This window comes from Aureimonas sp. CAS (assembly GCF_059838215.1).
The window spans coordinates 2,909,674-3,021,942 of sequence record NZ_CM187563.1; the positions used below are offsets into that span (position 1 = coordinate 2,909,674).

At 69.3% G+C, this 112,269-nt stretch carries 104 protein-coding genes, 1 tRNA gene and 2 pseudogenes (2 of these 107 cut by a window edge); 43 read left to right on the plus strand and 64 right to left on the minus strand.

What is annotated here, in order from left to right:
- The 7 genes in view from mnhG to AC6R2M_RS13990 are tightly spaced (at most 31 nt apart) and all read right to left on the minus strand, a layout consistent with a single transcriptional unit that may run on beyond the window.
- Nucleotides 1-245, minus strand: partial view of a monovalent cation/H(+) antiporter subunit G gene (mnhG, locus tag AC6R2M_RS13960; RefSeq protein ID WP_500483124.1) — the 5' portion only. The gene continues 178 nt to the left of window position 1, outside the view; only the first 245 of its 423 coding nucleotides appear in the window; its start codon is at nucleotides 243-245; its stop codon lies off the left edge, out of view.
- Nucleotides 242-625, minus strand: coding sequence for a cation:proton antiporter (locus AC6R2M_RS13965; protein ID WP_500483126.1), 384 nt, complete (start codon nucleotides 623-625; stop codon nucleotides 242-244). The genes mnhG and AC6R2M_RS13965 overlap by 4 nt, the downstream gene beginning before the upstream one ends.
- Complete coding sequence (locus tag AC6R2M_RS13970; RefSeq protein ID WP_500483128.1) at nucleotides 622-1,095, minus strand: Na+/H+ antiporter subunit E; 474 nt, start codon at nucleotides 1,093-1,095, stop codon at nucleotides 622-624. Before AC6R2M_RS13970 ends, AC6R2M_RS13965 begins: the two co-directional genes overlap by 4 nt.
- On the minus strand, nucleotides 1,092-2,777 hold the full coding sequence (locus AC6R2M_RS13975) for a proton-conducting transporter transmembrane domain-containing protein (protein ID WP_500487603.1): 1,686 nt from the start codon (nucleotides 2,775-2,777) through the stop codon (nucleotides 1,092-1,094). Before AC6R2M_RS13975 ends, AC6R2M_RS13970 begins: the two co-directional genes overlap by 4 nt.
- Nucleotides 2,778-2,808: 31 nt before the next feature.
- A complete protein-coding gene (locus AC6R2M_RS13980) occupies nucleotides 2,809-3,186 on the minus strand; it encodes a Na+/H+ antiporter subunit C (protein WP_500483130.1) in 378 nt (125 codons plus the stop codon).
- Nucleotides 3,187-3,192: 6 nt separating this feature from the next.
- Nucleotides 3,193-3,603 (minus strand): Na(+)/H(+) antiporter subunit B, encoded by a 411-nt coding sequence (locus tag AC6R2M_RS13985; protein ID WP_500483132.1) that lies wholly within the window; start codon nucleotides 3,601-3,603, stop codon nucleotides 3,193-3,195.
- The gene (locus tag AC6R2M_RS13990; RefSeq protein ID WP_500483134.1) at nucleotides 3,600-6,026 is read right to left on the minus strand and encodes a putative monovalent cation/H+ antiporter subunit A; all 2,427 of its coding nucleotides are present in this window, start codon (nucleotides 6,024-6,026) and stop codon (nucleotides 3,600-3,602) included. Before AC6R2M_RS13990 ends, AC6R2M_RS13985 begins: the two co-directional genes overlap by 4 nt.
- A 275-nt stretch (nucleotides 6,027-6,301) precedes the next feature.
- On the opposite strand from AC6R2M_RS13990, the gene AC6R2M_RS13995 reads away from it, so the two are divergent.
- Nucleotides 6,302-8,380 (plus strand): S9 family peptidase, encoded by a 2,079-nt coding sequence (locus AC6R2M_RS13995; protein ID WP_500483136.1) that lies wholly within the window; start codon nucleotides 6,302-6,304, stop codon nucleotides 8,378-8,380.
- Nucleotides 8,381-8,384: 4 nt separating this feature from the next.
- Here AC6R2M_RS13995 and AC6R2M_RS14000 read toward each other — a convergent pair whose 3' ends face one another.
- On the minus strand, nucleotides 8,385-9,044 hold the full coding sequence (locus AC6R2M_RS14000) for a class I SAM-dependent methyltransferase (RefSeq protein ID WP_500483138.1): 660 nt from the start codon (nucleotides 9,042-9,044) through the stop codon (nucleotides 8,385-8,387).
- Between AC6R2M_RS14000 and AC6R2M_RS14005 the strand changes: the two genes are divergently transcribed.
- Nucleotides 9,043-9,177: a hypothetical protein gene (locus tag AC6R2M_RS14005; protein WP_500483140.1), complete on the plus strand. Its 135-nt coding sequence runs from the start codon at nucleotides 9,043-9,045 to the stop codon at nucleotides 9,175-9,177. The genes AC6R2M_RS14000 and AC6R2M_RS14005 overlap by 2 nt on opposite strands.
- A 160-nt stretch (nucleotides 9,178-9,337) precedes the next feature.
- On the opposite strand, the gene AC6R2M_RS14010 is transcribed toward AC6R2M_RS14005, so the two are convergent.
- Genes AC6R2M_RS14010 through tsaD form a run of 5 tightly spaced genes read right to left on the minus strand, consistent with a single transcriptional unit; the run spans nucleotide 9,338 to nucleotide 12,460 of the window.
- Nucleotides 9,338-9,553 (minus strand): DUF3072 domain-containing protein, encoded by a 216-nt coding sequence (locus tag AC6R2M_RS14010; RefSeq protein WP_500483141.1) that lies wholly within the window; start codon nucleotides 9,551-9,553, stop codon nucleotides 9,338-9,340.
- A 48-nt stretch (nucleotides 9,554-9,601) separates the two neighbouring features.
- Nucleotides 9,602-10,042 carry an EVE domain-containing protein gene (locus tag AC6R2M_RS14015; protein ID WP_500483143.1) on the minus strand — a complete coding sequence of 147 codons (441 nt, stop codon included), beginning with the start codon at nucleotides 10,040-10,042 and terminating at the stop codon, nucleotides 9,602-9,604.
- Nucleotides 10,043-10,044: 2 nt separating this feature from the next.
- On the minus strand, nucleotides 10,045-10,332 hold the full coding sequence (locus AC6R2M_RS14020) for a YciI-like protein (RefSeq protein ID WP_500483145.1): 288 nt from the start codon (nucleotides 10,330-10,332) through the stop codon (nucleotides 10,045-10,047).
- Between the two features lie 50 nt (nucleotides 10,333-10,382).
- The gene (locus AC6R2M_RS14025) at nucleotides 10,383-11,363 is read right to left on the minus strand and encodes an NAD(P)H-dependent glycerol-3-phosphate dehydrogenase (RefSeq protein WP_500483147.1); all 981 of its coding nucleotides are present in this window, start codon (nucleotides 11,361-11,363) and stop codon (nucleotides 10,383-10,385) included.
- Nucleotides 11,360-12,460 (minus strand): tRNA (adenosine(37)-N6)-threonylcarbamoyltransferase complex transferase subunit TsaD, encoded by a 1,101-nt coding sequence (gene tsaD, locus AC6R2M_RS14030; RefSeq protein ID WP_500483148.1) that lies wholly within the window; start codon nucleotides 12,458-12,460, stop codon nucleotides 11,360-11,362. Before tsaD ends, AC6R2M_RS14025 begins: the two co-directional genes overlap by 4 nt.
- A 177-nt stretch (nucleotides 12,461-12,637) precedes the next feature.
- On the opposite strand from tsaD, the gene hemC reads away from it, so the two are divergent.
- From hemC to AC6R2M_RS14060, 6 genes are read left to right on the plus strand one after another with little or no spacing between them, the layout of a single operon-like run.
- Complete coding sequence (gene hemC / locus AC6R2M_RS14035) at nucleotides 12,638-13,588, plus strand: hydroxymethylbilane synthase (RefSeq protein ID WP_500483150.1); 951 nt, start codon at nucleotides 12,638-12,640, stop codon at nucleotides 13,586-13,588.
- On the plus strand, nucleotides 13,573-14,364 hold the full coding sequence (locus tag AC6R2M_RS14040; RefSeq protein ID WP_500483152.1) for a uroporphyrinogen-III synthase: 792 nt from the start codon (nucleotides 13,573-13,575) through the stop codon (nucleotides 14,362-14,364). Before hemC ends, AC6R2M_RS14040 begins: the two co-directional genes overlap by 16 nt.
- 17 nt (nucleotides 14,365-14,381) lie before the next feature.
- Nucleotides 14,382-15,896, plus strand: a complete 1,515-nt coding sequence (locus tag AC6R2M_RS14045; protein WP_500483154.1) for a COG4223 family protein — start codon at nucleotides 14,382-14,384, stop codon at nucleotides 15,894-15,896.
- 11 nt (nucleotides 15,897-15,907) lie between these two features.
- Complete coding sequence (locus AC6R2M_RS14050; RefSeq protein WP_500483156.1) at nucleotides 15,908-17,407, plus strand: heme biosynthesis protein HemY; 1,500 nt, start codon at nucleotides 15,908-15,910, stop codon at nucleotides 17,405-17,407.
- A gap of 13 nt (nucleotides 17,408-17,420) precedes the next feature.
- Complete coding sequence (locus AC6R2M_RS14055; protein ID WP_500483158.1) at nucleotides 17,421-17,891, plus strand: tellurite resistance TerB family protein; 471 nt, start codon at nucleotides 17,421-17,423, stop codon at nucleotides 17,889-17,891.
- A 17-nt stretch (nucleotides 17,892-17,908) separates the two neighbouring features.
- Nucleotides 17,909-18,649, plus strand: a complete 741-nt coding sequence (locus tag AC6R2M_RS14060) for a glutamine amidotransferase (protein WP_500483160.1) — start codon at nucleotides 17,909-17,911, stop codon at nucleotides 18,647-18,649.
- Nucleotides 18,650-18,692: 43 nt separating this feature from the next.
- Here AC6R2M_RS14060 and AC6R2M_RS14065 read toward each other — a convergent pair whose 3' ends face one another.
- The 7 genes from AC6R2M_RS14065 to AC6R2M_RS14095 all read right to left on the minus strand — a co-directional run bounded on the left by AC6R2M_RS14065 (nucleotide 18,693) and on the right by AC6R2M_RS14095 (nucleotide 25,788).
- Nucleotides 18,693-19,685, minus strand: coding sequence for an ABC transporter substrate-binding protein (locus tag AC6R2M_RS14065; RefSeq protein ID WP_500483162.1), 993 nt, complete (start codon nucleotides 19,683-19,685; stop codon nucleotides 18,693-18,695).
- A gap of 12 nt (nucleotides 19,686-19,697) precedes the next feature.
- Nucleotides 19,698-20,705, minus strand: a complete 1,008-nt coding sequence (locus AC6R2M_RS14070) for an ABC transporter permease (RefSeq protein ID WP_500487604.1) — start codon at nucleotides 20,703-20,705, stop codon at nucleotides 19,698-19,700.
- On the minus strand, nucleotides 20,657-21,601 hold the full coding sequence (locus tag AC6R2M_RS14075; RefSeq protein WP_500483164.1) for an ABC transporter permease: 945 nt from the start codon (nucleotides 21,599-21,601) through the stop codon (nucleotides 20,657-20,659). Before AC6R2M_RS14075 ends, AC6R2M_RS14070 begins: the two co-directional genes overlap by 49 nt.
- On the minus strand, nucleotides 21,598-22,053 hold the full coding sequence (locus AC6R2M_RS14080) for an endonuclease domain-containing protein (RefSeq protein ID WP_500483166.1): 456 nt from the start codon (nucleotides 22,051-22,053) through the stop codon (nucleotides 21,598-21,600). Before AC6R2M_RS14080 ends, AC6R2M_RS14075 begins: the two co-directional genes overlap by 4 nt.
- Nucleotides 22,054-22,212: 159 nt before the next feature.
- Complete coding sequence (locus tag AC6R2M_RS14085; protein ID WP_500483168.1) at nucleotides 22,213-23,049, minus strand: ABC transporter ATP-binding protein; 837 nt, start codon at nucleotides 23,047-23,049, stop codon at nucleotides 22,213-22,215.
- On the minus strand, nucleotides 23,049-24,497 hold the full coding sequence (gene hydA, locus AC6R2M_RS14090) for a dihydropyrimidinase (RefSeq protein ID WP_500483170.1): 1,449 nt from the start codon (nucleotides 24,495-24,497) through the stop codon (nucleotides 23,049-23,051). Before hydA ends, AC6R2M_RS14085 begins: the two co-directional genes overlap by 1 nt.
- A 40-nt stretch (nucleotides 24,498-24,537) precedes the next feature.
- The gene (locus tag AC6R2M_RS14095) at nucleotides 24,538-25,788 is read right to left on the minus strand and encodes a Zn-dependent hydrolase (RefSeq protein WP_500483172.1); all 1,251 of its coding nucleotides are present in this window, start codon (nucleotides 25,786-25,788) and stop codon (nucleotides 24,538-24,540) included.
- Between the two features lie 179 nt (nucleotides 25,789-25,967).
- Between AC6R2M_RS14095 and AC6R2M_RS14100 the strand changes: the two genes are divergently transcribed.
- Nucleotides 25,968-26,597, plus strand: a complete 630-nt coding sequence (locus tag AC6R2M_RS14100; protein ID WP_500483174.1) for a TetR family transcriptional regulator C-terminal domain-containing protein — start codon at nucleotides 25,968-25,970, stop codon at nucleotides 26,595-26,597.
- A 9-nt stretch (nucleotides 26,598-26,606) separates the two neighbouring features.
- Here AC6R2M_RS14100 and preA read toward each other — a convergent pair whose 3' ends face one another.
- Both preA and AC6R2M_RS14110 read right to left on the minus strand, forming a co-directional pair.
- A complete protein-coding gene (gene preA / locus AC6R2M_RS14105) occupies nucleotides 26,607-27,953 on the minus strand; it encodes an NAD-dependent dihydropyrimidine dehydrogenase subunit PreA (protein ID WP_500483175.1) in 1,347 nt (448 codons plus the stop codon).
- 16 nt (nucleotides 27,954-27,969) lie between these two features.
- Complete coding sequence (locus tag AC6R2M_RS14110) at nucleotides 27,970-29,412, minus strand: NAD(P)-dependent oxidoreductase (RefSeq protein ID WP_500483177.1); 1,443 nt, start codon at nucleotides 29,410-29,412, stop codon at nucleotides 27,970-27,972.
- A gap of 239 nt (nucleotides 29,413-29,651) precedes the next feature.
- Between AC6R2M_RS14110 and AC6R2M_RS14115 the strand changes: the two genes are divergently transcribed.
- From AC6R2M_RS14115 to AC6R2M_RS14165, 11 genes are all read left to right on the plus strand, one after another.
- Entirely contained in the window at nucleotides 29,652-30,776 is a 1,125-nt protein-coding gene (locus AC6R2M_RS14115) for a metallophosphoesterase family protein (protein WP_500483179.1), read from the plus strand.
- Complete coding sequence (locus AC6R2M_RS14120; RefSeq protein ID WP_500483181.1) at nucleotides 30,773-33,400, plus strand: AAA family ATPase; 2,628 nt, start codon at nucleotides 30,773-30,775, stop codon at nucleotides 33,398-33,400. The genes AC6R2M_RS14115 and AC6R2M_RS14120 overlap by 4 nt, the downstream gene beginning before the upstream one ends.
- Nucleotides 33,397-33,867: a thiol-disulfide oxidoreductase DCC family protein gene (locus AC6R2M_RS14125; protein WP_500483183.1), complete on the plus strand. Its 471-nt coding sequence runs from the start codon at nucleotides 33,397-33,399 to the stop codon at nucleotides 33,865-33,867. Before AC6R2M_RS14120 ends, AC6R2M_RS14125 begins: the two co-directional genes overlap by 4 nt.
- A complete protein-coding gene (locus AC6R2M_RS14130; protein WP_500483185.1) occupies nucleotides 33,864-34,193 on the plus strand; it encodes a hypothetical protein in 330 nt (109 codons plus the stop codon). Before AC6R2M_RS14125 ends, AC6R2M_RS14130 begins: the two co-directional genes overlap by 4 nt.
- A gap of 296 nt (nucleotides 34,194-34,489) precedes the next feature.
- Nucleotides 34,490-36,358, plus strand: a complete 1,869-nt coding sequence (locus AC6R2M_RS14135) for a TRAP transporter large permease subunit (protein WP_500483187.1) — start codon at nucleotides 34,490-34,492, stop codon at nucleotides 36,356-36,358.
- A 69-nt stretch (nucleotides 36,359-36,427) separates the two neighbouring features.
- Nucleotides 36,428-37,447, plus strand: a complete 1,020-nt coding sequence (locus AC6R2M_RS14140; RefSeq protein ID WP_500483189.1) for a TRAP transporter substrate-binding protein — start codon at nucleotides 36,428-36,430, stop codon at nucleotides 37,445-37,447.
- A 23-nt stretch (nucleotides 37,448-37,470) separates the two neighbouring features.
- Nucleotides 37,471-38,370 (plus strand): IclR family transcriptional regulator, encoded by a 900-nt coding sequence (locus AC6R2M_RS14145; RefSeq protein ID WP_500487606.1) that lies wholly within the window; start codon nucleotides 37,471-37,473, stop codon nucleotides 38,368-38,370.
- Nucleotides 38,363-39,532, plus strand: coding sequence for an acetyl-CoA acetyltransferase (locus AC6R2M_RS14150; protein ID WP_500483191.1), 1,170 nt, complete (start codon nucleotides 38,363-38,365; stop codon nucleotides 39,530-39,532). The genes AC6R2M_RS14145 and AC6R2M_RS14150 overlap by 8 nt, the downstream gene beginning before the upstream one ends.
- A 13-nt stretch (nucleotides 39,533-39,545) precedes the next feature.
- Complete coding sequence (locus AC6R2M_RS14155; RefSeq protein WP_500483193.1) at nucleotides 39,546-41,180, plus strand: acyl-CoA synthetase; 1,635 nt, start codon at nucleotides 39,546-39,548, stop codon at nucleotides 41,178-41,180.
- On the plus strand, nucleotides 41,180-42,025 hold the full coding sequence (locus AC6R2M_RS14160) for a PCC domain-containing protein (RefSeq protein ID WP_500483195.1): 846 nt from the start codon (nucleotides 41,180-41,182) through the stop codon (nucleotides 42,023-42,025). Before AC6R2M_RS14155 ends, AC6R2M_RS14160 begins: the two co-directional genes overlap by 1 nt.
- Nucleotides 42,022-42,762 carry an SDR family NAD(P)-dependent oxidoreductase gene (locus tag AC6R2M_RS14165; protein WP_500483197.1) on the plus strand — a complete coding sequence of 247 codons (741 nt, stop codon included), beginning with the start codon at nucleotides 42,022-42,024 and terminating at the stop codon, nucleotides 42,760-42,762. The genes AC6R2M_RS14160 and AC6R2M_RS14165 overlap by 4 nt, the downstream gene beginning before the upstream one ends.
- Nucleotides 42,763-42,775: 13 nt before the next feature.
- On the opposite strand, the gene AC6R2M_RS14170 is transcribed toward AC6R2M_RS14165, so the two are convergent.
- From AC6R2M_RS14170 to AC6R2M_RS14215, 10 genes are all read right to left on the minus strand, one after another.
- A complete protein-coding gene (locus tag AC6R2M_RS14170) occupies nucleotides 42,776-43,468 on the minus strand; it encodes an SDR family NAD(P)-dependent oxidoreductase (protein ID WP_500483199.1) in 693 nt (230 codons plus the stop codon).
- 92 nt (nucleotides 43,469-43,560) lie between these two features.
- Entirely contained in the window at nucleotides 43,561-44,073 is a 513-nt protein-coding gene (locus AC6R2M_RS14175) for a TerB family tellurite resistance protein (RefSeq protein ID WP_500483201.1), read from the minus strand.
- A 63-nt stretch (nucleotides 44,074-44,136) separates the two neighbouring features.
- Entirely contained in the window at nucleotides 44,137-44,316 is a 180-nt protein-coding gene (locus AC6R2M_RS14180) for a DUF2256 domain-containing protein (protein WP_500483203.1), read from the minus strand.
- A 256-nt stretch (nucleotides 44,317-44,572) separates the two neighbouring features.
- Nucleotides 44,573-44,794 carry a hypothetical protein gene (locus AC6R2M_RS14185; protein WP_500483204.1) on the minus strand — a complete coding sequence of 74 codons (222 nt, stop codon included), beginning with the start codon at nucleotides 44,792-44,794 and terminating at the stop codon, nucleotides 44,573-44,575.
- A gap of 175 nt (nucleotides 44,795-44,969) precedes the next feature.
- Complete coding sequence (locus AC6R2M_RS14190; RefSeq protein ID WP_500483206.1) at nucleotides 44,970-45,653, minus strand: Crp/Fnr family transcriptional regulator; 684 nt, start codon at nucleotides 45,651-45,653, stop codon at nucleotides 44,970-44,972.
- Nucleotides 45,654-45,757: 104 nt separating this feature from the next.
- Nucleotides 45,758-46,375 (minus strand): acyl-homoserine-lactone synthase, encoded by a 618-nt coding sequence (locus AC6R2M_RS14195; protein ID WP_500483208.1) that lies wholly within the window; start codon nucleotides 46,373-46,375, stop codon nucleotides 45,758-45,760.
- A 179-nt stretch (nucleotides 46,376-46,554) separates the two neighbouring features.
- Nucleotides 46,555-47,289: a helix-turn-helix transcriptional regulator gene (locus tag AC6R2M_RS14200; RefSeq protein ID WP_500483210.1), complete on the minus strand. Its 735-nt coding sequence runs from the start codon at nucleotides 47,287-47,289 to the stop codon at nucleotides 46,555-46,557.
- A gap of 274 nt (nucleotides 47,290-47,563) precedes the next feature.
- A complete protein-coding gene (locus AC6R2M_RS14205; protein ID WP_500483212.1) occupies nucleotides 47,564-47,734 on the minus strand; it encodes a hypothetical protein in 171 nt (56 codons plus the stop codon).
- Between the two features lie 224 nt (nucleotides 47,735-47,958).
- Nucleotides 47,959-48,035: transfer RNA gene (locus AC6R2M_RS14210), tRNA-His, on the minus strand.
- Between the two features lie 248 nt (nucleotides 48,036-48,283).
- Nucleotides 48,284-48,832 (minus strand): phasin family protein, encoded by a 549-nt coding sequence (locus tag AC6R2M_RS14215; protein WP_500483214.1) that lies wholly within the window; start codon nucleotides 48,830-48,832, stop codon nucleotides 48,284-48,286.
- Between the two features lie 224 nt (nucleotides 48,833-49,056).
- Here AC6R2M_RS14215 and AC6R2M_RS14220 point away from each other — a divergent pair, with 224 nt between their 5' ends.
- The 3 genes from AC6R2M_RS14220 (at nucleotide 49,057) to AC6R2M_RS14230 (ending at nucleotide 55,170) form a co-directional block, all read left to right on the plus strand.
- Nucleotides 49,057-51,927 (plus strand): ATP-binding protein, encoded by a 2,871-nt coding sequence (locus tag AC6R2M_RS14220; protein ID WP_500483216.1) that lies wholly within the window; start codon nucleotides 49,057-49,059, stop codon nucleotides 51,925-51,927.
- Nucleotides 51,928-52,153: 226 nt separating this feature from the next.
- Nucleotides 52,154-54,034: an AsmA family protein gene (locus tag AC6R2M_RS14225; protein ID WP_500483218.1), complete on the plus strand. Its 1,881-nt coding sequence runs from the start codon at nucleotides 52,154-52,156 to the stop codon at nucleotides 54,032-54,034.
- Between the two features lie 35 nt (nucleotides 54,035-54,069).
- Nucleotides 54,070-55,170, plus strand: a complete 1,101-nt coding sequence (locus AC6R2M_RS14230) for a hypothetical protein (protein ID WP_500483220.1) — start codon at nucleotides 54,070-54,072, stop codon at nucleotides 55,168-55,170.
- A gap of 7 nt (nucleotides 55,171-55,177) precedes the next feature.
- On the opposite strand, the gene AC6R2M_RS14235 is transcribed toward AC6R2M_RS14230, so the two are convergent.
- The 6 genes from AC6R2M_RS14235 to AC6R2M_RS14260 form a co-directional block, all read right to left on the minus strand.
- On the minus strand, nucleotides 55,178-55,996 hold the full coding sequence (locus AC6R2M_RS14235) for an ABC transporter permease (RefSeq protein ID WP_500483222.1): 819 nt from the start codon (nucleotides 55,994-55,996) through the stop codon (nucleotides 55,178-55,180).
- Nucleotides 55,993-56,913, minus strand: a complete 921-nt coding sequence (locus AC6R2M_RS14240; RefSeq protein WP_500483224.1) for an ABC transporter permease subunit — start codon at nucleotides 56,911-56,913, stop codon at nucleotides 55,993-55,995. The genes AC6R2M_RS14235 and AC6R2M_RS14240 overlap by 4 nt, the downstream gene beginning before the upstream one ends.
- A gap of 4 nt (nucleotides 56,914-56,917) precedes the next feature.
- Entirely contained in the window at nucleotides 56,918-58,069 is a 1,152-nt protein-coding gene (locus tag AC6R2M_RS14245; RefSeq protein WP_500483225.1) for an ABC transporter ATP-binding protein, read from the minus strand.
- 11 nt (nucleotides 58,070-58,080) lie between these two features.
- The gene (locus AC6R2M_RS14250) at nucleotides 58,081-59,178 is read right to left on the minus strand and encodes a polyamine ABC transporter substrate-binding protein (RefSeq protein WP_500487607.1); all 1,098 of its coding nucleotides are present in this window, start codon (nucleotides 59,176-59,178) and stop codon (nucleotides 58,081-58,083) included.
- A gap of 101 nt (nucleotides 59,179-59,279) precedes the next feature.
- Entirely contained in the window at nucleotides 59,280-59,771 is a 492-nt protein-coding gene (locus tag AC6R2M_RS14255) for a GNAT family N-acetyltransferase (protein ID WP_500483227.1), read from the minus strand.
- An 8-nt stretch (nucleotides 59,772-59,779) separates the two neighbouring features.
- Entirely contained in the window at nucleotides 59,780-61,192 is a 1,413-nt protein-coding gene (locus tag AC6R2M_RS14260; RefSeq protein WP_500487609.1) for a helix-turn-helix domain-containing protein, read from the minus strand.
- Between the two features lie 210 nt (nucleotides 61,193-61,402).
- Between AC6R2M_RS14260 and aceA the strand changes: the two genes are divergently transcribed.
- The 9 genes from aceA (at nucleotide 61,403) to edd (ending at nucleotide 73,439) form a co-directional block, all read left to right on the plus strand.
- Nucleotides 61,403-62,710, plus strand: a complete 1,308-nt coding sequence (gene aceA / locus AC6R2M_RS14265; RefSeq protein WP_500483229.1) for an isocitrate lyase — start codon at nucleotides 61,403-61,405, stop codon at nucleotides 62,708-62,710.
- Nucleotides 62,711-62,745: 35 nt separating this feature from the next.
- Nucleotides 62,746-63,003, plus strand: a complete 258-nt coding sequence (locus AC6R2M_RS14270; RefSeq protein ID WP_500483231.1) for an SMc00767 family acetate metabolism repressor — start codon at nucleotides 62,746-62,748, stop codon at nucleotides 63,001-63,003.
- A gap of 122 nt (nucleotides 63,004-63,125) precedes the next feature.
- A complete protein-coding gene (locus AC6R2M_RS14275; RefSeq protein ID WP_500483233.1) occupies nucleotides 63,126-64,649 on the plus strand; it encodes a glutamine synthetase family protein in 1,524 nt (507 codons plus the stop codon).
- Nucleotides 64,642-65,931, plus strand: a complete 1,290-nt coding sequence (locus AC6R2M_RS14280) for an NAD(P)/FAD-dependent oxidoreductase (protein ID WP_500483235.1) — start codon at nucleotides 64,642-64,644, stop codon at nucleotides 65,929-65,931. The genes AC6R2M_RS14275 and AC6R2M_RS14280 overlap by 8 nt, the downstream gene beginning before the upstream one ends.
- 180 nt (nucleotides 65,932-66,111) lie before the next feature.
- On the plus strand, nucleotides 66,112-66,711 hold the full coding sequence (locus AC6R2M_RS14285; protein WP_500483237.1) for a biliverdin-producing heme oxygenase: 600 nt from the start codon (nucleotides 66,112-66,114) through the stop codon (nucleotides 66,709-66,711).
- A complete protein-coding gene (locus AC6R2M_RS14290; protein ID WP_500483239.1) occupies nucleotides 66,708-69,311 on the plus strand; it encodes an HWE histidine kinase domain-containing protein in 2,604 nt (867 codons plus the stop codon). Before AC6R2M_RS14285 ends, AC6R2M_RS14290 begins: the two co-directional genes overlap by 4 nt.
- 99 nt (nucleotides 69,312-69,410) lie before the next feature.
- Nucleotides 69,411-70,889 carry a glucose-6-phosphate dehydrogenase gene (zwf, locus tag AC6R2M_RS14295; protein WP_500483241.1) on the plus strand — a complete coding sequence of 493 codons (1,479 nt, stop codon included), beginning with the start codon at nucleotides 69,411-69,413 and terminating at the stop codon, nucleotides 70,887-70,889.
- Nucleotides 70,886-71,650, plus strand: a complete 765-nt coding sequence (pgl, locus tag AC6R2M_RS14300) for a 6-phosphogluconolactonase (protein ID WP_500483243.1) — start codon at nucleotides 70,886-70,888, stop codon at nucleotides 71,648-71,650. Before zwf ends, pgl begins: the two co-directional genes overlap by 4 nt.
- A complete protein-coding gene (gene edd, locus AC6R2M_RS14305; protein ID WP_500483245.1) occupies nucleotides 71,625-73,439 on the plus strand; it encodes a phosphogluconate dehydratase in 1,815 nt (604 codons plus the stop codon). Before pgl ends, edd begins: the two co-directional genes overlap by 26 nt.
- A 36-nt stretch (nucleotides 73,440-73,475) precedes the next feature.
- Here edd and AC6R2M_RS14310 read toward each other — a convergent pair whose 3' ends face one another.
- Genes AC6R2M_RS14310 through gltB form a run of 4 tightly spaced genes read right to left on the minus strand, consistent with a single transcriptional unit; the run spans nucleotide 73,476 to nucleotide 80,388 of the window.
- A complete protein-coding gene (locus AC6R2M_RS14310; protein ID WP_500483247.1) occupies nucleotides 73,476-74,930 on the minus strand; it encodes a glutamate synthase subunit beta in 1,455 nt (484 codons plus the stop codon).
- 23 nt (nucleotides 74,931-74,953) lie between these two features.
- Entirely contained in the window at nucleotides 74,954-75,355 is a 402-nt protein-coding gene (locus AC6R2M_RS14315) for a PIN domain-containing protein (protein WP_500483248.1), read from the minus strand.
- The gene (locus AC6R2M_RS14320) at nucleotides 75,352-75,678 is read right to left on the minus strand and encodes an antitoxin (protein WP_500483250.1); all 327 of its coding nucleotides are present in this window, start codon (nucleotides 75,676-75,678) and stop codon (nucleotides 75,352-75,354) included. Before AC6R2M_RS14320 ends, AC6R2M_RS14315 begins: the two co-directional genes overlap by 4 nt.
- Nucleotides 75,679-80,388 (minus strand): glutamate synthase large subunit, encoded by a 4,710-nt coding sequence (gltB, locus tag AC6R2M_RS14325; RefSeq protein WP_500483252.1) that lies wholly within the window; start codon nucleotides 80,386-80,388, stop codon nucleotides 75,679-75,681. It lies immediately after the preceding gene.
- A 317-nt stretch (nucleotides 80,389-80,705) separates the two neighbouring features.
- Here gltB and AC6R2M_RS14330 point away from each other — a divergent pair, with 317 nt between their 5' ends.
- Nucleotides 80,706-81,755, plus strand: a complete 1,050-nt coding sequence (locus AC6R2M_RS14330; protein ID WP_500483254.1) for a threonine aldolase family protein — start codon at nucleotides 80,706-80,708, stop codon at nucleotides 81,753-81,755.
- A 34-nt stretch (nucleotides 81,756-81,789) separates the two neighbouring features.
- On the opposite strand, the gene AC6R2M_RS14335 is transcribed toward AC6R2M_RS14330, so the two are convergent.
- Nucleotides 81,790-82,305, minus strand: a complete 516-nt coding sequence (locus tag AC6R2M_RS14335) for a L,D-transpeptidase (protein ID WP_500483256.1) — start codon at nucleotides 82,303-82,305, stop codon at nucleotides 81,790-81,792.
- Between the two features lie 50 nt (nucleotides 82,306-82,355).
- Nucleotides 82,356-83,282, minus strand: a complete 927-nt coding sequence (locus tag AC6R2M_RS14340; protein ID WP_500483258.1) for a LysR family transcriptional regulator — start codon at nucleotides 83,280-83,282, stop codon at nucleotides 82,356-82,358.
- 509 nt (nucleotides 83,283-83,791) lie between these two features.
- Here AC6R2M_RS14340 and odc2 point away from each other — a divergent pair.
- Nucleotides 83,792-84,925 (plus strand): ornithine/lysine decarboxylase, encoded by a 1,134-nt coding sequence (odc2, locus tag AC6R2M_RS14345; RefSeq protein ID WP_500483260.1) that lies wholly within the window; start codon nucleotides 83,792-83,794, stop codon nucleotides 84,923-84,925.
- Here odc2 and AC6R2M_RS14350 read toward each other — a convergent pair.
- Nucleotides 84,918-85,835 carry a LysR family transcriptional regulator ArgP gene (locus AC6R2M_RS14350; RefSeq protein ID WP_500483262.1) on the minus strand — a complete coding sequence of 306 codons (918 nt, stop codon included), beginning with the start codon at nucleotides 85,833-85,835 and terminating at the stop codon, nucleotides 84,918-84,920. The two genes, odc2 and AC6R2M_RS14350, sit on opposite strands and share 8 nt — an antisense overlap.
- 88 nt (nucleotides 85,836-85,923) lie before the next feature.
- Here AC6R2M_RS14350 and AC6R2M_RS14355 point away from each other — a divergent pair, with 88 nt between their 5' ends.
- Complete coding sequence (locus AC6R2M_RS14355) at nucleotides 85,924-86,538, plus strand: LysE/ArgO family amino acid transporter (protein WP_500483264.1); 615 nt, start codon at nucleotides 85,924-85,926, stop codon at nucleotides 86,536-86,538.
- Nucleotides 86,539-86,777: 239 nt separating this feature from the next.
- Nucleotides 86,778-87,092: an I78 family peptidase inhibitor gene (locus AC6R2M_RS14360; protein ID WP_500483266.1), complete on the plus strand. Its 315-nt coding sequence runs from the start codon at nucleotides 86,778-86,780 to the stop codon at nucleotides 87,090-87,092.
- A gap of 77 nt (nucleotides 87,093-87,169) precedes the next feature.
- Here AC6R2M_RS14360 and clpB read toward each other — a convergent pair whose 3' ends face one another.
- The 6 genes from clpB to AC6R2M_RS14390 form a co-directional block, all read right to left on the minus strand.
- Entirely contained in the window at nucleotides 87,170-89,785 is a 2,616-nt protein-coding gene (clpB, locus tag AC6R2M_RS14365) for an ATP-dependent chaperone ClpB (protein ID WP_500483268.1), read from the minus strand.
- Nucleotides 89,786-89,979: 194 nt separating this feature from the next.
- Complete coding sequence (locus AC6R2M_RS14370; RefSeq protein WP_500483270.1) at nucleotides 89,980-91,092, minus strand: DUF4167 domain-containing protein; 1,113 nt, start codon at nucleotides 91,090-91,092, stop codon at nucleotides 89,980-89,982.
- Between the two features lie 349 nt (nucleotides 91,093-91,441).
- A complete protein-coding gene (gene prmC, locus AC6R2M_RS14375; RefSeq protein WP_500483272.1) occupies nucleotides 91,442-92,302 on the minus strand; it encodes a peptide chain release factor N(5)-glutamine methyltransferase in 861 nt (286 codons plus the stop codon).
- Nucleotides 92,303-92,313: 11 nt separating this feature from the next.
- Nucleotides 92,314-93,393, minus strand: coding sequence for a peptide chain release factor 1 (prfA, locus tag AC6R2M_RS14380; RefSeq protein ID WP_500483274.1), 1,080 nt, complete (start codon nucleotides 93,391-93,393; stop codon nucleotides 92,314-92,316).
- 66 nt (nucleotides 93,394-93,459) lie between these two features.
- Nucleotides 93,460-95,724, minus strand: a complete 2,265-nt coding sequence (gene ptsP / locus AC6R2M_RS14385; protein WP_500483276.1) for a phosphoenolpyruvate--protein phosphotransferase — start codon at nucleotides 95,722-95,724, stop codon at nucleotides 93,460-93,462.
- Nucleotides 95,725-95,801: 77 nt separating this feature from the next.
- A complete protein-coding gene (locus tag AC6R2M_RS14390; protein WP_500483278.1) occupies nucleotides 95,802-97,061 on the minus strand; it encodes an aspartate kinase in 1,260 nt (419 codons plus the stop codon).
- Between the two features lie 279 nt (nucleotides 97,062-97,340).
- On the opposite strand from AC6R2M_RS14390, the gene AC6R2M_RS14395 reads away from it, so the two are divergent.
- From AC6R2M_RS14395 to AC6R2M_RS14410, 4 genes are all read left to right on the plus strand, one after another.
- A complete protein-coding gene (locus AC6R2M_RS14395) occupies nucleotides 97,341-98,186 on the plus strand; it encodes an SDR family oxidoreductase (RefSeq protein ID WP_500483280.1) in 846 nt (281 codons plus the stop codon).
- 105 nt (nucleotides 98,187-98,291) lie between these two features.
- On the plus strand, nucleotides 98,292-99,035 hold the full coding sequence (gene ubiG / locus AC6R2M_RS14400) for a bifunctional 2-polyprenyl-6-hydroxyphenol methylase/3-demethylubiquinol 3-O-methyltransferase UbiG (protein WP_500483282.1): 744 nt from the start codon (nucleotides 98,292-98,294) through the stop codon (nucleotides 99,033-99,035).
- A 113-nt stretch (nucleotides 99,036-99,148) separates the two neighbouring features.
- Nucleotides 99,149-99,619: a hypothetical protein gene (locus AC6R2M_RS14405; protein WP_500483284.1), complete on the plus strand. Its 471-nt coding sequence runs from the start codon at nucleotides 99,149-99,151 to the stop codon at nucleotides 99,617-99,619.
- A gap of 364 nt (nucleotides 99,620-99,983) precedes the next feature.
- Nucleotides 99,984-100,454 (plus strand): Dps family protein, encoded by a 471-nt coding sequence (locus AC6R2M_RS14410; RefSeq protein WP_500483286.1) that lies wholly within the window; start codon nucleotides 99,984-99,986, stop codon nucleotides 100,452-100,454.
- 97 nt (nucleotides 100,455-100,551) lie between these two features.
- Here AC6R2M_RS14410 and AC6R2M_RS14415 read toward each other — a convergent pair whose 3' ends face one another.
- The 6 genes from AC6R2M_RS14415 to AC6R2M_RS14440 are packed head-to-tail and all read right to left on the minus strand — an operon-like array spanning nucleotide 100,552 to nucleotide 103,527.
- Nucleotides 100,552-100,845: a DUF1289 domain-containing protein gene (locus AC6R2M_RS14415; protein WP_500483288.1), complete on the minus strand. Its 294-nt coding sequence runs from the start codon at nucleotides 100,843-100,845 to the stop codon at nucleotides 100,552-100,554.
- Between the two features lie 31 nt (nucleotides 100,846-100,876).
- Entirely contained in the window at nucleotides 100,877-101,185 is a 309-nt protein-coding gene (locus tag AC6R2M_RS14420) for a DUF1289 domain-containing protein (protein ID WP_500483290.1), read from the minus strand.
- Nucleotides 101,182-101,628, minus strand: a complete 447-nt coding sequence (locus AC6R2M_RS14425; protein ID WP_500483291.1) for a DUF1178 family protein — start codon at nucleotides 101,626-101,628, stop codon at nucleotides 101,182-101,184. Before AC6R2M_RS14425 ends, AC6R2M_RS14420 begins: the two co-directional genes overlap by 4 nt.
- Nucleotides 101,625-102,494 (minus strand): carbon-nitrogen hydrolase family protein, encoded by an 870-nt coding sequence (locus AC6R2M_RS14430; protein WP_500483293.1) that lies wholly within the window; start codon nucleotides 102,492-102,494, stop codon nucleotides 101,625-101,627. Before AC6R2M_RS14430 ends, AC6R2M_RS14425 begins: the two co-directional genes overlap by 4 nt.
- Nucleotide 102,495: 1 nt before the next feature.
- Nucleotides 102,496-102,756: a glutaredoxin 3 gene (grxC, locus tag AC6R2M_RS14435; RefSeq protein ID WP_500483294.1), complete on the minus strand. Its 261-nt coding sequence runs from the start codon at nucleotides 102,754-102,756 to the stop codon at nucleotides 102,496-102,498.
- A 36-nt stretch (nucleotides 102,757-102,792) separates the two neighbouring features.
- Nucleotides 102,793-103,527 carry a ComF family protein gene (locus tag AC6R2M_RS14440; protein ID WP_500483296.1) on the minus strand — a complete coding sequence of 245 codons (735 nt, stop codon included), beginning with the start codon at nucleotides 103,525-103,527 and terminating at the stop codon, nucleotides 102,793-102,795.
- Nucleotides 103,528-103,638: 111 nt separating this feature from the next.
- Here AC6R2M_RS14440 and AC6R2M_RS14445 point away from each other — a divergent pair, with 111 nt between their 5' ends.
- A complete protein-coding gene (locus AC6R2M_RS14445; protein WP_500483298.1) occupies nucleotides 103,639-104,502 on the plus strand; it encodes a methyltransferase domain-containing protein in 864 nt (287 codons plus the stop codon).
- Nucleotides 104,503-104,506: 4 nt separating this feature from the next.
- On the opposite strand, the gene AC6R2M_RS14450 is transcribed toward AC6R2M_RS14445, so the two are convergent.
- The 7 genes from AC6R2M_RS14450 to AC6R2M_RS14480 all read right to left on the minus strand — a co-directional run bounded on the left by AC6R2M_RS14450 (nucleotide 104,507) and on the right by AC6R2M_RS14480 (nucleotide 109,234).
- The gene (locus AC6R2M_RS14450; RefSeq protein ID WP_500483300.1) at nucleotides 104,507-104,833 is read right to left on the minus strand and encodes a hypothetical protein; all 327 of its coding nucleotides are present in this window, start codon (nucleotides 104,831-104,833) and stop codon (nucleotides 104,507-104,509) included.
- 75 nt (nucleotides 104,834-104,908) lie between these two features.
- Entirely contained in the window at nucleotides 104,909-105,316 is a 408-nt protein-coding gene (locus tag AC6R2M_RS14455) for a (deoxy)nucleoside triphosphate pyrophosphohydrolase (RefSeq protein ID WP_500483302.1), read from the minus strand.
- Nucleotides 105,317-105,321: 5 nt separating this feature from the next.
- Nucleotides 105,322-105,792, minus strand: a complete 471-nt coding sequence (locus AC6R2M_RS14460; RefSeq protein WP_500483304.1) for a PIN domain-containing protein — start codon at nucleotides 105,790-105,792, stop codon at nucleotides 105,322-105,324.
- Nucleotides 105,789-106,034 (minus strand): type II toxin-antitoxin system Phd/YefM family antitoxin, encoded by a 246-nt coding sequence (locus tag AC6R2M_RS14465; protein WP_500483306.1) that lies wholly within the window; start codon nucleotides 106,032-106,034, stop codon nucleotides 105,789-105,791. The genes AC6R2M_RS14460 and AC6R2M_RS14465 overlap by 4 nt, the downstream gene beginning before the upstream one ends.
- Before the next feature lie 62 nt (nucleotides 106,035-106,096).
- On the minus strand, nucleotides 106,097-106,885 hold the full coding sequence (locus AC6R2M_RS14470; protein WP_500483308.1) for a GNAT family N-acetyltransferase: 789 nt from the start codon (nucleotides 106,883-106,885) through the stop codon (nucleotides 106,097-106,099).
- Nucleotides 106,854-108,086, minus strand: coding sequence for a bifunctional glutamate N-acetyltransferase/amino-acid acetyltransferase ArgJ (argJ, locus tag AC6R2M_RS14475; protein WP_500483310.1), 1,233 nt, complete (start codon nucleotides 108,084-108,086; stop codon nucleotides 106,854-106,856). Before argJ ends, AC6R2M_RS14470 begins: the two co-directional genes overlap by 32 nt.
- Before the next feature lie 158 nt (nucleotides 108,087-108,244).
- On the minus strand, nucleotides 108,245-109,234 hold the full coding sequence (locus AC6R2M_RS14480) for a peptidylprolyl isomerase (protein ID WP_500483312.1): 990 nt from the start codon (nucleotides 109,232-109,234) through the stop codon (nucleotides 108,245-108,247).
- Between the two features lie 269 nt (nucleotides 109,235-109,503).
- On the opposite strand from AC6R2M_RS14480, the pseudogene secA reads away from it, so the two are divergent.
- A pseudogene (gene secA, locus AC6R2M_RS14485) lies at nucleotides 109,504-112,072 on the plus strand (preprotein translocase subunit SecA); the annotation flags it as partial.
- A gap of 89 nt (nucleotides 112,073-112,161) precedes the next feature.
- Nucleotides 112,162-112,269, plus strand: a pseudogene (locus AC6R2M_RS14490) (SEC-C metal-binding domain-containing protein) (its annotated part continues 12 nt past the right edge of the window); the annotation flags it as partial.

Consider the following 112,269-nt stretch of genomic DNA (forward strand, 5'->3'; position numbering starts at 1 on the left):
GAGAGCGGCGCGGTCAGGAAGAAGAAGAAGATCGCCGCCACGGCCCGCAGCACCTCCGCCGTCTCGTTGGAGACGATGGCGAGCGCCACGAGCGTCAGCGCCGAGCCGACCGTTCCCGCCTTCGCCGCCGCATGGACGCGCGTGTAGAAGTCGGGAAAGCGCAGCAGGCCGATCGCCGCCACGAGCACGAAGGACGTGCCCGCCAGGACGAAGATGCCCGCCAGGATGTTGGCGACGGCCGTCATCGCAGCATCTCCTCGCGCGCGAAGGCCTCGCGCCGCCGATGGCGTTCCTCGGCCTCCTCCTTCGGCACCTCCTGGACGGGCGAGCGCTCGGTGTCGCCGCGCGCCAGAATGAAGCGGGCGAAGGAGATGGTGGCGAGAAAGCCCACGAGGCCGAGCGCGATGGCGACGTCGACATAGAGGGTGAAGCCGGTGTCGATGCCGACCACCGCGACGAAGCCGATGGTCGAGGCGGTCAGGACGTCGAGACCGAGGACACGGTCGGGCAGCGTCGGCCCCTTCCAGATGCGGATGATGGTCAGGACGAAGGCGATCGAGAGCAGCGCCAGCGCGAGGCCGAGCGCGAAGTCCAGGAAGGTCTCGGACAGCGTCAGGACGTTCATCGAAGGGCCTCCAGCAGCCGGCGCTCGAAGCCTTCGGCGATCTTGCGGCGCTCGGCGTCGGGATCGGAGCAGTCGAAGGCGTGGATGAAGAGCGTCGTCCGGTCCTCGGAGATGTCGAGGACGACCGAGCCCGGGGTGAGGCCGATGAGATTGGCGAGAAGGGCGATCTCGAAATCGCGGTCGACCATCAGGCGATAGGCGAAGACGCCCGGCTTGAGCTCTCCGTCCCGGTCGAGGACGGCGCGGGCGATGCGAACGGCCGAGGCGAGGATCTCCCAGACCAGGAAGGCGAGCAGGGAGCCGATCTTGGCCCCGCGCGAGAGATAGCCGCCCGTGCCGATCTGCTCGCGGATCAGATACAGGGTGAAGGCCGCCAGGGCGAAGCCGAACAGGAGGTTGGCGAGGGTGAAGGTGGCCGTGACGACCACCCAGACCAGCGCCAGGACGATGTTGACGACGAAGAGCGTCACCGCGTGCTCCCCAGGACCGAGGACAGATAGGCGCTGGGGGAAAGGAGCTCGTTGGCCGCCTGGAAGGTCAGCGTCGCCAGCCATTGCGGGAAGAGACCGACGAGGACGACGAAGAGCGCCAGCCCGACCAGCGGGACCAGGGCGAGCGGGCGCCCCGGCGGCGGCGCGCGGAACGTGTCGTCGGCGATCGCCTTGGCCTCCACGGGGTCGTTCGCGCGGCTGAGCGCGGGCAGCGGACGCCAGAAGGCGAGCGCGAAGACCCGCACGGCCGCGATCGTGATCAGGAAGCCGGAGAACAGGACGGCGAAGGTAAGCCAGGGCAGATCCGCCGCGATCGTGGAGCGCACGAGCAGCATCTTGGGCCAGAAGCCCGAGAAGGGCGGCAGGCCGGCCACCGAGAAGAGCAGCACGAGGAAGAGGGCGGAGAAGAGCGGATGGCGCCGCCACATCCCGCCCATCTCGTGCAGCGAGGAGGAGCCGTTCCGGAAGGCCGCGACGCCGGTCGCCAGATACAGCGCCGTCATCACCACGATCGAATGGAGCGCGTAGAAGATCGAGCCGGCGAGCCCGGTGGCGAGCGTTCCCTGCGCCGCGAGGTTGGAGATCCGCTGGGCGAGCGTGCGCGTGTCCTCGCCCACCACGCTCGCCGCTCCGGTGACGATCGAGACCGATTCGCTCTCCAGGATCGGCGGGACGGCGAAGCCGACGAGGATCGTGCCGATGCCGGCGATGACGAGATAGTTCAGCAGCCGGCGGATGTCGGTCTGCGCCAGCGCGCCGAGCGCGCCGACCATCATGGTCAGCGCCGCCATCCAGGCGATCACGATGCCCAGCCCCTCCCGTTCGGGCGGGAAGAGCATCAGGACGATGCGCAGCATCGCGTAGATGCCGACCTTGGTCAGGAGTCCCGCGAAGAGCGCCGACACGACGAAGCGCGGCGTGTGGTAGGAGGCCGGGAGCCAGAAGTTCAGCGGAAAGGCCGCCGCCTTCATCGAGAAGGAGATGAGGAAGAGGACCGCGATGGTCTGCAGCGCGCCCTCGCCTTCCATCGCCGCCGACTTCACCGCGATGTCGGCCATGTTGAGGGTGCCGAAGACGCCGTAGAGATAGGCGACCGTCAAGAGGAAGATCGTGGCGGCGATGAAGTTCAGGAAGCAGTACTTCGTCGCCCCGTCGAGCTGCTCGCGCTCCGATCCGAGGATCAGGAGGCCGAACGAGCCGATCAGCATCACTTCGAACCAGACGTAGAGGTTGAAGATGTCGCCGGTCAGGAACGAGCCACACACGCCCGCGATCATGATGAAGAGGAACGGGTAGAAGCCGTAGCGCCGCTCCTCGGAATCGATCGAGGCGACGGCGTAGATGCCGCAGGCGAGGCCGACGAAGGCCGAGACGGTCAGGAAGAGCGCGCTCGTCAGATCGGCCGTGAAGGAGACGCCGAAGGGCGGGCGCCACCCGCCCATCGCCATCGAGATCGGCCCGCGCGTCGCCACCGTGACGAGCAGCGCCACCGCGTTGACGAGCAGCAGCGACAGGCCGACGACGGCGACCGGCGGATGCCAGGCCATCTGTCGGCGCATCATCAGGAGGACGGCCGCGAAGACGAAGCAGATGCCGATCGGCAGGATGAGCAGCCAGTCCGCCAGCCCTCCGTCGCGGAGCACCATTGCGTCCAGAACCATCTGGTCGAAGGAGCGGGTCTCGGTCACGGCGTCAGTATCCGAGAGGCGGCAGCCCCTCGTCCTCGGGTTCGGCGACGCGCATGCGCTGCGTGTCGTCCGTCTCCAGATCCTGGTAGGCGCGATAGGTCAGCACCAGGAGGAAGACGAAGAGCGAAAAGGCGATCACGATCGCGGTCAGGATCAGCGCCTGCGGCAGCGGATTGGCGATCTCGGTCGGCGGCATCTCCAGGCCGTAGGGGATCAGCGGCGGCGCGATGGGGCCGATGCGGCCCGCCGCGAACAGCGCCAGATTGCAGGCGTTCGCGAACAGGACGACCCCGATCAGCATGCGGATGATGTGCCGGGACATCAGGAGATAGATCCCGAAGGCGAACATGATCCCGGAGACGGCGGCGATGGCGGTTTCCATTCCGGCCTACCTCTCCTCGAGCGAGAGCGCGATCGCGACGATGGCGCCGACGATGACGAGATAGACCCCGATGTCGAAGAACAGCGTCGAGGAGATCGGCACCTCGCCGCCGAGGAAGTCGGGAAAGGCCCAGAGCCCGGTCATGAAGGGGAAGCCGGCGACGATCGAGGCCATGCCGGACAGGACGGCCATCAGAAGGCCGAAGGCCGCGTAGGCAATCGGGTGGAAGTAGAGCGCGCGCCGCACCGCCTCGACGCCGACGGCCATGCCGTACACCGCGATGGCCGAGGCCGCGATCAGCCCGCCGATGAAGCCGCCGCCCGGCTCGTTGTGCCCGCGCAGCAGGACGAAGAGCGAGAAGAGGAACATCAGCGCCGTCAGATAGGGAGCCGAGACGCGGAAGATGATGGTTCTCATGCGACCTCTCCCGTGCGGGCGGCCGCGACCGCCTTCGGCGTGACCGGGCCGGGCGCGCCGGCGGGCTTGCGCTTCTTCTTGGCCCGCGCGGCGAGCTCCTTCTTCGAGACCCGAATGCGCACCAGCGCCAGGATCGCCGCCGCCGTCGTCATGACGACCGCGATCTCGCCCATCGTGTCGACCGCCCGGAAGTCGACGAGGATGACGTTCACGATGTTCCGGCCATGGGCGATCGTATAGCTGTACTGGGCGAAGAACTGCGACACGGCCGGGTCGAATTCGAGCTGCGTGACCGTGATCAGGAAGAGCGCGAAGCCCAGCCCGCCGAAGCCGGCGAGGACCATCTCGGGCATGGCCTCGCGCCAGGGGCGCCGGTCGGCCGGCATCAGGCGAAGGCGCGTCATCACGAGCGCGAGGATGGCGACCGTCAGGATCTCCACCATCAGCTGGGTGAAGGCGAGGTCCGGGGCGCCGAGGAGGAGGAAGAGCAGCGCGGTTGCGATGCCCTGAATGCCGAGCGAGACCACGGCGGCCAGCCGGCTCGGCGCGTTGGCGACGACGACGAGGCCGAGCACGACGAGGCCGAGCACCGCCCATTCGTAGAAGTAGAGATTGGGCATGGCCGGCCATTCGGGCAGCGCGTCCGCCCCGATCAGGGTCACCCAGAGCGCGCCGATGATCACGATGAAGGTGACGCGCATGTAGTAGTCGAGGCGGCCCGGCTGCAGGAGGTTCGTCAGCCGGAAGGAGAAGGCGATGAGCCCGCGCATCAACTGGTCGAAGCCACGATCCGGTCCCCAGCCGATGGAGGACAGGGTCGAGGCGATCCGCGCGCGCAGCGGGGCCGAGTACCAGTAGAGGATCAGCCCCGCGATCACGGTGACGATCGACAGATACAGGGCCGCCCCGAGATGGAAGCCGACGGCGATGGTGATCGCCACCGCCTCGTTCAGCGCGGGCGGGGCCATCGGGTTGGAGACGAGCGTGTGGGTCGTCTGCGAGAAGATGCCCGCCAGAAGACCGACGACGCCGAGGATGAGCGGGCCGATCCAGACGAGGAAGGAGGTCTCGTGCGCCTTGCGCAGGCCGGTCGGCAGCGTGCCGACGAAGGGCTTGAGCGCGACGATCAGGACGGCGGCGAACATCAGCGAATTGCCGATCAGCGCCGCGCCGGTGACGAGGATCGTGAACAGACCGCCCCCCGAAGAGGCGGAGGCCGCGTAGACCTCCTCCTTGGCGAGGAAGCCGAAGAGCGGCGGCAGGCCGCCCATCGCCGCGGCGCCCAGAAGCGCGGCGGCGAAGGTGATCGGCATCGTCCGCCACAGGCCGCCGAGCGCGCGGATGTCGCGCGTGCCCGCGCCGTGGTCGATCGAGCCCGCGACCATGAAGAGGCAGGCCTTCGCCAGGCAATGGGCGATGAAGTAGAGGACGGCGGCCTCGATCGCGAGCTCGGTGCCGATCCCGATCATCATGACGAGAAGGCCGAGCGAAGCGACGGTCGTATAGGCGAGGAGCAGTTTGACGTCCGACTGGCGCACGGCGAGCAACGCGCCGACGACGAGCGTGACGCCGCCGAACAGCGGCAGGATCGTCTCCCACCACACCGTTCCGCCCATGAAGGGGAAGAAGCGCATCAGGAGATAGATGCCCGCCTTCACCATCGTCGCCGAATGGAGATAGGCCGAGACCGGCGTCGGCGCCTCCATCGCGTTCGGAAGCCAGACGTGGAAGGGCATCTGCGCCGATTTGGTGAAGGCCCCGATCAGAAGCAGGATCAGGATCGGCAGATAGGCCCCGCTTTCCAGGATGGCCTGCGGCTGCTCGGTCAGCTCGCTGACGGAGGTGATGCCCGTCGCGCCCCGGATCATGATGAGCCCGGCCAGAAGCGCCAGCCCGCCGCCGCCGGTCACGACCAGCGCCTGGATCGCGCCGCGCCGCGCCGCCTCGCGCTCGTGCTCGAAGCCGATGAGCAGGAACGAGGTGATGGAGGTCAGTTCCCAGAAGATGAACAGGGTGATGAAATCGTCCGACAGGACCAGACCCAGCATCGAGCCCATGAACATGAAGATGAAGGTGTAGAACCGCGCCTGGTTCGTCCCCTTCGTCAGGTATCCGCCCGTATAGAGGACGACGAGGACGCCGATCCCGAGGATCAGGAGCGCGAACGCGTAGGCCAGCCCGTCGAGCCGGAACGAGAAGGCGACGTCGAAGGCCGGGATCCAGTTCAGCGAGAACCGCAGGACCTCGCGTCCCTGCACACGCTCGGAAACGGCGAAAACGAGCAGGAAGGCGAGCGCCGGAACGAGCGCCAGCGCATAGGCCGCGAACCGGCCGAAGATCCGGTGAGCGGGAGAGGAGAGAAGGGCACCGAGAAAGGGAAGCGCGACGGCGAGGTAGAACAGCTTTTCGTACCACGCTCCCATTCGGATGCGGCCCCCATTCGGCGTTGCAAAGAAGTGGACCCGCGATCCCCTCTTTTATTGTAAGCGACCTTCCCGCAGCTTCAAGGTCCAGATCGCGCCGACACGGCTTTCAAAGGCCTGAAAGCCCGGCATTTTATGCGCCGCACGCACTCATCCCGCGTTGCCGCATGCCTCGCCAGTCATTAGCTAGGCTCTTCCCTCACCCGCCGCCCCTTTCGGCGGGCGCCATGCCCGCCAGCCGCCCCGCGCGGCGAATCAGGACGAGAGAGCCGCCGATGATCCGACATCCTTCGACGCAGCCCCCGGTCGCCGAGCGCAGGCCGAGCCGCGACACCCGGCACGGCATCGAGCGCGTGGACGACTACGCCTGGCTGCGCGCCGACAATTGGCGCGAGGTCTTCAGGGATCCGAGCGTGCTCGATCCGGCGATCCGCGCGCATCTGGAGGCGGAGAACGCGCACCAGAAGGCCGCGATGGCCGACGAGGAGGAGCGGATCGCCACGCTCGTCGCGGAGATGCGCGGGCGCATCAAGGAGGACGATTCTTCCGTGCCCATGCCGGACGGTCCGTATGCCTACGGCACCGCCTATGCCCACGGCGCGGAATATCCGCGCTTCGTTCGCGTTCCGCGCGGCGGCGGGGAGGAGGAGGTCCTTCTCGACGGCGAGAAGGAGGCGGCGAGCCGGCCCTATTTCTCGCTCGGCGGCGTCGCTCATTCGCCGGACCATGCGCGCATCGCCTGGGCGCACGACGACAAGGGCTCCGAATTCTACACGATGACGATCCGCGATCTCGAAACGGGCGCGGACAGGGCCGTGCGGGTCGGGGACACGAGCGGCAGCGCCACCTGGGACGGCGCCGGCACGGGCTTCTTCTATGTCCGTCTCGACCCGGACCATCGTCCGAGCAAGGTGCTCTTCCACGCGCTCGATGGGGGCGAGGACCGCCTCGTCTACGAGGAGGCCGACAGCGGCTTCTTCGTCGGCGTCGGCGAGACGCAGTCGCGCCGCTTCGTCGTGATCGACATCCACGACCACGAGACATCCGAATCCTGGCTCGTGCCCGCGGACGCGCCGGGAGCCGCGCCCCGCCTCGTCGCGGCGCGCGAGACCGGCGTCGAGTACGACGTCGACGAGGCCGAGGGGCGTCTCTTCGTCCGAACCAACGCGGACGGCGCGCGCGACTTCAAGATCGTCACCGCCGACCCCGAGGCGTCGGGCCGCGAAGGCTGGACCGATCTGGTGCCGCACGAGGACGGGCGGCTGATCGTCAGCCATCTCGTCCTGAAGCGCCATCTCGTCTGGCTGGAGCGGCGCGACGGCCTGCCGCGCATCGTCGTGAAGCGCCTGGAGGACGGAGAAGAGCACGCGATCGCCTTCCCGGAGGAGGCCTATTCGCTCGGGCTCATCGGCTCGGCCGAATACGACACGACGACCATCCGCTTCTCCTATTCCTCGCTGACGACGCCCGCGCAGGTCTTCGACTACGATCTGGAGAGTCGGGAGCGCACCCTTCTGAAGACCCAGGAGGTCCCATCGGGCCACGACCCCAGCGCCTACGTGACGCGCCGCCTGATGGCGAAGGCCGCGGACGGCGAAACGGTGCCGATCTCGATCCTGCACCGCCGCGACCTGACACTCGACGGTTCGGCGCCACTGATGCTCTACGGCTACGGCTCCTACGGCATCACCATTCCGGCCGCCTTCAACGCCAATGTGCTGAGCCTCGTCGATCGCGGCTTCGTCTGGGCCATCGCCCACATCCGGGGCGGCAAGGACAAGGGCTTCCGCTGGTACGAGGAGGGCCGGCGCGAGCACAAGACGAACACCTTCACCGACTTCCTCGCGGCGGCGGACCATCTCGTTTCGGAAGGCTACACGCGGCACGACCGGATCGTCGCGCAGGGCGGCTCGGCGGGCGGCATGCTGATGGGCGCCGTCGCCAACATGGCGCCGGACAAGTTCGGCGGGATCGTCGCGGTCGTCCCCTTCGTGGACGTCCTCAACACCATGCTCGACGACACGCTGCCGCTGACCCCGCCCGAATGGCCCGAATGGGGCAACCCGATCGCCTCCAGGGAGGATTACGAGCGCATCGCCGCCTACAGCCCCTACGACAACGTCGCGCGACAAGACTATCCGCCGATGCTGGTGCTGGCCGGGCTGACAGACCCGCGCGTCACCTATTGGGAGCCGGCGAAATGGGTCGCGAAGCTCCGGGCCATGAAGACGGACGACAATCCGCTGCTTCTGAAGGTGAACATGGACGCCGGCCACTCCGGCGCCTCGGGCCGCTTCGCACGGCTGGAGGAGACCGCGACGATCTACGCCTTCGCGCTCGCCGTCGCGGGTTGAGGGATCAGCCGACCGGACGCCACTGCCAGACCGTCGTCGCCTTCACCTCCGCGTCTTCCAGCGCGCGGGTGACGGGCACGGCGTAGCGGGCGAGCTCCTCGACGCGCGCCCTCGGCAGATAGGCCCGGCCGGGATCGCCGACGATCACCGTCGTCCCCCGTTCGGCCAGCCGGTCGAACCATGGCGTCAGGCGCTCGGCGAAGGGCCGGTCGTAGAACACGTCGCCCGCCAGGAACACGTCGCAGGCGATGTCCTCACCCACCGCGTCGGCGATCCGCATGTCGATGCGGACCCCGTTCCGCTCGGCGTTCATCGCGATCGCGGCACCCGCGAAGCGGTCGATGTCGAGCGCCGTCACACGCGCCGCGCCGGCCTTCGCGGCGGCGATCGCGACGAGACCGGAGCCGCTGGCGAAATCGACCACGTCGCGGTCGCGCACGGTTTGGGGATGATCGAGAACGTATCGCGCGAGCCCCTGCCCGCCCGCCCAGGCGAAGGCCCAGAAGGGCGGCGGCAGGCCCAGGGCCTCCAGCTCCTCCTCGGTCTTCAGCCAGAGGTCGTGGGCCTCGTCGGCCAGATGCAGGACGAGTTCGGGCACGTGCGGCGGAGCGTCCACCGACGTGTTGGCGAAGATGAAGTCCGTCAGGCGATCGAGATGCGGCATGGAACCTTATGCATCGCCGACGGGTTTGTGGCAAAACTGTGTAAAGGAGTTTGCGATGCTCAAGGGCGGTCTTCTCTGGCTGATCGGTATCCCGATCCCCATCATCATTCTTCTGATGATCTTCGTCTTCTGACGATCTCGGCCTTCGGCGGCCTGCGTTCGCCGGGAGCCATCCTATACGATCGAGGCGCGTTGCATGTCGCGCATTGATCTCGAGCAAGACGCGAGAAGGCCATGGCGACGGTCGCGCCATGGCCTTCTCTACGTTTCGGGACGAAAAACCGCGCGTCCGGCTATTTCAGCCGGTCCGACTGCCCCTGCAGCTCGTCGATGAGCTTGGAGGCGTCTGCCTTGGTTAGCGTCTCGTCGAAGGGCGTGCCCGTCTCCTCGCAGAGCGTCTTGAGATAGGAGGCCTGCGCTCCCGTCATCGGCTCGCCGCCGGTCGTCCAGGTGCTCGGGTCCTTCTCGGTGTTCGACGAGGTGTCGGTCTTGGGGCTCGCATCGGCCATGGCTCGAAATCTTTCGGTTCGGAGAATGTTCTCCAAACGTTCAGGCCGTCACCGCGTTCCCCGAACCGTCTTCGGATCGATCCCGCCCATCCTGCAGATCGTGTCGAATTCGTCGGCCGAGACCGGCTGGACCGACAGGCGCGAACTGTTGACGAGGACCATGTCCTTCAGCGCCGGCTCGGCCTTGATCGCCTCGAGCGTCACCGGCCGCTCGAGTTCGGCGACGAACTTGATGTCGACGCACTCCCAGCGGGCATCGTCGGCGGTCGAGTCCGGATGAATCTCCGCACAGACCTCGACGATCCCGACGACGGCCTTGCCCTCGTTGGAATGGTAGAAGAAGCCGCGTTCGCCGAGCTTCATCTCCCGCATGAAGTTGCGCGCCTGGTAGTTGCGCACGCCCGACCATTCGGTGCCCTTCTCGCCGGCCGCCTTCTGTTCGTCGAAGGACCAGGTCGAGGGCTCGGACTTGTAGAGCCAGTGGGCCATGGTCACTCGGCCGGCGCGTTGACGACCCACTTCCAGGCCCGGACCCTGACGGAGGAGAACAGGCCGGCCTTGGCGTAGGGGTCCGCGTCCGCGATGGCCCGCGCCGCGGCCTCGTCCTCGGCGTCCACCATCACGAGGCTGCCCTCCGGCTTGCCGTCGGCACCGACGAAGGGCCCGGCGAACTTCACTGCATCGCCGAGCGAGGCGAGATAGTCGAGATGGGCGGGGCGGGTGTCGGGGCGCAGCGTTCCGGCGTCGGCACGGTCTTCGCAGAGGATGGCGTAAAGCATCGGGTTCTCCCGTTTCGATGGCCCTTGGGTAGAAGGCGGGCGCGGCCCGATCAATCCTCCTCGCGCTTCAACGGGCGCGAAAGAAGGCCTTCGATGGCGGCATCGAGCGACAGCGCGCCGGAGAGGATCGCCGCGACGGCCGCGACGATCGGCGCCTCGACGCCCTGCTCGCGCGCGAGGCGTGCCGCGACGCCCGCCGAATGGACGCCTTCGGCGAGCTTCAGCCGCGAAAGATCGTCGCCGCGCCCGAGCGCCATGCCGTAGGCGAAATTGCGCGACTGCGCCGAGCCGCAGGTGAGGACGAGATCCCCGAGGCCCGAGAGCCCCATCAGCGTTTCCGGCCGTGCGCCGAGCGCCACGCCCAGACGCCGCAATTCGCTGAGCCCCCGCGTGACGATGGCGGCCTGCGCCGAGGCGCCGAGCCCCCTGCCCGCGACGGCCCCGGCCGCGATGGCGAGGACGTTCTTGAGCGCCCCTCCGGCCTCGACGCCCGCCACGTCGTCGCTGGCATAGATGCGCAGCGTGGCAGAGGAGAGCGTCGCCGCCATCGCCTCGGCGCGCTGCGCGTCGGTGCAGGCCAGCGTCACGGCGGTGGGAAGATTGGCGGCGACATCGTGCGCGAAGCTCGGCCCGGAGAGGACCGCGACCGTCCCGCTCGGCCGAACCTCTTCGAGAAGGGCCGAGCCGAAGGCACCGGTCGAGGCCTCGATGCCCTTGGAGCAGAGGACGAGCGGCACGTCGGCTGCGAGCAGCGGCACTAAATCGCCTGCGACCGTGCGCAGGATCTGCGCCGGCACCACCATCAGGACGATCTCGGCGCCTTCGCTGGCCTCGGCCAGCGAGGTGGTCGCCGTCAGTTGCGGCGGCAGAGCGATGCCCGGCAGGTATCGCGCGTTCTCGTGCCGGACGTTGACCGCCTCGACCGTCTCCGGGTCGCGGGCATAGAGGCGGGTCGGCAGGCCCTTTCGCGCGGTGACGGAGGCGAGCGCCGTACCCCAGGCCCCGCCCCCGACGACCGCGACCCGGCTCATGCCTTGGCTCCCCTGCGGCCCGACCCGAGCATCGGCACGGCGGTCTCATCCAGCGGCCAGCGCGGCCGCACCGGCGCGTCCAGCCCGTCGACGAGCCCGGCCTCCAGCCGTTCGAGCCCGGCGAAGGCGATCATCGCCCCGTTGTCCGTGCACAGCGCGTGCGGCGGGGCGGCGAGCCGCACGCCGTGGGCCCGCGCCGCCTCGCTTAAGGTCGCGCGGATCGCATCGTTGGAGGCGACGCCGCCCGCGACGGCCAGAACCGGATCGGCAAGGCCGGGCAGTTCCTGCCGGAAGCGTGAAAGCGCGCGCGAGACGCGGTCGCCGAGGCTTTCCGCGGCCGCGAGCTGGAAGGCCGCGCACAGGTCCGCGACGTCGGTCTGCGACATCGGCGCGACCTTCTCGGCCGCGAGCCGCACCGCCGTCTTCAGACCGGCGAAGGAGAAGTCGAGCCGGTCCGTGCCCTTGAGCGGTCGCGGCAGGGAGAAGCGCGAGGGATCGCCCGTCCTCGCCATGCGCTCGACCGCCGGCCCTCCCGGCGAGGGCAGCGACAGGAGCTTGGCGGTCTTGTCGAAGGCCTCGCCCAAAGCGTCGTCGATCGTCGTTCCCCAGCGCTCGTAGTCCCCGAGCCCGCGCACGAGGAGGATCTGCGTGTGCCCGCCCGAGACGAGAAGAAGCAGATAGGGGAAGGTCAGCCCGTCGCTCAGACGCGGCGTCAGCGCATGGCCCTCCAGATGATTGACGGCCAGGAACGGCAGGCCGCGGGCGGCGGCGATGGCCTTGCCCGTCATCGCTCCGACCACGAGACCGCCGACGAGGCCCGGCCCGCAGGTCGCGGCGACCGCCCCGACGTCGCCCATGGACAACCCGGCCTCGTCGAGCGCCGCCTGCACGACCCCGTCGAGCGCTTCCACATGGGCGCGCGCGGCGAGCTCCGGCACGACGCCGCCGAAGGCCGCGTGCTCCTCGATCTGGCTGAGGACGACGTTCGACAGGATTTCCGGCGCGCCGTCGGCCCGGCGCCGCACGAGCGCCGCGGCGGTCTCGTCGCAGCTCGTCTCTATGCCGAGGACGATGGGGGATGCCGATCGGCCCGTCACGCCGCATTCCTTCTGGTCTCGCGCCCGCCGCGCGTTCCGATGTCCGAACCCGCCAGATAGCGGTGCGGGGTGTCGAACGCCACCCGTCCGCGCGCAAGGCGCTTGCGTTTGACCTTGCCCGCCCGGCAGGTTCAAAAGGCGCCGTCTTGCGATCGAGCGATCCGAAAGGTTTCGAGTTTGGAACAGCCCATCCGCATCGGAACGAGAGGAAGCCGGCTGGCGCTCGCCCAGGCGAGCGAGGTGCGCGCGCGTCTGATGGCCGCGCACGCCCTGCCGGAGGACGCCTTCGCGATCGAGATCATCTCGACCTCCGGCGACCGCATTCTCGACCGGCCCCTGTCGGAGGTCGGCGGCAAGGGGCTCTTCACCAAGGAGATCGAGGACGCGCTTCTCGACGGGCGGATCGCGCTGGCGGTGCACTCGTCGAAGGACATGGCGACGCGCCTGCCGGACGGGCTGGAGATCGCCGCCTATCTGCCGCGCGAGGACGTGCGCGACGTCTTCATCGGGCGCGACGTCGCCTCCATCGCGGAGCTGCCGCGCGGAGCGCGGGTCGGCACGGCCTCGCTGCGCCGGCAGGCGCTCCTGAAGCGCCTTCGCCCCGACCTCGAACTTTCGATCCTGCGCGGCAACGTCCAGACGCGCCTCGCCAAGCTCGCCGCCGGAGAGGTCGACGGCACGCTGCTCGCGCTCGCCGGCCTCAAGCGCATGGCGATGGAGGCCGAGGCGGGCGAGGTTCTCGACGAGACGTCCTTCCCGCCCGCGCCCGGCCAGGGCGCGATCTGCATCGAGGGCCGCGTCGGCGACGAGCGCCTCGCCGCGCTCCTCGCCCCGATCCGCCACGAACCGACGCAGACCGAGCTCGGCGCCGAGCGCGCCTTCCTCGCCACGCTCGACGGCTCCTGCCGCACGCCCATCGCCGCGCTCGCACGGCGTTCCGACGCCCGGCTCGACTTCCACGGGCTGATCGTCACCCCGGACGGCACCGTTCTCCACGAGACGCGGCGGACAGGACCCGCCGGCGATGCCGAGCGCATGGGGATCGACGCCGCAGAGGAGCTTCTGGCGGCCGCCGGGCCCGGCTTCTTCGAGGGCTGGGCGGAGACGGCCGGATGGCGCGCATCCTGATCCTGCGCGAGCGGGAAGCGGCCCTGTCCACGGCCCGCCTCGTCTCGGCGATGGGTCACGAGCCGGTCCTTCTTCCCCTCCAGACGATCGTTCCGCTCGATCCCGCGCTGCCCGAGGGACCTTTCTGCGCGATCATCGCGACCAGCGCGAACGCGCTTCGCGGCGGAGCGCTCGAGCGCCTTCGGCATCTGCCGGTGCTCGCCGTCGGGCAAGCCAGCGCGAAGGCTGCGCGCGCAGCCGGCTGGGCGGCGGAGATCGCCGGAAGCGGCACCGGAGCGGCCATGGTCGAACGCGCCGGCGAGATTCACGCGACGAGCGGTCTGCCGCATCTCTATGCCGCCGGACGGGTGCGGACCGACGGGCTGGAGCGCGCGCTCCGGCATGCGCGCATTCCCTTCGAGACGGTCGAGACCTACGACACGCGCGATGTCGAGCCGGCGCCCGGCGAGATCGAAGCGGCCTTCGAGGCCCCGATCGATGCGGCTCTCCTCCTGTCCGTCGGGCAGGCCCGGGCCTTTTCGCGGCTTCTGGAGCGAGCGGGCGAGCGCGCCGCGCGTGCCCCCACCCCGCTTTGTCTTTCGGAGCGGGTGCGGCAGGCCCTGCCGCCGCCCCTCGTCGAACGCGCCGTCGTCAGCCGGACGCCGGAGCTTTCGGCCCTCCTGGCGCGTTACGGCACACCGAAGGGGGAGAAGGGTGAGAGCCCGTCACCTTCCTCGTTGCAGGATCGCGCCGTTACGCTAAATCCGGCAGACAGCGCGATACGACATCATCGATGAAGCGAGTGGAGAACGGCATGGCGAACCGTCCGCGGCGGCCGAGAACAGGCGGAACGCAGGCTCCGGCCCCGGAAGGAACCAGTCCGTCCGAGACCGGGCGCGTCGACGGAGCCGAGATCGCGGCCGCCGACGAGCCGGCGGCGACGCCCGTCGTGGAGACGCCCTCCGCCACCGACGCGGACCAGCCGGCCGACGCGGCGCCGAAGGGGCCGCAGACCGCCCTTCCCGCTCCGCAGGATCAGCCGGAAGCGGCGAACGCGGGCGAACGCCGCCGCCAGAGCGACCCCGATGGCTCGTCGGCCGATTCGGGTGAAGCGCCCGGCACCGAGGGCGAGCCGAGCGCGACGGAGACCTTCGCCGCCGAGGAGGGCCTTGCCGCCAAGGCCGGCGAGCCGCCGCGCCGTGACCTCGGTGAGTTCGAGGACGACGACGCCTCGCCGAACGACCGCACCTCCCCCGCCAACCCGCCCGTGAGCGACGCGTATCGCGACCGGACCGCGTCGGCCGGCGCGCCGGAGGTCGCCCATACGGATCACACGGGCAAGACGTCCTTCGGCGCGCTCGTCGGCGCCGGCGTCGCGGGCGCCGTGCTCGCGCTCCTCGGCGCCGCGCTCCTGTCCTCCGCCGGGCTGTTCCCGGGCGGGCAGGCCGCGCAGGAGACCGGACAGTTCGCGCAGGCCGGCGATCTGGAGGCCGTGTCCAGCGAGGTGGCGACCCTTCGCGAGGCGGTCGGCCAGTTGCAGTCCGCCGAAGCCGCCGGCGGCACGGGCGAGTCCTACGCCTCCGCGACCGATCTCGCGGCGGTGAGCGACCGGCTCGCGGCCGCCGAGCAGACGCTGCAGCAGCGCGCGGGAACGATCGAGGAATCCTCCGGTGCCGCGCAGGCGGCGCAGGACACCGCCGACAGCGCCCAGAGCGCGGCGAGCGACGCCCAGTCGCGCGTGGACGAGATCGCCTCGCGGATGGACGACGTCGAAACGCGGATCTCGGAGATCCAGACCGCCAACGAGCAGGCGCGCGTCGCCCTGTCGGCCGCCGGCCTCAAGGCCGCGATCGACCGGGGCGGGCCCTTCATGCCCGAGCTCGAGGCCTTCGCCGCCGCTGGCGGAGACCAGCAGGCGATCGAACCCCTGCGCGAGTTCGCGGCGAACGGCGTTCCGACGCAGGCCGAGCTGGTTTCGCGCTGGCCGGACGTCGAGGCCGACATCCGGCGCGCCATCGTCCAGCCGGATGCCGAAGCGGGCATCGGCGGCCAGCTGATGGCCGGCTTCTCCTCGCTCGTCACCGTGCGGTCCACGGACGATCCCGGCGACGAGGCGAGCGGGGCGAACGCCACGCTTGCGCGCATGAGCTCCGCGCTCCAGGCGGGCGATCTCGAAGGCTGGCTCTCGGCGCGAGACGAACTCGACGAGCCCGCACGGCAGGCGAGCGCGGACTTCGCCGCCGAGGTTCAGGCCCGGCAACAGGCGTCCTCGGTCGTCGACGCCGCGCTCGCGGGCGCGACCGGCGGCGCAACGGACACCCAGGGCTGACGGAGACCCCTATGCTGCGCATTCTTCTCTTCTTCGTCGTCGTCCTCGCCGCCGGCCTTGGCTTCGCCTGGCTGGCCGATCATCCCGGCGAAGTCTCGATCGCATGGCTCGGGACCGAGCTTCAGCTCTCCTTCCTCACCTTCCTGGCGGCCGCCGTCCTCCTGATCGTGGCGGTCCTGGCGCTGGTCTGGATCCTGTCGAACCTCTTCGACGCACCGGCCCGGATCGGCCGCTACGTCTCCGGTCGTTCGCGCGAAAAGGGCTACCGCGCGCTCACCGGCGGCATCCTGGCCGCGGGAGCGGGCGACGCCGCCACCGCCCGCCGTCTCGTCGTCAAGTCGCAGCGCTATCTCGACGCGCGCAAGGAGCCGCTCTTGCGCTTCCTCGACGCCCAGACCGCGATGATCGAGGGCGACCACGCCCGCGCGCGCCGCGTCTTCGAGGCCATGGAGTCCGACCCGAACACGCGCCTGCTGGCGCTGCGCGGCCTCTATCTGGAATCGGAGCGCGTGAACGACGCCGTCGCCGCGCGCCACTATGCCGAGCAGGCCGTGCGCATCGCGCCGCACGTGCCCTGGGCCGGCGGCGCCGTCCTGGAGCTCAAGGCCGCCGAGAAGGACTATGATTCCGCGCTGGAGATCCTGAAGGCGCAGCGCTCCTCTCGTCTCGTCGACAAGAAGGAGAGCGACCGCCTGCGCGCCGTCCTCCTGACCGGCAAGGCGCAGTCGCTGCTGTCCTCCGATCCGGCCGCCGCCAAGTCGCTGGCGATGGAGGCCTCCAAGCTCGCGCCGAGCCTCGTTCCGGCTGCGCTGACCGCCGCCAAGGCTGCGATCGCCTCGGGCGACTTCCGCCGCGCGACCAAGGTTCTGGAGAAGGCCTGGACGGATCATCCGCATCCGCAGATCGCCGAGCTCTACGTCCATGCGCGGCCCGGCGAAAGCGCCTCGGAGCGTCTGGCCCGCGCACGCCGCCTGCAGCAGATCCACCCCGACTCGGCCGACGCCCACATGGCCGTGGCCCATGCAGCGCTCGATGCGCGCGCGCTTCCCCTCGCCCGCTCCGAGGCCGAGGCTGCGGCCGCCAAGTCGCCCCGCGAGTCCGTCTACTTGCTTCTGGCCGACATCGAGGAGGCCGAGGGCGGCGGCGAGGGCCGGGTGCGGGCGCAGATGGCGAAGGCCCTTCGCGCGCCGAAGGATCCGTCCTGGTCGGCCGACGGCGCCAGCGCCGCGGAGTGGAGCCCCGTCTCGCCCGTGACCGGGCGTCTCGACGCCTTCCGCTGGAGCGAGCCGGAGGCCCGCCCGGCGCCCCTGCGGACCATCTCGCACGGCGAGGAGGCTTCGAAGGCGCAGGAGGCCCGCCCGTCGGACGATGGAACGTCCACCGCGCTCGTCGCCCTGAACGGCGCGGCGGACCCGGCGGACGGCCACCGCGACCTCGATCATGCCGGACCCGCCTCCAAGACGGCCGGCGAGAGCGATCCGGCCCGCAAGGAAGCCCGCTTCAACGTCTGAGCGAAGCCGTCCCATGCTGGAACAGATCAAGCGTCTTCTGAGAGCGCTGGAGGAACCGGGACGCCGGCAGCCCGCCGCCGACGATCCGCGGGTGGCCGCGGCCGCGCTTCTGGTGCATGTCGCGGAGGCGGACGGCGCGTTCACGCAGGCCGAATGCGAGCGCCTGCGCGCGCTCCTGCAGGACGAGTTCGGGATCGGCGAGGCGGAGGCGAGCGAGCTTCTGGCCAAGGGCCGCCAGGCCGACGCCGACGCGATCGATCTCTACGGCTTCACCTCCGTCCTGATGAGCGGCATGGACGCGGCGGAGCGGCGCTCCTTCGTGGAGCTGGTCTGGAGCCTCGTCTACGTGGACGGCGAAGTCCACGAGCTGGAGGACAATCTCGCCTGGCGGATCGCCGAGCTTCTGGGCGTTCCGGCCTCCGACCGGATGAGGCTCAAGCGCGAGGCCTCGCGCCGCGCGGGGCTCACGGACTCGCTCGCGTGAACGAACGGCCCACTGGGATGTCCGACGACGCGGCCGGGGCGAGGTTCCGGCTCGACGGCGAGGATGAACGACCCATGCTGGTCGTTCTTCATCAGGAGCGATCGACGCCGGGGCGCGTCGGGCAGATCCTGGAGGCGGCGGGCGTCCGCCTCGACATCCGCCGGCCGGTCCTCGGCGACGCATTGCCCGATACGCTGGACGAGCATCGCGGCGCCATCGTCTTCGGCGGCCCGCCCAGCGCCAACGATCCCGACGACTACATCCGCCGCGAGATCGACTGGTTGGACGTGCCCCTGCGGGAGGATCGGCCGTTCCTCGGCATCTGCCTCGGCGCCCAGATGCTGTCCAAGCATCTCGGCGGCACCGTGGGTCCGCGCTCCGACGGTCTCGTCGAGATCGGCTACTATCCGCTGGAAGAGACGCTGGCGGGCCGCCAGCTGATGCCGAACTGGCCGCGCATGGCCTACCAGTGGCACCGGGAGGGGGCGAGCCTGCCGCGGGGGGCCGAGCATCTGGCGCGCAGCGAGCGGTTCGAGAACCAAGCCTTCCGCATCGGGCGGGCCTACGGCATCCAGTTCCACGCCGAGCTGACGCTCGCCATGGTGCACCGCTGGACGGTGAAGGGGCACGAGCGCCTGACCCTGCCCGGCGCCCAGACGCGCAGGGCGCATCTGGAGGGCCGTGCCATCCACGACGCGGCCGTGAGGCGCTGGCTGGACCAGTTCCTCGCGCTCGTCTTCGGGCGCAGCATCGACTGAGGGGAGACGAGCGCGGGGATCGCCCGCGCCCCGTTCGCTCGGCCTACTGGATCTCGGCCGCCTTGTCGGTCACCATGCTCGTCCAGGCGCCTTCGGGGCGCGCGGTGATGACCGGGTCGGAGCCTTCCGACATCAGGACGTCCACCGTCTGTTCGGCCGAAGCCTCGTCGAGCGCGCCGTTCGGATCGTCCGTCAGGAGCCCGACGATCTCGCCCACCATGCGCTGCTGGTGCGCCTCGGTCTGGGCGCCGGTCATGTCGTTGTCGAGAACGATCGCGGCGGCTTCGTCCGGGTTCTCCCGCGCCCATTCCCAGCCGCGCATCGAGGCCTTCACGAAGCGGGCGAGCTTGTCGACCATCTCGGGATCGTCCAGCTTGGCCTGCGTCGTCCAGAGGCCGTCCTCCAGCGTCGCCACGCCCTCGTCGGAATAGGCGAAGACCTTCAGCTCGTCCTCCGGGATTCCCGCGTCGATCACCTGGCCGTACTCGTTGTAGCTCATGGTCGAGATGCAGTCGGCCTGCCGCTGGATCAGCGGATCGACGTTGAAGCCCTGGCGGATGACGGTGACGCCGTCCTCGCCGCCCTCGGTCGAGAGACCGAGCTGCGACATCCAGGAGAGGAAGGGATATTCGTTGCCGGAGAACCAGACGCCGAGCGTCTTGCCGGCGAAGTCCTCCGGGCTCTCGATGCCGGAATCGGTGCGGCAGGTGAGCTGCATGCCCGAGCGCGCGAAGGGCTGGGCGATGTTGACGAGCTCCAGCCCGCGCTCGCGCGCGGCCAGCGCCGCCGGCATCCACTCCACGATCACGTCCGCCCCGCCGCCCGCGATGACCTGCGTCGGCGCGATGTCCGGCCCGCCCGGATTGATCGTCACGTCGAGCCCTTCCTCGTCGTAGAAGCCCTGGTCCTGCGCGACGTAGTAGCCGGCGAACTGCCCTTGCGTGACCCATTTCAGCTGCAGCGTCAGCGCGTCCTGCGCCGCGGCGGGAAGGCTGAAGGCGGCAAGGGCGGCGGATGCGAGGAGGAGACTGCGCATGGGGAAGTCCTTTCAGCTCTTTCGTTGGGAGGGATGCCAGAAGGTGACGGCGCGCTCGACGAGCGCGAGGAGGCCGTAGGAGGCCGAGCCCGCGAGCGCGGCGACGGTGATGGTGGCCCAGACCATGTCGGTGTTCAGCCGCCCGATCTCGGCCGAGATGCGGAACCCCATCCCGACGATCGGCGTGCCGAAGAACTCCGCGACGATGGCGCCGATGAGGGCCAGCGTGGAGTTGATCTTCAGGGCGTTGAAGACGAAGGGCATGGCCGCCGGCAGCCGCAGCTTCAGGAGCGACTGGCCATGGCCGGCGGCATAGGTGCGCATCAGATCGCGCTCCATCGCGCCCGCGGCAGCGAGGCCCGCGACCGTGTTCACCAGCATCGGGAAGAAGGTCATGATGGCGACGACGGCGGCCTTGGACTGCCAGTCGAAACCGAACCACATGACCATGATCGGCGCGATGCCGATGACGGGCAGCGCCGAGACGAGATTGCCGATCGGCAGGAGTCCCCGTTTCAGGAAGGGCGAACGGTCCACCAGAAGCGCGGCGAGAAAGCCCGAGCCGCAGCCGATCGCGTATCCCGCGAGCACCGCCTTCAGATAGGTCTGGACGAAGTCGGTCCACAGGATCGAGGTCGAGGCCGCGATGCGCGCGGCGATCTGCGAGGGCGCGGGCAGGAGCACCACCGGCACCCGCAGGCCTGCGACCGCGAACTCCCAGAGACAGAGCACCGTCGCGCCGAAGACCAGCGGGACGAGGATGTCGCGAAGCTTCGCCGCCCGCCCGCCCAGCCGGAGCGCGGACAGGCTCGCGGCGCCGCGCCAGGACGCCAGCCAGAAGAGGAGGACGGCGGCCCAGAAGGCGAGGCCCGGCGCTTCGATCAGGGCGAGCGCGGCGAGGCCGGCGGCGAGCGCCAGGGCGAAGGCGGCGCCGGCCTGGAACGCGCCGGGCGTGGGGGCGGCAGCGACGCTCACGCGCGCACCCCCGTGCGCCGCGCGACGAGACCCTCCAGAAGCGATATCAGGGCGATCAGCAGGCCCGCGAGCACCGACGCCGCGACGAGCGCGGACCAGATCTGGATCGTCTGCCCGTAATAGGAGCCGGCGAGAAGCCGCGCGCCGAGCCCGGCCTGCGCCCCGGTCGGCAACTCGCCGACGATCGCCCCCACGAGGGCGGCGGCGACCGCGACCTTCGCCGAGGCGAAGAGGAAGGGCAGCGAGGCCGGCAGGCGCAGCTTGGCGAGAACCTGACCGCCGCTCGCGCCATAGGTGCGCATCAGGTCGAGATGCATCACGTCGGGCGAGCGCAGGCCTTTGGTCATGCCGACGACGACGGGAAAGAAGGAGAGATATGTGGAGATCATCGCCTTCGGCAGAAGGCCGGAGACCCCGACCGAGGCGAGCACGACGACGATCATCGGCGCGATGGCGAGGATCGGGATCGTCTGGCTCGCGATGATCCAGGGCATCAGGCTCTTTTCGAGCGTGCGCGAATGCAGGATGCCAATCGCCAGCGCCATGCCCAGAAGCGTGCCGAGGACGAAGCCGAGAAGCGTCGAGGACAGCGTCACCTGCGCGTGGAAGAGGAGCGAGCGCGGCGAGGTCGGGCGCACGCCGACCGTCGTGCTCCAGATTTCGGCGGCGATCTGGTGGGGCGCGGGCAGGAGCGGGCGCTGGTCGGACAGCGTCGCGGCGACGCGGTCGATGACGCCGGCCTCCGGCATCTCGCGCAGCAGGCGCTCGCCGGCGGTCGTCCAGTTCATGAAGACCGCGCCGGCGTACCAGAGGGCGAGGATCGCGAGCAGGACGGCGAGGACGGGCAGCGCGCGCCCCTCGGCCGCCCGCCGCCAGAACGGCGAGGGCTCCACGCGCCCGATGGCGGCGCCGGGCTCGGCGATGCGCGTGGCGGCGGTCAACGGCGCGCCCCTGACGAAGCCGAAAGAGGCGCCGTTCCTCTCCCCGACGGGGAGAGGGTGGCCGGCGCGAAGCGCAGGCCGGGTGAGGGGTCAGCGCCATTTCCGGATCGCGCCAGCCGCCCTTCGAGGGCGGCGAGGATGGTCTCCAGGACCTCGCCCCGTCTGGAAAAGACCTCCTCGTTCCAGAACCGCAGGACCGACCAGCCGAGAGAATTGAGGCGACCTGTCCGCCGGATGTCCGACGACGAGCCTGAATGTTGGCCGCCGTCCAGCTCGACGACGAGCCAATGGGTTCGACAGGCGAAGTCGGCGACGAACCCGTCGATGGGAAATTGCCGAACGAACTTGAAGCCGTTGAGGCGTCGTGCCCGCAACTCGTACCACAGGCGATACTCGGCATCGGTCTCCCGGCGCCGAAGCTCACGTGCAAGAGCCGTCTCGGGCGCCGTCACCACCGCCCCCTCATCCGGCCCTTCGGGCCACCTTCTCCCCGGAGGGGAGAAGAATGGCGGCTCACCGTACAGGTCTCAGAAGGCACCACCATTCCTCTCCCGCTTGCGGGAGAGGGTGGACGCATCGCCAGGGCGATGCGTCCGGGTGAGGGTACACCCTCAATCATACGAATGCCCCGCGCGCAGGCCTTCGCGAACGCGGTGGGCGATCTGAAGGAATTTCGGCGTCTCGCGGATCTCCAGCGGGCGGTCCGGCCCGAGGTCGCAGTCGACTACGTCCTGGATCCGCCCGGGCCTCGGGCTCATCACCACGATCCTGGTCGAGAGGAACACGGCCTCGGGGATCGAGTGGGTGACGAAGACGACCGTCTTCCGCGTCTTGGCCCAGAGCTTCAGGAGCTCTTCGTTCAGCCGGTCGCGGACGATCTCGTCGAGCGCGCCGAAGGGCTCGTCCATCAGGAGCAGGTCGGGATCGAAGGAGAGCGCGCGGGCGATCGAGGCGCGCTGCTGCATGCCGCCGGAGAGCTGCCAGGGGAACTTGCGCTCGAAGCCCTTCAAGCCGACGAGCTCGAGATTGCGGGCGATGCGTTCGGCCCGGTCCGCCTTCCCGAACCCCATGATCTCCAGCGGCAGCGCAACGTTCTTCTCGATCGTGCGCCAGGGATAGAGTGCGGCGGCCTGGAAGACGTAGCCATAGGCACGCGCGAGGCGCGCCTGTTCAGGGCTCATGCCGTTCACCGCGATGGAGCCCGCGCTCGGCCGCTCCAGATCGGCGATGACGCGAAGCAGCGTCGTCTTTCCGCAGCCGGACGGGCCGATGAGCGAGACGAACTCGCCGCGCCCGATGGTGAGATCGATGTCCTTCAGCGCGTGAACCGGCCCGTCCGCTGCCTGGAAGGTCAGGGACAGCCGCCGCGCCTCCACGGCCGCATCGGGCGCGACCGCCGGAGTGGCCCGGTCGGCGCGGCCGGGAAGCGGAGCGGTCGCGAGCGACATCAGACCCCCGCCGGAATGCCCGAGCGCTCCACCTTGCGCGGGGCGACGAGGTCCTTCCAGGTGGAGAGCGCGCGGTTCACCGGGGCGTTCGCCTCGCGCCTGACGAAGCGCCCGTCGCCCGTGCCCGCCCGCACCTCTCCGTCCCGATAGGCGACGCGCCCGCGCGAGAGGACGATCGCCGGCAGGCCCGTCACCTCGAAGCCCTCGAAGACGTTGTATTCGATGGCGGATTTCTGCCTGGCGGCCGTGATGGTCTTGGTCGCAGACGGATCCCAGATCACGATGTCGGCGTCCGCGCCCGGCAGGATCGCGCCCTTCTTCGGATAGACGTTCAAGATCTTGGCGATGTTGGTGGAGGTGACCGCGACGAACTCGTTCATGGTCAGGCGGCCGGTGGCGACGCCCTTCGTCCAGAGAACCGGCATCCGGTCCTCCAGCCCGCCGGTGCCGTTCGGGATCTTGGTGAAGTCGCCGAGCCCCATCCGCTTCTGTGCGGCGGTGAATGCGCAATGGTCCGTCGCCACCACCTGCAGCGAGCCGGAGGCAAGGCCCGCCCAGAGCGAATCCTGGTTCGCCTTGTCGCGGAAGGGCGGGCTCATCACGCGGCGCGCCGCATGGTCCCAGTCGGGGTTGCGATACTCGCTCTCGTCCAGCGTCAGATGCTGGATCAGCGGCTCGCCGAAGACGCGCATCCCCTTGGCGCGCGCCCGGCGGATCGCCTCGTGGCTCTGCTCGCAGGAGACGTGGACGACGTAGAGCGGCACGCCGGCCTGATCGGCGATCATGATGGCGCGGTTGGTCGCCTCGCCCTCCACCTCCGGCGGGCGGGAATAGGCGTGGGCCTCCGGCCCGTCATTGCCGGCAGCCAGAAGCTTCTGCTGGAGCGAGGCGACGACGTCGCCGTTCTCGGCGTGCACGAGCGGCAGCGCGCCCAGCTCGGCGCAGCGCTGGAACGAGGCGAACATCTCGTCGTCGTTCACCATCAGGGCGCCCTTGTACGCCATGAAGTGCTTGAAGCTGTTGATGCCCTCCGCGACGACCTTCGGCATGTCGTCGAAGACCTGGCTTCCCCACCAGGTGATCGCCATGTGGAAGGAGTAGTCGGCCCGCGCCTTGCCCGCCTTCTGGTGCCATTCCCGCAACGCGTCGATCAGGCCCTGCCCCGGCGCCGGCAGGCAGAAGTCCACCGTCATCGTCGTGCCACCCGAAAGGCCGGCGGCGGTACCGGTGTCGAAATCGTCCGCCGAATGGGTGCCCATGAAGGGCATTTCCATATGCGTGTGCGGGTCGATGCCGCCCGGCATGACATAGGCGCCCGAGGCGTCGATCGTCTCGTCGCCTGAAAGCCCCTCGCCGACCGCGACGATGGTCTCACCCTCGATCAGGACGTCGGCCTTGAACGTCCTGTCGGCGGTGACGACGGTGCCGCCCCTGATGACGATGCTCATGCGGTTCGCTGCTCCCTGTCAGGCGTCGGCACGATCGACCTCACTCCACGATCCCCGCCGTCTCGACGACCGCCTGGAGCAGGACGTCCGTGCCGGCCTTGGCCCATTCCCTGGAAATCTCCTCCGCCTCATTGTGGCTGAGGCCGTCGACGCAGGGGGTGAAGATCATCGCGGTCGGCGCGATGCGATTGATCCAGCACGCGTCGTGGCCGGCACCCGACACGATGTTCCGGTGCGAGTAGCCGAGACGCTCGGCCGCCGCGCGAACGGTCGAAACGCACCCCTCGTCGAAGGTCACCGGATCGAAATGGCCGACCTCGTCCACGCTCGCATCGATGTCGAGCGCTTCGGCGATCGTGTCGATGCCGTCCTCGATGCGCTCGCGCATCGCCTCCAGGATCGCCTTGTCGGGAGAACGGATGTCGATGGTGAAGACGCACTTGCCGGGCACGACGTTGCGAGAGTTCGGATAGATTTCGACATGGCCGACGGCGCCGACGGCGTCGGGCTGGAAGTCCATCGCGGTCTCGTGGACGAGCTCGACGACCCGCGCCATGCCGAGACCGGCGTTGCGGCGCTTGGGCATGGGGGTGGAGCCGGTGTGCGTGTCGCGGCCCGTCAGCGTGACCTCCAGCCAGTAGAGCCCCTGCCCGTGGGTCACGACGCCGACGTCGATCCCCTCGTCCTCCAGGATCGGACCCTGCTCGATGTGGAGTTCGAACAGCGCGTGGATGGGACGGTCCTTTCCGACGGGCTCCTCGCCCTCCCAGCCGATGCGCTTCAGCTCGTCGCCGAAGCGCTTGCCCTTGGAATCCGTCCGGCCCTTCGCCCACTCCTCCTCGTGGATGCCGGCGAAGACGCCGGAGGCGATCATGGCGGGGGCGAAGCGCGTGCCCTCCTCGTTCGTCCAGTTGACGACGACGATCGGGTGTCGCGTGCGGATGTCGAGGTCGTTCAGCGTGCGCGCCACCTCCAGCGCGCCGAGAACGCCGAGCACGCCGTCGAACTTGCCGCCGGTCGGCTGGGTGTCGAGATGCGAACCCATGTAGACGGGCGGAAGGTCCGGCTCGGCGCCCTCGCGCCGGAAGAACATGTTGCCCATCGTGTCGACCGACATGGTGAGGCCGGCGGCCTCGCACCAGCGGCGGAAGAGATGGCGGCCTTCGGAATCCTCGTCCGTCAGCGTCTGCCGGTTGTTGCCGCCCGCGACGCCGGGGCCGATCTTGGCCATCTCCATCAGCGTCTCCCAGAGCCGCTCACCGTCGGTCTGGATGTTCGATGCCATGTTCATGCGATTGGTCGTCCCTGTCGGTCGCGGCCCGTTGCTTCGAAAGGAGCGCCCGAAGGCGGCTCGACGGGCCGGATGGAGGCGAGGCTAGGAGAGGGCCCCAAGGCGGTCAAGCGCGATTGCACCCTGCCTCGGCATCGTCCACCATTGCGCAAAAGAGCAGCAGAACGAACGGCCCGCGCGTGACCGAATCCTCCCCTCCGCCCGCGACCCGGATCCAGGCGGAGAACCGAAAGGCCATCCTCGAAGCGGCGCTGACGATCTTCTCCGCACGCGGCTTCAAGGCCGCGAGCGTGGAGGAGATCGCCCGCGCCTGCGGCATGTCGAAGACCAACCTTCTTTATTATTTCCGCCGCAAGGAGGACATCTACCGCGCCGTGCTGGAGGGCACGCTGGAGGCCTGGCTCTCGCCCTTCGCGGCGCTCGACCCTTCGGGCGATCCGGAGGCGGAGCTGCGCCGCTACATCCTCGCCAAGATGCGCCTTTCGGCCGAGCGGCCGGAGGATTCGCGCCTCTTCGCCAACGAGGTGCTGCACGGCGCGCCCGTCATCGGCCCGTTCCTGCGCGGTCCCTTGCGGGACCTCGTGGCGCGCAAGGCGGGCATTCTCGCCGGCTGGATGGACGAAGGGCGCCTCGCCCGCGTCGATCCGGCCCATCTGGTCTTCCTCATCTGGGCCGCGACCCAGCATTACGCCGACTTCGAGACGCAGGTGCGCGCCGTCCTGCCGGAGGCGAGCGACCGGCCGGACTTTCACGACAGCGCCGCCGAGGCGGTGCTGTCGATCATCCTCAAGGGCGTCCTGCCGCGCTGACACGAAAGGCTACTCCGCCGGTTCGGCGAGTTCCATCGGCTCGGGCGCGAACTGCATCGCCTCGCGCCGCATCGGGTTGTTCGGATGCGCGGTCCAGTTGGTGTAGGCGGCGGGGATCGGCGCGTTGGTGCGCGGGTCGAAGCCTTCGATCCGCTCCATGGTGATGCAGTCCTCCACCGGGCAGACATTGACGCACAGATTGCAGCCGACGCACTCGGCGTCGATCACCTCGAAGTGGCGCCTTCCGTCCACTTCCCGGGTGATCGCCTGATGCGAGGTGTCCTCGCAGGCGATGTGGCAGCGGCCGCAGGAGATGCACTTGTCCTGATCGATCCTCGCCTTGGTCACGTAGGAGAGGTTCAGATACTGCCAGTCGGTGACGTTGCGCACCGCCTTGCCCCGGAAGTCCTCGATCGAGGCGTAGCCCTTCTCGTCCATCCAGTCGGAGAGGCCCGAGGCCATCTCCTGCACCACCTTGAAGCCGTAGGTCATGGCCGCGGTGCAGACCTGCACGGTGCCGCAGCCGAGCGCGATGAACTCGGCCGCGTCGCGCCACGTCGTCACGCCGCCGATGCCGGAGATCGGCAGGCCGTAGGTCTCGCGGTCGCGGGCGATTTCGGCCACCATGTTCAGCGCGATGGGCTTCACCGCCGGCCCGCAATAGCCGCCGTGGCTGCCCTTGCCGTCGATGGTGGGCGTCGGCGCGAAGCTGTCGAGATCGACCGAGACGATGGAGGAGATGGTGTTGATGAGCGAGACCGCGTCCGCTCCGCCCTTCCTCGCGGCGCGCGCCGGATAGCGGATGTCGGTGATGTTGGGCGTCAGCTTCACGATCACCGGCAGGTTCGAGTGCTGCTTGCACCAGCGCGCGACCATCTCGATATATTCGGGCACCTGGCCGACGGCCGAGCCCATGCCGCGCTCGCTCATGCCGTGCGGGCAGCCGAAGTTCAGTTCCACGCCGTCGCAGCCCGTCTCCATGACGCGCGAGAGGATGGAGCGCCATTCCTCCTCCTCGCAGGGCACCATCAGCGAGACGACGACGGCCCGGTCCGGCCAGTTGCGCTTGACCCGGACGATCTCCTCCAGATTGGTTTCCAGGTCGCGGTCGGTGATGAGCTCGATGTTGTTGAGCCCGAGCAGCCGCCGGTCCGGTCCGTGGATCGCGCCGTAGCGCGGGCCGTTGACGTTGACGACGGGCGAGCCGGCCGAGCCGAGCGTCTTCCAGACCACGCCGCCCCAGCCCGCCTCGAAGGCGCGCTGGACGTTGTATTCCTTGTCGGTCGGCGGCGCGGAGGCCAGCCAGAACGGGTTCGGCGAGCGGATCCCGATGAAGTCGGTCGACAGGTCGGCCATGCTGGTCTCCTCCGGGTTAAAGCTGCGCGGCGTGTTCGGCGGCGCGGACCGCGACGCCGTTTCCGATCATGAAGGGCGAGACGCCGGCTCCCGTCAGTGCCTCGTGGATGGAGAGCGCGGCCTGCTTGCCGTCCTCCACCGCGACGACCGTCAGATCGTCGCCGCCGGCCACGCAGTCGCCGCCGGCCCAGACGCCGGCCAGGCTGGTGCGGCGCTCCGCGTCCACGCGCAGCCGCCCACCTTCAGTCGCCACGCCGAACCCGTCGAGATCGACGCCTTCGAGGTGAAAGCGCTGGCCGATGGCGCGGAACACCTGATCGGCCTTGAGAATCTCAGTCTCGCCGGTCTCGACCAGCCGCCCGCCCTCCTCGCGCGTGCGGGCGAGTTCGATCCCGTGGACATGGCCGCCCTCGTGAAGAAGCCGCCTGGGCGAGAGATGGCAGCGGATGTGGACGCCGCGCGCCGTCGCGATCTCCTGCTCGTAGCGCGAGGCGTTCATCGTCTCGCGGCCCCGCCGGTAGACGAGCGTCACGTCCTCCGCGCCGAGCGCCTTGGCCTGCACGGCCATGTCGATCGCGGTCATGCCGCCGCCGATGACGACGACGCGACGGCCGACCGGAAGGTTCGAGAGGTCCACGGTCTGGCGCAGCTCGGAAATCCAGGCGACGGCGTCGTGATGGCCGCTCGCCTCCTGCGGCTCGTGGCCGAGCGCGTTCACGCCGGCAAGCCCGATCCCGAGGAAGACCGCGTCGAACTCCTCGCGCAGATCGGCCAGATGCAGGTTCTCGCCGAGGCGCACGCCGGTCTGCAGCGCGATGCCGCCGATGGAGAGGACGAAGTCCACCTCTTTTTGCGCAAAACCGTTCGTCGCCTTGTAGGAGGCGATGCCGTATTCGTTCAGCCCGCCCGCCTTCTCACGCGCCTCGAAGAGCACGACCTCGTGCCCGAGCATGGCGAGGCGGTGGGCGCAGGAGAGGCCCGCAGGCCCGGCGCCCACCACCGCGACGCGCTTGCCCGTCGGCTCGGCCCTCTCGAACGGGTGGTCGCGCACGCCCACGACATGATCGGTCGCATAACGCTGGAGGAGACCGATCTTGACGGGCTTGCCCTCGGCCGCCTCGCGAACGCAGGCCTCCTCGCAGAGCGTCTCCACCGGGCAGACGCGCGCGCACATGCCGCCGAGAATGTTGGAGGAAAGGATGGTCTTGGCCGCGCCGACGGCGTTGCCGGCTGCGATCTCGCGGATGAAGAGCGGAATGTCGATGGAGGTCGGGCAGGCCTGCATACAGGGCGCGTCGTAGCAGAAGTAGCAACGGTCGCTTTCGACCAGCGCCTCATGCCGGTCGAGCGGGGCGTGAAGGTCGAGGAAGTTGCGGGCGAGCGTCTGCGGATCGAGCCGCCCCGCCGCGATGTCCGGTCCGGATACGGGCCTTGAAGGGGCATGAGGAGTTTCTGTCATCGACCATCTCCTTCGAACCATTCCAAAGAGACTGTCCGCGTGCCCAATCGAGGTCAAGCTCAAATTTTGACCATCCGATCAAATCCGGTCGGCGTCCGCCATGGGCGCGGCGCCCGGTCGCTGGTCGGAGACCGGCGCGACGGAGCGACATTTTCCCTTGCCCAACCGGCGGCCGCCATGCTCGACCCTGACGGGAACGGCGGCGCGCGAACCGGGCCGCCCCGCAGCGAAGGCGAGGCATGATCCGCTTCATCCATTCGAGCGACCTTCATCTGGGCAAGCGCTTCGGCCAGTTCTCCGGCGACCTGCCGGGCCGGCTGCGCGAGGCGCGGCACGCCGTCATCGGACGGCTCGCGGCAAAGGCGCGGGAGCACGGCGCGGGCGCCGTGCTTCTGGCCGGCGACACGTTCGACACCGAGACGCCCTCCCCGCAGGTGCGCCGTCAGGCTCTGGCCGAGATGGCGAGCCACGCCGCGATCCGCTGGGTGATCCTGCCCGGCAACCACGATTCGCTGCAGGCCGCGCCGCTCTGGCAGACGCTGGCGCGCGAAAAGCCGCAGAACGTCACGCTGGCGGTGGAGGCCGCGCCGATCGAGATCGCGCCCGGCGCCGTCCTCCTGCCCGCGCCCTGCACCACGCGCCGGCCGGGGCGCGACCTCACCGCCTGGATGGACGGCGCGCCGACGCCGGAGGGCGCGATCCGCGTCGGCCTCGCCCACGGCGCGGTCCAGAGCTTCTCGGAAGACGCGAACGCGGACAGCATCCTGGCGCCGGACCGGGCGCGGCGCGCCGGGCTCGACTATCTGGCGCTCGGCGACTGGCACGGGCCCGTCGCGATCGACCCGCGCACACGCTACAGCGGCTCGCCGGAACCCGACCGCTTCAAGCACGGGCGGCCGGGCGAGGCGCTTCTGGTCGAGATCGGCGGCGCGGGCGCGCCGCCGGCGGTGACGCCCTTCGTTACCGCCGGCTTCTCCTGGCGCACGCTCGATCTGCATCTTCTGCCGGGCGACGATCCCGCCGCGGCTCTGGGCGCAAGGCTTCCCTCCCCGTCCGAGCGCCGGCAGAGCCTCGTCCGCATCGCGGCGAGCGGCACGGCGAGCCTCGCCGCGCGAACCGCCCTCGCCTCGGCGGCGGAGGACGCGGAGCCCGACTTCGCCCATCTGGAGCTCGACCTCGAGGGCTTGACCACCGAGCACGAGGTCGAGGATCTCGACCGGATCGACCGCGCCGGCTCGCTGCGCGACGCGGCCGAGGCCCTTCTGGCCGAGGCCGAAAGCGCCGACCGGTCGGCGCAGGAGCGCGACATCGCCCGGGCGGCGCTGGCGCGCCTCTATTCCTATTCGCAGGGCCTGCAGCCATGAAGATCACCGCGCTGCGGCTCCACAACGTCAAGCGCTTCGCCGGCCGGGGCGTCGCCATCGAGAACATCGGCGACGGCGTCAACGTCCTGTGCGCGGCCAACGAGTTCGGCAAGTCGACGAGCTTCGAGGCGCTGCATGCTTTGTTCTTCCTGAACCATTCCAGCGTCGCGGCCGACGCCAAGGCGCTTCGTCCCTATGCGGGCGGAAGCCCGATGGTGGAGGCCGACATCGAGACGGAGGCCGGCCGCTTCCGCATCGCCAAGCAGTTCTTCGCCGGGCGGGCCGCGCGCGTCGCCGATCTGTCCACCGGGCGGCTTCTGGCGCAGGCCGACGAGGCCGAGAACTTCGTCGCCGAACTGGTCCGCGGCGGCACGGCCGGGCCGGCGGGCCTTCTTTGGGTCCGGCAAGGCATCACCGGCATCGAGGCGCGCAAGCCCGCCGAGGAGGAGCGCGAGAGCCGGGTCCGCGCGAGCCTTCTGGAATCGGTGCAAGGCGAGGTCGAGGCCGTCACCGGCGGGCGCCGCATGGCCGAGATCATGGCGCGCGTGCAGGGCGCGCTCGGCGAGCTCGTGACCGCGACGGGCCGTCCGAAGGTCGGCGCACGCTACGAGCAGGCGCTGCGCGAGCGCGACGCCTTGCGGGAAAGCGAGGCCAGGCTCAACGCTGACGTCACGGCGCTGCGCGGCCTCTTCGACCAGCGCGAGGCGGCGCAGCGCCGGCTGGCCGAACTGGAAGCCGAGGCCGATCGCGACGAGGAACGCCGGGAGATCGGCCGTGCCGAAGCCGCGGTCGAGGCCGCGAAGGCGAAGGTGGACCGCCTGCGCGCCGCGCAGGCCGAGCACAGGCTGGCACGCGAGCGCCGGGACGCGGCGACCCGCGAGCTCGCCACCTTCCGCGACGCGCTCCAGGCCTCCACCGCTCTGGCCTCGGCCGTCGCCGAAGCGGAGGCGCGCCGGGCCGAAGCGGCCGAGCGCCGCCATGCGGCGAGCGAGACCATCGAGGCCGCCAACCGGCAGGCCGAGGCGGCGGAGACGCAGGAAGAGGAGGCGCGCGCGCTGCTCGCCCGGCTTCAGACGGCTCTGCGCGCCCGCGAGGCGGCCGAGCGCCGGACCGGGCTGACGGAGCGGCTGGCGGCGGCCGAGGCCGCGCAGCGCATGATCGAGGAGCACGAGGCGCGGCTCGCCCATCTCAAGCTCTCGCCCAAGGCCGTCGACGCGCTGCAAGCGATCGAGATGGAGATCGCGAGGCTCGGCGCTCTCGCGGAAGCCGCGCGCCCGTCCGTCATCATCGCCTACGAGCCGGGCGCGACGGTCCGCGTCGCCATGGACGGGACGCCGCTGGACGAGGGCGAGGCTCGGGGCTTCGACGCCCGGACCGATCTGACCGTGCCGGGCGTCGGCGTACTGACGCTGCGCGCGGACCGGCCCGCCGACACCGACGCCGACCTCGCCAAGGCCGAGGAGCGTCGCCGCGCCGCGCTCGCCGCGCTGAATGTTTCGAGCCTGAAGGCCGCGCGCGAGCGGCAGGTCGAGGCCGAACGGATCGAGGCCGCGATCTCGGAAGGCCGGGGCCGCCTTTCGGCGCTGGCCCCGGAGGGGCTTGCGAAGCTCCGCGAAGCGGTGGCGGCGAACGTCCCGCAGGCGGATGAAGAGCTGGAGCTGAAGGCCGATCCGGACGCGGCCGAGACCAGCCTGCGCGAAGCGCAGACGCGCCGCCAGGAGGCGCGGGAAGCGTCCCGCTCCGCCGCGCCGCTGCGCCAGCGCGCCGACGAGGCTGTCGCGCAGGCCCGCGCCGATCTCGCCCGGCTGGAAGGCGAGATCGCGCGCGTCGAGGCGATCCTCGGCCCGCAGGACGGCCGGAGCGCCCGCGAAGCCGATCTGGCGCGGGTCTCTCGCGAGGCGCAGGAGCGCGCGGACGAGACGGCGACGGAGGTCGAGCGCCTGACGGCGGACGGGGTCGACCTCGCCGCCCTGGAAGCGCAGCTTCAGCGCCTGCGCTCGGTCGCCTCCGCCTCGGCCAAGGCGATTCAGACGCTGCGCGACCAGCTCGTCGGCATCAATGCCGAGATCAACGCGCGGTCGGACGAGGCCGTGGAGGAGAACTGGCGCGAGACGAGAGACGCGCTCGGCGCGGCCGAGGCGCGCGTCTCGTCCTTCGAGCGCGAGGTCGCGCTGCTCCAGCGTCTCGCCACCGCCCTGGATACCGCCCGCTCCAAGGCGCGCGAGCTCTATCTTCGGCCCGTCATGAGCGAGCTGAGACCGCTCCTCGGCCTTCTCTTCGACGACGCCACGATCGCCTTCGACGAGAAGACGCTCCTGCCCCGCACCATCCACCGCGCCGGCGTGGAGGAGGAGGTCGAGCGCCTCAGCGGCGGCATGCGCGAACAGCTCTCCGTCCTCACACGCCTCGCCTTCGCCCGGCTTCTGGCGCGGGACGGGCGGCCCGCGCCGGTCATCCTCGACGACGCGCTGGTCTATTCCGACGACGACCGGATCGAGAAGATGTTCGACGCCCTGCACCGCCAGTCGAGCGACCAGCAGATCATCGTCTTCTCCTGCCGCCAGCGCGCCTTCCAGCGGCTCGGCGGCAACGTCCTGTCGATGACCGACTGGGTGCCGGGATGAGGGATCCCGACATTGAACGGCATCCGTCCGCACCGGACGGGCTGATGGTCTTCGACGGGCACTGCAATTTCTGCTCCGCGAACGTCGCGGCGATCCTCAAGCTCGATCGCGACCGGCGCATTCTGTTCACGCCCCTGCAATCGCCCTACGGCCAATCTCTGGCGCAACGGCACGGCGTCTCGCTGGACGATCCCTCGACCTTCCTCTTCTTCGAGCACGGAAGGGCGCTGGAGAAGAGCGATGCCGCGATCGCCGTCGCCCGGCGCCTGCCCCGGCCGTGGCGCTGGGCGCGCCTGTTGCGCCTCGTGCCGCGCCGGCTTCGCGACGGCCTCTACGCGACGATCGCGCGGCATCGCTACCGCATCGCCGGTCGGCGCGAGACCTGCATGGCGCCGTCGCCCGAGCAGCGCAGGCGTTTTCTCACGGAGGTCCCGTGCGACGACGCGATGCCCCGCGGCCCGTCGTGAAACATCCCGTCACGCCGGACGGGCGCTACTTCGTCGTGCGCGGGCGGCTCTGGCGCATGTCGAACCCGGCGCTGCCGGAGGCGGAACGGCAGCGCCTCGTCGATGCGCTGATGGACGCGCGACGGGCCGTGCGCGACGCGAAGTCGGCCGGAAAGGACGAGGCCATGTCCGCAGCACGGGCGGCGGTCGACGAGGCCAAGCGCGCGCTCGGCGAGCGCGGACCGGTCTGGTGGAGCGACGGCGCCCCGGATCTCAACCGCCACATGGCGCGCAACGGCCCCTATGCCGACTGGTTCGCCGCGCTACCCGAGGACGACCGCCGCTGACGGGTCCACCATGTGGAACGGAGAGGAAGATTCTGGTGCCCTTCCGTCGATTGGCACTTGCCGATGAGGCGGCGGCGGGCTTTGCTGACGTCGTCTGAGCGGTCCATCCGATGGACCGCGTAGGGCGGGCGGCCTGGAGGGGCCGCTCTCGAGAGAAGAGGGAGGGGCGCTCGGGAGGCGCCCGTTCCCTGGACTGACACCGGTCGCGGGTCACGGCTTCGGAGGAGGCCGTCCGCACATCGCCGGTCGGCGCAAGGAGCGCCGGCAGGCGATGGAGAACCGGAGGGGAGGATGACATGGCGCTCGCGTCCGAAGGCGTTTCGACGCTCGATGCACCCGATCTCGACGCCGGCCCGCGCCGCGGCTCGGTTCTCATGCGGCCCGTGGAGGCGGTGTCCGCCGTCCTGCTCACGCTCATCGTCGCCCTGCTCTTCACCGGCGTCGTCTCTCGCTACGTCTTCCACCGCCCCATCATCTGGATCGACGAGGTCGCCTCGATCTCCTTCCTGTGGCTCGCCATGCTCGGCTCGGCCATCGCCATCGACCGCGCCGAACATCTGCGGCTGACGATCTTCCTGACGCTGATGCCCGAGAGCTGGCGGCCCCGCGCCGAAACGCTCGCGCTCGTGCTGATGGCGACCTTCCTCGGAGCGCTGGTCTGGCCGGCGATCGACTACGCCATCGAGGAATCCTGGATCACCTCGGCGGCGCTCAACATTCCCCTGTCCTGGCGCGTCTCGGCGATCCCCTTCGGGATCGCGCTCATGCTCGTCCTCGTCCTCGCGCAGATCTGGCGGAAGGGAACGCCGCTCCAGGCGCTCGGCGCCATCGCCTTCGTCGCCGCCGTCGCGGCCGCCCTCTGGTTCGCCGGGCCGAACCTTCGTTCGCTCGGCAATCTCAACATCCTCGTCTTCCTTGTCGGCTTCGTCGCCTTCTTCCTCGTCCTCGGCGTGCCGATCGCCTTCTGCTTCGGCCTCGGCACGCTGGCCTTCCTGACCTTCACGACCAACGTGCCGGTCTTCGTCGTCATCGGCCGCATGGACGAGGGCATGTCCGCCCTGATCCTGATCTCGGTGCCGATCTTCGTGCTGCTCGGCTGCATCCTCGACGCCACCGGCATGGGCAAGGCGATCGTGGAGTTCCTCGCCTCGCTGCTCGGCCACGTGAAGGCGGGAATGAGCTACGTGCTCCTCGGCTCGCTCTTCCTCGTCTCGGGCATTTCGGGGTCCAAGGTCTCCGACATGGCGACGGTCGCCCCGGCGCTCTTCCCGGAGATGAAGCGGCGCGGGCACAAGCCCAAGGAGATGATCGCGCTTCTGTCGACGGGCGCCGCCATGGCCGACACCGTCCCGCCCTCGATCGTCCTCATCGTCCTCGGCTCGGCGGCGGGCGTCTCCATCGCAGGGCTCTTCACCTCCGGCTTCATCATCGCGATGGTGCTGCTCGTCGTGCTGGCGCTGCTGGCGCGCTGGAAGGCGCGCCACGAGGTCATGGACGGCATCCGCCGCTCGCCCATGAAGGCGATCGGCAAGGCGGCGATCGTGGCGGCCCCCGCGCTCGTCCTGCCCTTCCTGATCCGCTCGGCGGTCGGCGGCGGCGTCGCCACCGCGACCGAGGTCTCCACTCTCGCCGTCCTCTACGCCATGATCATCGGCATGGTGCTCTACGGCGGCATCCGCCCGGCGAAGATCTACTCGATGCTGGTCGAGACGGCCGCCTTGTCGGGCGCCATCCTCATCATTCTCGGCACTGCCACCGCCATGGCCTGGGCGCTGACGCAGACGGGCTTCGCCAACCAGCTGGTCGGCATGGTCTCGGACCTGCCGGGCGGCTGGATGACCTTCATGCTGGTCTCGATCGCCATCTTCCTGGTGCTCGGCTGCATCCTGGAGGGTCTGCCGGCCATCGTCCTGATGGCGCCGATCATGTTCCCGGTCGCCCGCTCGCTCGGCATCAACGACATCCACTATTCGATGGTGGTCGTGACCGCGATGAACATCGGGCTGATGGCGCCGCCCATCGGCGTCGGCTTCTACATCGCCTGCAAGATCGGCAACGTCTCGCCGGACGAGGCGATGGGCGCGATCTGGCCCTATATCGGCGCCCTGTTCGCGGGGCTCCTGATCATCGCGGCCTTCCCCTTCTTCTCAACCTTCGCGCTCTGACCGCCGGGAGACGGGCGGCGCGCGGAACATGCAACGACAAGCCAGAACCATCCGGGAGGACAAACGGACATGAAGATCACCCGCAGGCAGTTCGTCGTCGGCGCCGCTGCGACCGGCATCGCCACCACCTTCTCCATCCGCACGCGCCCCGCGCATGCGGCCGAGTTCACCTACAAATTCGCCAACAACCAGGCGCTGACGCACCCGATGAACGTGCGCGCGCAGGAGGCCGCGGCGAAGATGCGCGAGGAATCGGACGGCCGGTTCGAGCTGCAGATCTTCCCCTCCTCCCAGCTCGGCGCCGACACCGACATGCTGAGCCAGGTGCGCTCGGGGGGCGTGGAGTTCTTCTCGCTCTCGCCGCTGATCCTCTCGACGCTGGTTCCGAACGCCGCCATCAGCGGCATCGGCTTCGCCTTCCCGAACTACGACGCGGTCTGGCCCGCGATGGACGGCGCGCTCGGCTCTTACGCGCGCGCGCAGATCGCCGAGCGCGGCCTCGTCACCATGGACAAGATCTGGGACAACGGCTTCCGCCAGATCACCTCCTCGACCAAGCCCATCGTGACGCCCGCCGACCTCGAGGGCTTCAAGATCCGCGTGCCGGTCTCGCCGCTCTGGACCTCGATGTTCTCGGCCTTCGGCTCGGCCCCGACCTCGATCAACTTCGCCGAGACCTACGCCGCGCTCCAGACCGGCGTCGTCGACGGACAGGAGAACCCGCTGGCGATCCTGACCACCCACAAGGTCTACGAGGTGCAGGACTACTGCTCGCTCACCAACCACATGTGGGACGGCTTCTGGATCCTCGGCAACCGCCGCGCCTGGGAGGGCCTGCCGGAGGATTTGCAGGAGATCGTCGCGAACAATTTCAACGCCGCCGCCGATCTGGAGCGCGCCGACGTGATGCAGCTCAACGCCAATCTGCGCGGCGAGCTGGAGGGCTTCGGCATGGAGTTCAACGAGCCCGACGGTGCCCTCTTCCAGGACAAGCTGGAGGAAGCCGGCTTCTACGCAGAGTGGAAGGGCCGCTTCGGCGACGAGGCCTGGGGCATCCTCGAGGAGGCGGTCGGCCGGGATCTCGGCTGAACCGTTCGAACCGCATGGGCGCGATGATGCCGATCGGAACGCAGGAGCGCGGAACGGGGCAAGCCCCGACCGCGAACCTGTCCGCCGTTCCCGGCGCGCAGGCGGTCGACAGGGCGCTGGCGCTCCTGTCGCTCGTCGGGCGCGAGGCCGAGCGGGGCATCTCTCTCGGCGAGATCGTGGAGGCGAGCGGGCTGAACAAGCCCACGGCCCGCCGCCTTCTCGTCGCGCTCATGCGCTCGCGCCTCGTGGAGCAGGCCGAGCCAAGCCGCCGCTACTTCCTGTCCGACGAGATATACGTCCTCGGCCTCCTCGCCGGCCGCCGTCACTCGCTTCTCGACATCGCGATGGAGAGCCTGCGGAGCCTGAGCGCGGCGACCGGCGACACCAGCTTCCTCTCCATGCGCCGCGACGCCTACGCCGTCTGCCTGCACCGCGAGGAAGGCGCCTATCCCGTGCGCACCCACGCGCTGCAGACCCGCGACCAGCATCCGCTCGGCGTCGGCGCGGGCTCGCTGGCGATCCTCGCCGCCCTGCCCGAGCCCGAGGCGGCCGACATCCTGGCCCGAAACGCGGCGATCCTGACCGAGCGCTACCCGGCCTATGCCGGCGAGACGCTGCCGCGCGCCATGGCCGACACGCGCGAGCGCGGCTACGCGCTCAATCCGGGCCTCGTCGTCTCCTCCTCCTGGGGGGTCGGGCTGCCAGTCCTGTTCCCGGATGGGCGCGTCGCCGGCGCGCTCTCCGTCGCCGCCATCGACTCGCGGATGCATCCCGAGCGCCAGGTCGAGATCGTCGGCCTCATGCGCGGCGAGGCCCGCCGCATCGAAGCCAAGCTCGCCAGGCTGTTCTCCCGCGACAAGGGATCGAAGCCGGTCCGCAAACCCCTATCGAAAGCCGTGCAGAAGGAGACACACCATGTCTGAAGCGCAGATCGTCGGCTGGGCGCATTCGAAGTTCGGCAAGTCCGAGGCGCAGGGCACGCGCGAGCTGATGGCCGAGGTCGCCCTGCCCGCCCTGGAGCATGCCGGCCTGCAGCCCGAGGACGTCGATGCCATGTTCGTCGGCGTCTACAACAACGGCTTCACCTCGCAGGACTTCCAGGGCGCGCTCGTCGGCATGGGCGCCGACGCCCTGTCCAGGACGCCCGCCATGCGCACCGAGAACGCCTGCGCCACCGGCTCGGCGGCGCTCTACTCGGCGCTCGACTACGTCAATTCGGGGCGCGGGCGCGTCGCCCTCGTCGTCGGCGCCGAGAAGATGACCGGCGTCCCGACCGCGCGGGCCGGCGACATCCTTCTCTCCGCCTCCTACCGGGAGGAGGAAGCCGACATCGACGGCGGCTTCGCCGGCCTCTTCGGCCGCATCGCACAGGGCTACTTCCAGCGCTACGGCGACCGCTCCGAGGAGCTCGCCATGATCGCGGCGAAGAACCATCACAACGGGCTGTCGAACCCCTTTGCCCACATGCGAAAGGATTTCTCGGTCGAGTTCTGCAACACGGTCTCCGACAAGAACCCCTATGTCGCCGCGCCGCTGCGCCGCACCGACTGCTCGCTGATCTCCGACGGCGCCGCCGCCCTCGTCGTCGCCAGCGCAGAGGTCGCGGCCGAGCTGAAGCGCGCCGTCGCCTTCCGCGCCCGCGCGCACCAGAACGACGTGCTGGCGCTCTCGAAGCGCGACCCGACCGAGTTCGACGGCGCGCGCCGGGCCTGGGCGCAGGCGCTGGAGGCCTCCGGCCTTTCGCTCGACGATCTCGACTTCGTCGAGACGCACGACTGCTTCACCATCGCCGAGATGATCGAATACGAGGCGATGGGCCTCGCCGAGCGCGGCGAGGGCTGGAAGGTCGCGCGCGAGGGCACCACGCTGAAGGGCGGGCGCCTGCCGGTGAACCCCTCCGGCGGCTTGAAATCCAAGGGCCATCCGGTCGGCGCGACCGGCGTCTCCATGCATGTGATGGCCGCCATGCAGCTTTGCGGCGAGGCGGGGGAGATGCAGATCGAGGGCGCGAACCGCGCGGGCGTCTTCAACATGGGGGGCGCGGCGGTCGCCAACTACGTCTCCATCCTGGAACGCGTGAAGTAGGACGGACCAGCTCATGCAGGCCACCCAGCCGCGCGGCGGGCTCTCGCCCGTGTCCCGCCGCGTCATGAACCTCTCGCGCTTCGTCACCCAGGCCGCGCGCCGGGAGCCCGACGCCCCCGCCTTCGTCTGGGGCGAGCGCCAATGGAGCTGGGCCGAGCTCGACGCCCGCATCGACGCCATGGCAAGCGCGCTGCGCGAACGCTTCGGCGTGCAGAAGGGCGACCGGATCCTCGTCCAGTCCCAGAACTGCAACCAGATGTTCGAGGCGATGTTCGCCTGCTTCCGCGTCGGCGCGGTCTATGTGCCGACGAACTTCCGCCAGACGCCGGAGGAGGTCGCGACGGCCGGCGCGACGGCCGGCGCCAGCGGCCTCATCTGCAATGCCGCCTTCCCGGACCACGCGGCGGCCGTCGCCGACGCCCTCCCCGGTCTCGCCTTCACCATCGCGATCGGGCAGGCGCCCTTCGGCCCGTCCTACGACGCGCTGGTGGACGAGTTCGGCGGCCGCGTCGCCGCGCCCGAACCGGTGGAGCACGACGACCCGGCCTGGTTCTTCTTCACCTCCGGCACGACGGGCCGGCCGAAGGCCTCGGTCCTCACCCACGGCCAGATGGCCTTCGTGGTGAACAACCATCTCTGCGATCTGATGCCGGGCACCACCTCGGACGGCGCCTCGCTCGTCGTCGCCCCGCTGTCCCACGGCGCGGGCGTCAACCAGCTCTGCCAGACCGCGCGCGGGGTGAAGACGATTTTGCTCCCCACCGAGCGCTTCGACATCGAGGCCGCCTTCGATCTGATCGAGCGCTGGCGCGTGACGAACATCTTCACCGTGCCGACCATCCTGAAGATGCTGGTGGAGCATCCGGCCGCCAGGACGCGCGACCACTCCTCGCTGCGCCACGTCATCTATGCCGGCGCGCCGATGTATCGCGAGGACCAGAAGCGCGCGCTCCAGGTGCTCGGCCCGGTCATCGTCCAGTATTTCGGCCTCGGCGAGGTGACCGGCGCCATCACCGTCCTTCCTCCTGCGCTTCACTCGCCGGAGGACGACGAGGCCGCGCGCATCGGCACCTGCGGCTTCGAGCGCACCGGCATGGAGGTGCAGATCCAGGGCGATGACGGACGCGAGCTGGCGCCCTTCGAGACCGGGGAAATCTGCGTCGTCGGGCCGGCGGTCTTCGCGGGCTACTACGACAACCCGGAGGCCAACGCGAAGGCCTTCCGTAACGGCTGGTTCCGCACCGGCGACCTCGGCCACATGGACGACCAGGGCTTCGTCTACATCACCGGCCGCGCTTCCGACATGTACATATCGGGCGGCTCCAACGTCTATCCGCGCGAGATCGAGGAGAAGATCCTGACGCACGGCGCGGTGAGCGAGGTCGCCGTCCTGGGCGTGCCAGACCCGGTCTGGGGCGAGGTCGGCGTCGCGGTCTGCGTGATGCGGGACGGGACGACGGCGAGCGAGTCCGACATTCTCGCCTTTCTCGACGGCAAGATGAGCCGCTACAAGATGCCGAAGCGCGTCCTCTTCTGGGACGCTCTCCCGAAGTCGGCCTATGGCAAGATCACGAAAAAGATGGTCCGCGAGGAGCTCGAGCGGCGCGGCGCGCTGACGGGTGCGCCCGACCTCAAGCGGGCCGGCTGATGCTGCGCGAGCTGCGTCATCCCGGCCCTGCCGAGGCCGAACGCATGGTCGCGGCGCCGGTCCGGCTGGCCCCGGTCGAGGGCACGCTTCGCCCCGGCCGCGACGTTCTGTCGGAGGTCGCGCGCATCTTCGGCGAGGCCGGGGCGCCGGGCGGCGTGCTGACGCTCTCCGGCGGCCGATGCCGGCCCTTTCGCTACGTGATCCCCGCACCGAGCACGGACGGCCTCCACGCCGCATGGTACAGCGGAACCTTCGAGGCGGCGGACGGCGCGGACATCGTCGAAGCCGTCGCCATCGTCGGGCGCGAAGCATCGGCCCCTTTCCTCCACTGCCACGGACGCTGGCGAGCGGGAGACGGCTTGCCGGAGGCCGGCCACATGCTGGCGCCCGAAAGCCCGGTGGAGACGCCGATTCCCGTGCGCGGCCTTGCGGCCTTCGGCGCCGTCTTCGAGCGCCGGCCCGACGCGGAGACCGCCTTCTCCCTGTTCACGCCCTCGCCGGGCGAGGCGCCCGATCGCCCGAACGGGCTCCTTCTGAGGGTCCGGCCCGGCGAGGACGTTTCGGGGGCGATCGAGGCGGCCTGCCATGATGCCGGGATCGCGGAGGCGCGCATCCACGGTATCGGCAGCGTCGATGGCGTGCGCTTTTCAGACGGGAAGTGCGTCGATTGCGCCGCGACGGAGATCTTCGTCTCCGGCGGCAGGCTGACGAAAGGCCGGGCGCATCTGCCGGTCGTCGTCGTCGACATCGAGGGCGAGGTCGCGGAGGGCGTCCTCGAAGCCGGCGACAATCCGGTCGGCGTCACCTTCGAGATCGTCGTGGAAGCTCTGGGAGGACAGGAATGACGAAGGGTCTCGTGATCGTCACCGGTGCGGCGTCCGGCATCGGGCTCGCGACGGTGGAGCGGCTCGCAGCACACGGTTGGCCGGTCGCCGCGCTCGACCGCGACGCAAGCGGGCTCGAAGCCCTGCGCGCGCGGCTGCCGCAAGCCGAACTTTCGGTCCATCCCATCGACCTGACCAGCGAGGCCGCCATCGCGGAGTTCGTCGGCTCGCTGGAGGGTCGTCCGGTCGCCGGCCTCGTCAACAGCGCGGGCGTCGGCTCCAACACCGAAATCCGCGAGACGACGACGGAGATGTTTCGCCGGATTTACGAGATCAATGTCGTCGCGGGCTTCGCCCTCGTCCAGTCGCTCCTGCCGCAGCTGGAGGCCGGGCGGGGCTCGGTCGTCAACATCGCCTCGGTTTCCGGCATCCTCGGCAATCTCGGCCGCTCGGCCTATGGCGCGTCCAAGGGCGCGATCGTCACGCTGACGAAGATCATGGCGGTGGAGCTCGCCGCCTCCGGCATCCGCGTCAACGCTGTCGCGCCGGGCCCGATCGAGACGGCGATGGCGCGGCAGATGCATGACGCGGCCGCGCGCCAGCGCTGGGTGTCGCGCGTCCCCCTCGCCCGCTATGGCGAGCCGGACGAGATCGCGGGTGCCGTCCTGTTCCTCATCGACCCGACCGCGTCCTCCTATGTGACGGGGCAGATCCTGGCGGTGGACGGCGGCTTCACCACGGCCGGGCTGATGCCCTGAGAACCCGGATCGATCACCACTCGATCCGCGATCCGTCATAGGCGAAGAAGCCGCCGCTGTCCGAAGGCTGCAGCCCGTCGAGCACGGTCAGGAGCCGGCTTGCGCTGTCCTGCGGTGCGAGCCGGTCGCGCCCCGCGGAAAAGGCGTCCGAGAAACGCGTCGCGACGGTTCCCGGATGAAGCGCCGCGATGACCGCGTCCGGGCGCGTGCGGGCGACCTCGATCGCCGCCGTTCGCACGATCTGGTTCAGCGCGGCCTTGGACGCGCGGTAGGAGACCCAGCCGCCCAGCCGGTTGTCCCCGATCGAGCCGACGCGCGCCGACAGAAGCCCGACGATGCAGCGTCGGCCGCGTGGCAGCAGCGGCACGACATGCTTGAGCACCAGCGCCGGGCCGATGGCGTTCACCGCGAACTGCGCCGCCATAGCCGCCGGATCGATGGCGCGGATGGTCTTTTCGGGCTGCCCTTGCCCGGAAGACAGCGCCCCGGTGGCAATCAGGACGAGGTCGAACGGCCCGCCGTCCTTCATTTCCAGCGCCGCCGCCTCGATGCTCGCCTCGTCGAGGAGGTCGAAGCCGGTGGCGCGCGACAGGCCCGTCGCCCCGCCGCAGTTCGGATCGTCCGCGAGCCGGTCGCAGAAGGCGCGTCCGAGCCCGCCGGTCGCCCCGACGACGAGGGCGCGATAAGGCGAAGCGAGGGACGTCATGCGGTCCGGCACTGGCCTCTCCTCGCGCGCGCTTCGAGGTGCGGGAGGATAGAGCGCCGGGCGGCCGAGTGAACGCCGCCCGACACCGGCCTTCAGCGATCGAGGATCTTCCGCATCCGCACGAGCGAGCCGGCCTGCAGCTCGCTCGCCTCGCCATAGGCGCTGGCGACCTCGCTCAGCATGTCGAGGAGGTCCGCTCGCTCCCGCGCATCGAGTTTGGAGCGAAGGAGCGGCCCGAGCTCCTCCGCGAAGATCGAGAAGAAGGCGCGTTCGCGCGTGTAGCCGAAGGCGCGCCGGAACATGGCCTCGGTGTCCTCCACCTGCATCCTGTCGCGCATGTTGGCGTGGATCGTGCTCCGCTCGGCCGCGGTGATCGGCGATCCGGTTCGCACGAGCTGGATCATCAGGATCGTCGCCGCCAGACGCGGATCGCGAATGCGCGACAGCGGCGAGCCGATCAGACGCTCGATGCCGTTCCGGGCGCGATGCTGGAGCATCTTGGTGTCGCGGTCGAGTTCGCGAACCTCCCGGACCGCGTAGCGCGCTCGAATGAGAAAGTAGAGAATGGCGGCGAGAGCCGCGCCGAAGGCGATCAGCAGGTGCATGGTGCAGACGAACCTCGTCCTGAACCCTTGATGCCCCTGCTATGGCGAAAGACGAGCCGCCCCTCAAGCCTTCGTGATCGCTTGCGCGGCGCCCTCAGACCGCCGCGCCGCCTTGGCCTCCCGCTGGCATCGTTCGGAGCAGTACAGGACGTCGTCCCAGGTCTTCGCCCAGGCCTTGCGCCAGACCATCGGCCGTCCGCAATGCCGGCAGATCTTGGAGGGAAGGTCGGCCTTCCGACGCATGGACGCGCTCTTCCTCTTGCGACACGCCGTCTTGCAGGCGTTCCAGCCGAACGGATGAGGCCCGCGGGCGTTCCGAGCGCCTCTGCGTCGGCCGGGAGCCGGACCGGCGCTTTTTGGACGTTCGGCGCCTGCGTCCCGAGCGGCAGGGCGACGCCCTACGGCAACGGCGCGAAGATCGAAATCGATTTTCGAAAAGCCTGACGCGCAGGTTCAAAGACTGAGCGGCGTTTGTGCGGCCAATCGGACGCACGCCGCTCTAATGGCGGTAGGACGGCGACAGTCCGGCCTGGACATTCTCCAGGATGCTCTTGAGCTTCGCCGTTCCGAGATCGACCATCGCAATGGCGATTTCGATCTCCTTCCAGCCCGCCTCGACGGCGGCGCGCTCGATTTCGACGATCGCAGCCTCGATCGCCTCCTCGCATTCGGAGGGGCGATCGGGGTCTTCTGCGGTGTGGACGGGAGATGAGACGATCATGGCCCGTGCGCTACGCTATCGCGGAGAAGTTGCATAGAGTGCGCAGGAGTGGACGCAGTATCTCCGAACAGCGAACGTAAGTTCGAATTATGTGACAGTCAGTTAGCCGAACGATCTCCGCGCCGGCTCGAGTCCACTCAACCAGATGCTGCAATGAACGGCCGGACGATCGGGCCTACACGACTTCGCCCGCGAGCCGGCGAAGCCGATGCCGATCGACGATGACCACGGCGCCGCGCCGGCTCCTGATCGCGTTCTGGCCTTCGATCAGATGGAGCATGGTCGTGACGCTGGTTCGCTGCACGCCGAGGACCCGAGCCAGAAAGTCATGGGTCACCGGGATCGTTCGTCCGTCCAGGCGTTCGGCGCACAGAAGCAGCCAGCGCGCCACGCGCGTCGCCAGAAGGTGGCGCGCGTTGAACGCCGCCGTCAGGGCGATCTGCCCCATCAGGCCGTAGAGGGCGTCGTGGATGGCATCGTAGAGATCGGGGCAGCGTTCGACGGCGTGGCGGAAGCGGTCCGCCGGGATGCGGTAGGCGGCCGCGCCGCCCACCTGGACCGTCGACAGAGCGTCCGGAAAGCGCCCCTTGCGAAGAGCGGAGTAGCTCGAAATGCCTTCCCGCCCGATCATGCCGGCGTCGATGTTCCGGCCGCTCATTTCCACGGACAGCGAAATGATGCCGCCCTCCGGGAAATAGACATAGTCCGGGATCCGCGACGGTTCGCTGAGAACCTGCCCCCGTTCCAGGGAGACGAGTTCGAGCTCGTCCCTGAACGTTCGGAGGCTTCCGTCGCTGGTCGATGAGAGGACGACGTTTCGATACTCTGCCCGACCGTCGCTCGTTGGCGTTCTTTGCATGATCTTCGGCCTGTCGGAAAACGACCGCGACTCGGGAAGGGCACAGCCGGTGCCGAGCGTCCCATTGGACCCGTCCGGCTCACCGGGAGCGGGAACGGTGAGGGCTACGGCCGCTGTCCGGAACGACGCGCGGGCGCTGCTTGCAGGGCTTCCAGCTGCTCCAGCCGCGCCAGCGTCCGCTCGTCGAAATCGGCGCGGATCGCCAGAACGTCCCGTCCGCCGACGGAGTGCGTGATACCGAGCGGATAGGCTCGAAAATGGCATGCGACGAAGCGAAGCAGCTGGATCGGCTCCATCTCCACCACCATCGAGCGAACGCCGCTGGAAAGGCCCCATTCGACGAAGGACTTCACCAGGCGGAGCGCGGTGGGCCCGAGCGATTTGCCGTCCCCGCGGTGGGAGGCCGCCACGGCGAAGCGCGTCCACTCGAAGATGTCCGGGCCGGACGGCGGGCGGCCGTCACAGAGCTTGGGGTAGACATGCGACAGGAGGAAGGGTTGCGTGGTGGGGAGAAGCCGCTGGTAGCCGACGACGCGGCCGTCCTCCTCGATCACCATTTCCACGATCGCGTCCGTATCGAACTGATCGCTCTCCAGACCCGTCGGCGATGCCAGTTCGCTCCACCCCATCTCCTCGACGAAGACCTCGTGGCGCAAACGGCGCGCGGCGCGAATGAGGTCCTCGTGGGCTTGGCGGTTCCGTTGATCGACGACGGTTAGCATGGGTTCCTCGCTCAGTGGTTGCTGAACGAGGATTTGCAACTTAACGGAAAGGTGCGGCAGTTCGGATATCCGAACCCTACGGCATCGGCCTGAAAGTCGGAATCAGTCTTCGGAAAGCCTGATGCGCAGATCCAAAGAGATGGAGCGGCCTTTCTGCGTCCGATCGGACGCACGGCGCTCTAAGACACAAGGCCCAGGCGAAACGCCGCGACGACCGTCTGCACGCGTGTCGAAACGCCGAGCTTGGTCCGGATGGAGTGCATGTAGCGTTCGACCAGCCGGCGGCTGATCCCGAGGATGACGCTGATCTCCCAGTCGGACTTGCCGTCGATGAGCCAGAGCAGGCACTCCCGCTCGCGATTGGTCAGACGCGGGACCGCGGGGGACGGGGGCTGGGCCAGGCTGATCGCGCGGCTGGCGCCGGCGGAGGCGATGAAGAGGAGAGCCGTCCGCGCCTGGGGGGAATCGTCGATCCGTTCGCCGGAGAAGCTCACGCCCAGACGCAGCCCGTCGAGGGTGATCTGCGGGATCGTGGTTCCTTCCTGAAGACCGAAGCTCTTCGCCTCGTCCATGATCAGGCCGGCCCGCGCCGTGGCGCGCACGTCGCCCCACCACAGCGGCTCGTTCTCGCCGCGCGCGTGCGCGATCGTCGGGTCGTCCTCGACATACTGGCGCGCGAAGTACCGCCGCGCCCATTCCTCCGGCCAGGCTCCCGCCAGAACATGCCCGGCCTGCTCGGCCGGCGGGATCGGCTGCGACGGCACGATGCCGATCAGGTGCCGCGAGACCCCGAACGCGGCCGTCGCGACATGAAGCACGTCGTCCAGCTCGTCGCGCCGTCGACAGGTCTCGATCGCGCGCATGAGCGCCTGAGTGTTGCTGAGCACGTTCCAGAGCGACCGCGCGTTCGCCATCGGCCTTCATCGCCTCCCGTGAGAGGCGAAGGATGTGCAGAGAACCCGCACAAATGGTAGCCGGCCTTCGACGTTCCACACGTCCTGTCCGTGGCCGCGTCGCGCAGGACAGGCGGCGAACCGGCCCATGGGCGGCCCGGCGAAGACGAACCGGCAGACCCCGGAAGGCCCGACAGCATCGGCCCGAGGATCGAATTCGATTTTCTAAAAAGCCTGATGCGTCGATTCAGAGAGTTGGAGCGACCTTTGTGCGTTCGTTCGGACGCACGGGGCTCTAATGAGGCCCCCAGGACCCACGCGAGCCTTTGGTTTCGGCCGCCTCGATCAGGGCCTGGAGGCGCATCCGGCTCAGGTCGAGCATGGCGAGGGCCACCTCGATCGGCCGCCATCCGACCTCGACCGCGGCCTTCTCGACAGATGCGAACGAAGCCTCGATCGCACTCATGCAGTCGAGGACACGATCCTCATCTTCCGAAAGGGGCGGGGATACAGTGGACATGCGGCTCGACTACGACGGAAGAGCGCAGCGTCCCAGTTACATCTCTGTAAGCAGCGGACGACGTCTTTGCCGGCCGCCCGTCCAGCGCTTGTCCATGCGCGTGGTCCGATGGCGGAGTTCGCTTTCGCGATTCCCGCCAGCAACCCGAGCGCCAAAGATGTGTGGGGGGATGGTACGGTTGGGCGGGTTCGAACCGCCGACCTTCGGAGCCACAATCCGACGCTCTAACCAGCTGAGCTACAACCGCACGCCTCGCCGGCGGGCTGGCCCGCCGCGACTGGAAGGGGAGATACGGCTTTTGGCGCCGTGACGCAAGCCGCTAACGCCGAACGCGAGCAGTGGCGGACTTATCCGCAAAGAGCCGCCCGCTTTGCCAAGCCGCACCGTCGCCGTGTCCGTTCCGCCTTTCCCTGACGCTCGAAGGCCGGCCGCCCCGCGGCACCCGGCCTCCTCGCTTGAGGAGCGCCCGACGCACGCGCCGGGGCGACGGGCCGATCAGCCCTGCTTCATCCGCTCGGCGGCCTCGCGGCCCGGACGCAGGAGTTCCTGGCCGATCTCCTGCGAGATCGCCTGCATCTCGCGCGCCTGATCGGCGGCCGCCTCCATCTGGCGACGGACGAAACCGGTCTGCAGCTCGATCAGCTCGGAGACCGACTTGGCGGAGGCCAGCTTCTCCAGATGCTCGAAGCCCATCTCGGCGTTGGAGCGCATGGCCTCCAGCGCCTTGCGGGAGAGCGTCAGCGAGCCGTTGTGGGCGTTCTCGACCGTGCTCTCCATGGTGCGGGTCGCCTCTTCGGCGGCCGTCTTCAGGCGCCGATAGGCCTCCTGCGACTGCTCGCGCGAGCGCTCCGTCATCGTCCGCAGCGTCTCCTGCATCTTCTGCGGATCGACCCCCATGGCCGACTGCGCGCGGCCGATGGCATCCGGGTCCATCGCCTGCCGGAACGCGTCCTGGGTGCGCTCCATCGTCTCCTTCGCGGCGTCCTGCATCTGGTTGGCTGCATTCTGCAAGTCGTCGGCGGCATTCTGCTTCGGACCGGCCATCCTTCTGATCTCCCTTGTTGAAGCCTTCGAACAACGGCACATCGCCGATTTGTTTCCCGGCAAACCGTCTCCTGCCGGTGGAAATTAACCTATCGGCGCCTTTGCGTCGCCTCCAAGCTTCCGTATTCTGGATTTGTTCACTGGGGCATATTAAGACTTCGTCAACGATCACCCCGGAATCTCGCGCCGAGTCTCATCACGTGCCCTCTTCGAACGCAGACATCATGGCGCTTGCGGAGGTCCGGATCGCCAACGAATCCGGGCGCGCGGTCGTGGTGCTCGCTCCAGATCTGACCGACATCCTCTTCGCCAACACCTTCGCCCGCCGGCTCTTCGCCGCGCCGGGAACGGATGACGGCGACCTGTCCCTCTCCCTGCGCCAGCTGCGCGTCGTCGCGCCCGTCCTGCAGGAGGACGGCGAGGCCATGCTGCGCATGAAGTCGACGGCGGAGGGTCTGGAGGTCTGGGTCACCGCCCATGTCCTGACGTCGCACGACGCGCAAGGCTCGCCGATCGCCATCCTCACCGCCCCCGTGCCGGGCGCCCGTCGCGAGCGCCGCGCCGAGCTCGCCGAGCGCCTCCTGCGCGAAGCGGGGTCGCGGGATGCGGCGATCTTCGACGCGGCCGCCCCCGTGCTCGCCCACCCGTCCTTCGAGCCGGGATCGGCGGAGGCGAAGGCCGCCGCATCGATCGCCGCCCGACTGATCGAGAGCGACGAGGGCCGGGCCGAGGAGGGGCGGTACGGGCTCTGGCGTGTCGCCTCCGACCTCGTGCTCGTCGAGATGGGCGAGGAGCCCGCTCCGGCGGCAACGCCGGAGCCGCCCGCCGCCGAAGGCAACGACATCGCGGCCTTGATCGAGCGGCTGCGCGGACGCGGAGCGGCGCAGCTCTCCGCCGCCGCGCGGCAGAGTGCGGAGGAGCCCTCCCCGCCGCAGGCGCCCGCCGAGCAGGATGCGGCGGCGAAACCGGCCGCGGCCTTCGATTCCAGATTCGCCGGCGAGCCGGTGCGCTTCGTCTGGCAGACCGACGGCGAAGGCCGCTTCAAGCAGCTGTCGCCCGAATTCGCGGAGATCGTCGGCCCCGCGGCGGCCGATGTCTGCGGGCTCGCCTTCGCGGACGTCGCCGAAGCCTTCGGCTTCGACGAGGAGGGCGAGATCGGCGCGCTGATGGAGCGGCGCGACACCTTCGCCGGGCGCACCGTGTTCTGGCCGGTCGAGGGCACGGACCGCAAGGTGTCCGTCGATCTCGCCGCCTTGCCGACCTACGGGCGGGAACGGGTCTTCGAGGGCTTCCGGGGCTTCGGGATCGTGCGCCCGGCCGAGCATGTCGAGGATCCTCTGGCGATCGGCCTGGCCCTCGGCCGGGAGAAGGAGGCCGTCAGGGATCAGCGCTCGGCGGCTGCCGCTCCGGCCGCCGCACCGGAGGCGGGCGCCTCCTTCGGCCAGCGCTCGGCCCGCCCGGAGCCGCGCCCCGAGCCGGCCGGCAGCGGCGTCGTCGTCTCCCTGCGCGAGCGCCGGCGCGACGGTCATCTCTCGGACGCCGAAGCCGATGCCTTCAAGGCGATCGGGGTGGAGCTCGCGCCGCGCGATCGCGCGACGCAGGCGCCGGAAGGTGCATCGCCGCCGCTCGACGCGGGACTGGAGGCGTTTCTCGCCGCCCTCCCCGCAGCCCTTCTGGTCGAGACCAAGGGGCGGCTCGTCCTGGCCAGCCACGCCTTTCTGGAGATGACCGGCTACGGCGGCCTCGAGGACCTGATCGAGGCCGGCGGTCTGGAGGCTCTGTTCGACGATACGGCGCGACCCGGCGAGGGCGAAGAGACGGTTCGGCTGCGGCGGGCCGACGGCACGCTTCTGGACGCGCGCGTCCAGATCCGGCGCGTCGCCCTGGCCGGGCGGTCGTCCATCGCTTTTTCCTTCGCGCAGGCTTCACCGCCCGTCCGCGACGCGATGTCCGGCGACGCGGGAGAGATCGCGCGGCTCACGGGCGAGGTGGAGGAGCTGCGCTCGGTCCTCGACACCGCCACCGACGGCATCGTCCTGACCGATCCGAACGGCCTCGTGCGCTCCATGAACGGGTCGGCGCAGTCTCTGCTGGGCGTCGATGCGGACGGCTATGCGGGCCGTCGCTTCACCGACTTTTTGGCGCCCGCCAGCCGGGCCGTCGCCACCGGCTATCTGGAGTCGCTGCGCGACGAGGGTCTCGCCGCCATCCTGAACGACGGCCGCGAAGTCACGGCGGAAGTGGCCGATCGCGGCACGATCCCGCTCTTCATCACCATCGGGCGCCTGTCGGGCGAGCGCGGCTGGTGCGTCCTCCTGCGCGACATCGCGAACTGGAAGGCGGCGGAGGCGGAGCTGGTCGCCGCCCGCAAGCAGGCGGAGGACGCGAGCCTGACCAAGAGCCGGTTCCTGGCCAATATCAGCCACGAGCTGCGCACGCCGCTGAACGCCATCATCGGTTTCGCCGACGTGATGACCGCCGAGACCTACGGTCCGGTCGGCCACGAGCGCTACATGGAGTATCTGCGCGACATCAAGCGCTCCGGCCACCACGTGCTCGACCTCGTCAACGACCTCCTCGACATCTCCAAGATCGAGGCGGGCAAGGTGGAGCTGTCCTTCGAAGCGGTGTCGCTGAACGAGATCGTCGGCGAGATCGTCTCGCTCATGCAGCCGCAGGCCAATCGCGAGCGGGTGCTCGTCCGCTCCACGCTGGCGCAGGCCGTGCCGCCGGTCGTGGCGGACCGCCGCACGCTGCGCCAGATCGCCCTGAACCTCATCTCCAACGCCATCCGCTTCACGCCGGCGGGCGGCCAGATCGTAGCCTCGACGGGCTATGACGAGGACGGGAGCGTGACGCTGCGCTTCCGCGACAGCGGCATCGGCATGACCGAGACCGAGATCGAGATCGCGCTGACCCCGTTCCAGCAGGTGAACTCGGCGGCCAAGGAGCGGGGCGACGGCACCGGCCTCGGACTGCCGCTGACCAAGGCGCTGGTGGAGGCGAACAAGGCTCAGTTCCACATCGATTCCATCCCCGGCGAGGGAACGATGATCGAGATCACTTTCCCGGCCCAGAGGGTTCTGGCGCACTGAGCGACGGGCCGCGCGGACGCCTCGGCCCCACGTCTCCCTGCCGCGCTTTGCGATTTGCGTCGGCGATGCTGTAAGAAGGATCGAGGGTCGCGCAGGCTCGCGCCTTGAAGGCGCCATGGCGCGCCGCCATACCCCGCGCGCTCCCGGACCTTCGCATCCGCGGCCGTCACGGCGGGACGCCCAGCAGCATCGACTCCGATCGCCGGATGGACGAGGATCAGCACCTTTGAAACGCGCCGAGGACGCTCCCGCCGAGACCCGCTCACCGCGCCGGCCGCGCGGACGGCGGCGGATCGCGACGGCGGTGGTCGCTTTGGCGGTTGCGGGCGGGCTCTGGCTCGCGGGCGCCTCCACGCTGACGCTCGGCGCCCATACGGCGCGCGCGCAGATCGAGGCGCGGATCAGCGAGCTGACCGGCCAGCCCGTTCTCGTCGACGGCCGCACCGAGTTCCGGTTCCTTCCGCGCCCGCGCCTTTCGCTGTTCGACGTGCGCGTCGGCGGCGCGGAGCCCGGCCAGACGCTGTCGATCGATCAGCTGCACGCGGAGCTCGACCTGTCCGACGCCCTGTTCGGGCAGGCCGACATCGCCAAGCTGATCCTGGTTCGCCCGGAGCTGTCCTCCCCCGATCACGGCGCGGCGGCGCCGGCTCGCCCGGCGGGCTCGTCCGCCCCGGACGACAGTCCCTCGGCGGACGAGGGCCGGGCCTATGACGAGGCGATCCTCTACGGACGGTCGATCCTCGACCGCTTCGACGGGGTCCGCAATCTGGTGCTGCGCGAGGGCGCGGTGCGCGGTCGGGGCGCGGCGGCCGACCTCACCAGCGTCAATCTGACGATGAGCTGGCCGTCGCGGCAGGCACCGGCGGAAATGTCCGGCTCCTTCGTCTGGAACGGCCAGCCGGCGCAGATCGAGACCCGCCTCGGCAAGCCCGAACAGTTCCTCGCCGGAAGCGTGAGCCCTTTGCGCTTCCAGCTCAATTCGCCGGCGCTCGACATCGGGTTCGACGGCGAGGGCGCGGCCGGGGACGGCCTGTCCTTCGATGGGTCGCTGCGCGTTTCCACGCCCTCGCTCGCCCGCGCCAGCCGCTGGATGGGCGGCGCCCGGTCGGGCGTTCCCGATTTCGGGCAGATGTCGCTGGAGACGCGCGTCGTGCACCGGCCGGGCGCCAAGACCGCGCTCGACCCGGTCCGCGTCTCGCTCGGGGAGGAGACCGGCCATGGCGCGATCGAGGCTGCCTTCGGCGAGGACGGTCGGCCGCGCTTTTCCGGCACGCTCGCCTTCCCCGAGCTCGATCTCGACCGGTTCGCGGCGGGCATCGCCCCCCTGCCCCGGCAGGCGCTCGACTATCAGCGCCCGATGACGGTGTCCTTCATCGAGGATTTCGACCTCGATCTCCGGGTCTCGGCGGACGATGCGGGCCTGGGAACCATGCCTCTGCGGCGTCTGGCCGCCTCCGTGATGGTGTCGGGGGCGCGCGCCACGCTCGACATCGGCGATTCGGAGCTGTTCGGCGGCCGCGCGCAGGGGCGCTTCTTCCTCGATCTGGCCGGCCCGCGCCCGATGGCGGGCGGGCGCGTCGATCTGACGGGCGTCCAGGCGAGCGAGCTCGCAGGTGTCGTCGGGCTGGACGCGATCGGCCTCACCGGCCGGGCCGATCTGAACGCGCAATTCGAGGTGCCGGCGACGAACTGGGCCGAGGTGCTGCGCGACAATTCGTCCACCGCACGGCTGCGGCTTTCGCAGGGGAGCCTTTCGGGCCTGGCCGCCGACCTGTTCGATGCGCCGGGCGAGCGGCCGCTGACCATCTCGCCGACCGGGCCGGCGGTGCCGTTCCGGTCCCTGGAGGCGAGCTTCGGCACACGAGGCCCCTACGCCACACTCGACGCCTTTCGGATGAGTTCGCAGGCCGGCAGCTTCGAGGCCGGCGGCTTCCTGTCCTTCCTCGACGACCGCGTCTTCGTCGAGGGGCTCTTCAGGCCCGCCGAAGGATCGGAGAGCGGAAACGATCTCTTCACCACATCGCAACCGGTTCCGTTCAGGATGCAGGGAGAATGGCCGACGCCGACCCTCGCGGTGGCGACCCGGCCCGATAGCCAGCCGATCTAGGGCGCCGCCACGCGGCTCCCGGAAGGAGCCGCGCCGTGAACCAGCGCTCGAACATCCTCCCGCTCGCGGGCCTCGCCGCCCTCCTCCTCTGCACCGCCGCTCCCGCTTTCGCGCAGCAGGCGCCCGGCGCGCGGGCCCAAAGCTGCGCTGCGGACTATCATGCGCGCCTCTCCGAGATCGCGTCGCGCGAGCTCGTCGCCTATCGCGAGGCGGGAACGGCCATCGGCTCGGTGGATGCCGCCCTTCCCGGACGCCCCATCTTCGCCGCGCCCCGCCGGCCGGACCTCGACCCCGAATCGCGACGGGCCGTCGAGGCGGCCACGCGGCTCGCCCGGGCCCAGGGCCGTACGAGCTTCGCGCGCGACGCCAACACCCGGTGGATCGCCGAGCGCATCCGCGAGGATCTGACCGACTATCTGCGCCAGAAGCCGAGCCCGTTCCTGTGCGCCGGGCTTCAGCCCTATCTGGTTCGGCTGAAGGACTATGCGGCGCAAGGGGCGCCCTCGCCCGAGCGCCTGCGCGAGGACTTCGCCGCCCAGCGCACGCTCGCCTCCGCCAGCCTCGACGCGGCCTTCCGCGCCATGCGCACTCCGCCGCTGCCCCGCTTCGCGCCGGCGGATCGCCCGACCGGCCCGGCCGAGGGCCTGCGGCTGGCGCTCGACGCCAGCTTCCGGGAGGCGAAGGACGAACCCGCCCCGACGCGCTTCGCCGATCGCGGGGTGCGTTCGCAGATCTCGGCCAGCCGGACCGATCCCGATCTTCCGCCGCTCCTGCCGCAGGCCCAGCGCGCGCTGGACGGCGAGGCGGACACGATGCGCGCGCTGACCGCCCTGTTCGGCACGGCGGTGCGCGGCGGCTTCCTCGCCGAGGCCGCTCCCATGACGGGCGCCGAGCCGGCGGGCCGGCCGGTCCTGGCGCGGCTCGCGGCGATCTCGGCCCATCTGGACCGGCCGGAGGGGCGCATCGCGGACCCGATCGTGCGGCCCGCGATCGAACAGGCCCTCTTCGATCTGGAGATGCTGGACTATCTGCGCGTCGCGGACGGCGGCTCCGGAGACCCGCTCACCTCGGCCATGTACGGAACGATGGCCGCGATCGAGACGGCGCATGCCGAGAGCTGCGCCTGCGCGAACTGAGGGACGATCAGGCGGTCTCGGCCGCCAGCCTCTCGTCCCGCAGGCGGCGGACCTCGCGGCTCTTGGTCACCAGCGTCGCGCTGATCACGCCGACCGCGACGACGGCGATGAGGATGGTCGAGATCGCGTTGATCTCCGGCGTCACGCCGAGCCGGACCTGGCTGTAGATGCGCATCGGCAGCGTCGTCGCGCCGGGGCCGGAGGTGAAGCTCGCGATCACCAGATCGTCGAGCGAGAGCGTGAAGGCGAGCATCCAGCCCGCCGCCACCGCCGGCCAGATCACCGGCAGCGTCACCACGAGGAAGGCCTTCAAGGGCGGGCAGCCGAGATCCTGCGCCGCCTCCTCCAGGCTCCGGTCGAAGGAGACGAGGCGCGACTGGACGACGACGGCCACGAAGCACATGGCGAAGGTCGTGTGGGCGAGCGTGATCGTCCAGAAGCCCCGGTCGAGCCCGATCGAGACGAAGAGCAGGAGCAGCGACAGGCCGGTGATGACCTCCGGCATGACCAGCGGCGCGAAGACCATGGCCGAGAACAGGATGTTGCCGCGAAAGTTCGCGTAGCGCACCAGCGCCAGCGCCGCGCAGGTGCCGAGCACCGTCGCGATCGTCGCCGACAGGAGCCCGACGCGCAGCGTCACGAAGGCCGCGTCGATCATCTGCTGGTTGTTCCACAGAGCCGCGTACCACTGCGTGGAGAAGCCGCCCCAGACCGTGACGAGCCTCGAGGCGTTGAAGGAGTAGACGACCAGAAGCAGGATCGGCACGTAGAGAAAGGCGAAGCCGAAGACCAGCGAGACGATGTTGAAGGGCGAGAGACGGTTCATCGCCGTGCGTCCTGGTAGCGCTGGAAGATCACCATCGGCACGACGAGCAGGATCAGGAGGATGATCGCCACCGCCGAGGCCACCGGCCAGTCGCGGTTGGCGAAGAACTCCTCCCACAGGACCTTGCCGATCATCAGCGTCTGCGAGCCGCCGAGAAGGTCGGGGATCACGAACTCGCCGACGGCGGGGATGAAGACGAGGAATGAACCGGCGATCACGCCCGGCATCGAGATCGGCAGGGTGATCTTCCAGAAGGCCTTGGTTGGCGGACAGCCGAGATCGCTCGCCGCCTCGATCAGCCGGTGGTCCATGCGGTCGAGGCTGGCGTAGATCGGCAGGATCATGAAGGGCAGGTACGAGTAGACGATGCCGATCACGATCCCCGTGTCGGTGTTGAGGAACGAGGTCGCGGGCAGGCCGAAGAGCGCCAGGAACTGGTTCAGATAGCCCTCCCCGCGCAGGATGCCGATCCAGGCGTAGACGCGGATCAGAAAGCTCGTCCAGAAGGGCAGGATGACGAGCATCAGGAGGATCGGCTTCCAGCCCTGCGGCGCCTTGGCCATCGCATAGGCCAGCGGATAGCCGATCAGCAGCGCGAAGACCGTCGAGATCGCGGCGATGCGAAGGCTCGACAGATAAGCGTTGCGGTAGAGCGGATCGCCCGCCAGCCATCGGTAGGTCTCGAAGGAGAGCTCCGAGAGCGCGGCCGTGAACGCCTCCCAGCTCTCCAGCGTGAAGACAGGCAGATAGGGCGGCTGGGCGAGCGCCGTCTCCGACAGGGAGATGCGGAACACGGTCAGGAAGGGAACGAGGAAGAGCGCGATCAGCCAGAGAAAGGGGATCGCGATGACGGCCGCGCGGAACAGCCCGCCCGCCGGCCTCGCCTTGTCGCCGCCTGCCGGGGTCGCGCTCTCCATCGCTTCAGCGCTCCAGAAGAACGGCCGCGTCCGGCCGGAAGGCGAGCTTCACCTCGTCGTCCCAGGTGATCTGCTCCTCGGCCGCGCGCGTCGCGTTCATCACCGTGGCGCGCACGATCGCGCCGGAGGGGAGCTGCACGTTGAAGAGCGTGACGTCGCCGAGATAGGCGATGTCCCAGACCTTTCCGGCGAGCACGTTCTCGCCGTCGCGCACGGCACCGCTCTTGACGAGCCGCATCTTCTCCGGCCTCACCGCGAGAGCGCGCGCCTCGCCGACGGCGGGCGGGCGCTCGGCCTCGATCCAGAGCGAATGGCCGTCGGCCTCCAGCCGCACGCGGCCGGGCGCCGCTTCCGCGACCGTGCCCTCGAGGATGGTGACGTTGCCGACGAAATCGGCCACGTAGCGGCTGCCGGGCGCCTCGTAGAGGATGGCGGGGGTGGCGACCTGCTCGATCCGCCCGTCCCGCATCACCGCGATCCGGTCCGACATCGTCATCGCCTCCTCCTGGTCGTGGGTGACGACGACGAAGGTGAGGCCGAGATCCTGCTGCAGATCCATCAGCTCGAACTGCGTCTCCTCGCGCAGCTTCTTGTCGAGCGCGCCGAGCGGCTCGTCGAGAAGCAGCACCTTGGGACGCTTGGCGAGAGAGCGGGCCAGCGCCACGCGCTGCTGCTGGCCGCCGGAGAGCTGCTGCGGCTTTCGCGAAGCGAAGCGCTCGAGCTTGGTCAGCCGCAGCATCTCCTTCACGCGCGCCTCGATGTCGGCGCGCGCCATGCCGTCCTGCTTCAGGCCGAAGGCGATGTTCCTCTCCACGCTCATGTGCGGGAAGAGCGCGTAGGACTGGAACATCATGTTCAGCGGGCGCTTGTGCGGCGGAACGCCGTTGAGGCTCTGGCCGGACAGGCGGATGTCGCCCGAGGTCGGCTGTTCGAAGCCCGCCAGCATGCGCAGGAGCGTCGATTTTCCGCAGCCGGACGGCCCCAGGAGCGCGAAGAACTCGCGCTCGTAGATGCCGAGCGAAAGGTCGTCGACCGCCACCTGGTCGCCGAAGCGCTTGGTCACGCGGTCGATCTCGATCAGCGGCTTCTGCGTCCGATCGTTCCAGGGTTCGAAGGCGCGGCGGATGTTGCCGAGCGACTTTCCCGCCGACGCCATCGCAGCGGCCCCTACTGCCCTGTGCGGATCGTGGTGAAGATGCGCTGGACGCTGCGCTGCGTGCGCGCGTCGTAGGGGAGCTTGGTGAAGAGGTTGTCGATCGTCGCGTCGTCCGGGTAGACGCCGGGATCCTCCAGGATCTCCTCGTCCACGAACTCCTTCGAAGCCGCGTTGCCGTTGGCGTAGACGACGTAGTTGGTCGCTTTCGCGATCACCTCGGGGCGCATCATGTAGTTGATGAACTCGTGCGCCTCGGCCACGTTCGGGGCGTCGGCCGGGATCGCCATCTGGTCGAACCACATGGTCGCGCCTTCCTTCGGGATCCGGTACTCGATCGAAACACCGTTGCCCGCTTCCTCGGCGCGGTCGCGCGCCTGGAAGATGTCGCCCGAATAGCCGAGCGCCACGCAGACGTCGCCGTTGGCGAGCGCGTTGATGTACTCGGAATTGTGGAAGCGGCGGATATAGGGGCGCACCTGGAGCCACAGCTCCTGCGCCTGCTCCAGCTCGCCCGCGTCCGTGGAGTTCGGATCGAGCCCGAGATAGACCAGGGCCGCGGGAATCAGCTCGTCGGCGGTGTCGAGAACGTCGATGCCGCACTGCGACAGGACTTCCGCGTTGGCCGGATCGAAGATCAGGGACCAGGAATCCACCGGCGCGTCGGGCAGGAGTTCGGCCACGCGGTCGGAATTGTAGCCGAGGCCCGTCGTGCCCCACATGTAGTTGACCGAGTGCTCGTTGCCCGGATCGAAGGCGGCGGCGCGCTCGGTGATGACGTCCCACATGTTGGAGAGGTTCGGCAGCAGCGACGTGTCGAGCGGCTGGTAGATGCCGGCCTCGATCTGACGCAGGAGGAAGGTGCCGGTCGGCACGACGACGTCGTAGCCGGACGAGCCCGCGAAGAGCCGCGTCTCCAGGATCTCGTTGGAATCGTAGACGTCGTAGACGACGCGGATGCCCGTCTCGGCGGTGAAGTCCTCCAGGATCGAGGCGTCGATATAGTCCGACCAGTTGTAGACGTTGACGACCCGGTTCTGGGCCTGCGCGGCGACGGCCATCGAGACCGCGGCCAACGCCACGGACGCTGTCATTGCGGAGCGGCGGAAAATCTTCGTCATGGCGTCACCCTTCGTCATGGCGCTGCATCGGTCGGCCTTACCGGCCTAATATTTCGCATCGCGAAAGGAAAGGAAGGCTCGACACGCAAACATCACACCGGGGCGCGCAGCATGTAGACCGCGCCTTCGCCATAGGGCCGGAGCTTGGCCTCCATGTCCCGGTCCGTCACCGGCTCGAAGCCGAAGCGCGACCAGAAGGGCGCGGTCCCGTAGACGGAGACGAGCGAAGCCGAACCGAAGGGCGCGGCGTTGGCGAGGATGGCCTCGATGCCGGCCCGCGCGTGACCGCCGCCGCGCGCCTGTTCCAGGAGCGCGACGTCGTGGACGTAGTAGTCGTCCGCATCCTTCGGCAGCGCCGGCAGGATGACGTCGAGCGCGGGCGGCGCGTAGCGCTTCGAGGGGTGCGAGACCGCGTAGCCGAGGAGCCGTCCGTCCCCGACGTCGAGGACGAGACACCCGGCGGGAAAGAGCGAAAGGCGGTTGCGGAACATTGGCTCGCCTTCCGGAAAGCCCGGATGGACGTCCGTCGAAACCTTGAGGACGGCGGGGAGGTCGGCGTCCTGCATCGTTCGCCAGTGCGGCATGGTCGGACTCATCTGAAATCGAAGGGCGAGAGCGCCCCGGTGTGAAGGTCGGGCGCGAGCGGCCGGGTGAGCGGCGGCGCGGCGCGCGCGGCGCAGTCGGCGCGCTCGCAAAGGCGACAGGCCGGGCCGATGGCCAGACGCCCGCCGCCCTGCGGCAGGCGAGCGTGGTAGACTGTCTCGCCCGCCTGCGAAAGATCGAGCCCGACGAGGATGGCGCTGCGCCTCACCCGCTCACCGAAGGCGGCGCCCAGGGGTTCCTCGGTCCGCGCGACGAGGAGCCAGGCGGTGCCGTCCGGCCCCTCGGCGGCCTCGGCGATGACGCGGCCGGGCTCGGCGAAGGCCTCGAAGACCGGCAGCTTGACGCAGGCGCCGCCGAAGCGCTTGGCCGGGAAGCCCTGCGCGCCCGCGCGCCGCACCAGGTTGCCGGCCTGATCGACCTCCATGACGAAGAAGGGCGGGGCGGGAGCGCCCGCGCGCCGCAGGCTCGCCAGCCGGAAGGCGGCGTCCGCGAAGCCGACCTGCGAGCGCAGCGCCAGAAGCTCCACATCGTAGGACAGGCGGCGCGCCAGCGCCTGAAACGGCGCATAGGGCATGGCGAGCGCGCGGGCGCCGTAGGCCAGAAGCTCGACGCGGGCGAGCCGCAGGGCCTCGTCGGTGGAGAAGCCGAAGGCCCGCGCCTCGCTGTCGATCGCCTCGAACGCGCCCTGCGCCATCGCCTCGCCCGCCATCTCCACCAGCCTCGCGGCGGGCGGCAGGCGCTCGTTCAGGAACAGGCGGCGCGAGTGGCGGTCGAAGCGCCGGCGCCAGAGCGGCATCGCGTCGGCGGGAAGGACGCGCACGGCGATGTCGTGGCGCTCGCGCAGGTACAGCCGGATCGCGGCCGCCGGATCGTCGCCGAAGGTCAGGGTCCGGGCGATCGTCTCGGCCGCATGGTCGACCGGGCCGAAATGATGCGGACGCTCCTCGAAGGCCTCGCGCACCTCGTCGATCGGCAGGCGTCCCGTCTCGGCCGGGGCCTGCCCGCTCGCGGCAAGGAGGGCGGACAGCCGCTCCTCCATCTCGCGATAGGCGCGGTGAAGCTTCAGGATGCCGGCCGCCGCGTTCGGCGCCGCGTCCGCGATCTCGACGAGTTCCCCGTCGCCCGGCAGTTCGCCCGCCAGCAGCGGCTCGGCGAAGACGGCCTTCAGCTCGGTCAGCGTCGCCTGGGCCTCGCCCGAGGCCTTCAGCCCGGCGAGATCGACCGCGTAGACCTCGGAGAGCTTCAGAAGGAGCTGCACCGTCAGCGGCCGCTGGTTGCGCTCGATCAGGTTCAGATAGGAGGGCGAGATGCCGAGGGCGGCCGCCATGGCGGTCTGCGTTAGCTTCTCGCGCTGGCGCAGACGCCGGATGCGGGGGCCCGCGAAGATCTTGGACTCGGCCAGTTGTCGTATCCTTTACAAACCGGCGAGGGCTCCCGGCTTTACAAATCTTGACCGTTCGACAGCCGTCGATTGTCACGAACTCGACAGCGTGACCCGAAAGCATGCCCTTCGAAATGGAAGAATTCTGGCGTTGCTGCGCCGCATTGTCAAAATCGTTCCCAAGCCGCCCTCGACGGCGACCGACGCAGCACGGCAAGGAAGGAAGACACCGTGACCGATTTTGACAAGCTCGTCCCATCCGCGCCCAAGGGCCGCTTCGACGGCATCACCCGGACCTATTCCCCGGCCGACGTGGAGCGCCTGCGAGGCTCCATCGAGATCCGCTACACGCTCGCCGAACGCGGCGCGAACCGCCTCTGGGAGCTTCTGCATACGGAGGACTTCGTCAACGCGCTGGGCGCCATGACCGGCAATCAAGCGATGCAGCAGGTCCGCGCAGGGCTCAAGGCCATCTACCTCTCCGGCTGGCAGGTCGCGGCCGATGCCAATACCGCCTCGGCGATGTATCCCGATCAGTCGCTCTATCCCGCGAACGCGGCGCCGGAGCTGTGCCGGCGCATCAACCGCACGCTGCAGCGCGCCGACCAGATCGAGCATTCCGAAGGCGAAGGGCTTTCGGTCGACACCTGGTTCGCGCCGATCGTCGCCGACGCCGAGGCCGGCTTCGGCGGGCCGCTGAACGCCTTCGAGATCATGAAGGCCTTCATCGAGGCGGGCGCGGCGGGCGTCCATTTCGAGGACCAGCTCGCCTCGGAGAAGAAGTGCGGGCATCTGGGCGGCAAGGTCCTGATCCCGACGGCGGCCCACATCCGCAACCTCACCGCCGCGCGGCTCGCCGCCGACGTCATGGGCGTGCCCTCGCTGGTCATCGCGCGCACCGACGCGGAGGCCGCCAAGCTGCTGACCTCCGACATCGACGAGCGCGACCGGCCCTTCGTCGACTACGATGCGGGCCGCACGCCGGAGGGCTTCTACCGGGTGAAGAACGGGCTGGAGCCCTGCATCGCCCGCGCCATCGCCTACGCGCCGCACGCGGACCTCATCTGGTGCGAGACGTCGAAGCCCGATCTGGAGCAGGCCAGGCGCTTCGCCGAGGGGGTGCGCCGCGAGCATCCGAACCAGCTTCTCGCCTACAATTGCTCGCCCTCCTTCAACTGGAGGAAGAATCTGGACGAGGCGACCATCGCCAAGTTCCAGCGCGAGCTCGGCGCGATGGGCTACAAGTTCCAGTTCATCACGCTCGCCGGCTTCCATCAGCTGAACTACGGCATGTTCGAGCTGGCGCGCGGCTACAAGGACCGGCAGATGGCAGCCTATTCGGAGCTGCAGGAGGCCGAGTTCGGCGCCGAGAAGGACGGCTACACCGCCACCAAGCATCAGCGCGAGGTCGGCACCGGCTATTTCGACGCCGTGTCCATGGCGATCACCGGCGGCCAGTCCTCCACCACCGCCATGCACGACTCCACCGAGCACGACCAGTTCAAGCCCGCGCCCGCCTACGGCGTCGCGGCCGAGTGACCCCCGGACCCACACCAGACACGAAGGAGACCATCATGAGCGCAGTCCGCGAAATCGAACGGCCCCGCACCCGCGTCAAGGAGCGGTCCGAGGAGCAGATCACCGCGATGACGGAGGAGCAGCAGGCCGCCATCCGCATCCTCGCCAACGACCTGCACCGCCTCAACCAGGCCGTGATGACGGCCGTCGAGGCCGGGGTCAGCGTCGAGCTCGTCCGCTCGTCCCGCCACCACTCCGGCGCCGGCTCCTGGGGCGACCTTCTCGTCCCGGTCGTGATCCATCCGGGCCGGTGAGGCCGAACCCCGGAGCGCGTCCCTTCGAGCGGGACGCCACCGGGGACCGCGAATGTCTTTGACCTCGGGGGACGGAAGGCTATCTTGCCATCCGTCCCCGTTTCTCGTTTCAGGACAGCCCGATGGCCGACCGGCCTAAGATCCCGAAGGAAAAGGCCAACGCACCCTCCACGCTGCAGCGCGAAACGTCCCTTGCGAAGGGGCCGCGCACCCTGCGCCAGGAGCGCGAGGCGGAGGGGCGGCTGCGCTTCCAGGACGTGCCCTCCCCTTCCGTCGTCGAGAACGCGCGTGGCGTGTCCTCGATGGAGGAGGCCGCCCTCTGGCTGCGACACCGGGCGATCGAGGACGTGGAGTGCATCACCCCGGATCTCGCCGGCGTCGCGCGCGGCAAGATGATGCCGGCCAAGAAGTTCACCGCCAACACCTCGCTGGCGCTCCCCTCGGCGCTCTTCATGCAGACCATCTCCGGCGACTATCCGGAGGAGACCGGCGGCTTCCGCTACGCGCCGACCGACGGCGACCTTCGGCTCATGCCGGATCTCTCGACCCTGTGCTCGGTGCCCTGGGAGGGCGACCCCACCGCGCAGCTCATCTGCGACGTGGTCGATTCCGCCGGCCAGGAGGTTCCCTACACGCCGCGCAACGTCCTCAAGCGCGTCGTGCGGCTCTACACCGAGCGCGGCTGGCGCCCGGTCGTGGCGCCCGAGATCGAGTTCTATCTCGTCTCCAAGAACATCGACCCGGACTACCCGCTCACGCCGCCGATCGGCCGCTCGGGCCGGCAGATCCAAGGTGGACAGGCCTATTCCATCGGCGGCGTCAACGAGTTCGACGAGCTCATCGACGACATCTACGACTTCTCCGACCAGCAGGGGCTGGAGATCGACACGCTGATCCACGAGGAGGGCGCGGCGCAGCTGGAGATCAATCTGCGCCACGGCGACCCGATCGAGCTCGCCGACCAGGTGTTCATGTTCAAGCGCACGATCCGCGAGGCGGCGCTCAAGCACGGCATCTACGCCACCTTCATGGCCAAGCCCATCCAGGGCCAGCCGGGCTCGGCCATGCACATTCACCAGTCCGTGGTGGACGCGGCGACGGGGCGGAACGTCTTCTCCAACGAGGACGGATCGCCCTCGGACCTGTTCCTGCACTTCGTCGGCGGCATGCAGCGCTTCGTGCCGGCCGCCATCATCATGATGGCGCCCTACGTGAACTCCTACCGGCGCCTGACGCACGGCATGTCGGCGCCCACCAACAACGCCTGGGGCTACGACAACCGGACGACGGCCTTCCGGGTGCCGACCTCCGACCCGGCGGGGCGGCGGGTGGAGAACCGCCTCCCCTCCTCCGACGCCAACCCCTATCTGGCGCTCGCCGGCTCGCTCGCCGCCGGCTGGCTCGGCATGACGCAAGGACTCAAGCCCGACCAGCCGACCGACAAGACCGTGAACGAGGACGGCATCATCTCGCTGCCGCGCGGGCTTCTGGAAGCCGTGGCCGCCTTCGAGGCGGAGACGGACCTGCGACGCGCCCTGTCCGACGAGTTCGTCGCAACCTTCGCCGGCATCAAGCGCGGCGAGCACGAGACCTTCATGCAGGTCATCAGCCCGTGGGAGCGCGAGTTCCTGCTGCTCAATGTCTGAGGCCTATCGCTCGCCCATCTCGCCGGGCCTGTCCTGGTACGAGGACAGCGTCGGCGCGCGGCCGTGCTACCCGCGTCTCGACGGCTCGACGGAGGTCGACGTCGTGGTGGTCGGCGGCGGCTTCACCGGGCTTTCCGCCGGGCTGCATCTGGCCAGGGCCGGCCTCTCGGTCGCCGTTCTGGAGGCGCACCGCTTCGGCGACGGGGCCTCGGGGCGCAACGGCGGCCAGATGGGGACCGGCCACCGCCTCTGGGTGGACGAGTTGGAGGCCGATTTCGGCTTCGAGCGCACCCGGGCGCTCTTCGATCTGGCGGAGGACGCCAAGGCCCATCTCCTGAACCTCATGGAGACGAACGGCATCGACGCCGAGTTCCGGCCCGGCCAGCTTTCGGTGGCGCACCGCAAGCGCTTCGAGGCCGACTACCGGGCCCATGTCGAGTCCATGGCGACCCGCTACGGCTACCCGCACCTGACCTTCATGGACGGGCCGGAGACGGAGGAGCGGATCGGCTCGAAGGCCTATCTCTTCGGCATCCGCGACACCGGCACCGGCCACGTCCATCCGATGAAGCTTCTCGTCGGCACCGCCCGCGCGGCGAAGGAGGCGGGCGCGCAGCTCTTCGAGGAGACGCCCGTCACCTCGCTCGAGGCCTCCGGCGGCCGCGTCGAGGCCAAAACCCCCTTCGGGACCGTGCGCGCCGGGCGGGCGCTGCTCGCCACCAACGCCCATGGCGGCGCGCTGAACGAGCGCGCGGCCGCGCACATGCTGCCGATCCAGTCCTTCATCGGAGCGACCGAGCCGCTGGCCGAGCCGGACCGCGTGCTGGCCGGCAACGAGGCGATGGACGATTCCCGCTTCGTCGTGCGCTACGTGCGCAAGAGCCCGGACGGCCGCCTGCTCTTCGGCGGGCGCGAGGCCTATGGCGGCGGGGGACGCGCGATCGAGCCGCAGATCCGCCGCCAGATCGAGGACACTTGGCCGCACCTGAAGGGCATCGGCATGTCGCATGCCTGGGGCGGCTCGGTGGCGGTCACCCGCACCCGCATGCCCTATGCCGCCACGGTCGCGCCCGGCATCACGGCGCTCGGCGGCTGGTCGGGCCACGGCGTCATGCTCTCGCATTTCTGCGGGCGGCTCTACGCCGAGCACGTCGCCGGCGGACCGGACCGGCTGTCCCTGCTCCGCGAGTTGCAGCTGCCGGCCTTTCCCGGCGGCCGGCGGCTTCGCGCTCCGCTGCTCTTCCTTGCAATGACTTGGTTTTCCCTCCGCGACAGGGTTTGAAAGACTCAACAAAAAGTTTCATATGCCGCCGGGACATACCCGTCCGTGGGCCTCGGTCGGCCCGTAGACGAATCGAAGACTTTGAGGGCGTCGAGCCTCGCGTCCTGACGGCGTGGGTCGGGGCGAGAGGGAAATCGGAGCGGTTCGGCGAAGGGGCGGAACGCGTTCGGAAGGACAGACGTGGAAGTCTTGAAGGTCACCCCGGGTGCCCGGCGCTCGTTCCGCGAAACGTTGCGCTGGTCGACACGGGACCGCCATGCGGCGCTCGACGCGCTCTTCGTGCGCGTCGTCGATCCGGCGCAGACCGCGCTCTACGACGCCTTCGTGCGCATGAACCATGCCTGCCACGCGCAGATCGATCCGATCCTGCAGGCCAGCCCGCTCGCGTCGATCGTCTCCTTCGCGCCCGCCTCGACCCGCCTCGATGCGCTCCAGCGGGACATGCGGCGGCTGTCTCTCACGCCCCTCGCGCTGCCGCCCTTCGCCGTGGCCGAACCCGATCTCAACCAGGCCGCCGGCATCGCCTACGTCCTGGAAGGCTCCCGCCTCGGCGCGACCTTCATCGCGCGCCGCCTCGAAGCTGCCGCGAAGGCAGGCGAGGGTGAGCGTTCGCGCGAATTCCTGACCGACAGCGCCGCGCCGAAGGAATTCGCAACGCTGTTGGACGGGCTCTCGACGCTGGACTGGACCGATCAGGGCCTCGGCAGAGCGTCCGACGCCGCCGCGGCGACCTTCGATCAATTCGCGCTGGCCGCCCGGCTCGCGGGGGCACAGGCATGACGAACTACTCGAACCCCGGCGATTTCCAGGTCGATCTGACCAATTGCGACCGCGAGCCGATCCACCTTCTGGGGCGAATCCAGGATGTCGGCTTCCTCGTCGCCGTCTCGTCCGACTGGCTGATCGAGCGCGTCTCCCTCAACATCGGACGCTTCGTCGATCGCGATGCCGGACACCTGCCCGGCGAGCCGCTGACCTTTCTCTTCCCCGAGAACACTATCCACTCGATCCGTGGCCGTCTACAGATTCTGTCCTCCAACGAGGGAATGGAACGGCTCTTCCGCAACGACCTGTTCGGCGACGGGCGGCTCTTCGACGTCGCCGTCCACCTGTCCGACAAGTCGATCGTCATCGAGGCCGAGCCCTCCTCGGTCGAGGAGGGCGTGAACCAGGGCGCGCTCCTGAAGACGATGATCGCGCGGGTCCAGAAGACCGCCGATCTCGATGCGCTGTTCCGGGAGTCGGTGCGGCAGCTGCGCGGCATCACCGGCTTCGACCGGGTCATGCTCTACCGCTTCAACGACAAGGATTCGGGCGCCGTCATCGCGGAATCCGCACGCAGCGGCATCGGCTCCTTTCTCGGACTGAACTATCCGGCAAGCGACATTCCGGCCCAGGCCCGCGCGCTCTACATCCGCAACCAGATTCGCATCATCTCCGATGTCGGCGGCGTTCCGGTCGCGGTGGAGCCCGCGCTCGACCCCCATGGCGAGCCGCTGGACCTGTCGCTCTCGACCCTGCGCTCGGTCTCGCCCATCCACATCGAATATCTGGCGAACATGGGCGTCTCGGCCTCCATGTCCGTCTCCATCGTCATCGACGGGCGGCTGTGGGGCCTCTTCGCCCTCCACCATTACGCGCCGCGCCACCTTCCGATGGAGCTGCGCTCGGCGATCGAGCTCTTCGGGCAGATGCTCTCGCTCATCGTCGAGGGCCGGCTGGCCAAGGAGGAGCGCCGGGCCGAGGAGGTGGCGCGCAAGCTGCACGACCAGTTCGTCTCCCGCATCATCGCGACGACGCGCTCGGTGGAATCGCTGGCCGACTTCGCCGACGAGCTGCGCGAGATCATCGCCTGCGACGGCTTCGCCGTCTGGGCCAAGGGCAAGGCGAGCATCTTCGGCAACTGCCCCGGCGTCGACGAGCTGGTCGAGCTGGCGAAGTTCCTGAACCGGGCGGGCGCCAGCCGCGTCTACGCCACGAGCGAACTGTCGAAGGTGTTTCCGCCGGCGGCCGAGTTCGACGGCGATCTGGCGGGCGTTCTCGCCGTGCCGATCTCGCGCAGCCCGCGCGACTACATCCTCTTCTTCCGCCGCGAGATCGTGAAGACGGTCTCCTGGGCGGGCGACCCGCACACCAAGGAGCGCAGCGTCGGACCGAACGGCCTGCGCCTGACGCCGCGCAAGAGCTTCGAGACCTGGCAGGAGGACGTTCGCGGCCACTCCCAGCCCTGGAGCGACGCCGACCGGCGCGCGGCCGAGGCGCTGCGCGTCTCCATCCTGGAAGTGCTCCTGCGCTTCAACGAGGAGAGCGAGCGCCAGCAGACCCTCGCCAATCAGCGCCAGGAGCTGCTGATCGCCGAGCTGAACCACCGGGTTCGCAACATTCTCGGCCTGATCCGCGGCCTCGTCGCCCAGTCCAAGCCGGGCGCGAAGGACGTGGACGATCTCGCCCGCATCATCGGGGGTCGCGTGCAGGCGCTGGCGCGCGCGCACGACCAGATCACCAGCGAGAACTTCCACCCGGTGGCGCTGCGCGACATCATCCAGACCGAGGTCTCCGCCTATATCGGCGAAAAGGCCGCGCGCGTGATCGTGCAGGGCCCCGAGGTGAAGATCGAGGTCAGCGCCTTCTCCACCCTCGCCCTCGTCTTCCACGAGATGGTGACGAATTCGGCCAAATACGGCGCGCTGTCGGACTCCTCGGGCAGCGTCACGGTGGACTGGACCGTCGAGGCGGACGGAACCTGCCGGATCGAATGGGCCGAGCGGGGCGGTCCCGCCGTCATGGCGCCGACACGGCGCGGCTTCGGCTCGACCATCATCGAACGCTCGATCCCGCACGATCTGGGTGGCGAGGCCCGGCTGGACTACAAGCTGGCCGGGCTGGAGGCGACCTTCGTCCTCCCGGCCCGCGTGTTCCATCTCGACCGCACCGCGGTCCGCCACGAGGGTCCCACCTCCGCCGCTCTTCCGCGCGCGACGCCCGCCTTGAAGCCCGGCTCGCTCTCCGGCGTTCGCGGGCTGATCGTGGAGGACAACATGATCATCTCGCTCGATGCCGAGCAGCTGATGATCGACAACGGCATGTCGGAGGTCTTCGTCGCGGCCAGCGTCGGCGAAGCGCGCAAGGTGATCGAGCGCGAGGCGCTCGACGTGGCGATGCTCGACGTCAATCTCGGCCGCGAGACCAGCTTCCCCCTCGTTCGGGACCTGAACGCGCGGCAGATCCCCTTCTTCTTCGTCACCGGCTACGGCGAGCAGATCGAGTTTCCGGCCGAAATCCAGGGCGCGCGGGCGATCAAGAAGCCCTTCGCGAGCGACCAGCTCCTCGGAGCCCTCTCGGAAGCGATCGCCAAGCGGGCGGGCGAACGCTCGTCCTGACACCGGTCGCGGCTGGCGCGAAAGACGGAACGGCCGGACTTTAAATCCGGCCTTCAATCGATTAGATTTGGATCGCCGCCATCGAAGCGAGGAGTGGACGTGTCCAGCCAGATCATCCCCGTCGAGCTTTTCGACTACGTCGTCTTTGGCGGCAGCGGCGATCTGGCGGAGCGAAAGCTTCTCCCGGCCCTCTATCACCGCGACCGCGACGGGCAGATCCCCGATGGCGCCCGCATCATCGGCGCCTCGCGCTCCCCGCTGACGACCGAGGAGTACCGCGCCTTCGCGCGCAAGGCCGTCGAGACCCATGTCTCGCAGTCCGACCTGGAGACCCAGGCCGTCGATCGCTTCCTCTCCCGGCTCCACTACCGCACGGTCGACGCCAGGGAGGACGCCGGCTGGGACGAGCTGAAGTCGCTGCTCGACGAGGCCGGAGACGAGCGCATCCGCGCCTTCTATCTGGCGGTCGGCCCCGGGCTCTTCGGCGATCTGGCCAGCCGCATCAAGGAGATGGGCCTTTCGAACGAGAGCACCCGTCTCGTCGTCGAGAAGCCGGTCGGCCGCGATCTCCAGTCGGCGCGCGCGCTGAACGCGGTGATCGGCGAGCATTTCCGCGAGGATCAGGTCTTCCGCATCGACCACTATCTCGGCAAGGAGACGGTGCAGAACCTGATGGCGCTGCGCTTTGCCAACGTCCTCTACGAGCCGGTCTGGAACTCGGCCTATATCGACCATGTCCAGATCACCGTCGCCGAAAGCGTTGGACTGGAGGGGCGCGCGGGCTATTACGACAAGGCGGGCGCGCTGCGCGACATGGTGCAGAACCATCTCGTCCAGCTGATGTGCCTCGTGGCGCTGGAGCCGCCCGCGGCCCTCTCGGCCGACGCGCTGCGCGACGAGAAGCTCAAGGTTCTGCGGGCGCTCAAGCGCATCGACGCCACCAATGTCGAGAACCTGACCGTGCGCGGCCAGTACCGGGCCGGCGCCTCCAACGGCGGGGCGGTGAAGGGCTATCTCGACGATCTGGGCGAGGAGAGCAGCGACACCGAGACCTTCGTCGCCATCAAGGCGGAGATCGCCAATTGGCGCTGGGCCGGCGTGCCCTTCTATCTGCGCACGGGCAAGCGCCTGACGCAGCGCATGAGCGAGATCGTCGTCACCTTCCGCAAGATCCCCCATTCGATCTTCGGCAATGCCGCCGGCCACGTCGTCCAGAACCAGCTCGTCATGCGCCTCCAGCCCGACGAGGGCGTGAAGCAGTGGCTGATGATCAAGGATCCGGGCCCCGGCGGCATGCGTCTGCGCCACGTGCCGCTCGACATGAGCTTCGCCGAGAGCTTCGGCGTGCGAAACCCGGACGCCTACGAGCGCCTGCTGATGGACGTCGTGCGCGGCAACCAGACGCTGTTCATGCGCAAGGACGAGGTCGAGGCGGCGTGGGAATGGGTCGATCCCATCCTCTCCGCATGGGACGAGGTTTCCCTGCGCCCGCAGGGCTACACCTCCGGAACCTGGGGACCCTCCGGCTCCATCGCGCTGATCGAGCGCGACGGCCGCACCTGGCACGAGCCCGAATGATGACGATCAAGCGGCACGACTACGAGACGCGCGAGGCCCTGGCCGAGGGGCTCGCCGCCGGCGTGGCGGCGGTGCTGGCCGGCGGGATCGCGACGCGCGGCCAGGCCGCGCTCGCCGTCTCCGGCGGCTCGACGCCCAAGCGCCTGTTCCAGCTTCTGTCCCAGACGCAGATCGACTGGGAACACGTGACCATCGTCCTCGTCGATGAGCGCTACGTGCCCGAAACCCACGAGCGCTCCAACGCCGCGCTGGTCCGGCAGAACCTGATGCGGGGTCCGGCGGCGCTCGCCCGGCTGGAGCCCTTCTTCGAGGACGGATTCGACGCGCGGCAGGCCGCGCCCCGGATCGCGCCGCGCCTCGCCGTCCTCCCTCGCCCCTTCGACGTCGCCATCCTCGGCATGGGGACGGACGGGCATACGGCCTCCTTCTTCCCCGGCGCGGACCGGCTGGCGGAGGCGCTCGACCCGGAGGGGGCCGAGCCGATCATCGCCATCGAGGCGCCGGGCGCGGGCGAGCCCCGCCTCACGCTGACGTTACCGTGGCTTGCCGACGCCAGGCTTCTGGCGCTCCATATCGAAGGCGAGGAGAAGCGCGCGGTCCTGGAGCGCGCGCTGGAGCCCGGCCCGGCCGAGGACCTGCCGGTCCGCGCCATCTTGAACGCGCCGAGGAGCAGCCACTGCAGGTGTTCTGGGCGCCGTAGAATTCGCCGGACGGCGAGGAGGACAGGAACTGCACATGAGCGTCGATCGCCGCATCGCTGACGTCACCGACCGCATCTGCGAACGCTCGCGCGTGACCCGCGAAGCCTATCTCGCCCGCATCGCCGCCAAGGGCGCGGAAGGCCCGAAGCGCAACCGCCTCGACTGCGGCAACCTCGCCCACGGCTTCGCGGCCTGCGCGCCGACGGACAAGGCGCGGCTGGCCGGCGACGTGGCGCCCAATCTCGGCATCGTCACCGCCTACAACGACATGCTGTCGGCCCACCAGCCCTACGAGACCTATCCGGAGATCATCCGCGAGGCGGCGCGCGCCATCGGCGGAACGGCGCAGGTCGCAAGCGGCGTGCCGGCCATGTGCGACGGCGTCACGCAGGGGCAGACCGGCATGGAGCTGTCGCTGTTCTCGCGCGACGTGATCGCGATGGCCGCCGCCGTCGGCCTCTCCCACGACATGTACGACGCGGCGGTCTATCTCGGCATCTGCGACAAGATCGTGCCGGGACTCGCCATCGCCGCGCTGACCTTCGGCCATCTTCCCGCGATCTTCGTGCCCGCCGGCCCGATGACGAGCGGCCTGCCGAACGACGAGAAGGCCAAGACGCGCCAGCTCTACGCGGAGGGCAAGGTCGGGCGCGACGCGCTTCTGGAGTCTGAGGCCAGGAGCTATCACGGCCCCGGCACCTGCACCTTCTACGGCACCGCGAACTCCAACCAGATGCTGATGGAGATCATGGGGCTGCACATGCCGGGCGCCTCCTTCGTCAATCCGGGCACCCCCTTGCGCGAGGCGCTGACGCGCGAAGCCGCGCAGCGCGCCCTTTCGATCACCGCGCTCGGCAACGAATACACGCCGGCGGGGCTCGTGGTGGACGAGAAGGCCGTCGTCAACGGCGTCGTCGGCCTGCATGCGACGGGCGGCTCGACCAACCACGCGATGCACCTCGTCGCGATCGCCAAGGCGGCGGGCATCCGCCTCACCTGGCAGGACATTTCGGACCTCTCGGACGCGACGCCCCTGCTGGCCCGCGTCTATCCGAACGGTCTGGCCGACGTGAACCATTTCGCGGCCGCCGGCGGAATGGGCTTCCTCATCCGCGAGCTTCTGTCCGCCGGGCTCCTGCACGAGGACGTGCGCACCGCCTGGGGCACGGGCCTGTCCGGCTACACCGTCGAGGCGGGCCTCGCGCAGGACGGCACCGTCGTCCGCCGTCCCGTGCCGGAGGCGAGCGGCGACGAGAAGGTTCTGACGACCGCCGACAAGCCGTTCTCCTCCAATGGCGGCCTGCGCGTCCTCAACGGCAATCTCGGCAAGGCGGTCATCAAGGTTTCGGCGGTGAAGCCGGACCGGCGCGTGGTCGAGGCCCCCGCCAAGGTCTTCGACGACCAGAACGCGTTGATCGCGGCCTTCAAGGCCGGCGAGCTCACCGGCGACTTCGTCGCCGTCGTGCGGTTCCAGGGCCCGCAGTCGAACGGCATGCCGGAGCTGCACAAGCTGACGCCCTCGCTCGGCGTTCTCCAGGACCGGGGCCAGCGCGTCGCGCTCGTCACCGACGGGCGCATGTCGGGCGCCTCCGGCAAGGTGCCGGCGGCGATCCACGTGACGCCGGAGGCCAAGGACGGCGGCGCGATCGGCCGCATCCGCGACGGCGACATGATCCGCCTCGACGGCGAGCTCGGGGAGCTTCGGGTTCTGGTGGACGAGGCGGAGTTCGCGGCGCGCGACATCGCCGAGGTCGATCTGTCGGCCAACGAGTACGGCCTCGGGCGCGAACTCTTCGCCGTCTTCCGCAATGCCGTCGGCCGCGCCGACGAGGGCGCGAGCGTCTTCTGAGATCGAGCGGGGCGGCGCGAAGCCGCCCCTTTCCCCTCAGCGCGGGAGCGTGGTGACGCCCATCAGCTCCAGATCGATCGCGCGCGCGGCCTGCCGCCCCTCGCGGATCGCCCAGACGACCAGCGACTGCCCGCGCCGCACGTCGCCCGCCGCGAAGAGCTTGTCCACGCTCGTGCGGTAGCCCTTGTCGTCGGCCTTCACCGAGACGTTGCCGCGACGGTCGGTCTCCAGCGCCAGCGCCTCGCCCGCATCCGTCAGGAAGCCGTCCGCCAGCGGACCCGCGAAGCCGATCGCGATGAAGGCGAGGTCTGCCTTGATGACGAACTCGGTGCCCTCGATCGGACGCCGCTTCTCGTCCACCTCGGCGCACTTCACGCCGGTGAGCTGGCCGTCCTCGCCGACGAAGGCGAGCGTGGCGACCTGGAACTCGCGGATCGCGCCCTCGGCCTGGCTGGAGGAGGTGCGCATCTTGGTCGCCCAGTACGGCCAGACCTCGAGCTTGTTCTCGCGCACGGGCGGCTGCGGGCGGATGTCGAGCTGCGTGACCTTCACCGCGCCTTGGCGGAAGGCGGTGCCGACGCAGTCGGACGCGGTGTCGCCGCCGCCCACGACGACGACGTGCTTGCCGCCGGCCCAAATCTCCTCGGCGGCCCAGCCGGCCGACTGGATCGGCTCGCCGCCGACGCGGCGGTTCTGCTGCACGAGATAAGGCATCGCGTCGTGGATGCCGTGGAAGCCTTCGGACGGGATGCCGGCGTCGCGCGGGCGCTCGGCGCCGCCGCAATAGAGGACCGCGTCGTACTCGGCCGTCAGCTCGGCCAGCGGCTTGTCGGTCCCGACATTCACGCCGCAGTGGAAGGAGACGCCCTCGGCCTTCATCTGCTCGACGCGCTTGTCGATCCAGTGCTTTTCCATCTTGAAGTCCGGGATGCCGTAGCGCAGCAGCCCGCCGGGGCGGGACTCGCGCTCGTAGACATCGACGGCATGTCCCGCGCGGCCGAGCTGCTGGGCGGCGGCCATGCCGGCCGGGCCCGAGCCGATGATGGCGACGCGCTTGCCGGTCTGCATCTTCGCCGGCTGCGGCTTCACGAGGCCGAGCTGGTAGGCCTTGTCGGCGATCGCCTGTTCCACCGTCTTGATGGCGACGGGCATGTCCTCGAGATTCAGCGTGCAGGCTTCCTCGCAAGGGGCGGGGCAGATGCGGCCGGTGAACTCCGGGAAGTTGTTCGTGGAATGGAGGTTGCGGACCGCCCCCTCCCAGTCGCCGGAATAGACGAGGTCGTTCCAGTCCGGGATCTGGTTGTGGACCGGGCAGCCCGTCGGGCCGTGGCAATAGGGAATGCCGCAATCCATGCAGCGCGCCGCCTGCCGGCTCACCTCCTCCTGCGACATGGGCAGGGTGAACTCGCGGAAATGGCGGATGCGGTCCGACGCCGGCTGGTACTTCGCCGTCTGCCGGTCGATCTCGAGGAAGCCCGTTACCTTGCCCATGTCAGTCTTACCCTTCCAGATGCCTACGGACGCAGCCAGTTCTCGACCGTCAGTCCCGGAATGTCCCCAAACGCCCGGTCGTCCGTGACCAGCGTCGCACCGAGAACCGCCGCGTGGGCGGCGATCCACAAATCATTGGCGCCGATCCCGACGCCCGCGCGAGCCGCGGCGTGGCGGGCCTTGGCGTAGGCCTCGTCAACAGCCCCCTCTAAAGGCCAGACCGTGATCGCCGCCAGGAACATCTCCAGCCGTTCGAGGCCTCGCATGTTCCCGTTCTTCACGAGGCCGAAGCGAATCTCACCGGCCACGATGAGGCTGGTGCCGATCTCCCCGTTCCGATTCGCCCTCAGACCCGCTACCGCGCGCCCCTCCGGGTTCTTGAACACATCGGAGATGATGTTCGTATCCAGAAGGAAGCGCGTCACAGTTCGACATCGTCGAGCGGCAGGAGACCTTCGTCATCCGGGTCGCCCGGGAAGTCTTCCATCGGCCCCTGGTCACGCAGCCAGTCGAGCACGTCCACCAGAGACATTTCGCGTGCCTTCGGGCGGAGATTCAGCGATCCGTCCGCCTGACGCGAGACCACGACGCGCTCCGTCGAGAATTCGAACTCCTTCGGTATCCGAACCGCCTGGCTGCGCCCGTTGCGGAAGACGCTGATCTCTCTTTCCGTGGAAACTTCGTTCCGCATGATCCCGCCCAACTTTGTCATATGCCACAGCATATCGCAGAGAGTGGCGGGACTCAATCACTCCGCCGCGACCCCCATGCGCATGCGCTCCATCTCCAGAAGGGCACGGCGGTACTCGACCGGCATGACCTTCACGAATTTCGGACGGTAGCTCTCCCAATCCGCCAGCATGCGCTTGGCCAGCCCCGAGCCGGTGTAGTCGGCATGGTTCTGGACGAGGCTCTTCAGACGCTCGTCGTCGTGGCGCGTCATGTCGGACGAGACGTCGACGCGGCCCTTGTGCTGAACGTCGCCGCCCGAATGGTAGCGCTTCTCCAGGAGTTCGTCCTCTTCCGGGACGGGCTCCAGCTCGACCATCGCCATGTTGCAGCGCTCGGCGAAGTCGCCGCTCTCGTCGTAGACATAGGCGACGCCGCCCGACATGCCGGCCGCGAAGTTCCGGCCCGTCTGGCCGAGAATGACGACGACGCCGCCCGTCATGTACTCGCAGCCATGGTCGCCGACGCCCTCGACCACCGCGACGGCGCCCGAGTTGCGCACGGCGAAACGCTCGCCCGCCACGCCCCGGAAGTAGCATTCGCCGGAGATCGCGCCGTAGAGCACAGTGTTGCCGATGATGATCGACTCCTCGGGAACCACGCGCGTGTCCTCGCGCGGGCGCACGATGATCTTGCCGCCCGAGAGGCCCTTGCCGACATAGTCGTTGCCGTCGCCGACGAGATCGAAGGTGACGCCCCGCGTCAGGAAGGCGCCGAAGCTCTGGCCGGCGGTGCCGGTCAGCTTCACGCGGATCGTGTCGTCGGCGAGCCCCTTGAGGCCGAAGCGCTTGGCGACCTCGCCGGAGAGCATCGCGCCGGCCGAACGGTCCACGTTGGTGATCGCCGTCTCGATCGAGACCTGCTGGCGGGCAGTGAGCGCCGTCTCGGCCTCCGCGATCAGCTTGCGGTCGAGAACGTCCTCGATCGGGTGCTCCTGGCGCTGGGTCCAGAGAAACGCCTCGGCGGGCGCGTCCGGCTTGTAGAAGAGCTTGGAGAAGTCGAGACCCTTGGCCTTCCAGTGGTCGACCATCGGACGCTTGTCGAGGCGCTCGGAGCGGCCGGTCAGCTCGGCGAGCGTGCGAACGCCCATCGCCGCCATCAGCTCGCGCACCTCTTCGGCCACGTAGAAGAAGAAGTTCACGACATGCTCGGGCGTGCCCTTGAAGCGCTTGCGCAGCACCGGGTCCTGCGTGGCGACGCCGACGGGGCAGGTGTTGAGGTGGCACTTGCGCATCATGATGCAGCCGGCGGCGATCAGCGGGCCGGTCGAGAAGCCGAACTCGTCGGCCCCGAGCAGCGCGCCGATGATGACGTCGCGGCCCGACCGAAGCCCGCCGTCCACCTGCAGGCAGACCCGGGAGCGCAGGCCGTTGAGGACGAGCGTCTGCTGCGTCTCGGCCAGGCCCATCTCCCAGGGGCTGCCGGCATGCTTGATCGAGGTGAGCGGCGAGGCGCCCGTGCCGCCGTCATAGCCGGCGACGATGATGTGGTCGGCGCGCGCCTTGGCCACGCCCGCCGCGACCGTGCCGACGCCGACCTCCGAGACGAGCTTGACCGAGATGTCGGCCGCCGGATTGACGTTCTTCAGATCGTAGATGAGCTGCGCCAGATCCTCGATCGAATAGATGTCGTGATGCGGCGGCGGCGAGATGAGGCCGACGCCCGGCGTCGAGTGCCGCGTCTTGGCGATCGTCGCATCCACCTTGTGGCCGGGCAGCTGACCGCCCTCGCCGGGCTTGGCGCCCTGCGCGACCTTGATCTGCAGCATGTCGGCGTTGACGAGATAGTCCGTCGTCACGCCGAAGCGGCCGCTCGCGATCTGCTTGATCGCGGAGCGCTCGGGGTTCGGCGAACCGTCGTGCAGAAGCTGGTACCGGTCCGGCTCCTCGCCGCCCTCGCCCGTGTTCGACTTGCCGCCGATCCGGTTCATGGCGATGGCGAGCGTCGAATGCGCCTCCCGGCTGATCGAGCCGAAGGACATGGCGCCGGTCGCGAAGCGCTTGACGATCTCCTTGGCCGGCTCGACCTCCTCGATCGGCACCGGACGCAGGCCCACCTCCTCCGCCATGCGGATGCGGAAGAGGCCGCGGATCGCCGAGGACTCCACCGCGCTCTGGTTCACGAGCGCGGCATACTCCTTGTACTTGTCGTAGCTTTCCAGGCGCACCGCGTGCTGGAGCGTGGCCACCGCATCCGGCGACCAGATGTGCGCCTCGCCGCGGATGCGGTAGGCGTATTCGCCGCCGACCTCCAGCGAGCGCGCCAGCACCGGATCGTCGGAGAAGGCCAGCGCGTGGCGCTCGGCGCTCTCGCGCGCGACCTCCTCCTGGCCGACGCCCTCGATGGTCGTCGCCGTGCCGAAGAAGAAGCGGTCGACGAACTCCTGCCGCAGGCCCACCGCGTCGAAGATCTGCGCGCCGCAATAGGACTGGTAGGTCGAGATGCCCATCTTGGACATGACCTTGAGCAGGCCCTTACCCACCGACTTGATGAAGCGGTAGACCACCTCGTCGGCCGAGACCTCGGGCGGGAACTCCTTGCGGCGGTGCATGTCGAGGAGCGTGTCGAAGGCGAGATAGGGGTTGATCGCCTCCGCGCCGTAACCGGCCAGGCACGCGAAGTGATGCACCTCGCGCGGCTCGCCCGATTCCACGACGAGGCCGACGGCCGTGCGCAGCCCCTTGCGGATCAGGTGATGGTGGACCGCCGCGACCGCCAGCAGCGCCGGGATCGGGATGCGGTCCGGCCCCATCTGCCGGTCGGACAGGATGATGATGTTGTAGCCGCCGACGACGGCCGCCTCCGAGCGCTCGCACAGCCGGTCGACGGCGCCCGCCATACCCGCGGCGCCCTGCTCGGCCGGATAGGTCGTGTCGATCGTCTTGGTGTCGAACCGGTCCTCGGTGTGGCCGATCGTGCGGATCTTCTCCAGATCGCCGTTGGTCAGAATCGGCTGGCGCACCTCCAGCCGCTTGCGGCGCGAGCTACCCTCCAGGTCGAAGATGTTCGGGCGCGGGCCGATGAAGGAGACGAGGCTCATCACCAGCTCTTCGCGGATCGGATCGATCGGCGGGTTGGTGACCTGCGCGAAGTTCTGCTTGAAATAGGTGTAGAGGAGCTTGGACTTCTCGCTCATGGCGGAGATGGGCGTGTCCGTGCCCATCGAGCCGATCCCCTCCTGCCCCGTCACCGCCATCGGCGCCATCAGGAGCTTCAGATCCTCCTGGGTGTAGCCGAAGACCTGCTGGCGATCGAGCAGCGAGACGTCCGAGCGCGAGGCGCGGGGCGCCACGGGCTTGAGGTCCTCCAGGATGAGCTGGGTGGACTTCAGCCAGTCGCGATAGGGATGAGCGCTCGCGATCTCGGTCTTGACCTCCTCGTCAGAGACGATGCGGCCCTTCTCGAGGTCGATCAGAAGCATGCGGCCCGGCTGGAGCCGCCACTTCTGGACGATCCGCTCCTCGGCGACCTCCAGCGTGCCCGCCTCGGAGGCGAGGATGACGAGGTCGTCGTCGGTCACGACGTAGCGCGCCGGGCGAAGGCCGTTGCGGTCGAGCGTCGCGCCGATCTGGACGCCGTCCGTGAAGCAGACGGAGGCCGGCCCGTCCCACGGCTCCATCAGGGCGGCGTGATACTCGTAGAACGCCCGGCGTTCCTCGTTCATCTGCTTGTTGCCGGCCCAGGCCTCCGGGATCAGCATCATCATCGCGTGGGACAGCGGGTAGCCGCCCTGCGTCAGGAATTCGAGCGCGTTGTCGAAGCAGGCGGTGTCGGACTGGCCCTCGTAGGAGATCGGCCAGAGCTTGCCGATGTCGTTGCCGAAGAGCTCGGAATCGACCGAGGCCTGACGGGCCGCCATCCAGTTGACGTTGCCCCGAAGCGTGTTGATCTCGCCGTTATGCGCGACCATCCGGTACGGGTGCGCGAGGCGCCAGGACGGGAAGGTGTTGGTCGAGAAGCGCTGGTGGACGAGGGCGAGCGCGCTTTCGAAACGCGGGTCCTTCAGATCCGCGTAGTAGGCGCCGACCTGATAGGCCAGGAACATGCCCTTGTAGACGATCGTCCGGCAGGAGAGCGAGACGACGTAGAAGTCCGTGTCGACCGACTGCGCCTCCTGATAGACGCGGTTCGAGACGACCTTGCGGATGATGTAGAGCTTGCGCTCGAAGGCCGCGTCGCTGGCGCAGGAGCTCGGCCGCTGAATGAAGACCTGCCGGTGGACGGGCTCGGTCGCGGCGATCTCCGGCGCCTTGGAGAGCGAGGAATTGTCGACCGGCACCTCGCGCCAGCCGAGAACGTGGCACCCTTCCTCGACGGCGGCCTGCTCGAACAGCTCCTTGAAATGGAGACGGCGCGCCTCGTCCTGCGGCATGAAGACGAAACCGACGCCGTAATGGCCGGGCTCGGGCAGCTCGACGCCCTGCGCCCCCATCTCATCCTTGAAGAAGCGGTGCGGAATCTGGACGAGCAGCCCCGCCCCGTCGCCCATCAGCGGATCGGCGCCCACCGCGCCGCGATGGGTGAGGTTCTCGAGAATCTTCAGACCCTTCTCGACGATCGAGTGGGACTTCTCGTTCTTCATGTGCGCGATGAAGCCGACGCCGCAGGCGTCGTGCTCCTTGCTCGGATCGTAGAGACCGACGCGGCCCGGATTGGTGCGCGCTTTCACGGACGCGGTCGTCGCCTCGGCCAAGGCCAGCTGCCCGTCACGGGATGGCGTCATCGTCATCGCTGCGTCTCCGTCCGTTCACCGGCAGGCGCAAGGCCCGCGCGGCGCGTTCAATCGTGTCGTCTTCCCGGATGGCGCGACGCGGACCCTCGAGGCTCGCTGTCGACGAGCCGTCCGCGGCACCGCCGCCCTCCCCGGCGGCATCCGCCCGTTTTTCTCCGCCGCGCGGCGATGGCGCAAGCGAATATTACGGCAGTGATGCTGACCTATTTGCCGTGTATGCCAGAGTTGAGCCCGCAGGGCAAGAGAGGCGTACCGGCGGGTTCCCTCGCCCGCGCCGCTTTACCGTTCCGCAGCCTCGGTCTAAGCGGTCTCGCATGATCTTTGCATCCGACAACTGGTCCGGCGTCCACCCCGCCATCACCGCCTCCCTCGCTGCCAATGCCGACGGCATGGCCAGCGCCTACGGCTCCAGCGATCTCGACAAGGCCGTCGAGGCCCGCTTCAACGAGATCTTCGAGCGCGAGGTCGCCGTCTTCTTCGTCGGCACCGGCACGGCGGCGAATTCGCTCTCCTTCGCGGCCGTGAACCGGCCCGGCGGCGTCGTCCTCTGCCATCGCGAGGCGCATGTCATCGAGGACGAGTGCGGGGCGCCCGAGTTCTTCACCCACGGCGCGCGCATGGCGCCGGTGGATGGCGCGGGCGGCATGATCGACGCCTACAATCTGAAGCGCGAGCTCGCCCGCTTCCGGCCGGACTTCATCCATGCCGGCCAGCCGATGGCGATCTCCATCTCGCAGCCGAGCGAGGCCGGCACGATCTATCCGCTCGCCGAGATCGAGACGATCGGCCGCATCGCGCACGAGCACGGCCTCTCGCTTCACATGGACGGCGCGCGCCTGCCGAACGCGCTGGCGGCGACCGGCGCCACGCCGGCGGAGATGACCTGGAAGCTCGGCGTCGACATCCTGTCCTTCGGCGCCACCAAGAACGGCTGCTGGTGCGCCGAGGCGGTGGTCTTCTTTGACCCGGAGAAGGCGCGGCAGTTCCCCTATATCCGCAAGCGCGGCGCGCAGCTCTTCTCCAAGACGCGCTTCATCGCGGCGCAGTTCATGCCCTATCTGAAGGACGGGCTCTGGCTGGAGCTGGCCGCCCACGCCAACGCCATGGCGGACGCGCTGCGCGAGGGCGTGCGTCGGTCCACCCATGCGCGCGAAGCCTGGCCGACGCGCACCAACGAGGTCTTCGCGATCCTCGAGCGACCCGTCGCCGAACGGCTGCGGGCGGAGGGCGCCGTCTTCTACGACTGGAACCCGCCGCACGGCTCGCCCTCGCTCGTCGATCAGAACGAGATCCTGGTGCGGCTCGTCACCTCGTGGTCGACCAAAGAGAGCGACGTGGAGCGCTTCGCCCGCGCCATCGCCTGACGGGCGGCGGGGAAAGCCGCCCCGCTCCGCGCGCCTACTGGAGAACGACCACCTGCGCGCCGACATGGACGCGCTCGAAGAGGTCCGTCACGTCCGCGTTGCGCATGCGGAAGCAGCCGGCCGAGGCCGCCGAGCCGATCGAGTTCGGCGAGTTCGTACCGTGGATGCGATAGGTGCCCCAGCCGAGATTGATCGCCCGCACGCCCAGCGGATTGGACGGACCGGGACCGATGGAGGCCGGCAGCTTCGGATTGCGCTCGCGCATGGAGGCGGTGGGCACCCAGGTCGGATCGACGCGCTTCTTGGAAACCCAGCTGGAGCCGAACCACTGCTCGCTCGGCTTGCCGACGGCGATGTCGTACTGCAGCGCGGTGTCCTCGTCGGTGACGAGGAAGAGCTGGCGCGCGCCCGTCATGATGACGATCGTGCCTGGCTCGTAGTCGCCGATGAAGACGGTCTCGTTCGGGCCGTTGCGGGCGGCGCTGGCGGCCGTGGCCTGGGCGGGGGCGCCGAGAAGCAGGGAGAGGGCGAGGACGGCGAGGATACGCAACGAAACGGGCTCCTGCGGATGCGAAGAAGGGCGCGGCGGGGCGCGGTCCCTCACGCGGGGTCCGGCTGGCCCCCGCGCGTCTCCCCATTGTTGCGGAACCAGCTTGCCAAGAAGTCAACGAAGACGCGCGTTCGGGCCGGCAGATGCCGACGGTGCGGGAAGACGGCGTGGATTCCCGCCTCCTGGGGCATGTAGGCGTCGAGCACCCGCACGAGGCGTCCGCTCGCCACGTCCTCGCGCACGATGAATTCGGGCGCAGAGGAGAAGCCGAGCCCGGCGCGCACGGCCGCGCGGACCGCGAGCGGCGAGTTGGCGCTGAAATTGGAGGAGACCGCGACCGTGATCCGCTCGCCGTTCGCCGGATCGACGAAGGTCCAGCTGGCCGGCGAGCGTGTGTTGGTGTCGATCACCACCGGCAGGCGCGACAGATCGGACGGGTGCGTCGGCACGCCGTGGCGGGCGATGACGTCGGGACTGGCATAGACGACGAAGTCGAGATCGGCGAGGCGCCGCGCGATCATCGCCGAATCGCTCAGGCGCGTCATGCGGATGGCGACGTCGAAGCCCTCCTCCACGAGGTCCACGAAGGCGTCGTCGAGATGGATGTCCAGGGCGATCTGCGGATGGGCGAGGGCGAAGTCGACGAGACAGCGGCCGAGCTCGGAATCCCCGAAGGTGCGCGCCGCCGAGACGCGGACCGTGCCGCGCGCATCGCCCGAGGCCTCCCGCGCCTCCTCGTTGAGCGCGTCGAAATCGGCCAGGATCGCGGCCGCCCGCGCATGGTAGACCAGACCGGCCGCCGTCAGCGCCACCTGCCGCGTCGTCCGGTTGATGAGGAGGACGCCGAGCTCGTCCTCCAGCTCGCGCACATATTTCGAGATGAGGGCCTTGGAGCGGCCGGTGCGCCGGGCCGCGGCAGAGAAGCCGTCATGCTCGATCACCGCGAGGAAGGCCCGCATGCGGGTCAGCGTGTCCATCGTTCCCCTCCCTCATCCGCCGGCCGGGCCCAAGCTTGCGCGAGGATACCGCACTCCTCACGAATTCTACGCCGACCCCGATTTAACGGTTGTGTATGACAGGCGCTCTTTCTATATCGCGCTTGCCCCAAGTCGCACGTGCCTGTGGGCGTCCCCCGATCCTCGAATGCGAGGGCAACCGGGACGGTACCTGGACGTAACACATCCAGTCGCCTCCGCTGCTGGCGGATGCGAGGACGCCTTGAAGCAACGACGGTCCGGGCCTTTCTGGTCTCTCCCGGTCTCCACCACCGGGAAAACTGAAGAGGCACACCATCCTTGCCTGAAGTGCGGCGGGTCCAAGCCCTCCAATCAACGGCAGCCTGAACGCGAATTCGTCGCCTGACCGCGGCGCGTTCGAACATTCGTCTTGCCCGTGGCTCCATGGTCTTGCGCGTGCGCGTCTGCGCACCCAAGTCCCGCGGTCCGCGAGCATGGTTCCGTGCACCTTGATTTCGGGAGAGCTCACCATGGCCACCCAGCGCATCGTCGACTTCCTCGCCACCCGACGACCCGAGGGCCCTTGCCTCGTCGTCGACCTCGATGTCGTGGAGGAGAACTTCTCGGCGTTCCGCCGCGCGCTCCCCGATTCCGCGATCTACTACGCGGTGAAGGCCAATCCGGCCCCCGAGATCCTGAAGCTGCTCGCCTCGCTCGGCTCCAATTTCGACTGCGCGTCCGTCGCGGAGATCGAGATGGCGCTGAACGCCGGTGCGAGCGCCGACCGCATCTCCTACGGCAACACCATCAAGAAGGAGCGCGACGTCGCCAGCGCCCACGCGCTCGGCGTCTCGCTCTTCGCCGTCGACTGCGTGGAAGAGGTCGAGAAGATCGCCCGGGCCGCCCCCGGCGCGCGCGTCTTCTGCCGCGTCCTGACCGACGGCGCGGGCGCCGAATGGCCGCTCAGCCGCAAGTTCGGCTGCGTGCCGGCCATGGCGATCGAGGTGCTGGAGCACGCCCACCGGCTCGGCCTTCGCGCCACCGGCGTCTCCTTCCACGTCGGCTCGCAGCAGACGGACACCGAGGCCTGGGACGGCGCGCTGGCGGATGCCGCCCACGTCTTCCAGGAGCTGGCCGAGCGCGGCATCGTGCTCACGCTCGTCAACATGGGCGGCGGCTTCCCGACCCGCTACCTGAAGGACGTGCCGAGCGCGCAGGCCTACGGCCATTCGATCTTCGAGGGGCTGAAGCGCCATTTCGGCAACCAGCTGCCGGAGACGATCATCGAGCCGGGCCGCGGCATGGTCGGCGACGCGGGCGTCATCAAGGCTGAGGTCGTCCTCGTCTCGAAGAAGTCGGCGTCGGATGAGAACCGCTGGGTCTATCTCGACATCGGCAAGTTCGGCGGCCTCGCCGAGACGATGGACGAGGCGATCCGCTACCCGATCGTGACGGCGCGCGACGCCGACGCGAAGGCGCCCTGCGTCCTCGCCGGCCCGACCTGCGATTCGGCGGACGTCCTCTACGAGAAGACGCCCTACCCGCTGCCGATCTCGCTGACGGTCGGCGACGAGGTCCTGATCGAGGGCACCGGCGCCTACACGACGACCTATTCGGCCGTCGCCTTCAACGGCTTCGAGCCGCTCCGGTCCTACGTCATCTGACCGGAGCGCCCTCCGGCTGCATCAGACTGCGACGCGCGCCCTCCCTAACGGCGCGCGTCAGCCGTTCCAGGGGCCGCTCCGCCCGGCGCGTGACCTGCCAGTAGAGCGGGATCTCCAGCACCAGACCCGGCACGAGTTCCGCCAGTTGCCCGGCCTCGATCAGCGGCCTCGCCATCGCCTCGACATTCATGCCCCAGCCGAGCCCGAGCCGCGCGGCCTCCAGAAAGGCCTCGCTGGAGGGCAGCCAATGGGTCGGCGTCGCGACCGCGCGCCCCACCGCCTTCTGCGCCCAGCGCTCCTGCAGCCGGTCCTTCCGGTCGAAGGTGAGCGCGGGCGCCCTCTGCAGAGCCTCCGGCGTGACCCCGCCGGCGAAATGGCGCGCGACGAAGTCCGGGCTCGCCGTCGCCCGATAACGCTGCGCGCCGAGCCGCAGGACGCGGCATCCCGGCACCGGCCGCTCGATGGCCGTCACCGCCGCCAGCACCCGTCCCTGCTCCAGCCACTGCGCCGTATGCGCCTCGTCGTCGAGCGAGACGGCATAGAGGGCGCGCTCGTCCTCCGGCAGCGCCGCCAAAGCGGGAAGAAACCAGCTCGCGAGACTGTCGGCGTTGACGGCAAGGCTGATCGTCGGTCGGGCGCTCACGCAACCGGCGGAAAGATCGGGGAGCGCCGCGATCAGTTCGGCTTCCAGGAGGCCCATCATCTCCGCGTGGCGGCAGACCGCCTCGCCCGCCTGCGTCGCGCGGGCCGGCGAGGCGCGCACGATCAGCCGGGCACCGACGCGCTCCTCCAGCGCCTTCACGCGCTGCGAGACCGCCGACGCGGTGATCCCGAGCGCTTCGGCGGCGCGCTCGAACGAGCCGGTCCGCACCACCGCGGCGACGGTTCTGATCGCGACGTGATCGAGCATCGACCTTAAGTCCTGCTTCATTTGCCTTAGGCGAATTCAGTAGCGGTTGAAGCCGTTTCGCGCGAGGGAGAACGCGTCCTTCGGAGCGATGCGCGTGAGCCTTTCCGTCCTTCTGACCGGTTTCCTGACCTCGCTGGGTCTCATCCTGGCGATCGGCGCGCAGAACGCCTTCGTCCTGCGGCAGGGGCTCGTCGCCCGGCATGTGCTGCCCGTCGTTCTCGTCTGCGCCCTGTCGGACGCCCTCCTGATCACGGTCGGCATCCTGAGCTTCCGAACGGTGGCGGAGGCGCTGCCATGGATCGAGCCCGCGATGCGGGTTGCCGGCGCGGCCTTCCTCCTGTGGTTCGGCCTGCGGAGCCTGCGCGCCGCGCTGACCTCGAAGGACGCCCTGAAGGCCGCCGAAGAAGAAGCCGGGGGTCGGCGAAGGGCGATCCTCACCGCCTTGGCGCTGACCTTCGCCAACCCGCATGTCTATCTCGACACCGTCATCCTGCTCGGCTCGATTTCGACACGGTTCGGCGACGAGCGCCTGTCCTTCGGGATCGGCGCCGTGACGGCCTCCTTCGCCTTCTTCTTCACGCTCGGCTTCGGCGCGCGCGCCCTGCGGCCGCTCTTCGCGAAACCTGCAACGTGGCGGGTTCTGGAAGCGGGAATCGCGGTGGTGATGTTTTCGATCGCCGCAAAGCTGCTGCTCGGAGGTTGAGGCGTTCGCGCCCTAGAACGCCCTCACCCAGCCCTTCGGGCCACCCTCTCCCCAAGGGGAGAGGAATGGCGCTCCGTCTTGAATCCTGCGCGGAGAGGCAGAGCCGCCGAAACCGCTCCTTCTCCCGGAACGGGAGAAGGTCCCGGCAGGGGGATGAGGGCATCGAAGGGCTCCCCACCGGAACCTCTCCCGCGCCCTTATTGTTCGCAACCCGTAGGGACACCACCCGAGGACCGACGATGACGATCGCTCGAAACCGCAAAGGCGCGCTCACCGCGCCCTTCGCTCTTCTTCTTCTCGCCGGCTGCGTGGCGAACGAGACGCCCGGCGCGCCGCCGCCGCCCGGCGGCGGGTCGATCTGCGAGCCGGCCCGCGCGCAGGCGCTCGTTGGCGGCCCGCGCGTCACCGACGAGGAGGCGCGTCAGCGCACCGGCGCCAGCCTGGTCCGCCAGATCCGGCCCGGCGATCCGATCACCATGGACTTCCAGGACGCGCGCGTCACCATCGCGACCGACCCGGCGAGCGGCGTGATCCGGGAGGCGCGCTGCGGCTGACGGCCGGCGCGACCGCCGTCGAAACGAAGAAGGGGCGCCCCGAAAGGCGCCCCTTTTCATGTCCAGACCGGCTCGGCTCAGGCGGCGACGCGGTCGCCCTCGGCTCCGGCCTTCGAGCCGACCACGTGGAAGATCAGCCGGTCCGAGCCGGACGTGACCTTCACGCGGTCCTGATCCTTCACCTGACCCATCAGGATCTTCTCGGCGAGCGGGTCCTGAACCTCGCGCTGGATCAGGCGCTTGAGCGGACGGGCGCCATAGGCCGGGTCGTAGCCCCGGCCCGCCAGCCAGTCGCGCGCGTCGGAATCGAGCTCGATCGTGATCTCGCGCTCGGCCAGAAGCTTCTCCAGCCGCTTCATCTGGATATCGACGATCGCGCCCATCTCCGAGCGCCGGAGGCGGTGGAACAGGATCGTCTCGTCCACGCGGTTCAGGAACTCCGGCCGGAAGGACGCGCGCACGACCTCCATGACCTTGTCGCGGACCGCCTCGACATCCTCGTCGTCGCCCAGCGCCGACAGATATTCGGCGCCGAGGTTCGAGGTCATCACGATCATCGTGTTGCGGAAGTCCACCGTGCGCCCCTGCCCGTCCGTCAGCCGCCCGTCGTCGAGCACCTGCAGCAGGACGTTGAAGACGTCCGGATGCGCCTTCTCGATCTCGTCGAAGAGGACGACCTGATAGGGCCGGCGCCGCACGGCCTCGGTCAGCGCACCGCCCTCCTCGTATCCGACATAGCCCGGAGGCGCGCCGATCAGCCGGGCGACGGAGTGCTTCTCCATGAACTCCGACATGTCGAGCCGCACCATCGCGGTCTCCTCGTCGAAGAGGAAGCTCGCCAGCGCCTTGGTCAGCTCGGTCTTGCCGACGCCGGTGGGGCCGAGGAAGATGAAGGAGCCGATCGGGCGGTTCGGATCCTGGAGGCCGGCTCGGGCGCGGCGCACCGCGCGGCTGACGGCCTGCACCGCCTCGCCCTGCCCGACGACCCGCGCACCGATCACATCCTCCATGCGAAGCAGCTTATCGCGCTCGCCCTCCAGCATCCGGTCCACCGGAATGCCGGTCCAGCGCGAGACGACCTGCGCAATGTGGTCGCTCGTGACCGTCTCCTCCACCATGGACACGGTGCCGTCCACGGCCTCGGCTTCCTTCAGCTCGCGCTCCAGCTGCGGGATCACGCCATAGGCCAGCTCGCCGGCCCGCTGGAACTCGCCCTTGCGCTGCGCGATGGCGAGTTCGTTGCGCGCCTCGTCGAGGCGACCCTTGAGGTCGGCGGCGAGCCCGAGCTTCGACTTCTCCGCCTGCCAGGAGGCGGTGATGCGCGAGGATTCCTCCTCCAGATTGCCGAGTTCGGCCTCCAGCCGCTCCAGCCGCGCCTTCGAGCCCTCGTCGTTCTCGCGCTTGAGCGCCTCGCGCTCGATCTTGAGCTGCAGGATGCGGCGGTCGATCTCGTCCAGCGCCTCGGGCTTGGAATCCACCGCCATGCGAAGGCGCGCGGCGCCCTCGTCCACGAGGTCGATGGCCTTGTCCGGCAGGAAGCGGTCGGTGATGTAGCGGTTGGAGAGCTGGGCGGCGGCGACCAGCGCGGAATCGGCGATCCGCACCTTGTGGTGCTGCTCGTACTTCTCCTTCAGGCCGCGCAGGATCGAGATCGTGTCCTCGACCGTCGGCTCGGAGACGAAGACCGGCTGGAAACGCCGTGCGAGCGCCGCGTCCTTCTCCACATGCTTGCGGTACTCGTCGAGCGTGGTCGCGCCGACGCAGTGCAGCTCGCCGCGGGCGAGAGCGGGCTTGAGGAGGTTGGAGGCGTCCATCGCGCCGTCCGCCTTTCCGGCGCCGACCAGCGTGTGCATTTCGTCGATGAAGAGGATGACGCCCCCCGCGGCCGACTGGACCTCGGAGAGGACGGCCTTCAGCCGCTCCTCGAACTCGCCGCGATACTTCGCGCCGGCGATCAGCGCGCCCATGTCGAGCGCCATCAGCTGCTTGTCGCGCAGGCTCTCGGGCACGTCGCCATTGACGATGCGCAGCGCGAGGCCCTCGGCGATCGCCGTCTTGCCGACGCCGGGCTCGCCGATGAGGACCGGGTTGTTCTTGGTACGGCGCGACAGGACCTGGACCGTGCGGCGGATCTCGTCGTCCCGGCCGATGACCGGATCGAGCCTGCCCTCGCGGGCGTCGGCGGTCAGGTCGCGCGCGTATTTCTTCAGCGCGTCGTAGCCGCTCTCGGCCGACGCGGTGTCGGCCGTGCGGCCCTTGCGCAGTTCGTTGATGGCGGTGTTCAGGCCCTGCGGCGTCACTCCGGCCTTGGCGAGGATGTCGGCGGTCTTCGCCGTCTTCTCCATCGTCAGCGCCAGCAGGAGCCGCTCGACCGTGACGAAACTGTCGCCGGCCTTCTTGGCGATGTCGTCGGCGGTGGCGAGGACCTTTGCGAGCGGCTGGCCGACATACATTTGCCCGGCGCTGCCCGACACCTTCGGCAGGCTCGCCAGAGCGGCATCCGTCGCCAGCGCCACGTCCTTCGGACGGCCGCCCGCGCGCTCGATCAGACCGGAGGCCATGCCTTCGGGATCGTCGACCAGCGCTTTCAGAAGATGCTCGGGAAGAAGCTGCTGGTGGTCGCTTCGAAGGGCGATCGCCTGTGCGGCCTGGATGAAGCCGCGCACGCGCTCGGTCAGTCTTTCCATATCCATGTCGTCTCTCCGTTGCGCTCGCGCCACCCGAACGGCATGGGCGAGCAGGGTTCAGAGCGGCCCCCGTTCTCGGCGGGCCGGTACTGGACAGGATATGGGATGGGGCCCGAGCCGCCGGAAGGCCGGCCGGACAGAAAAAGGGCCCGGATGGGAAGCCGTCCGGGCCCTTTCGATCGGTCTGGTGCCTTCGTCGCTCAGCCGTTGGAGGCGAGCAGGAAGGCGGGCAGTTCGCTCTTGTCCGAGCCCTCGCCGCCCTCGTCCTCGGCTTTCACCTTGCGCGGGCGGCCGGGCTTGCGCTTGACGGGCGCCTCGGCGCCCGCCTCGGGCGCGGCGTCCTCGGCGCTTTCGGCCTTGCGCGGACGGCCGCGACGGCGCGGCGCGACCACCTCCTCGGCGGCCGAGGAATCGGCGCTGACCGTGGCGGGCGATTCACCGCCGTTCGACGGGATCTCGGCGTTCACCGGCTCCTCGCCGGAGGTCTCGTTGAGACGCGCGCGCGGGGTGCGCGCCCGGCGACGGGCCGGGGCCTCGTCGAACGACGATTCGTCCGCGCGCGGCGCGTTCGCCTCGACCGGAGCCGTGAACTCGGCGGCCGGCGCGGCGGACTCCTCGGCACTCACGGACGAAGTCTCGCCCTCGTCGCGACGGTCGCGGTTCTCGAAGCGGCGCTCGTTGCGGTGGCCGCGATCCTCGCCACCCTCGTTGCGGTCCCGGCCATAGGGCTGGCCGTTCTGGTCGCGGCGGTCGCGGAAATTGCGGTCGCGGCCGTCACGGCCCTCGCGCTGCCCGCGATTGTCGCGCTGCTGGTCCCGGCCGTTCTCGCGGTCGCCCCGGGCGTCCCGCCCGTCGCGATCCTGACGCTCGCCGCGATAGTCGCGATTGTCGTCGCGGTCGCGCCGCTGATGGTTCTCGCCGCGCTGCTGGTTGTCGTTGCGGTCGCGGTACTGGCCGTTGTTGCCGTTGCGGTCGTCCTGACGGCCGCCATTGGCGAAGTCCTCGCCGCCCTCGGCATCCTCGTCGGTCTCGTCGTAGTCGCGCTCGATCTGCGCGGGCTGGAACGAGCCCTGAGCGGCGGCGACGATACGGCCGTAATGCTCGGCGTGCTGGAAGTAGTTCTCGGCCATCACGCGGTCGCCCGCGGAGGTCGCGTCGCGGGCCAGCGTCGCGTAGCGTTCGGCGATGTGCTGGGCGGTCCCCCGGATCTTCACGTCCGGCCCGTTGGACTCGTAGGACCGCGACAGGGGATTGGGTCCCTTGCGTCCGCGACCGCGCATCCGCTTGTTGTTGTTCTGCTGTCCTGGCCTCATGCTCTTCCTGTCTTTCGCAACAGCCGGGCGAGCCAAGGGCGTCGCCATCGCGGGCGGCTCCTCGAATGCCCGCATCGCTCATCTTCCCGAGCCGTCCGCCCGGCCTTGCGACGCGGCGAGAAACACCTCTGAAGATTGTGTCGATCCTGTTCGACGATCCGGTCGCCGACCATGACGAGTGCGACGATGTTCTTCGTCATCGCGCCCGAAGTTCATCAGAACCCGGGTCGAAGGGCTTTTCCCTTCGATTATTCTCGTCTCTTCGTTTCATCCCTTAGAGTCTCGTGTCCAGCCCCACAAGCCATTTCTTCGGTGGGAACCGGCTTTCGCAGAGCTTTTCGACACTGCATCACGCCGGACTGTCGCAAAACCATAAGGCCCGCATATGGCCGGGGAGATCAGCCCCGGTCTCGCGAAGCACATATCCGCTTTGCGCGAAGATCGCCTCCACATCCGGGCCCTGCCCCGCGCCGATTTCCAGAAGGACGTCCCTGATCCTGTCCGGGCGCCGACGAAGCTGCTCCGCGATCGTGCGGTAGGCGTCCAGTCCGTCCGCGCCGCCATCGAGTGCGAGCATCGGATCGTGGCGTCGAACGTCGGGCGACAGTCTCTCGATTTCGGATGTCGGAATATATGGGGGGTTGGAGACGAGCATATCAAGGGGCCCGTCCACCGCGTCGAGCATGTCGCCGGCCGCGGCCTCGAAGCGCGAGCCCACGCCTGCGCTCACCGCGTTGCGCCGGGCCGTGGCGAGCGCGCCCTCCGACAGGTCCACCGCCACGCAGCGGCTCTGCGGAAAGAGCGCCAGCAGCGAGACGGCGATGGCGCCCGAGCCCGTGCCGAGATCGGCGAAGGTCAGATCGGGCTTTGCGCGCATGCGGATCGCCTTGGCGGCGAGCTCCACGAGGATTTCCGTGTCGGGCCGCGGCTCCAGCGTCTCCGGCGACAGTTCGAACTCGTGCTCGTAGAAGCCGCGCCGCCCGAGGATCCGGTGGACCGGCTCGCCCGACGCCCGGCGCTCGACCATGGCGCGAAAGCGCCGAAGGGCATCCGGCTCGGCGCCCTGCGAACCCTTGATTACCAGCCCGGCCGCGTCGAGCCCGAAGGCGTCGCGGGCCAGCAGCCGGGCATCGAGGTCGGGCGTCTCGCTGGTCTCGTGCAGCCGGGCTGCCGCCTCCCGAACCGCGCCGGCGATCCTCGGGCCGGTCATGGCGTGTCCGCTCAGTTCGAGCTGCCGACGGCAGCCAGAAGCGCCGCCTGATGGTCCGCGACGAGCGCGTCCACCAGTTCGTCGAGATCGCCGTCGATGACGCGGTCGAGCTTGTAGAGCGTCAGGTTGATGCGGTGGTCCGTCACCCGCCCTTGCGGAAAATTGTAGGTGCGGATGCGCTCGGAGCGGTCGCCCGAGCCGACCTGGCTCTTGCGCGCGGCCGAGCGCTCGTCGTCGGCGCGCTGGCGCTCCATGTCGTAGAGACGGGCCTTCAGAACCTGCATGGCGCGCGCCCGGTTCTGGTGCTGCGACTTCTCGGACGAGGTGACGACGATGCCGGTCGGCAGATGGGTGATGCGCACGGCCGAGTCGGTCGTGTTGACGTGCTGGCCGCCCGCGCCCGAGGCGCGCATCGTGTCGATGCGGATGTCCTCGGCGCGCACCTCGATGTCGATGTCCTCGGCCTCGGGAAGCACGGCGACGGTGGCGGCGGAGGTGTGGATGCGCCCCTGCGCCTCGGTGGCGGGCACGCGCTGGACGCGGTGGACGCCGCTCTCGAACTTCAGACGGGAGAAGACGCCGCGCCCCGTGACGGAGGCGATGACCTCGCGAAAGCCGCCGACCTCGCCCTCCGAGGCGTCGAGGATCTCCACCTTCCAGCGGTTCTCCTCGGCGTAGCGCTGATACATGCGGAAGAGGTCGCCCGCGAAGAGCCCGGCCTCCGAGCCGCCGGTGCCGGCGCGGATTTCCAGGATCGCGCCCTTGGCGTCCGCCGCGTCCTTCGGAAGAAGATGGACCAGCACCTCGTTGGAGATGCGCTCCAGCCGCTCCTCCACCTCGTCGACCTCGGCGGAGGCGAGGTCGCGCATCTCCCGGTCGGAGGCCGGGTCGTCGATCATCGAGCGCAGGTCGGCCAGTTCACGCGCGGTGGCCTCGTGCGCGCGGATCGAGGCGACGACGGGCTCCAGCGACGAGTATTCGGCGGCGAGCTTGGCGTAGGTCTCGTGGTCCGGGCCGGCCGCCATCGCGCCTTCCAGATGCTGGAAGCGCTTCAGGATCTCGGTCATCGCGGCTTGCGGCAGGATCGCCATGAGGGCTCGGCTCGAATCGTTCGGTGCGGGGATAGGATCGGATAGCGCGGAAACGAAGGCGTGTCCCTAGACGGGAATGGCGCGCGCGTCGGCCCAGTCCTGCAGGAAGCGGCGCAGGCTCGCGCCGGGCGGCCAACGGTCCATGTAGATGTCGAGCGCGCGTTCCAGCTCGCCGATGTCGAGTTCGAGCAGCATCGCCTTCACCGGACCGATGGCCGAGGAGGTCATGGAGATCGAGCGCAGCCCGATGCCGAGAAGCGCCATGGCCGAGAGAGGCCGTCCCGCGAGCTCGCCGCAGAGCGTGACCTCGACCCCGTTCCGACGTCCGGCCTGGACGATCTGGCGCAGCGCCATGAGGAAGGGCGGCGACAGGTCGTCGTAGCGCGAGGCGACGCGGACATTGCCCCGGTCCACCGCGCAGAAGAACTGGAACAAATCGTTCGAGCCGATGGACACGAAATCGACGAGGCTCATCAGCCCGTCGAGCTGGTAGAGGAGCGAGGGCACCTCGATCATCGCGCCGATCTTGACGACGCGCGGCATCGCGTGCCCGAAGCGCGACAGGCGCTCGCGCTCGTTTTCGATCAGCTGGCGCGCCTGCCGCATCTCCTCGAGGTCGGCCACCATGGGGAACATGACGCGCAGCTCGCGCCCGCCCGCCGCCCGAAGGAGCGCGCGCAGCTGCGTGCGCATCAGCGCCGGGCGGTCCAGCGCAAGGCGCAGCGCGCGGTAGCCGAGCGCCGGGTTCTCCTCCGGCGACTGGTGGAGATAGGGCAGCAGCTTGTCGCCGCCGACGTCGAGCGTGCGGAAGGTGACGGGACTGTCGCCCGCCGCGTCCAGAACCGACGCGTAGAAGCGGCGCTGCTCCTCCACGCGCGGCATGCGGGACGCGATCATGAACTGCAGCTCGGTGCGGAACAGGCCGATTCCGGCCGCGCGCGTCTGCTCGATCTGCGGCAGGTCCACCAGAAGGCCGGCATTCATCAGGAGATCGACGGAGACGCCGTCGCGCGAGCGCGCCGGAACGTCCCGCAGCTCGCGGTAGCGCTGCTGGCGGCGGGCGCGGAACTGCACGCGCTCGGCGAAGACCGATTCCACGTCGGCCGGCGGGCGCAGATGGACCGTCCCCTCCTCGCCGTCGAGGACGATCGGATCGCCCTTCTCGGACATGGAGATGATGCCCTTGGCCTGCCCGACGACGGGAATGCCCAGCGCCTTGGCGACGATCACCACATGACTCGTCGCGGCGCCCTCCTCCAGGACGAGGCCCCGGATGCGGTCGCGGCGGTAGTCCAGAAGCTCGGCCGCGCCCATGGAACGGCAGACGAGGACGGCGTCGCCCTTCTGGTCGTCCACCGGGTCGTCGTCGCGGCCCATGAGCTGGCGCAGGAGCCGGTTCGCCAGATCGTCGAAATCGTGGAGGCGCTCGCGCATGTAGGGGTCGGAGATGTGCATCATGCGCGCGCGCATGTCCGACTGCACCTTCTCGACGGAGGCTTCCGCCGAAAGGCCGTTGCGCACCGCCTCCTCCAGCCGGCGCACCCAGCCCCGGTCGTTGGCGAACATGCGATAGGCTTCGAGCACCGCCCGGTGCTCGCCCTCCGCCGGCATGTCGCGGCGCAGGAGCATGTCCTCGATGGAGATGCGAAGGGCCGACAGCGCGGCGTCCAGCCGCTGAACCTCGGCCTCGGCGTCCTCGGAGAACAGATTGGTGACGACGACGCGCGGCTCGTGCAGGACGACGTGGCCGAGCCCGATGCCTTCGGCGAGGCCGACGCCCTCCAGATGGACGGGCCGCGACAGGTCGAGGACGACGCCCGGGCGAGACAGACCCTCCAGCCCGCCCGCCGCGATCATCTCGGCGACGACCATGGCGACGGTCTCGAGCGCCTCGGCCTCCTCCTCGCGATAGACCCGCTTGTCGGCGTTCTGGACGACGAGGACGCCGAGCGTGCGACCGGCGCGCAGCACCGGCACGCCGAGGAAGGAGTTGTAGATCTCCTCGCCCGTCTCCGGGAGATAGGTGAAGGCGGGGTGGCGCTGGGCGTCGTCGAGGTTCAGCGCCCGCGCGGTCGCCGCGATCGTGCCGACCAGGCCGTCTCCGAGCTGCAGCTGGGCCAGATGGACCGATTTCGGGTTCAGGCCCTGCGTCGCATAGAGCTCCAGCACGCCGTCGGCGCGCAGGATGTAGAGCGAGCAGACCTCGGCCTCCATCGTCGCCGCGATCTGGCGGACGATCTCGTCAAGCCGTGCTTGCGGCTCCAGCGGGTCGGCCATGAGCTCCCGCATCTTGCGCAGCAGCACCCGCGGGCCGAAGGACTCGCTTCGCATCAAACGCGTCTTCCATCGATCGTCTTACGCGAGACAGGCGAACACCTTACCCCTCGATTCGGCGCCTTCGCGCCGTCTCAGACAGGAGCTTTGTCGAGACCGTACACCGAATGCAAGGTCCGCACCGCGAGCTCGGAGAACTCGCCGTCGATCAGGATCGAAATCTTGATCTCCGACGTGGTGATCGCGCGGATGTTGATGCCCCGGCTGGCGAGCGCCTTGAAGGCCGTCGCCGCCACGCCCGTGTGCGAGCGCATGCCGATGCCGATGACCGAGACCTTGGTCAGTCCGCCGTCCGACTGGACGACGTCGAAGCCCATCTCGGCCTCGGCGTCCTCGATGACCTTCAGCGCCTTGGCGAGGTCGCCCGCCGGCACGGTGAAGGTCATGTCGGTGCGCGTCCCGTCTTCCGAGACGTTCTGCACGATCATGTCGACGTTCACGCCGGCATCGGCCAGCGGGCCGAAGATCGCTGCGGCGATGCCCGGGCGGTCCTGGACGCGCCGGAGGGAAATCTGGGCCTCGTCCTTGGCGTAGGCGATGCCGGTGACGACCTGGGCTTCCACGATCTCGTCCTCGTCGCAAATGAGGGTTCCGGGCGGATTGTCGAAATCGCCCATTCCAGGGGCGTCCGGGTCCTCGAAGGAGGAGCGGACGAAGGTGCGCACCTTGTGCACCATGGCAAGCTCGACCGAGCGGACCTGCAGGACCTTGGCGCCGAGCGAGGCCATTTCGAGCATCTCCTCGAAGGAGATGCGCGAGAGGCGCCGGGCCTTGGGCTCGATGCGCGGGTCGGTCGTGTAGACGCCGTCGACGTCGGTGTAGATGTCGCAGCGGTCGGCCTTCAGCGCGGCGGCGAGCGCCACGGCCGAGGTGTCCGATCCGCCGCGCCCGAGCGTGGCGATGCGGTTGTCGGGCGCGATGCCCTGGAAGCCGGCGACGACCGCGACCTGCCCCTCGCCGAAGCGGCGGACGATCTCGGACCCGTCGATGTCGAGGATGCGGGCCGCGCCGTGCTGGCCGTCGGTCCGGATCGGGATCTGCCACCCCATCCAGGAGCGCGCGTTGACGCCCATCTTCTGGAGGGTGATGGCCAGGAGCCCGGCCGTCACCTGCTCGCCGCTCGCCACGACCGTGTCGTATTCGCGCGCGTCGTGAAGCGCCGAGGCGCCGCGGCACCAGTCCACCAGCTCATTGGTCTTGCCGGACATGGCCGAGACGACGACCGCCACCTGATGGCCGGCATCGACCTCGCGTTTGACGTGACGCGCCACGTTCGCGATGCGGTCGAGGTCGGCGACGGAGGTGCCGCCGAACTTCAGGACGATGCGGGCCATGGGAGCTAAGCCGGTTCTGGGCCGAAAGGCGGGTCGCAAGGGATGAATTCGAGAGGCCGTTCCGGCTCTTCTCCATCAAGACCCCGAACGGCAGGCAGCGCGGCAGTAGCCCGTTTGGCCGTCCGACGCAAGAAACGGAGCGCATCGCGATGCGGAACCGTTGACGGCCAACGAACCGCATGTGCGCTTTTCGGAACGGTCCCTTCCCGCCGACGATTCGCCTCCCGACAGACGCCGCGCGATCGGCGCGGCTTCCACGAGATCGAAGGGACAAGACCGATGAGCCAGATTCCGGCCCAGCATCAGGACCAGACGCCGGGGCGCGAGAGCGAGATGACGCCCGCGCCCGAATTCATGCCGCGCTACCCCGGATCGGGGCGCGTGGACGGCAAGGTCGTGATCGTCACCGGCGGCGACAGCGGCATCGGGCGCGCGTGTGCCGTGCTCCTGGCGCGCGAGGGCGCGAATGTCGCGGTGATGTATCTCGACGAGGAGGAGGACGCGCAGGAGACGCGCAAGGCCGTCGAGGCGGAGGGCGCCAAATGCCTCCTGATCGCGGGCGACGTGCGCTCGAAGGGCTTCTGCCGTCAGGCGGTCGAGAAGACGGTCGCGCAATTCGGCAAGCTCGACATCCTCGTCAACAATGCCGGCCACCAGTCCGAGGACGAGGACCTGCGCAAGCTGACGCCCGAGGAGCTCGCCAAGCACTTCGAGACCAACGTCTACGGCTATGTCTACATGATGCAGGCCGCGCTCGACCATCTGAAGGCCGGCGCGGCGATCGTGAACGTCACCTCGGTCAACTCCTACAAGGGCAACGACTCGCTGATCGCCTATTCCTCGACCAAGGGCGCGATCACGGCGCTGACGCGCTCGATGGCCTCGAACCTCGTGGACTCGAAGATCCGCGTGAACGGCGTGGCGCCCGGCCCCGTCTGGACGCCCTTCATTCCGATGTCCTTCCCGGCGGAGAAGGTGGAGGACTTCGGGTCGCAGTCGCCGATGGGCCGGGCGGGCCAGCCGAACGAGATCGCGCCCTCGGTCCTGTTCCTCGCCTGCGAGGACTCCTCCTTCATGACGGGCCAGGTCCTGCATCCGAACGGCGGGACGATCGTCGGCGGCTAAGCGAAGCCCGCACGACCGTCAGGCGGCCGGCGGGACGCCGGCCGCTTGACTTTGGCGCCCTTGAGCGAACATGCGCTGATCGGAGATCTGCGAAAGGACCCTTCGATGAGCCAGGCACGCGCGACCACGATCGACGACGGCGAGATCGAGCGCTTCTCGCGACTGGCCGCCGAATGGTGGAACCCGAAGGGCAAGTTCAAGCCGCTCCACAAGTTCAACCCCGTCCGCCTCGCCTATCTGCGCGAGACCATCGGCGAGAATTTCGGCCGGGATCTTCGCTCGATCCGCCCCTTCGAGGGCCTGCGCATCCTCGACATCGGATGCGGCGGCGGGCTGATCTGCGAGCCGATGAGCCGGCTGGGCGCCGACATCGTCGGCGTCGATGCCTCTCAGACCAATATCGAAGTGGCGCGTCTCCACGCCGAGGAGAGCGGGCTGCCGATCGACTACCGCGCGACGACGGCCGAAGCCCTCGACGAGTCCGGCGAGCGGTTCGACGTGGTGCTCGCCCTCGAGATCGTCGAGCATGTCGCCGACGTGGACCTCTTCCTCACCTCCTGCGCCAACATGGTGAAGCCCAGCGGCCTCCTGGTCGTCGCGACGATCAACCGCACGCTGAAGGCCGGCGCCTTCGCCATCTTCGGCGCGGAATACGTGCTCGGCTGGCTGCCGAAGGGCACGCATCAGTTCTCCAAGCTGGTTCGGCCCGATGAGATCGAAGGCCCGCTGACCCGGGCCGGACTGACGATGACGGGCAGGACCGGCGTCGTCTACCACCCTCTCGCCGACGAATGGCGCCGCTCGCGCGACACGGACGTCAACTACATGGTCGTCGCACGAAGGAGTTAGCGGCGCGGCCTTTGCCAAGGCCAAGGGGAGATGCTAAATCCCGCCCCGTCGGATCAAGTTTTCGGGGAGCGCCGTTCCGCGCTCCGCTGACGAGACCAGAGACGGGACCAGCCATGGCGGCCATCGCACTGCGAGCGTCGAACGAAGCGGAGGACCGCCGCGTCCTCGCCTTCCCGCGCTGCCCGACGGCGGAGCGGATGGCCGCCGCGCGCGTTCTCGACGCGGACGAGCGGCGCGAGCTCGATCGGCTTCGCTGGCTGGCGCTGCGCGCGCAGCTCGCCCCCCGCAACGACCTGGAGCGGGCCTGCTACCTTCTGGCCGGCGAGCGCGACGCCTCGCTGGAGCGCTACGCCGCCGTCTTCTTCCACGGCCTTTCGGCCGCCTCGACCTCCGACATGACCTTCTACCGGCCCGGCGCGAGCGCGATCAGCGACGACGAGTGCTGGCTGCTCCGCCTCATCGCAGCCTATCGGCGGGGCGAGGATGCCGCGGCCGGCGCCCTCGTCGCCTGGCGCGTCGCGCCGCATTCGCGCCGCTGGATGCGCTTCGTCGCGAACGGGCTGGTCCGCGCGCTCGACGCCTAACCGGAGCCGCTTCGGCGGTCTCACGACAGAATCCCATTCCGTTCGTGCCATCGCGCTTCCCTCCGCGCGATCCCGGTTCACAGGCCGGGCCGCAGCTGGCGACCACGCGACGCGTCGTTCGGGATGCCGCGAATGCGGCACCGCTCCCCTCATCTCCGCAAGCCGCAGGCCAGCTCCGGCTTCCAGAGGTGGAGTCGGAACTTGATTTTCTTACTCCAGTTTTCCAGCTTCGATCTCGCGACGCGATCCTTCTTTAGAATGATTCCAAAGAGGGGTTGATCTGCGTTCTCGGAGTCGCTAGTTTGTAATCATTCCAATTCGGGCGGACGACGCCCACCACACTGACCTCTTGAAGGAGAGACCCATGGGCTTCGTTGCCGCCAAGATCGAACCGACCGCCAAGGAAGACATCGTCAACGGCCTGACGCAGGCTCTGGCGGAGACGGCGATCGAGACCCTGAAGGCTCAGAACTTCCACTGGAACGTGACCGGCATGTCCTTCGGTCCGCTGCACGAGCTGTTCCAGAAGATCTACGAGGATCACTTCGAGGCGCAGGACACGCTGGCCGAGCGCATCAAGGCGTTCGACGCCCATGCCGAGGGCCGTCATTCGGTCTATCTGGAGCGCTCCGCGATCAAGGAGCATGACGGCCATGCCGACGCGCGCGGCATGATCGAGGCGCTCCTGAAGGATCAGGAGACCCTGTCGGCCACCCTGTCCTCGCTGGCGCAGGTCGCCGAGGAGCACGGCGACTGGGCGACCAACGATCTCGCCACCGCGCGCATCGAGACGCACGACAAGTTCGCCTGGTTCCTGCGCGCCCACCTCAAGTAGGCCGCGCTCCACGTTCGAACCGAAAAGGCCCGCCGGAGCGATCCGGCGGGCCTTTTCGTCTGGATCGGACCCTCGCGCCCCCGACGGGCGCAGCACCCTACTCCTCGAAGTCGAGCGGACAGGGAACGCCGTCGCGCTCGCATTTGCGGCGATAGGCGATGGCCCAGAAGGCCGGGTTCTTGTGCTCGGTGCGCAAGCGCTCGAACAGGGTCTCGAAGAAGGCGCGCTTGGCCTCGGCGCCGCCGGAGGACGGGAAGGAATCCTTCTCCGCCTTGGTCATGGAGCAGCCGACGCAGCGCCCGGCGCGCTTGTACTTGCACACGTCCACGCAAGGCGACGGGGCGCTGGCCCAGGCCTCGCGCGCGTCGCTCTCTCTCGTCGTCTCGCTCAAAGATCACCGCCCTTGTCTGGAAAGGTTCCAGTTAGGCCGCCTTGCCCGTCTTTTCCACCGTGTCGAGCCGGTCGAGCGGGCACGGCCGGTCCTTCTTGACGCAACGGCGACGGTACATGCGCGTCCAGTAGGCGAGGCGACCGTTCTCTTCGAGGCGCTGGAGCAGTTCGAGGAAGAAGGCCTTCTTCGCCTCCTTCTTCTTCAACCGCTTGAACGCCTTCTTCTCGGGCTTTGTCATCGAGCAGCCGATGCAATGGCCCTTGTCCCGGAACTTGCAGACGGAGATGCAGGGGCTCGGCGCCTTGCGCCAGACCTTTCCCCGCGAGACGACCTCGCTCAATGCCGGTCCTCCGGCAGGGCCGGCAGCGGGAGCGCGGGGATGCCGTCCTCGGCGAGCGCCCTCACCTCCTCCTGCGTGGCGCGACCGTGAATGCGGCGCTTCTCGGCCTCGCCGAAATGGATGCGGCGCGCCTCCTCCGCGAAGCGCTCGCCGACATCGTGCGAGCCCTTGCGAAGCTCGCGCGCCATGGCCTGGAGCTGCGAGCGGATCTCCGCCGCCCTCTCGGGCGGCAGGCCTCCGGCGACAGGCGCCTTCGCCCCGTCTCCGCGCGCGCGCGTCGCGGCCGAGACCGCAGGCGCCATCAGCGCCTTCTCGACCCGGTCGGAGCCGCAATGCGGGCAAGCGACGAGGCGCCGCTCCTGCTGGCGTTCGAAGTCGTCGCCGGAGCGGAACCAGCCGTCGAAACCATGGCCCTCGCCGCAGCGAAGATCGAAGCGGATCATCGCGCGGGCTCTGCCGCGCGCTCGGCGAAATCGGTCGAGAAGGCGCGTCGATTGGCGAGATTGGGAATCTTCGCCCGCGCGGCCGCCACCTGGGCGACGTCGATCTCGGCGACCGCGATGCCCGGCTCGTCGCCGTCCACCTCGGCGATGACGCGGCCCCATGGATCGACGATCAGCGAATGTCCGTAGGTCTCGCGGCCGTCCTCGTGAAGCCCGCCCTGCGCGGCGGAGACGAGGAAGGCGCCGTTCTCGATCGCGCGGGCGCGCTGCAGGACATGCCAGTGCGCCTCGCCCGTCTGGCGGGTGAAGGCCGCAGGCGCGGTGAGAACCTCGGCGCCCGCCAGCGCCTGCGCGCGGAACAGCTCGGGAAAGCGGATGTCGTAGCAGACGGCGAAGCCGAGCCGGACCGAAGCGTCGCCGATCGAGAGATCGGCCACGCTCGCCCGCGTGCCCGGCCGATAGGTGCTGGATTCGCGCCAGCTCTCGCCCTTGTCGAGATCGACGTCGAACATGTGGATCTTGTCGTAGGTCTCGATCCGCGCGCCGTCCGGCCCGAACAGGAAGGCCCGGTTGGCCGCCATCCCCTCGCCCGCATCGACGGCGGTCGAGCCGACATGGAGGACGATCGAATGGCGCCGCGCTAGCGCGCTCGCGGCCTCAACGACCTTGTCCGAATCCGCCGGCCGGAGGAGCTCGCGGAACCGCTCGCGGTCGCGCACGAGCATACCGGTCATCTCCGGCGTCTGCACGTAGCGCGCGCCCTTGGCGGCCGCCTCGGCGACCAGCTTTTCCATCGCCTCGATGTTGCGGGCGGGCTCGGTGCCCGAGCGCATCTGCAGGACGGCGGCGCGAAAGGTCCCGCCCATGTCAGGCGCCCGCGTTCAGGAGCGCGTCGAGCCGGCCGTCGCGCTCATGGGCGAAGAGATCGTCGCAACCGCCGACATGCGTCTGCCCGATGAAGATCTGCGGGAAGGTCGTGCGGCCGGAGCGCTGCATCATCTCCTGGCGCAGCGCCGGCTCGTAGGTCGCGTCCTTCTCCTCGAAGGCGAGGCCCTTCGACTGCAGCAGGCCCTTGGCCCGCGCGCAGAAACCGCAGAAGTCTCTCGTGTAGATGACGATGTCGGGCATGGCGCGCCTCGCGAGGAAGAAGCCCGACATATGCTGTCAGAGCGCGTTCTCCGCAACCCTGGAGAAGGTGAGCACGTCGACGCGAAGGGCGCCCGCCCGCTTCAGCGCGCGGGCCGCGCTCGAGACGGTCGAGCCGGTGGTGAACACGTCGTCGACGAGGAGGATGCGCCGGCCCTCCACCTCGTGCCGGCGGCGCTCGGCGACGGCGAAGGCGCCCCGCACGTTCCGCGCCCGGGCCTTCGCACCCAGCCCGACCTGGCTGGCCGTCGCCTTGACGCGTTCCAGCGCCAGCGGTCGATAGGGAATGCGGGTTCGATGCGAGAGATGCCGGGCGAGCTCGGCGGCCTGGTTGAAGCGCCGGCGCACCAGCCGGTTTCGATGGAGCGGAACGGGCACCAGAGCGTCGGCCTCGGCGATCAGCTCGGTGCCGGCCCGCTCCATCCAGAGCGCCATCGCGACCGCGAGGTCCGTGCGGTCGGAGTATTTGAGCTGGGCCACCAGCCGCGCGCCGACCCCTTCGTGCAGCATGGCGGCGCGGGCGCGATCGAAGACCGGAGGCTTTGCGATGGCGAGCGGCGAGACGGCGCCCTCGCCCGGATCGTAGGGGAAGGGCAGGCCGAGAACGTCGCAGACCGGCCGCTCCAGGAACGGCGCCTGAGCCCAGCAGTGCGGGCAGAGCGCGCCGTCGCTCCCGACCGCCGTCCGGCATCCCATGCAGACGGGCGGGTAGAGGATATGCGCCAGCCCGCTTGCGATCTGCGACAGGAACAAGGACCGGTCTCCACTTGTGCCGCGCGGCACGATACGCCACTTGCGCGGAACGACAAGCGGGCCGCGACAGCCGGTCTTCGCGGACATCGGCATGCGAGGAGACCGACAGCGATGAGCGCCGAACCCTTCGACAAGGCGTTGCTTGAGCGCCAGCGGGCGCGCTGGTCGCGCGAAGGCCAGGAGCCGCCGCTCTTCCTCGCGCGGCACGTGGCCGAGGACCTCGCCGAACGGCTGTCCCTCGTCCAGCGGCGCTTCGAGGCCGGACTGGACCTGGGCGGCGACGGCGGAGAGTGCGCCCGCGCGGTCGAGGCGACGGGCCAGGTCGGGCGGCTCCTCCGGCTCCGCCCGGGGCCGCAGCAGGGGGCCGTGGACGATCCCGTCGGCGACATCGAGGCGCTGCCGGTCGAACCGGAAAGCTTCGACCTCGTCGTCTCGAACCTCGCGCTGCATCTGACCAACGACACGCCGGGAACGCTCGTCCAGGTCCGGCGCGCGCTGCGGCCCGACGGCCTGTTCCTGGGCACCATGCTCGGCGGCGAGACGCTGCACGAGCTGCGGGCCGCGCTCATCGCGGCCGAGACCGAGATTTCCGGCGGCGCCTCGCCGCGCGTCCTGCCCTTCGCCGAGCTGCGCGATGCGGGCGGCCTCCTGCAGCGCGCCGGCTTCGCTCTGCCGGTCATCGACCAGGACCGGCTGACGATCCGCTACGACACGATGTTCCAGCTGATGGCCGACATCCGCGCGATGGGGGGCGCCAACGTTCTTCTGGCGCGCTCGCGCCGGCCGGTCTCGCGCCGCCTGTTCCTGCGCGCGGCCGAGATCTACGCGCAGCGCTTCTCGGATGCGGACGGACGAGTGCGCGCGACCTTCGACGTCATCCACCTGTCCGGCTGGCGCCCGCACGAGAGCCAGCAGAAGCCGCTGAAGCCCGGCAGCGCCAAGGTCAGCCTCGCTGACGCTCTCAAGAGCCGCTGAGGCTTCAGCAGTCGCCCCGGCGCGAGCCGTCGGGGTAGAGCAGGCAGGGCGAGCTGCCCGGCGCCTGCAGCACCGAGCGGCTGGAGACGTAGCGCGAGGGCGCCGCGATGCTGCCCGTCATCACCTCGTCGAGGACGAGACCGCGATCGGCCTCGCGCAGGGGCCGCTCGCTGCCATTGCCGAACACCATGACGACGAGGACGGCCAGCGAACCGGCCGCGACGCCCGCGCGCAGCAGCGCGCGGCGGAACTGGCGGAGCGCGGCCTGCCCGGCATCGGCCGGACGCGAGGACGTCGAACGGGCATCGGCCGAACGGGATACGGGCGGCATGTCGGTGTCTCCGGCGAGAGTGCACCGATCATCTCCGATCTCGGTAAAATTCGACTTAAAACAGCGCCCTTCCGGTCAGAAGAGATCGACGAGATGCGGGATCAGCGGCAGGTCCGCCGGCGGCATCGGATAGTCGCGGAGCTCGCGACGCCGCACCCATTTCAGCCGCTGGCCTTCGAGCGGGCGGGCGATCCCCTCGTAGCGCCGGCAGACATAAAGCGGCATCAGGAGGTGGAAGTCGTCATAGGCGTGGCTGGCGAAGGTCAGCGGCGCCAGGCAGTCGGCCTTGGTGACGATGCCGATCTCCTCGGCCAGCTCGCGGATCAGCGTCTCCTCCGGCGTCTCGCCGGTCTCCACCTTGCCGCCGGGAAACTCCCAGAGCCCGGCCAGCGTCTTGCCGGCCGGCCGCTCGCAGATCAGCACCCGCCCGTCGGAATCGAGAAGCGCACAGGCCGCGACGAGGACGAGACGAGGGGTGGGCATGGCATTCAACCTTGAAGAAGCGCATCGAGCGTCGCCACGTCTTCGGCGAAGGGATCGCGGAAGTCGACACCCAGCGGCGCGAAATGCCGCACGTTCCGCGTGAGGAGCAGGAGCTCGTTCGCTTCCGCGGTCGCCGCGATCTGCGCATCGATCCATCCGATGTCGTGGCCGGCCGAGCGAGCACACTGGAGGAGAACGCCAGACAGATCGGCGACCCGAAGATCCACGCAGAGAACCCGTCCGTCGAAGACCAGGATCAACTGAGAGAGCCAGAGTGTGAGAGCGTCTGCCTTCCGAGAGTGACCCTTGGCCCTGGCGGCCTCGACGCCCGCGCGGATCTCCCCGATCGCGACTGCCGGCAGATGAAGCCGGTCGCTTCGATCCACCAGCCACCGCCGAAGCTTCAGGTCGCCGTCTCCCGCCCGCAACGGCGAGGACGCAGAGATCACGTTGGTGTCGAGGAGGATGCCCTTCAAAGGTCGATCGCGCGCACGGGCCCATCGCCGCGCGCCGGAAGATCGTCGTCCTCGAAGGGCGCCATCAGGAGGAAGTCGGCGAAGCTCGGAACGGCCGCGTTCAGGCGACGCCATTCCTCGATCCCGACGACCACGGCGGTCGGCCGTCCATGCCGCGTGATGGCGGAAGGCGTTCCCGCGACCGCGTCGTCCACGAGCTTGGACAGTCCGCTCTTTGCGTCCCGAAGCTGAATCTCCCGCATTGGACGCCCTCCGTGACCACTCTGGTCACGAAGTTAGGCCGATGGGGTAAAGCCCGCAAGTGTCACGGCGCGGTGCGGTAGACGTAGCGGTAGGCCTCGCGGAAACCGAGCCCCTGATACAGAGCGAGGCCGGCGGCATTGTCCGCCTCCACCTGCAGCCAGCCGGTCCTGGCGCCGCGATGCAGCGTGTGGCGCAGCGCCGTGCGCACGAGGTCGAGGCCGAGCCCGCGCCGGCGCATGTGCGGCGAGACGGCGACGTCGAGAAGCCCCGCCAGATCGTTGTCCGTGATGGCGAGCGCCACCGCGACCGGGTTCTCGCGCCGGTCCTCGCGCACGAAGAAGGCGGTGGAGGGCCGGATCGAGGACAGGATCTCGAACAGACCCTCGCGCAGCTCCGGCGGGCGCTCGTGCACGATCAGCGAGGCTTCGAGGTAGCGCAGCCCGTCGCGGATCGGGATGCGGTCGATCGCCTCCGAGAGGTCGATCGAGACAAGGTCGCCGACGAGCACCAGCGACTCCGCCTCGCGGCCCCAGCCGGCCTCGTCGAGATGGTCTATCAGCCGCTGCGGCGCCAATGGCGAGAGGCGGAAGATCGGCTGGCGGCCGACGCTCCGGAAGTGCTCGACCGCGCGGCGCACCCGCGCCTCGATATGCTGGTCGTCCGAAGGGTCGAGCGGGTTCACCGAGTTCAGGCGCCGCGCCGGAAAGCCGGTCGTGGTGCGAACGCACCAGGTTCCGTCATAGGCCGTGCTGGAGGCGGGCCAGGCCCGGAAGCCCGCCGCCTCTAGCCGGCGGACGATGGCGAGCCGCTTCAAGCGCTCAGCTTCGATAGTCGCCATTGATCGCGACATAGTCCTTGGTCAGATCGCAGGTGTAGACGGTCCAGCGGCCGCTTCCGAGGCCGATATCCGCCCGGATGGCGATCTCGTCCGCCTTCATGGCGGCGGACGCCTCGGCCTCGCTGTAATGCGGGTCGCGTGCCCCCTCGACGGCGACGCGCACGGTCCCGAACCAGATGGACAGCCTGTCGCGGTCGGCGGGCTCGCCGGCCTTGCCGACGGCCATGACGACGCGGCCCCAATTGGCGTCCTCGCCCGCAACCGCCGTCTTCACCAGCGGCGAGTTGGCGATGGAGAGCGCGATCCGCTTGGCCGAAGCGTCGTCGACGGCGCCTTCCACCGTCACCTGGATCTCCTTGCGGGCGCCCTCCCCGTCCCGCGCCACTTGGCGTGCGAGGTCGAGCAGGAGATCGCCGAGCGCGGCGCGGAACTCCGAGAGCCCCGTGTCGGAAGCGTCGGCGACAGGCGCGTTGCCGGCCTTGCCCGTCGCGAAGAGGAGCAGCGTGTCGGAGGTGGAGGTGTCGGAATCGACCGTGACCGAGTTGAAGCTCGGGCCGACGGCTTGCGCCAGAAGCGTCTGCAGAACCGCCGGCTCGATCGCCGCGTCGGTGGCGACGAAGGACAGCATCGTCGCCATGTCGGGCGCGATCATGCCCGCGCCCTTGGCGACGCCGTTGATCGTGACCCGGCGGCCGTCGAGCTCGGCGCTTCGGGTCGCGATCTTCGGGAAGGTGTCGGTCGTCATGATGGCTTCGGCCGCCTCGCGCCAGCGCGACGGCTGCGCCTCGCCCGCCATGTCGGCGAGGAGGTGCGAGAACTTCTCGGCGGGCAGCGGCTCGCCGATGACGCCGGTGGAGGCGAGGAACACCTCGTCCGTGCCGCAGGAGAGCGCGGCCGAGGCGGCTTCGGCCGTCAGCCGCGTCGTCTCGCGCCCCTTGGCGCCGGTGAAGGCGTTGGCGTTGCCCGAATTGACGACGAGAACGCGGGCGCGCCCGCCCTTCAGGCTCTCGCGGCAGAAATCGACCGGCGCGGACGGACATTTCGACGTGGTGAAGACGCCCGCGACGCTCGTTCCCTCGTCGAGCACCATCATCAGAACGTCGGTCCGCCCCTTGTACTTGATGCCCGCGGCGGCGGTCGCGATCCGCACCCCTTCGATGGGGCCGAGCTCGGCATAGGTCTTCGGGGCCAGCGGCGAGATGGCGGCACTCATCCGTTCGATCTCCTACAGCATCGGCCCGAAAATCGAGATCGATTTTCGAAAGGCCTGATGCGCGGATTCAGAGAGACAGAGCGACCTTTGTGCGTCCAACCGGACGCACGGCGCTCTGGAAGAAGAAGAGGGCGGCCGGGAAGGGCCGCCCCGTTTCGTCACTGCGCGGCGGGCGTCTCGCCCTCGGCCGGGGCCTCGCCGTCGGCGGCGCCCTCCATCGCGGCTTCCATCTCCTCGATCTGCGACTGGATCTCGGGATCCACGTACTCGACCTCGAGGTCCTCGCGCGCGGCGCGCACGATCTCGATGTAGCGCTCGCGCAGGACGACCTGACGGACCTGATCGGCGACGTCCTCGAAGGCAGGCGGCTGGGCCGGCTCGGCCATGCGCTTGTCCGTGGTCTGGATCACGTGCCAGCCGAACTGCGACTCCACCGGCTCCTCGGTGTAGGAGCCGGGCTCCAGCGCGAAGGCCGCCTGCTCGAAGGCCGGCACCATCTGGCCGGGCCCGAACCAGCCGAGATCGCCGCCGCGCTGACCCGAACCGGGATCGGAAGAGCGCTCGGTGGCGAGTTCGGCGAAGTCCGCCCCATTGTCGAGTTCGTCGATGATCGCCTCGGCCTCCTCGCGGGTGGCGACGAGGATGTGCCGCGCGTTGACCTCCTCGGTCGGCTCGGCCGGCACCATCGCCGCGATCTCCTGATCGTAGCGCGCGCGCAGCTCCTCCTCGGTGATCGCGTCGACGCCTTCCTGTTCGAAATAGGCGTTGTGAAGCGCACGGTCGCGCAGGAAGGCGATGCGGCGCTCCACCAGCGGATCGTTCTGCAGGCCCGCCTCCTGCGCCTCCAGGCTCAGCGAACGGATGTCGATGAGGGCCGCGAGGACGGCGATGCGCCCCTGCTCGGGCGGCAGCTGGGCGAACTGGGGGCCGAGGTCGGCGAGCGCGGCCGCCAGATCGCCCTCGGTGATGTCGGAGCCGCCGACGCGCGCCACGACGGCGGCCGGATCCACCGGCTCGGCCGGGGCGGCAGGCTCGGCCGCGGCCGGCGGGGTCCCGGCCGGGGCGCTCTCCTGCGCGTTCGCGGCCAAGGCCGTCGACGACAGAAGCAGCGCGGCGGCGGCCAGGCGCGCGAGATGGGTCTTGGTCATGCGCTCGTCCTCGTTGGATGGCGATGGAAACGGGAAGGGACCGGCCTCTTGCGCCCGAACGGGCCTTGTCTCGAGCCGGAAGGCGCCCTTCGGCGCCGCGTGTCGCGGCGTTGACATCGCATAGGGCCCCTCTTATCTCTCGCCCGTTCCCAAAGTCCAGCCGTTTCCGGTTCATCTCAAGGGTCTGATCCAGTCCCGCCGGTCTCGGCGGGCCCGGAGCCGGTCCCAAGATGCGGCCGCCTCTATCGATACGGAAGGACATCTTTCAGATGGTCAGTCTCGGCGGCCTGGCGGCCAAGTTGTTCGGCTCGTCGTCGTCCCGGATCGTGAAGCGTTTCGACGCCAAGGTTCGGCAGATCAACGAGCTGGAGGCCGAGTTCTCCGCCCTCTCCGACGACGCGCTGCGGGCCAAGACCGACGGCTTCCGTCAGGAGATCGCGGCCGGAAGGAGCGTCGAGGACCTTCTCGTCCCCGCCTTCGCGGTGGTGCGCGAGGCGGCCAAGCGAACGCTCGGCCTGCGCCCCTTCGACGTGCAGCTGATCGGCGGCATGGTGCTGGCGGGCGGCTCCATCGCCGAGATGCGCACCGGCGAGGGCAAGACGCTGGTGGCGACGCTGCCCGTCTACCTCAAGGCGCTCGAGGGCAAGGGCGTCCACGTCGTCACCGTGAACGACTACCTCGCCACGCGCGACGCCCACCAGATGGGCCGCATCTACAACTTCCTCGGCCTCTCCTACGGCGTCATCGTCCACGGCCTGTCGGACCAGCAGCGCCGCGAGGCCTATGCCTGCGACATCACCTACGCGACGAACAACGAACTCGGCTTCGACTATCTTCGCGACAACATGAAGTACGAGCGCGCGCAGATGGTGCAGCGCGGCCACCACTACGCCATCGTCGACGAGGTGGACTCGATCCTGATCGACGAGGCGCGCACGCCGCTCATCATCTCCGGCCCGCTCGACGACCGCTCCGAGCTCTACAAGACCATCGACGCCTTCATCCCGCAGCTCGACCGGGCGACCGACTACGAGCTGGACGAGAAGCAGCGGCAGGTCTCCTTCACCGAGGACGGCACGGAGAAGCTGGAGCGGCTCCTGGAAGCCGCCGGCCATCTCCAGGGCGCCTCGCTCTACGACATCGAGAACGTGGCGGTCGTCCACCACGTCAACAACGCGCTGAAGGCCCATTCGCTGTTCCAGCGCGACAAGGACTACATCGTCCGGGGCGACGAGATCGTCATCATCGACGAGTTCACCGGCCGCATGATGCCGGGCCGGCGCTTCTCGGAGGGTCTGCATCAGGCGCTGGAGGCCAAGGAAGGCGTCACGATCCAGCCCGAGAACCAGACGCTCGCCTCGATCACCTTCCAGAACTACTTCCGCCTCTACAAGCGCCTCGCCGGCATGACCGGCACGGCCTCGACGGAAGCCGCCGAGTTCGGCGACATCTACGGGCTCGACGTCATCGAGGTGCCGACCAACCTGCCGGTGCAGCGCCGCGACGAGCACGACGAGGTCTACCGGACCTTCGACGAGAAGTTCAAAGCCATCACCGCCGAGATCCGCGACGCCGCGCAGCGCGGCCAGCCGATCCTCGTCGGCACGACCTCGATCGAGAAGTCCGAGCTTCTGGCGACGCGCCTTCGCGAGGCGGGCCTCAAGGACTTCCAGGTCCTGAACGCGCGCTACCACGAGCAGGAGGCCTACATCGTCTCGCAGGCCGGCGTGCCCGGCGCGGTGACGATCGCCACCAACATGGCCGGTCGCGGCACCGACATCCAGCTCGGCGGCAATCTCGACATGCGCCTCGAGCACGAGCTGAAGGACATGCCCGAAGGCCCCGAGCGCGACGCCAAGGCCGCCGCGATCAAGGCCGACGTGCAGCGCCTGAAGGAGCAGGCGCTGGCGGCGGGCGGCCTCTACGTGCTCGCCACCGAGCGCCACGAATCGCGCCGCATCGACAACCAGCTGCGCGGCCGCTCCGGCCGCCAGGGTGATCCCGGCCGCTCCAAGTTCTACCTCTCGCTGCAGGACGACCTGATGCGGATCTTCGGGTCCGAGCGCATGGACACGATGCTGTCCCGCCTCGGCCTGAAGGAGGACGAGGCCATCGTCCATCCCTGGATCAACAAGGCGCTGGAGAACGCGCAGAAGAAGGTCGAGGCGCGCAATTTCGACATCCGCAAGAACCTTCTGAAATACGACGACGTGATGAACGACCAGCGCAAGGTCATCTTCGAGCAGCGGCTCGAACTGATGGACGCGACGTCGCTGGACGAGAGCGTCGACGACATGCGCGAGGAGACGGTCGAGAAGCTCGTCGCCCGCCGCATGCCCGAGACGGCCTATCCCGAGCAGTGGGAGACCGCTGAGCTCGCGGAGGACGTGAAGGAGATCTTCGGCCTCGACCTGCCGATCAAGGACTGGGCCGAGGAAGAGGGCATCGACGATGCCGACATCCGGCAGCGCATCCAGGAGGCGGTGGACAAGGCCGCGCTGGAGAAGCGCGAGCGCTTCGGCCCCGAGGTCTCGACCTATGTCCAGCGCTCGGTCGTCCTCCAGACGATCGACGGCCTGTGGCGCGAGCATCTGGTCAATCTGGACCACTTACGCTCGGTCGTCGGTTTCCGCGGCTATGCGCAGCGCGACCCGCTGAACGAGTACAAGTCGGAAGCCTTCGAGCTTTTCCAGTCCATGCTCGACAGCCTGCGCGAACGCGTCACCCAGCAGATGTCGCGCGTGGAGCTGGTGCGGCCGGAGGAGCGCGTCGCGCCGACGCCCCCGCCGATGCACGGCCACCATATCGATGCGACGACCGGCGAGGACGAGATGGCGGACGGCGCACCGGGTCCTGCGCCCGCGCAGCCCGGCGCACGCGCTTCGGCGGCGGCCGGCCTCGCCGGTTCTTCGCCCTTCCTGACGCAGCCGAAGAACCGCGACCCCAACGATCCCTCGACCTGGGGTCCGGTGGCGCGCAACGAGGCCTGCCCCTGCGGCTCGGGCAAGAAGTTCAAGCACTGCCACGGCGCCTTC

Bases quoted from the DNA above. Each gene is read 5' to 3' on its own strand.
- AC6R2M_RS13965 (WP_500483126.1), bottom strand. From the start codon at position 625: ATGAACGTCCTGACGCTGTCCGAGACCTTCCTGGACTTCGCGCTCGGC.
- AC6R2M_RS13975 (WP_500487603.1), bottom strand. From the start codon at position 2,777: ATGGTTCTGGACGCAATGGTGCTCCGCGACGGAGGGCTGGCGGACTGG.
- AC6R2M_RS13980 (WP_500483130.1), bottom strand. From the start codon at position 3,186: ATGGAAACCGCCATCGCCGCCGTCTCCGGGATCATGTTCGCCTTCGGG.
- AC6R2M_RS13985 (WP_500483132.1), bottom strand. From the start codon at position 3,603: ATGAGAACCATCATCTTCCGCGTCTCGGCTCCCTATCTGACGGCGCTG.
- AC6R2M_RS13990 (WP_500483134.1), bottom strand. From the start codon at position 6,026: ATGGGAGCGTGGTACGAAAAGCTGTTCTACCTCGCCGTCGCGCTTCCC.
- AC6R2M_RS13995 (WP_500483136.1), top strand. From the start codon at position 6,302: ATGATCCGACATCCTTCGACGCAGCCCCCGGTCGCCGAGCGCAGGCCG.
- AC6R2M_RS14005 (WP_500483140.1), top strand. From the start codon at position 9,043: ATGGAACCTTATGCATCGCCGACGGGTTTGTGGCAAAACTGTGTAAAG.
- AC6R2M_RS14000 (WP_500483138.1), bottom strand. From the start codon at position 9,044: ATGCCGCATCTCGATCGCCTGACGGACTTCATCTTCGCCAACACGTCG.
- AC6R2M_RS14010 (WP_500483141.1), bottom strand. From the start codon at position 9,553: ATGGCCGATGCGAGCCCCAAGACCGACACCTCGTCGAACACCGAGAAG.
- AC6R2M_RS14015 (WP_500483143.1), bottom strand. From the start codon at position 10,042: ATGGCCCACTGGCTCTACAAGTCCGAGCCCTCGACCTGGTCCTTCGAC.
- AC6R2M_RS14020 (WP_500483145.1), bottom strand. From the start codon at position 10,332: ATGCTTTACGCCATCCTCTGCGAAGACCGTGCCGACGCCGGAACGCTG.
- AC6R2M_RS14025 (WP_500483147.1), bottom strand. From the start codon at position 11,363: ATGAGCCGGGTCGCGGTCGTCGGGGGCGGGGCCTGGGGTACGGCGCTC.
- AC6R2M_RS14040 (WP_500483152.1), top strand. From the start codon at position 13,573: ATGGCGCGCATCCTGATCCTGCGCGAGCGGGAAGCGGCCCTGTCCACG.
- AC6R2M_RS14045 (WP_500483154.1), top strand. From the start codon at position 14,382: ATGGCGAACCGTCCGCGGCGGCCGAGAACAGGCGGAACGCAGGCTCCG.
- AC6R2M_RS14050 (WP_500483156.1), top strand. From the start codon at position 15,908: ATGCTGCGCATTCTTCTCTTCTTCGTCGTCGTCCTCGCCGCCGGCCTT.
- AC6R2M_RS14055 (WP_500483158.1), top strand. From the start codon at position 17,421: ATGCTGGAACAGATCAAGCGTCTTCTGAGAGCGCTGGAGGAACCGGGA.
- AC6R2M_RS14060 (WP_500483160.1), top strand. From the start codon at position 17,909: ATGTCCGACGACGCGGCCGGGGCGAGGTTCCGGCTCGACGGCGAGGAT.
- AC6R2M_RS14065 (WP_500483162.1), bottom strand. From the start codon at position 19,685: ATGCGCAGTCTCCTCCTCGCATCCGCCGCCCTTGCCGCCTTCAGCCTT.
- AC6R2M_RS14085 (WP_500483168.1), bottom strand. From the start codon at position 23,049: ATGTCGCTCGCGACCGCTCCGCTTCCCGGCCGCGCCGACCGGGCCACT.
- hydA (WP_500483170.1), bottom strand. From the start codon at position 24,497: ATGAGCATCGTCATCAGGGGCGGCACCGTCGTCACCGCCGACAGGACG.
- AC6R2M_RS14095 (WP_500483172.1), bottom strand. From the start codon at position 25,788: ATGAACATGGCATCGAACATCCAGACCGACGGTGAGCGGCTCTGGGAG.
- preA (WP_500483175.1), bottom strand. From the start codon at position 27,953: ATGGCCGACCTGTCGACCGACTTCATCGGGATCCGCTCGCCGAACCCG.
- AC6R2M_RS14110 (WP_500483177.1), bottom strand. From the start codon at position 29,412: ATGACAGAAACTCCTCATGCCCCTTCAAGGCCCGTATCCGGACCGGAC.
- AC6R2M_RS14115 (WP_500483179.1), top strand. From the start codon at position 29,652: ATGATCCGCTTCATCCATTCGAGCGACCTTCATCTGGGCAAGCGCTTC.
- AC6R2M_RS14120 (WP_500483181.1), top strand. From the start codon at position 30,773: ATGAAGATCACCGCGCTGCGGCTCCACAACGTCAAGCGCTTCGCCGGC.
- AC6R2M_RS14125 (WP_500483183.1), top strand. From the start codon at position 33,397: ATGAGGGATCCCGACATTGAACGGCATCCGTCCGCACCGGACGGGCTG.
- AC6R2M_RS14135 (WP_500483187.1), top strand. From the start codon at position 34,490: ATGGCGCTCGCGTCCGAAGGCGTTTCGACGCTCGATGCACCCGATCTC.
- AC6R2M_RS14140 (WP_500483189.1), top strand. From the start codon at position 36,428: ATGAAGATCACCCGCAGGCAGTTCGTCGTCGGCGCCGCTGCGACCGGC.
- AC6R2M_RS14145 (WP_500487606.1), top strand. From the start codon at position 37,471: ATGATGCCGATCGGAACGCAGGAGCGCGGAACGGGGCAAGCCCCGACC.
- AC6R2M_RS14150 (WP_500483191.1), top strand. From the start codon at position 38,363: ATGTCTGAAGCGCAGATCGTCGGCTGGGCGCATTCGAAGTTCGGCAAG.
- AC6R2M_RS14155 (WP_500483193.1), top strand. From the start codon at position 39,546: ATGCAGGCCACCCAGCCGCGCGGCGGGCTCTCGCCCGTGTCCCGCCGC.
- AC6R2M_RS14160 (WP_500483195.1), top strand. From the start codon at position 41,180: ATGCTGCGCGAGCTGCGTCATCCCGGCCCTGCCGAGGCCGAACGCATG.
- AC6R2M_RS14165 (WP_500483197.1), top strand. From the start codon at position 42,022: ATGACGAAGGGTCTCGTGATCGTCACCGGTGCGGCGTCCGGCATCGGG.
- AC6R2M_RS14170 (WP_500483199.1), bottom strand. From the start codon at position 43,468: ATGACGTCCCTCGCTTCGCCTTATCGCGCCCTCGTCGTCGGGGCGACC.
- AC6R2M_RS14175 (WP_500483201.1), bottom strand. From the start codon at position 44,073: ATGCACCTGCTGATCGCCTTCGGCGCGGCTCTCGCCGCCATTCTCTAC.
- AC6R2M_RS14180 (WP_500483203.1), bottom strand. From the start codon at position 44,316: ATGCGTCGGAAGGCCGACCTTCCCTCCAAGATCTGCCGGCATTGCGGA.
- AC6R2M_RS14185 (WP_500483204.1), bottom strand. From the start codon at position 44,794: ATGATCGTCTCATCTCCCGTCCACACCGCAGAAGACCCCGATCGCCCC.
- AC6R2M_RS14190 (WP_500483206.1), bottom strand. From the start codon at position 45,653: ATGCAAAGAACGCCAACGAGCGACGGTCGGGCAGAGTATCGAAACGTC.
- AC6R2M_RS14195 (WP_500483208.1), bottom strand. From the start codon at position 46,375: ATGCTAACCGTCGTCGATCAACGGAACCGCCAAGCCCACGAGGACCTC.
- AC6R2M_RS14200 (WP_500483210.1), bottom strand. From the start codon at position 47,289: ATGGCGAACGCGCGGTCGCTCTGGAACGTGCTCAGCAACACTCAGGCG.
- AC6R2M_RS14205 (WP_500483212.1), bottom strand. From the start codon at position 47,734: ATGAGTGCGATCGAGGCTTCGTTCGCATCTGTCGAGAAGGCCGCGGTC.
- AC6R2M_RS14215 (WP_500483214.1), bottom strand. From the start codon at position 48,832: ATGGCCGGTCCGAAGCAGAATGCCGCCGACGACTTGCAGAATGCAGCC.
- AC6R2M_RS14220 (WP_500483216.1), top strand. From the start codon at position 49,057: ATGGCGCTTGCGGAGGTCCGGATCGCCAACGAATCCGGGCGCGCGGTC.
- AC6R2M_RS14235 (WP_500483222.1), bottom strand. From the start codon at position 55,996: ATGAACCGTCTCTCGCCCTTCAACATCGTCTCGCTGGTCTTCGGCTTC.
- AC6R2M_RS14240 (WP_500483224.1), bottom strand. From the start codon at position 56,913: ATGGAGAGCGCGACCCCGGCAGGCGGCGACAAGGCGAGGCCGGCGGGC.
- AC6R2M_RS14245 (WP_500483225.1), bottom strand. From the start codon at position 58,069: ATGGCGTCGGCGGGAAAGTCGCTCGGCAACATCCGCCGCGCCTTCGAA.
- AC6R2M_RS14255 (WP_500483227.1), bottom strand. From the start codon at position 59,771: ATGCCGCACTGGCGAACGATGCAGGACGCCGACCTCCCCGCCGTCCTC.
- AC6R2M_RS14270 (WP_500483231.1), top strand. From the start codon at position 62,746: ATGAGCGCAGTCCGCGAAATCGAACGGCCCCGCACCCGCGTCAAGGAG.
- AC6R2M_RS14275 (WP_500483233.1), top strand. From the start codon at position 63,126: ATGGCCGACCGGCCTAAGATCCCGAAGGAAAAGGCCAACGCACCCTCC.
- AC6R2M_RS14280 (WP_500483235.1), top strand. From the start codon at position 64,642: ATGTCTGAGGCCTATCGCTCGCCCATCTCGCCGGGCCTGTCCTGGTAC.
- AC6R2M_RS14290 (WP_500483239.1), top strand. From the start codon at position 66,708: ATGACGAACTACTCGAACCCCGGCGATTTCCAGGTCGATCTGACCAAT.
- pgl (WP_500483243.1), top strand. From the start codon at position 70,886: ATGATGACGATCAAGCGGCACGACTACGAGACGCGCGAGGCCCTGGCC.
- edd (WP_500483245.1), top strand. From the start codon at position 71,625: ATGAGCGTCGATCGCCGCATCGCTGACGTCACCGACCGCATCTGCGAA.
- AC6R2M_RS14310 (WP_500483247.1), bottom strand. From the start codon at position 74,930: ATGGGCAAGGTAACGGGCTTCCTCGAGATCGACCGGCAGACGGCGAAG.
- gltB (WP_500483252.1), bottom strand. From the start codon at position 80,388: ATGACGATGACGCCATCCCGTGACGGGCAGCTGGCCTTGGCCGAGGCG.
- AC6R2M_RS14330 (WP_500483254.1), top strand. From the start codon at position 80,706: ATGATCTTTGCATCCGACAACTGGTCCGGCGTCCACCCCGCCATCACC.
- AC6R2M_RS14340 (WP_500483258.1), bottom strand. From the start codon at position 83,282: ATGGACACGCTGACCCGCATGCGGGCCTTCCTCGCGGTGATCGAGCAT.
- odc2 (WP_500483260.1), top strand. From the start codon at position 83,792: ATGGCCACCCAGCGCATCGTCGACTTCCTCGCCACCCGACGACCCGAG.
- AC6R2M_RS14350 (WP_500483262.1), bottom strand. From the start codon at position 85,835: ATGCTCGATCACGTCGCGATCAGAACCGTCGCCGCGGTGGTGCGGACC.
- AC6R2M_RS14355 (WP_500483264.1), top strand. From the start codon at position 85,924: ATGCGCGTGAGCCTTTCCGTCCTTCTGACCGGTTTCCTGACCTCGCTG.
- AC6R2M_RS14360 (WP_500483266.1), top strand. From the start codon at position 86,778: ATGACGATCGCTCGAAACCGCAAAGGCGCGCTCACCGCGCCCTTCGCT.
- clpB (WP_500483268.1), bottom strand. From the start codon at position 89,785: ATGGATATGGAAAGACTGACCGAGCGCGTGCGCGGCTTCATCCAGGCC.
- AC6R2M_RS14370 (WP_500483270.1), bottom strand. From the start codon at position 91,092: ATGAGGCCAGGACAGCAGAACAACAACAAGCGGATGCGCGGTCGCGGA.
- prmC (WP_500483272.1), bottom strand. From the start codon at position 92,302: ATGACCGGCCCGAGGATCGCCGGCGCGGTTCGGGAGGCGGCAGCCCGG.
- prfA (WP_500483274.1), bottom strand. From the start codon at position 93,393: ATGGCGATCCTGCCGCAAGCCGCGATGACCGAGATCCTGAAGCGCTTC.
- ptsP (WP_500483276.1), bottom strand. From the start codon at position 95,724: ATGCGAAGCGAGTCCTTCGGCCCGCGGGTGCTGCTGCGCAAGATGCGG.
- AC6R2M_RS14390 (WP_500483278.1), bottom strand. From the start codon at position 97,061: ATGGCCCGCATCGTCCTGAAGTTCGGCGGCACCTCCGTCGCCGACCTC.
- AC6R2M_RS14395 (WP_500483280.1), top strand. From the start codon at position 97,341: ATGAGCCAGATTCCGGCCCAGCATCAGGACCAGACGCCGGGGCGCGAG.
- ubiG (WP_500483282.1), top strand. From the start codon at position 98,292: ATGAGCCAGGCACGCGCGACCACGATCGACGACGGCGAGATCGAGCGC.
- AC6R2M_RS14405 (WP_500483284.1), top strand. From the start codon at position 99,149: ATGGCGGCCATCGCACTGCGAGCGTCGAACGAAGCGGAGGACCGCCGC.
- AC6R2M_RS14410 (WP_500483286.1), top strand. From the start codon at position 99,984: ATGGGCTTCGTTGCCGCCAAGATCGAACCGACCGCCAAGGAAGACATC.
- AC6R2M_RS14425 (WP_500483291.1), bottom strand. From the start codon at position 101,628: ATGATCCGCTTCGATCTTCGCTGCGGCGAGGGCCATGGTTTCGACGGC.
- AC6R2M_RS14430 (WP_500483293.1), bottom strand. From the start codon at position 102,494: ATGGGCGGGACCTTTCGCGCCGCCGTCCTGCAGATGCGCTCGGGCACC.
- grxC (WP_500483294.1), bottom strand. From the start codon at position 102,756: ATGCCCGACATCGTCATCTACACGAGAGACTTCTGCGGTTTCTGCGCG.
- AC6R2M_RS14445 (WP_500483298.1), top strand. From the start codon at position 103,639: ATGAGCGCCGAACCCTTCGACAAGGCGTTGCTTGAGCGCCAGCGGGCG.
- AC6R2M_RS14450 (WP_500483300.1), bottom strand. From the start codon at position 104,833: ATGCCGCCCGTATCCCGTTCGGCCGATGCCCGTTCGACGTCCTCGCGT.
- AC6R2M_RS14455 (WP_500483302.1), bottom strand. From the start codon at position 105,316: ATGCCCACCCCTCGTCTCGTCCTCGTCGCGGCCTGTGCGCTTCTCGAT.
- AC6R2M_RS14465 (WP_500483306.1), bottom strand. From the start codon at position 106,034: ATGCGGGAGATTCAGCTTCGGGACGCAAAGAGCGGACTGTCCAAGCTC.
- AC6R2M_RS14470 (WP_500483308.1), bottom strand. From the start codon at position 106,885: ATGTCGCGATCAATGGCGACTATCGAAGCTGAGCGCTTGAAGCGGCTC.
- argJ (WP_500483310.1), bottom strand. From the start codon at position 108,086: ATGAGTGCCGCCATCTCGCCGCTGGCCCCGAAGACCTATGCCGAGCTC.
- AC6R2M_RS14480 (WP_500483312.1), bottom strand. From the start codon at position 109,234: ATGACCAAGACCCATCTCGCGCGCCTGGCCGCCGCCGCGCTGCTTCTG.